Raw genomic sequence first — 114206 nt, 5'->3', positions numbered from 1 at the left:
ACAGAACCTGGGTGCCTCCGAGGTATTGACGCAGCTGTTTACCGGGCGTGAGCCGGCTTTTATGTCGGCACCGGAACGGGGCTAACAGGGCTTTTTACGGGGAGGCAGCTGAATAGTTACAAAACAAGAAACCAGACTTTTGGGGCCACCATGACTCAGTCACTTGCCTGTCGTCGAACTACCACGTCTTCCACTCTCTCGCTCTGGGTACTCGCCCTGTCGCTTCCTCTGCCGGCGTTGGCGGAGTTCAGGCCGTTGGACGATGGTGCACTGTCTGGTGTGACCGGGCAGGCGGGAGTGACGATTGAGCTGGAAACCAAGCTGAGCATTGATCGGTTCAGCTGGACTGATGAGGGTTCGCTGAATGTGAACGGGCTGCGGTTGTCCGGGCAGAACGATACAGTGCTGGACAACATGAAGCTGACTATCGATATTGCCGGCGATGGGGAGGTGCTGGAGCACGGGTTTTCGGAGATTGCCCGTCGCGCCAATGCCGGGTTGCTGGCCCCAGGCAATCCGGATGTGGCCGATGCCCTGGCGAAGTATTCTGTCGCCGGCTCTTTTGGCAAGCAGTTCAATAGCGGTGATCTGGTGATGCACCTGGGTGCGACCGACTATGGCAACCCGTCCAGTCTCGACGACTTCCTGCGGGCGGTCGATTTTGAACTGGCGGCGGATAGTGTGACCAGCACCGGTACCGGGGGTGCGGCCACTCTGTTCTCGAACATCCTGCTGCAAGGGTATATTGGGCCGACAGATCTGGTGATTCGTAACGGGGGCAGTTCCACTCGCACTCTGGCCAATGGCAATGAGGTATCCGGCTCTGAGCTGCAACTGGATACTCATTTTGAGATTACCAACGGCAGCCTGAACTGGGATGCCGCAGATGTGATTCTGCTGTTCAACTTTGCCGCCGTGGGTATCGAGGGGCTGCAGATTCACAACCGTCGGGGCGACGATACGCTGGGGCATTTCGGCATGGCCAATGCGACGGCAAAACTCTCCCGGGGAACCAGTGCCGCCTCTGGCAAGGAAGGCCTGTCTGTCCATGAGGTTGAGTTCCGGGCGGATATCGACATGCCTGTGTTCAAGGTGGGCGGCACAAGCATTGGCAACGTTCAGTTCACGGACTTCGCCATCACCAACACCACCATGATGGTTTACGGCCGCTAGGCGTCTGCGCGGCAGAAATCGCGCAGACTCCCAGTCCGGCACTGGACACCAACCACTCCCTACCCTGTAAACTGCCCGTCTGACTCTGACGGGCAGCCCATGACTGACTCCACTGACATCAATTATTCAAAACGCGCCCCCGGGCGGCGGCTGGCGATTTTCAGCCTGCTGTTTGTCGCGCTTACCGCCGCCGGACTGTACGCCGTTTACGATCAGTTTGCCGGGCGCAGCATTACCTTTGATTCCAGACTGATTGCCCCGGAAACCCTGTTGTCGGTGGCTGGTTTGTTACTGGTCTATTTCATTTCTGACGGCCTGCGGCTCTACTACACGCTCAGGGCCCTTGGCCATCGGTTATCTCTGCCGGCCATGTTCCGGCTGGTGTTCATTAACCTGTTTTTCTCCAACATCACGCCTATGGCCACCGGTGGCGGCTTCGCGCAGATCTGGTATCTGCATAACCATGGCATTCCGGTTGGCAGGGCCACGGCCGCCACCACCATCCGGACAGTGCTGGCGGTGGTATTTATCTTTTCCCTGACGCCGGTTTTCCTGTTGACGCTCAAGGCGCTGGATGGCCGTACCATTACCAGCGACATTGGTACGGCCCTGGCGATTTTCATTCTGATTTACCTGGGCTTCTTCACCATCCTATTGTTTCGCACCCACTGGCTGATCGGCCCGCTCAGCAAACTCCTCAGAGCGGCCCGCCGGATGCATCTGATAAATGAGCGGCGGCACCGGAGGTGGCAGTTCAAGGCCCGCCGGGAGATGCTGCGGTTCTCCCGCAGCTTCAGTGACTATCTGCGTGGCCGCCCGCTGTTCGTGGTTTTGTCGGTTCTGTTTACCGCGATTTTCCTGCTCAGCCTGTTCAGTTTTCCTGCGCTGCTGATGGCCAGCCTGGACTATGATGTGGATTACCTGATGTCGCTGGGGCTGGTGGTGGTAACCACGTTCGTCATGTACTTTTCACCCACCCCCGGCGCCTCGGGTATTTCCGAGGGTGTTTTTGGCAGCTTCTTCCGGGATATCCTCTCTGGCAATCACCTGATTCTGGTGATTGTCGGCTGGCGTTTACTGACGATCTACCTGGGCATGATTATCGGGCTCCTAGTCTTCCAGAGGGAACTTGTTGCCAATCGCAGGAGGGCGGGATGATTTTCCGCAACCCACTGAAACTTGTGTTCTACCTGTGCCTGCTGGTGGTGCTTCTGCTGGTTGGCTACAAGATCTACCTGAACCTGTTCACTGAAGACTTCGAAGGCCTTCACACTGAGCAGGTGGAGCGGATTGATCGCCTTGTCAAGCCCGGAAAACCTTTCAGCTTCGCTGTCGTTGGCAACATCAATAACTCGGTGGGTATCTTTGAAAACCGCATTATTCCCGAACTGAACAGTTCCGGAATCGATTTTATGGTATCCGCAGGCAATGCAGTCAGCGGGGGCGGCGAAGACAAGTACCGGGCGCTTTATGGAAGCCTGAGCCACCTGGATATCCCGTATCTGCTTACCTTTGGCCCCAATGAATACGAGGAGTTCGGCAGCTTCCGCTTTTACAATCACTTTGGCCCCCACTTTTTTAGCATCCAGATCAACGAGAGCCGGCTTATCTTCCTGGACAGTACCGGCAAAACACCCTGGCGATGGCAGATTCGCTGGCTTGACGACCTGCTCAGCAGGGACAACTCGAAAGCGAGAATCCTGTTTATCGGAAACCCGCCTCTTGAGCCTGACGAAGACGCGCCATTCGATCAGCGCGAGGACTACCTGCAGCCACCGGAGTTTCGTGAAGCACTGCTGAAGGAAATTGAGCAGTACAAGATCGATCTTGTCTTCTCCGCCAATCTTTCGCTTTACGCCAAGGAAGCAAGGGGCGACACGGACTTCATTATCACAGGGGGCGCCGGCGGCCTGGTGCTCAACAACGATACCAGCTTCTACCACTTTGTGCGGGTAGACGTGAGTGCTGAGGGTGAAGTGAACTCCAGCCTGAAGCGCCTTGGAGGTGCCCAGAACCCAATTCTGAAACGCCTGGAGGGACTTTGGTTTTTCATCTATTCTCTGCTCTATGCTGGCTATATAAACTTCCTGCTGATTGTTGCAGTGTTCGCCGCTTTGGCCATCAAGCTCTACGGTGCCATTTTCATAGGCAAGGATTACTACCCGGATTACGATCTGGACCCGGCGCCCTGGCTTGAGCGCCCGTTGCGGGTGGCCATGTTCACCAACAACTATCTGCCGTTTATCGGCGGTGTTCCCATTTCAATTGAGCGGCTGCGCCGTGGCCTCGAAAACCTGGGAGACAAGCTGCTGATCGTGGCGCCCCGGTACAAGGACCAGCCGGAGGCGGAAGCCCACGTGCTGCGGGTGCCCTCACTGCTCGCCATGGGGGCGAAACGGGAATTCCGGCTGGCCAATATTTTCCTCGGCCGGATCCGCAAGCGGGTTCGTGCCTTCGCGCCGGACATCATCCACCTGCACCACCCGTTCTGGCTGGGCTCGTTGGGGCTGTTCGTAGCGCGGCGGCTGAAGGTGCCAGCGATTTACACATACCATACCCGCCTGGAACACTACGCCCACTTTGTACCCCTGCCGGGGATGCTGTTCCGCAACCTGATTTCCCATACCCTGATCAAGCGCTTTTCCAACAAGTGTGACGGCGTGATTGTGCCAACCTACTCCACCGAGGAATACCTTCGGATGATCGGGGTGAAAACACCGACGTTTGTGCAGCCCACGGGCATTGAATACCAGCGTTTCCAGGATGTTCGCCGGCAAGACATTGACCAGTTGCGTCATCAGCTGAAGCTTGGAGACGAGAAGGTTTTCATAAGCGTTTCACGGTTATCCAATGAGAAGAATATCGACTTCATGATTGAAGCGATTGATGCCCTCAGGCGGGAAACGGATGTGCCGTTCCGGTTCCTGATGATTGGCGATGGCCACCAGAGAGACCGGTTACAGAAGAAGATAGAAGACCTTGACCTCCGGCAACATTTCTCCTTGGTGGGTGCCATCCCCCCGGAAGACATGGCCACCTGGTACCGGCTGGGTGACGCCTTCCTATTTGCCTCGAAATCCGAAACCCAGGGCATGGTGATACTGGAGGCCATGGCGGCGGGGCTGCCGGTGGTGGCCGTGCGCTCCAGCGGCATCGAGGATGTGGTTCGGCACGGCTTCAATGGCTTCAAGACGCCGGAAAAGCAGGATCAGTGGCGGGCACAGGTTAAGAAACTGCTGGAAGATGACCAACTGCGCAGTAAACTTGCCTCACAGGCTCTGGATTTTGCGAAGGATTATTCCGTAGAGCAGTTTGCCACGGACGTTCGCACGATTTATGCCACCACTCTGGCCCTGTTCTCCAAGAAACGGAAACGTTCCGGAAGCAGTCAGGAATAGCCAGGAGTCTGCGCACCCTGATCGGTCCAGCCTGAATTCACGTATATCAAAAACCGTCTTAACCACCGGAGCGACTAAGTGAGCGGCATCCCCGTCGGTATCAGCACCTGCCTGCTGGGCAGGGAAGTTCGCCATGATGGCGGCCACAAACATTCCCGTTACTGCACCCAGGTGCTGTCAAAGCACCTTGAATTTCGCTCCATCTGCCCCGAGCTGGAAGCAGGCCTGGGCGTGCCCCGCCCGGCCATTCACCTACGCGAATACAGCGATGGCCTTCGGCTGATCGAAACCAGGGGCACGGCGGATCACACCGACGCCATGCAAGGTTTTATCGACCAGATCATGCCCACCCTGGCGGACCTTCGGGGTTACATCCTGATGGCCAAATCGCCGAGCTGCGGCATGGAGCGTATCAAGGTGCACAACGAGAATGGCCAGGTGGCCCGCAGGGATGGCCGGGGCATGTTCGCCGGGGCACTGTTGAAAGCCTATCCGCTGATGCCGGTGGAGGAGGAGGGCCGCCTCAACGACGACATGCTTCGGGAAAACTTTATCGAGCGGATCTTTGCCTACGACGACTGGATGCAGAATGTCGCGGGCGACAACCTTTCGGCCAGGGCGCTGATCGAATTCCACACCCGCCACAAGTTCCAGCTTCTGGCCCACTCCGAGAGCATTTACCGCCAGCTCGGCCCCATGCTGGGAGACCTGAAATCCGAGCCACTGGAAAATATCTCCAACCGTTACATCAACCAGTTCATGGAAGCCATGAGCCAGAAGGTCAGCCGTGGTTCGCACATGAACGCCATGCAGCACCTGATGGGCTACCTGAGAGACTCCATGGGCGATGAAGACCGCAAGGTGTTGAGGGAGCAGATAGAGGCCTACCGCCGGGGTGAGGTGCCGTTGGTGGTGCCCATGACCCTGCTACGCATGGCCCAGCGCCGGGAGCCGGTGAATTACCTGCGCGCCCAGCAATACCTTACGCCCTATCCGGACGAGCTTGGTCTGAGAAACAACGTTTGAAGCCTGAAATCGGGGTCAGATGAAAATGGGGTCAGATGAAAAGTTCATCTGACCCCATTTTCACGCCGTTAATCAGAAGCCATAGAGAAGAGAGAGTGACGTCTCGGTGTCGGTGTTTTCAGAGCCAGCCGGTGCATCGGATACATACTTCACCCGCAGCGCTGCCTTCATTGAAAGGTTACCCACCACATTGGCCTGCAGGGACGTCTCTGACTGGCTTATCGTGTTGTTCTCATCCAGCCCGATTTCGGTGCTGAGCTTCTGGCGGAAAAGCGAATTGGCGGACAGGGCGTAATCAACCTGGCCGGCAAGGCGGACGATGGCCTCTTTTTCAGTATCGTCTCCCCGTGCGTTAACCGTATCCAGTTTGTTATAGCGGTAACCCGCGCCCGTTGAGAGATCAAGAAAAGACCGATCCCCGGACTGCCAGAGACGGTTTCCGTAACCAGTCGTCACTGTGGATTCGAAATCGTAGCCAGAGAAGCGGTCATCCTCCCAGGAGCCGCGAAGAAACCAATACTGTTTTTTGTCGAACTTGTAGTTCGTTTCCAGGGCGGCCAGATACTCCTCGGCCGTGGTTTCATCCTGCGCCTCGGAGTAATTGGTACTGAAGTCCCCGGTATGGCGCCAGGTTTCCACCTCCCGGATAAGACCAAGCCGGCCCTTGATGTTGGTCTCCTCGGTGTTGCCGGTAGTAACCAGCACACCGAGTTCGGTTTCGCCCTTCCAGTTATTCGCCTCCTGCCCATTGGCAAATGGCACGATAGCAACTGCGGTGATGGCGACTGCCTGTCGTAAATCCATGAAGTCTCCTGTTGGTGTTGGTCAGGCTCCCTCGGTTTCCCTGGCTTTTTCACCGGCCAGGCTTTTCCGGGCCTGATGCTCTTTTTCTGCCTTTTTCAGCTTCTTACGCTCGGTAATGATACGGGCGGCTTCACTGCCCACGTGGGACTCGCCACGTCGCTCTGCCAGACGCATCTGGTGTTCACGCTCAGCGAACCGTGCCTTCTGCTCCTCGGTCAGCGATTCGATGCACTGGTGACAACTGACACCCGGCTCATACTCCGGACGCTCTTTGTCTTTCTCAGTAATGGGCCTGCGGCAGGCGTGGCACTGATCGTACTCGCCACGCTCCAGCTTGTGGTTAACGGTTACCCGGTCATCAAACACGAAGCATTCTCCGCGCCACAGGCTCTGCTCTTCGGGTACTTCTTCCAGGTATTTCAGGATGCCACCCTTGAGGTGGTAAACCTCGTCAAAGCCCTGCTCCTTGAGATACGCGGTGGATTTCTCGCAACGGATACCGCCGGTGCAGAACATGGCCACCTTCCTGTGCTTTGATGGGTCAAGATTCTGCTTCACGTATTCCGGGAATTCGCGGAAGGTCTCGGTGGCCGGATTGACGGCATTTTTGAAAGTGCCAATCTCGACTTCGTATTGATTACGGGTATCGACGAGAACCACGTCCGGATCAGAGATCAGATTGTTCCACGCTTTCGGGTCCACATACGTACCGACAATGCGCTTCGGATCAATCCCCTCCACGCCCATGGTGACAATTTCCTTCTTGAGCTTTACCTTGGTGCGTTTGAAAGGCTGGATATCAACAAAGGATTCCTTGTAGTCAATACCGTCAAAACGCCCATCGCCGGTAATCCAGACTTTCACGGCATCAATGCCTTCGCGGCTGCCGGCGATGGTGCCGTTGATACCTTCCCGTGCCAGCAGCAGGGTGCCGTGGACGTCTTGCTCCAGCATCAGGTCCAGCAGCGGCTGGCGGAGGGACTTGTAATCGTTCAGGACTGCGAACTTGTACAGTGCGCAGACAACAACGTTGTTGCTCATCATTTTCTCCTGCGGGCCGGATCGTAAATCCGGAGCATGGGTTCGGGGTTATTCAAAGGCCGAAGCCTGAGAGGGCGCAGATTTTAACCAACTCAGGCTCACGATCAAGTGCGGACTTTGCAGCGCTACTCAGCCTTAGTGGCAAGCTCGCGCTCCACAACAGCAGAAAGCTGCCCCCAGCCCGGTCGCGTCAGGCGGATATTATCCACCAGAACGGTGGGTGTGCTGGCTACCCGAAGCTGCATGGCAACGCGGCGGCTTTGCTCTACGGCCTCGCGATGCAATTCGGTGGTCATACAGAGGCGGAAGCGCCGTTCTTCAAGGCCGAGGTCGCCGGCGTACCGGGTGAAGGTTGCCACCGGGTCGTTAGAGCCACTCCACTCGGTCTGGGAATCGTAAAGACGATCATGCATGGTCCAGTAGGCGCCCTGATCGCCGGCGCAGCGAGCAGCCTGAGCTGCGGGTATGGCGTTCTGATGCTGTTGCAGGGGCAGATCGAAATAGACGAACCGGACCTTGCCCTCATCCACGTACTCCTGCTTCAGCCGCTTGCTCGCCGAGGAAAAGTTGCCGCAGGCCGGACACTGATAGTCTGCAAACTCCCGCACCACGACAGGTGCATCCTCCCGGCCCACTGAAACTCCGAACTGGTCCAACTGCGCCGGAAACGCCTCGGCATTGGCGGAAGCCACAGGCAGTTCGTCGGAGGTTGGCTCCGGTGCGGCGGTCAGGAACACCAACCCAAAAACCACTGCGGCGACCACAAGCACACCGATACCAATATAAAGCGGCGTGTTGGACTTTCCTTTTCGGAGAGGCGGTGCACCGGTTTCCTTGCGACGTTTTGCTTCACCCATGATGGGGCTCCTTTTTGTGTTTCTTTGTGTTTCTGATTTTCCAGGATTAATTAGCTGGCGACCATTTTCAGAGCCAACGTGGCACGCTAAGATCCTATATATCCTACAAAAGTTCCAACAAAAAAATGAGGTGCCTTATGCCATTACCCATACCCCTGCAAGACACGCTCACTCTTCCGCTGGTTGCCGCACCCATGTTTCTGATTTCCGGCCCGGAACTGGCGCTGGCCTGTTGCAAACAGGCCATTGTGGGCAGTTTTCCGGCCCTGAATCAGCGCACCAGTGAGGGTTTTGAGGACTGGCTGGTCCAGATGAATGAAGAGCTGGACGCCTTTCGGAAATTACATCCGGACCAGAAAACAGCACCGTATGCGGTGAACCTGATTGTGCACCAGACCAATCCGCGCTGGCAGGCAGACCTTGAGCTGTGCGTGAAACACCAGGTGCCGATCATTATCACGTCACTGGGCGCGGCCAGCCAGGTGGTCGAAGCGGTGCACGGCTACGGCGGCGTGGTGTTCCATGACGTGACCAACCAGAAACACGCACAAAAAGCGGCGCAAGCCGGTGTCGACGGCATTATTGCGGTAGCGGCCGGCGCCGGCGGCCATGCCGGCACCATCAACCCATTTGTACTGGTGCACGAAATCCGGGAGGTGTTTGACGGCACCATCCTGCTTGCCGGCGGGCTGTCTCATGGCGAAGACCTGCTGGCTGTGCAGGCCCTGGGTGCAGACCTGGCCTACATGGGAACACGGTTTATCAATACCATTGAATCCCAGGCGGAAGAGGCTTACCAGACCATGATCATCGAAGCGGTTTCGGGTGACATTATCCACACACCGGCGGTGTCCGGTGTGCCCGCCAGCTTTATGCGGCAGAGCCTGGAGGCCGCCGGGTTCCCCATGGACACGCTGAACCAGGCGGGCGACATCAATTACGGAGAAAAGCTCAAACCCATTGACGATGAAGCCAGGGCCTGGAAAACCGTCTGGTCCGCCGGCCAGGGCGTCAGCCAGATCCACGATGTACTGAGTGTCAGCGATCTCGTTAAACGACTGATTGAAGAATACCAAAACGCCCGGGCCCGCCTAGACATGGGAATTTTGTGAACTTTATAGAGCAGGAAACGTAAAGGTTTAAACACTGGGTCAAAACAGGTTCATATACATGCTGGGATTTTTGAAAGGCGATCCGAAGAAAAAACTGCAGAAGGCGTATGAAGGCAAGCTCGCCAAAGCGCTGTACGCGCAACGCAACGGCGACTTGAGGGCTCACGGAACCCTCATGGAGGAAGCAGAGAAAATCTACGCCGAGATTCAGGCGCCCGAAGAAAAGAAATAAACGGGGGGCAATTTCCCTTGTCAATCACTCTCCCATCAGTTGCCGTATCCGATGGTTGAGCCGCGCCACTTCCCGGCGCATTTCCTCAACCTCATCAAGCAACTCCAGGGACATTGCCAGGCCGGGCAGATTCATTTTCAGATCCCGTTGCAGTCTTTGGGCTTTGCGCAGCCGGTTTAGGGCCGCGAGATCGAACTGCCATTGCCAGGCCTCCGGGGAGTCGTCCAGTGGCGCGATGATGCCGTAGTCAACCAGTTTGATAACAAACTCGGCATGGCATTCGCCGCGCTCGCAGATTTCACGCAGGGTGAAGGTGCTGCCATTTTGGTCAAACACCTCTACCGTCAGAATATGATCTTGCTTGCTCATCCCTTACTCCCGCTCACACGTGAAGCTTGCTGCGTGGATTGAAGTTCTTCTCTGCCTCGGCCAGCTGGGCATAGAGTTTTTCAGCCTCCGGGCTGTGTTTCTCAGGCATGGCCACCTGGAGAACGACGATCTGGTCGCCCGGATGTTTGCCCGGAAAGCCTTTGCCTTTCAGCCTGAGCTTTCGGCCGCTGGTGGAACCCTTCGGGACTTTGACATTCACCTTCGAACCAACCGTTGGCACAGTCACCGTTGCACCCAGAGCCGCCTCCCAGGGCGCCACGGGCACGGTAACCATGACATCGCGGCCTTCAATGGTGAAATGCGGATGCGGCGCGAATTCCACCTCGATGAACAGATCGCCAGGCTCACCGCCGCCAATACCCGGAGCACCCTGACCTTTCAGGCGGATATGCTGCCCCTCGCGCATGCCGGCGGGGATCTTCACTTTCAGGGTTTTCTGCCTCGGAATAACCCGGCCATGCGGGTCTGCCTCGTGCACGGTAAACGACACCTGCTTGTCGCAGCCATGGAAGGCTTCTTCCAGGAACAGGGCGATCCTGGCATGAACGTCTTCACCGCGCATTTTCATGTTCTGGCGGAAACCTCCACTATCAGAACCGCCTGAGAACCCACCCCGGCGGCGGCCTCCGAAGATCTCCTCGAAGAAATCGCTGAACTGGCGGGCATCGGCTTCAGTATAGCCACCGCCGCCAAAACCGGATGCGCTCTGCCATCCCGGTGGCGGCTCGAAAGAACCATCAGCCCTGGCGCCGTACTTGCGCAGTTGATCGTACTCCGCCCGTTTCTCGGGGTCTTTCAATACTTCGTAGGCCTCACCAAGATCCTTGAACCTGGTATCGGCGTCCTTTTCCTTGCTGACATCCGGGTGGTACTTCCGGGCCAGCTTCCGGTAAGCCTTTTTGATCTCCTCGGGGGAGGCAGACTCACTCACACCGAGCACGGCGTAATAGTCTTTGAAGTCCATCAGGTTCCTCACCACTGGTTATTTTGCTGAGCGTTATGCTCGTTTGCTAACCACTATATTTGATGAGGTTCGTGAAATTACAAGGGTGGAGTGATTCGTTATTGCGGTGGATCAAGTCTTGGCGGGCTGAGCTCGGGACGGATGTCTCTTCAATAAACGCCCGTAAATACATCCTTGTAGGGCTTGGTAGCGCCCTGCCTGGCGCTCCACATTTCTGAGGAGACATCCCCCCGAACTCGTGAGAACTTCTCTGGTTGATCAGAAAAGAACCTTACTTAACTTTTGGGTCGAGCTCACCAGAGGCATACCGCTCGAACATGCGTTCCAGGTTAACCAGCTTGATCTTGCTGGCGTTGCCGGCACAACCGAAGGCTTCGTAGCGCGCGATGCAGACTTCGGTCATGGCCTTCATGGTTTCCTTGAGGAATTTACGTGGGTCAAACTCCACCGGGTTTTCGGCCAGGAAGCGACGAACCGCGCCGGTACTGGCCAGACGCAGGTCGGTGTCGATATTGACCTTGCGCACGCCGTGCTTGATACCTTCCACAATTTCTTCAACAGGAACACCGTAGGTTTCCGGAATCTCGCCGCCGTATTCGTTGATGATCTTCAGCCACTCCTGGGGTACGGAGCTGGAGCCGTGCATGACCAGATGGGTGTCCGGAATGCGGGCGTGGATGGCTTTGATCTGGTCGATAGCCAGGATGTCGCCGGTTGGCGGACGGGTAAACTTGTAGGCGCCATGGCTGGTGCCGATGGCGATGGCCAGGGCGTCCACGTGGGTTTTCTTGACGAAATCCGCGGCTTCTTCCGGGTCGGTCAGCATCTGGCTGTGATCCAGGGTGCCTTCGGCGCCAATGCCGTCTTCTTCTCCAGCCTGGCCTGTTTCCAGGGAGCCGAGGCAGCCCAGTTCGCCTTCTACGGAGACGCCACAGGCGTGGGCCATTTCAACGGTGCGGCGAGTAACATCAACGTTGTAGTCGTAGTCGGTCGGGGTTTTACCGTCTTCAGCGAGGGAGCCGTCCATCATCACGGAGCTGAAGCCCAACTGGATGGAGCGCTGGCACACGGAGGGGCTGGTGCCGTGGTCCTGGTGCATAACCACCGGGATATGCGGGAATTCTTCGATGGCCGCCAGGATCAGGTGGCGCAGGAAGGGGGCGCCGGCGTATTTGCGGGCACCGGCAGAGGCCTGGACAATCACCGGGGAGTCGGTTTTGTCGGCGGCTTCCATGATGGCACGCATCTGTTCCAGGTTGTTGACGTTAAAGGCTGGCACACCGTAACCATGCTCGGCGGCGTGATCCAGCATTTGCCGCATCGAAATCAGGGCCATGGGTCGTCTCCTTCATTTGGATTTTGAGTGTTTGAATTCTGTTTATTTCAGACTCTCATGATCAGGATTGGGAGTCTGCTGCGGCAGTCGGCGGGTTTGGCTTTCCGGGACACGCTGTGAATACATCCATGTACGCTTGAGCGCAGCATCCCTGCTGCGCACAGTCCCGGAAAGCCAAACCCGCCGCCTACCTTGCGAATCTAGCTACAGTAAAACGCCTTACGCGCCGCGCTCTTCCAGTACGGCTACGGCCGGCAGTGTTTTGCCTTCCACAAATTCGAGGAAGGCCCCACCACCGGTAGAGATATACGAGATTTTGTCAGCAACACCGTACTTGTCAACGGCGGCGACGGTGTCACCACCACCGGCCAGGGAGAAGGCGTTGCTTTCGGCGATGGCCAGCGCGAGTGCTTTGGTGCCATTACCGAACTGGTCGAACTCGAAAACGCCGACCGGGCCGTTCCAGAGAATGGTTTTGGCGTTTTTCAGTACGTCGGCGAACTTGCCAGCGGTTTCCGGACCTACGTCGAGGATCATGTCGTCGTCGCTGACGTCGGAGATGTTCTTGGTGGTGGCGGTGGCGGTTTCGGCGAATTCGCTGGCTACCACTACGTCGACCGGCAGAGGGATTTCAACGCGGGAGGCAATGTCCTTGGCGGTGTCGATCAGGTCGTGCTCGCACAAGGATTTACCGACCGGGTGACCCGCTGCAGCCAGGAAGGTATTGGCGATGCCGCCGCCGACGATGATCTGGTCGCAGACTTTTTCCAGGGCGTTGAGTACATCCAGCTTGGTGGAGACCTTGGAGCCGCCAACGATGGCAACGACCGGTTTGGCCGGGTTGTCCAGGGCCTTGCCCAGTGCTTCAAGCTCAGCCGCCAGCAGCGGGCCGGCGCAAGCTTCGGGGGCGAATCTTGCCACACCGTGGGTGGAGGCCTGGGCGCGGTGGGCGGTGCCGAAGGCGTCCATGACGTAGACGTCGCACAGGGCGGCGTACTTCTTTGCGAGGTCTTCGTTGTCTTTCTTCTCGCCTTTGTTGAAGCGGACGTTTTCAAACAGAACCACTTCGCCATCGGCGACTTCAACGCCGTCCAAGTAGTCCTTGATCAGGCGCACCTCCTGGCCCAGCACCCTGGTGAGGTGGTCGGCGACGGGTTTCATGGAGGAGGCTTCGTCGTACACGCCTTCTTCCGGGCGACCGAGGTGTGACATCAGCATCACCCGGGCGCCGGCGTCTTTGGCGGCCTTGATGGTCGGCAGCGACGCGCGGATACGGGCGTCGCTGGAGATCCTGCCGTCCTTGACCGGCACGTTCAGGTCTTCACGGATCAGCACCCGCTTGCCGGTAAGGTTGAGGTCGGTCATTTTCTTGATGGCCATAACAATCTTCCCTAAGTCTGCATGAACATGGGGTCTGACCCCGTACGGGGTCAGACCCCTCTTTCGTCAAGATAGGGTCAGATGAAAGCTTTCATCTGACCCCTTTTTCAGTCTTTTCCAGCCAACAGCGGCTGACATCGAGCATCCGGTTCGCGAACCCCCACTCATTATCGAACCAGCACAGCACTTTCACCATAGTGCCCCCGGTTACCCGGGTCTGGCCGCCGTCCACGACGCCGGAATGGGCGTCGTGGTTGAAATCGGAGCTGGCCAGCAGTTCGTCGGTGTAGCCGAGTATGCGCTTCAACGGGCCGTTGGCGGCCTCTTTTAACAGGTTGTTCACCGTTACCACATCCGTGGCCTTGCGCACGTTGATCACCATATCAATGGCGGACACGTTCATAGTCGGCACCCGCATGGCCACCGAGCTGAACCTGCCTTCCATATGGGGCAGCAGCCGTTCGATGCCTTTGGCGAGCCCCGTTTCCACCGGGACGATGTTGTGCAAAGCGCTGCGGGTGCGGCGCAGGTCCTGGTGATGGTAGGCGTCGATCACCGGCTGGTCGTTCATCGCCGCGTGGATGGTGGTGGTACTGCCCTGCTCCACACCGAAGGCGTCGTCCAGCGCCTTGATTACAGGTACCAGGCAATTGGTGGTGCAGGAAGCGGCGGCGACGATAACGTCCTTGGGGCAGAGATCGCGGTCGTTGATGCCGTAGACCACGGTGCGGTCCACATCCGATTCCGCGGGCTGGGAAAATAGCAGACGTTTGGCACCGGCCTGGATATGGCGTTCTGCGGTGGCGCGATCAGAATAGGCGCCGGAACACTCAAGCACCAGATCGACCTTGAGAAGGTCCCAGGGCAGTTCGGCGGGTTCCGAATGGCGTAACACCCGGATGGCGTCACCATTGACCGTCAGGTCCTGGCCGGCTACGGAAATCTCACCCTGGAACCGGCCATGGGTGGAGTCGTAGCGGGTCAGGTGGGCAATGGTGTCGATATCCGACAGCTCATTAATGGCGACCACCTGCAGGTGGTCGCGGAAGCCGCTTTCATAAAGCGCACGCAACACGCACTGGCCGATTCGTCCGTACCCGTTGATGGCAATGCGAAAAGGCGCGGAGTCTGTCATCAGGCGTCCAGCAGTTCAGCGGCCACATCCAGAACATTATCGACGGTAAAGCCGAATTCCTTGAACAGCTCACCGGCAGGCGCGGACTCACCAAAGGTGGTCATGCCGATAATACGGCCGTCCAGGCCCACGTACTTGTACCAGTAGTCGGCAATGCCGGCTTCGATGGCGATGCGGTTGGTCACGTCCAGCGGCAGAACCTGCTGCCTGTACTCGGCGCTCTGGGCATCGAAGGTATCGGTTGACGGCATGGAAACCACACGCACCTTGCTACCCTGCGCACGCAATTTGGCAGCGGCGTCCCGGGCCAGGCCTACTTCGGAGCCGGTAGCGATCAGGATCAGGTCCGGTGTGCCTTCGCTGTCCGACAGGATGTAGGCGCCCTTGGCCACATCCGCGAGCTGCCGGGCATCGCGGTCCTGGTGCGGCAGTCCCTGACGGGAGAAGACCATGGCGGTGGGGCCGTCGGTGCGTTCGAGGGCCGCTTTCCAGGCCACGGCGGTTTCCACCGTGTCGGCCGGCCGCCACATGCTCATGTTCGGCGTGGTGCGCAGGCTGGCCATCTGCTCGATCGGCTGGTGAGTGGGGCCATCCTCGCCCAGACCAATTGAGTCGTGGGTGAACACAAAGATTGAGCGCTGCTTCATCAGTGCGGCCATCCGAACTGCGTTGCGGCAGTATTCCATGAAGATCAGGAAGGTGGCGCCGTAGAGCACGAAGCCGCCATGCAGGGCGATACCGTTCATGATCGCCGCCATGCCGAACTCGCGCACGCCGTAGTGGATGTAGTTGCCGCTGGCGTCTTCCCTGGTCAGTCCCTTGCTGCCGCCCCAGATGGTCAGGTTGGAACCGGCCAGGTCGGCCGAACCACCCATCAGTTCCGGCAACAGGGGACCGTAGGCGTTCAGGGTGTTCTGGGAGGCCTTGCGGGAGGCCACCGTTTCGCCCTTGTCCTGGCACTCCCGGATGTAGGCCTGGGCCTTCTCGGCAAAATCCGCAGGCAGGTCACCGGCCATGCGGCGCTTGAATTCCGCAGCCAGTTCCGGCTCGGCATTCGCGTAGGCCGCAAACTTCTCATCCCATGCGTTTTCGGCAGCGGCGCCCTTCTCTCTGGCATTCCACTGGGCGTAGATGTCAGACGGCACTTCAAACGGGCCGTGTTGCCAGCCCAACTGCTCGCGGGTCAGCGTAATTTCGTCGTCACCGAGTGGCGCACCGTGGCTATCTTCCTTGCCCTGCTTGTTGGGGGAGCCAAATCCGATGATGGTCTTGCAGCAGATCATGGTGGGCTGACCGGTGTTGGCGCGGGCAGCTTCAATGGCAGCGCGCACGGCGTCGGCATCGTGGCCGTCCACCGCCGGAATCACCTGCCAGCCATAGGCTTCGAAACGCCTCGGGGTGTCGTCGGTAAACCAGCCTTCCACCTCACCGTCAATGGAAATGCCGTTGTCATCGTAGAAACAGATCAGCTTGCCCAGGCCCAGGGTGCCGGCCAGGGAGGCCACTTCGTGGGAGATCCCCTCCATCAGGCAGCCGTCGCCAAGAAAGGTGTAGGTGTAGTGATCCACAATGTCGTGACCAGGACGATTAAACTGCGCCGCCAGAGCCTTTTCCGCCAGGGCGAAACCCACGGAGTTGGCAAAACCCTGCCCGAGAGGACCAGTGGTGGTTTCAACGCCCGGGGTATAACCGTATTCCGGGTGGCCCGGTGTTTTCGAGTGCAGCTGACGAAAATTCTTCAGGTCGTCAATGGAAACGTCGTAACCGCTCAGGTGCAGCAGGGAGTACTGCAGCATGGAGCCGTGACCGTTAGACAGCACGAAGCGGTCCCGGTTGGCCCACTGGGGGTTGGCCGGGTTGTGGATCAGATAATCGTTCCACAGTACCTCGGCGATATCCGCCATACCCATGGGCGCACCCGGGTGGCCGGACTTGGCTTTCTGAACCGCATCCATGCTCAGCGCGCGAATGGCGTTGGCGAGATCTTTACGAGACGGCATTGACGTTTCTCCAGTGTTTATCGGGAAAGAATTCGGACTGCTTAAAAAGAGGCGCGTATTTTCGCCGATTACTGTGTGCCGGGGCAAATCGGCATAGGCCTCTTTCACGATTGTTTGCCTGTGGATTGCCGAAACGGACTGATTTCAAAGAATCACAAACCTATATCAATATTTTTTGATATTCCTGTTGATTGACCACCCGAACCCCCCTAAACTTCTCACCCATGACATCCCGGAATACACACGCAAACGCACTGTCCTCCGTTGACGCACTGGCTCCGATCTTCAAGGCAAGCGGGGATCCTTTGCGCCTGGAAATCCTGCGGGTGCTGAGACGGGATACCTTTGGGGTGCTGGAGCTCAGCCAGCTGTTCGACATGCGCCAGTCCGGCATGAGCCACCACCTGAAGGTAATGAACAAGGCCGGTCTGCTGGAGCCCCAACGGGAAGGCAACGCGATTTTCTACCGGCGCCCCCTGCACCTGGACAGCGACAAGCCAACGGACCAGACCATCCGCCAGATTTTCGAGGCGGTGGACAAGGTACCGCTGCCACGGCACCTGCAGGAAAAGATTGAAGCGATCCGTAACCAGCGGGCAGTCCAGTCTCAGGCATTTTTTGCCCGGTATGCCGAACAGTTCCGGGAACAGCAGGAGCTGATTGCTGCCTTTGATCTGTACGCCGAGCCTGTGGCAGAACTGGTTCGCAAACGGTCCGGGAAACACCAGTGGCAGACCGCCCTGGAAATCGGCCCCGGCGAAGGTGCGTTCCTGCCGGTACTGGCAGAGCTTTGCGGGCATGTGGTTGCCCTCGACAATAGCCGGGACATGCTGGCCAAGGCCACCCGCACCTGTATTGACCAGCGGCTGAACACTATTGATCTGATCGAGGGCGTAACCGACACACTGCTCGCCCGGGGTGACGGGTTTGACCTGGTGGTCGCCAACATGGTGCTGCACCACGTGCCCAGTCCGGCCGACATTTTTCTCGACGCATCGGCCCTGATGAACAACGGCGGCTGCCTGGTCATCAGCGATCTGTGCAGCCACGACCAGGACTGGGCCAAAGAGAACTGCGGCGACCTCTGGCTGGGTTTTGAACCGGAAGAGCTGACCGCCTGGGCCACGGATGCCGGTTTAAGTGCCGGAGAACAATTGTTTATCGGCCTTCGCAACGGCTTTCAGATACAGGTTCGGGAGTTCTGGAAAAACGGCGGGCAGAGCTGACATCTCAATATCAATAAATTTTGATATACAGATACGTAGTTTTACGTATCCTTACACAGGCCAACAAACCGGTAACCGGAAGACACTTCAAGATTGGCCCAAGAACGGCTGGAGAAAGGCTCTTACCGGTCTGAATCTGAAACGCTCACAAAGGAGCACGCTTTATGTCTGACTACAACATCTTCACGTCCGAATCGGTCTCTGAAGGCCACCCGGACAAACTGGCCGACCAGATCTCCGACGCGATCCTGGACGCCATTCTGGCCGACGACCCCCACGCCCGCGTTGCCTGTGAAACCATGGTGAAAACCGGCGTGGCCATTGTTGGTGGTGAGATTACCACCAGCGCCTGGGTCGACCTGGAAGATCTGGTGCGCGGCGTGATCAAAGACATCGGCTATACCTCCTCCAAAGTCGGATACGACGGCGACACCTGCGGCATCATCAGCATCATCGGCAAGCAGTCCGTTGATATCGCCCAGGGCGTTAACCGCCAGAAGCCGGAAGACCAGGGTGCCGGCGACCAGGGCCTGATGTTCGGCTATGCCAGCAACGAAACCGACGTGCTGATGCCCGCGCCGATTACCTTCTCGCACCGTCTGGTCCAGCGTCAGGCCGAAGCCCGCAAGAGTGGCCTGCTGCCGTGGTTGCGCCCGGATGCGAAAAGCCAGGTGACCTGCCGCTATGAAAATGGCCGGGTTGCCGGCATCGACGCAGTGGTTCTGTCCACCCAGCACGATGAAGACGTCACCCAGGAAGACCTGAAAGAAGCGGTTATGGAGCTGATCGTCAAGCATGCCCTGCCGGCAGAGCTGCTGCACAGGGATACCCAGTTCCACATCAACCCGACCGGCAAGTTCGTGATCGGTGGCCCGGTGGGCGACTGTGGCCTGACTGGCCGCAAGATCATCGTCGACACATACGGCGGCATGGCCCGTCACGGTGGCGGCGCCTTCTCCGGCAAGGATCCGTCCAAGGTTGACCGATCCGCCGCCTACGCCGGCCGTTACGTCGCCAAGAACATCGTTGCCGCCGGCCTGGCCGACAAGTGCGAGATTCAGGTGTCCTACGCCATCGGCGTGGCGCAGCCAACCTCAATCTCCGTGAATACCTTCGGCACCGGCAGGATCAGCGACGACAAGATCATCGATCTGATCCGCCAGAACTTTGACCTGCGCCCTTACGCGATCACCAACATGCTCGACCTGCTGCACCCGATGTACCGGGCAACCGCAGCCTACGGTCACTTTGGCCGCGACCCCTATGAGATGACCGTCGGTGGCAAGACCTTCACCGCGTTCCCATGGGAGAAGACCGACCGTGCGGCCGCTCTTAAGGATGCTGCGGGTCTGTGAGGCCAGGATTCCGGGTCTGAACATTGGAGTTAGGCCCGCTTTGGTTCAACCCGTCACCTTTCGGGGGTGGCGGCGCTGAGTAATCTCCTCCGGGGACACGGCAGGTTATCCCCACCCCCGAAACTCCCAAAATCAGAGGCCAAGGGAATTACGTACACCCGGGCCAAATCAGACTGACAGGAGAACACCATGAGCACTCCCGCAGAAAAACTGAACAGCTTTGACGACTACAAAGTCCGCGATATCTCCCTGGCCGACTGGGGCCGGAAGGAAATCAACATCGCCGAAGGCGAAATGCCCGCCCTGATGAAGCTCCGCGAGAAATACAAAGCCGAGCAGCCGCTGAAAGGCGCCAACATCATGGGCTGTATCCACATGACCATCCAGACCGCCGTGCTGATCGAAACCCTGGTGGAGCTGGGCGCCAACGTACGCTGGTCCTCCTGTAACATCTTCTCCACCCAGGACCAGGCCGCGGCCGCCATCGCGGCACAAGGCATTCCGGTGTTCGCCTGGAAAGGCGAGACCGACGAAGAATACGACTGGTGCCTCGAACGCACCGTCGGTGCCGATGTCGACGGCTGGGAACCGAACATGATCCTGGACGACGGCGGCGACCTGACGGCCCTGCTTCACGAGAAGTATTCGGAAATTCTGTCCAACTGCCACGGTGTCACCGAAGAAACCACCACCGGCGTGCATCGCCTGCAGGAAATGCTGCGCGAAGGCACCCTCAAGGTTCCCGCCATCAACGTGAACGATGCCGTGACCAAGTCCAAGAACGACAACAAATACGGTTGCCGTCACAGCCTGAACGACGCCATCAAACGCGCCACTGACCACCTGCTTTCCGGCAAGAAGGCCCTGGTTATCGGCTATGGCGATGTGGGCAAGGGCTCTGCCGCATCCCTGCGCCAGGAAGGCATGATCGTGAAGGTGACAGAGGCGGACCCGATCTGCGCCATGCAGGCCTGCATGGACGGTTTTGAAGTGGTGTCTCCGTATATCGATGGCGTGAACACTGGCACTGAGGCTGGCATTAACCGCGCCCTGCTGCAGAACACCGACCTGCTGGTAACGACTACCGGCAACACGAACGTGTGTGACGCGCACATGCTCAAGGCCCTGAAGAGTGGCGCCGTGGTGTGCAACATCGGCCACTTTGACAATGAAATCGACACCGCCTACATGCGCAAGAACTGGGAATGGGACGAGGTGAAGCCGCAGGTTCACATTGTGTACCGGGACAAAGCCGCCAATGACCACCTGATCCTGCTCTCCGAAGGCCGCCTGGTGAACCTGGGTAACGCCACCGGCCACCCGTCACGGATCATGGACGGCTCTTTCGCCAACCAGGTTCTGGCCCAGATGCACCTGTTCGAGCGCAGGTTCGCCGACCTGCCGGAAGATGCCCGGGAGAAAGGCGTTTACGTTCAGGTCCTGCCCAAGCACCTGGACGAGGAAGTGGCACGGGCCATGGTGGAAGGTTTTGGTGGCGTGATCACCAGGATGACCCCGGAGCAGGCCAAATACATCGGAGTACCGGTCGAAGGCCCGTACAAGCCGGAAAGCTACAAGTACTGATCGGGTATCAAGATGCAATCCCAGAAACAGTTCAGGCGCCGTTTCAGCTTTGAGTTTTTCCCGCCCAAGACCGACCAGGGCAAGGAGAAACTGCAGAACGTGCGCGACCAGCTGGCCGGGGTGAACCCGGACTTTTTCTCCGTCACCTTCGGCGCCGGTGGTTCCACCCGGGACCGCACCATTGAAACCGTGCTCAACCTGCACCGCCAGGGCATTCCCGCCGCACCGCACCTTTCCTGTGTCGGCGGTACCCGCCAGGAAATCAGCGAGCTGCTGGACCTGTATAAAGAGCACGGGATCAACCGGATTGTCGCCCTTCGGGGCGACATGCCCTCCGGCATGGGGGCTGCCGGTGAGCTGCGCCATGCCAACGAGCTGGTGGAGTTTATCCGCGAACACAGCGGTGACACCTTCAACCTGGAAGTCGCGGCGTACCCTGAGTTTCACCCTCAGGCCCGTAACGCCGAAGAAGATCTGAAGAACTTTGCCCGCAAGGTTCAGGCTGGCGCCAACAGCGCCATTACCCAATACTTTTTCAATGCGGACAGCTACTTCTATTTCATTGACCGCCTGGAGAAACTGGGCGTCACCATTCCGGTGGTGCCGGGCATCATGCCCATCGTCAACTTCTCAAGCCTGGTCCGCTTCTCCGACATGTGCGGCGCCGAAATCCCCCGCTGGATTCGCAAGCAGCTCGAAGCCTACGGCAACGACAGCGACTCCATCCGCAAGTTCGGCGAAGAAGTGATCACTGACATGTGTGAAAAGCTGCTCAGGGCCGGTGCGCCGGGCCTGCACTTTTACACCCTTAACCAGGCAGAGCCCAGCATCAGCATCTGGAAGAACCTGGGCATCAGTGATCGGGAAAAGATTGCTTTCTGACAGCAACGAAATGAACCTGGGGTCAGATGAAAGCCTTCATCTGACCCCTTTTTCATTCCCCTTCCGGTCAAACCTCCCCGCCAAGCATTTGATTTCCTGTGCACATCTGCGCAATGGTCTAAAGTGGTTGTATGCAGTTCCATCAACGCTCCCCGGCGACCGCCGTCAACAGCAGTGGTTGGTCCGGCTTGCCTTACCGGGCGAATGGAGCCCCATGAGAAAGAAAAGGAGAAGGTATGAGCACGAAATGGCTGAAGACAGTCGGCGCCAGCCTGGCGCTCACCGTTGCCGCAGGAACCGTCAGCGCAGAAACCCTGCGTGTCGTCACTGACCCCAGCTTTGTTCCGTTTGAAATGATGGATCAGCAAACCGGTGAAATGATCGGTTTCGACATGGAAATCATCCGTGAGGTTGCTGACCGGGCCGGTTTCGAGATTGATCTGAACACCATGGATTTCAATGGCATCATCCCGGCACTGCAAACCGGGAACGTGGATATCGCCATCGCAGGCATCACCATTACCGACCAGCGCGAAGAAATCGTTGATTTCTCCGATCCATACTACGATTCCGGTCTGCGCATTCTGGTTCGCCAGGGCGAAGATGGCGTAACGGAGTTAGACGATCTGGAAGGCAAGAAAATCGGCACCAAGATCGGCAGCACCAGTTACGACTACCTGATGAAGACCCTTGAGAAAGACGATGGTGTCACTCCGTATCCCGGCAGCTCAGACATGTACATGGCGCTGATGTCCCGTGCCATTGATGCGGTCTTCTATGATGCGCCGAACGCGGGTTACTTTGCCCGCACCAGGGGTAAAGGCAAGGTTAAAACCGTTGGTCCGCTTTACGAAGGCCAGCAATACGGCATCGCCCTCAAGAATGGCAGTGAGTGGATTGACGAAGTCAACGAGGCGCTCGCGTCCATGAAAGCAGACGGTACCTACCAAACCATCTATGAGAAATGGTTTGGCCCGATGCCGGAAGGCATGTAAGGGCAACCGGACCCGCAAGGTCTGATTCCCTGCGCCGGGGCGTGTTCACTCCGACCGTTCCTGATGCCACATTCCTTCGGAGATTCTTACAGTGGAATTCCAGTTTCAGTTCGACTGGCAGGCTGCCATCGACTCCATCCCTTTTCTGCTTGAAGGGATTCCCTACACCCTCCTGATTTCCTTCGGCGGTCTGCTCATCGGTTTTGCCCTGGGCATTTTCTTCGGCCTGCTGAGCATCAACAAGAGGTGGTTCCTGAAATGGCCGGCAACCGCCTATATCGAAATCTTTCGCGGTACTCCGATCCTGGTCCAGGTGCTGTTTATCTTTTACGGCCTGCCCGACCTGATCGGCGGCCCGATCAACCACCTGACCGCCGGTATCGCAGCCATTGCGCTGAACTCCGGCGCCTATATTTCGGAAGTGGTTCGCGGTGGTGTTCAGTCCATCGCCAAAGGCCAGAGCGAAGCGGGCCTTTCCCTGGGCCTGTCCAGGACCCAGACATTCTGGTCCATCATCTGGCCCCAGGCATTCCGCCGGATGATTCCGCCGCTGGGCAACCAGGCCATCGTCAGCATCAAGGACACCTCTCTTTTCTCGGTCATCGGTGTGGGCGAGCTGGTGCGCCAGGGTCAGATCTACATTGCCAACACCTTCACCGCGTTTGAGGTGTACTTTGTGGTCGCTATCCTTTACCTGGCCATCACCCTCTCACTGTCCATGATTCTCCGCTGGGTCGAGCGGCGCGGCCTGGTCTCTGTCTGAAGGAACGCTACCCATGACTCAGATTGTAAAAATGAAGGGCATGAACAAGTACTTCGGGAAACTGCATGTCCTTAAGGATATTGACCTTACCGTTGAACAGGGCGAAGTGGTGGTTATTATCGGTGCCAGCGGCTCCGGCAAATCCACCCTGATCCGCTGTGTGAACGGCCTTGAAGAATATGAATCCGGAACACTGGAGGTCGACGGTCAGCAACTCGCGCCCAAGAGCGGCAATCCGAAAGCTCTGGCTGAAATCCGCAAGGAAGTCGGAATGGTATTCCAGCAGTTCAACCTGTTCCCGCACCTTACGGTGAAGAAGAACATCATGCTGGCACCCCAGAAGGTCAAGGATGCCCCGGAAACCGTCGCCAACGCCACCGCAGAGCGTTTGCTGAACCGGGTAGGCATCGGCAACCAGGCCGACAAGTACCCCAGCCAGCTTTCCGGCGGTCAGCAACAGCGGGTCGCGATCGCCCGGGCCCTGGCCATGGAACCGCGGCTGATGCTGTTCGACGAACCTACGTCAGCGCTAGACCCGGAAATGATCGGTGAAGTGCTGGACGTTATGCGGGAACTGGCCAAGGAAGGCATGACCATGATGGTCGTGACGCACGAAATGGGCTTCGCCCGGGAAGTGGCCGACCGCGTGATCTACATTCACGAAGGCCAGATTGTGGAACAGGGCAAACCGGACGACGTGTTCGACAACCCGCAGAACGAACGCACCCAAGCGTTTCTTTCACGGGTTCTTGCACACTGAGCCAAACCGCCCGGATAAAGCCCCTGCTGCCGGGGCTTTTTCAGGTTTTTCTTTGTTCGGGGCCGAATAATTGGTTTTCTGTAACTTTTTCGCAATGTTAGTACAATACGCTTACCCCGGTGTTCCAAAATACACGAGCAAACCAACAAGGTAAGAGAAAACCATGGCTAAGAAATATTTAAGCTTGATGCTGGCGGTTTCCGCTGTTTCCGCACAGGCCGGCACTGTTACGACTGACGGCGAGGATCTGGTGATCAATACCGAGAGTGGTATTGAGGTCAAAAGATCTGATGATTCGGCATCCTTTCAGCTTGGTGGCCGTATCCAGTGGGATTACGACGCAACGCAGTCGGATGACAAGGGCGTTGATACCAGGGATTTTGATGTGCGGCGTGCACGCCTATACGTCAAGGGCCGTTATGGCGACTGGGCCTACAAGACCCAGTTTAACGTCGCGGAAAGTGACGGTGCCAAAGGCGGTGACGTCGAAGACCTTTACATTCGGTACCTGGGGTTTGGCTCAGTTGCAAGCGTCACCATCGGCAAGCAGAAAGAGCCTTTCGGCCTGGAACAGCTGACAAGCTCGAAAGACATTTCCGCGCTGGAGCGTTCCGCCGTGACCGAGCGTTATACCCCCGGACGCAGTGGCGGTATTCAGCTGAGCGGGAAGGGAAGTAACTGGACCTACGGTATCGGTTATTTTGAAGCGGATGGTGACGGCAGCAACGACTTCAATAATACCGCGATAACGGCACGGGGTACGTTTGCGCCGATTCAAACGAATGAGGCCGTTGTTCATCTTGGCGCGGGTTATACCACACGTGGGGCCGATGTTCAGGCGGATGAGATCGATACCTACAACCTGGAACTGGCTGGCCGTATGGGGCCTTTCCACGCTCAGGCCGAATACTTTGATTCCGAGGAAGGCCAGCTTGATATTGATGGCTACTACGTGCAGCTCGGCTGGGTTATTACCGGGGAAAGTCGCCCCTACAAAGCGGGTGTGTTCAAACGGGTAAAACCGTCATCACCCAGAGGTGCCTGGGAGGTCATTGCCCGTTTCGAAGAGGGTGATGGAAAATACAGTGACGTGGGACTGGGCACCACCGACGGTGAGCAAACGACGCTGGGTGTCAACTACTATGCCAATAACAATGTTCGACTTGGTTTGAGCTACATGGATGGCGAACAGGCCAGTGGCGAAAGCGGAGATGAGGTTCGTGCGCGATTCCAGTATGCGTTCTGATCATACCTGGTCCCCGGCTCCGCTTAGGTAAAGCCAGGAGTCTGCGTTGGTGTTGATGCTGACGAAGTAAAGAGTTAACCAGGTTCCAGGGGCAGATTTTTCTGCCCCTTTTTTATGGTGCGCCCGGCATGGCACTAAAATCGGGCGCCACACTGATCGAATGCTGGACATCGCCCCATCTTGGGGCGCAGCGAATTCATGAATCGGATTTCAGCTCTGCTTTTTAGAATTAAAATCCCTTTAAACAATTAGTTAGGCTGATTGGCACCTTGTTTGCTGTTGAGGAATTCGAAAAGCGCAACTTATAAAGGTGTACATAATGGATAAGCAAGCTCTCAGAAAATCCGGATTGCTCGGTGTTGGTCTGTTCGCAGCCCTTCAGGCAGCCCCGTCAATGGTCAGCGCTGATGTAAGCGCCAATGTAGGCGTCTCCAGTAATTACCTCTTCCGTGGCGTGACACAAACAGACAATTCAGCCGCTGTCCAGGGTGGGCTCGACTACGAGCACGCGTCCGGCTTGTATGCCGGTGTATGGGGCTCCAATGTGGATTTTGGCGACGGGACCAGCTATGAGTTTGATCTCTATGCTGGCTACTCGGGCGCTATTGACGATATCGGATATGACGTCGGGTATATATATTATGCCTACCCGGATGCGCCCGCCTCGATTGACTTCGGGGAGATCTACGGGGAGTTGAGTTACGGGTATCTATCCGCGGGGCTGGCCTATACAACAAACAGTGACAACAGCACACCAGGGCTGTACGTGGAAGGTGATGTCTTCTATTACCTGGCCGCCCACATACCGCTGGAAAATGATTTCAGTGCAGGCGTTACGCTGGGTTACTACGACTTTACCGACGACAAAAAACCGTCCGTGGGCGAGGCGAGCTATGGACATGCCGCCGCCAACGTAACCAAGGATGCGGGAGCGTTCGGCTCCGTCAGTCTCAATCTGGAATACTCGGATATCGACCCGGGCAGTGCCCTTGGCTCCGTCAACTCGGATGATCCGAAATTCTGGCTTGGCTGGAGTAAAAGCTTCTGATTACGGACGCTTTTCCAGTGGTTTTGGTCAAGTGAAAGCAGGCCCGGTCAATGGGCCTGCGTCCTGAAATCCTGCCATAGTAAATCATAGGGATTTTCAACTCTTCACCCCATCAGCGTCCCCTTAGTCTTTTTAAAGGGGTTTCGAGGCTCTGGAAGTTTGTCGGCATTGGCCAGCCGCCGCTGTTAACGGTAATATCCGCACAGGTTAACCGCCGACAATCCAGAACCTCACCGTCTGACGGAGATTTATCATGCGCAATGCTGACCTCGTCGCCCGTGGCCTCAAATCCGTGTGGCATCCCTGCACCCAGATGAAAGACCATGAAGGAACCCTGCCACTGGTCCCCATCAAGCGGGGCGAAGGTGTCTGGCTGGAAGACTTCGAGGGCAACCGGTTCATCGATGCTGTGAGCTCCTGGTGGGTCAACCTGTTCGGCCATGCCAATCCGAGAATCAACGCCGCGATCCAGGAACAGATTGGCCAGCTTGAGCATGTCATCCTGGCCGGCTTTACCCATGAGCCCGTGGTCAACCTGTCCGAGCGCCTGATTGAGGTAACTCCGGAAGGGCTCAACAAATGCTTTTACGCCGATAATGGCTCGTCTGCGATCGAAGCTGCCCTCAAGATGAGTTTCCACTACTGGAAAAACCATGGCAAACCGGGCAAAAAAAACTTCGTGAACCTGAGCAACAGCTACCATGGGGAAACCCTGGGCGCACTGGCCCTCGGCGATGTGTCTCTCTACAAGGACACCTACCAGCCATTGCTGATGGAAGTCCTGACGGCCCCCTCCCCGGATGCTTTTAACAAAGAACCGGGCGAGACCGACGAGGATTACGCCCTGCGCCAGTTTGGGGCCATGGAAACACTGCTGGCTGAAAAGCACGACGAAATCTGCGCCGTGGTGGTGGAACCTTTAATCCAGTGTGCCGGCGGCATGCGCATGCATCACCCGGTTTACCACACCAGGCTGAGAGAGGCCTGCGACCGCTATGGCGTGCACCTGATTGCTGATGAAATTGCAGTGGGCTTTGGCCGAACCGGTACCCTGTTCGCCTGCGAGCAGTCGGGCATCACTCCGGATTTCATGTGCCTGTCCAAGGGGCTGACCGCGGGCTACCTGCCGCTGTCCGTAGTGCTGACCACCGATGATGTCTACAACGCATTTTACGACGACTACGAAACCCTCAAGGCCTTCCTGCACAGCCACAGCTACACTGGCAACCCAATCGGCTGCGCCGTGGCACTGGCCACCCTGAATATCTTCCGGGACGACAACGTGATCGAGAGCAATCGCAGGCTCTCCACCTGCATGGCCGAATCCGTTGCCCACCTTGCGAACCACCCCAACGTGGGAGATATCCGCCAGCATGGCATGACCCTCGCCGTAGAGATGGTGCAAGACAAAGCATCGAAAACCCCGTTCCCCTGGCAGGAACGGCGGGGAATCCGGGTGTACCAGCACTCATTGACCCGCCAGGCCTTGCTTCGCCCCCTGGGTAATGTGGTTTACTTCATGCCGCCTTACGTAATCACCGAAGAGCAGATCCGGCACCTGGCCCAGGTCGCAACGGAAGGTATAGAGATCGCGGTTCGGGACTGACAACCGCCCCGCAACCTGAGAGAACCATCCATGCGCATCCCCCGCATCTATACCGATTCCGCCCTCAGCGAGGGCACAACCGCGCGCCTTGATGACAACGCCGCCCAGCATGTCGGCCGGGTGTTACGCATGCAACCAGGGCAGGAGTTGCTATTGTTCAATGGTAACGGCAACGACTACCCCGCCACCATCACCGGTGCCAGCAAAAAGAACGTAGAAGTCCAGGTGGGCACGCCGGGGGCCAACGCCACCGAATCCCCACTGGAAATCGTCCTTGGCCAGACCCTCTCCAAAGGCGACCGCATGGACTACGCCGTGCAAAAAGCCGTGGAAATGGGCGCCACCCGCATCGTTCCGCTGAGCACCGAACGCTGCGACGTGAAGCTCAAGGGCGACCGTGAGGACAAACGCCTGCGCCACTGGCAATCCGTCGCCATCAGCGCCGCCGAGCAATGCGGCCGCGCCCGCGTTCCCGGCATACTGCCGGTCATGACCCTGCCCGAGTGGTTCGAACACACCAAAGACTGCAGCCTGCGACTGGTTCTCCACCACCGCACCCAACAATCCCTCGACTCTCTATCCAAACCGTCCCGGGTTGCCCTCATGATCGGCCCCGAAGGCGGCCTCAGCCCGGAAGAAATTACCGCCGCGGAAACCGCCGGCTTCCTGCCGGTTGCCCTCGGCCCACGAGTTCTCAGAACCGAAACTGCGCCGGTAGCGGCCATGGCTCTTTGCCAATGGTTGTGGGGGGACATTGGCAGCTGATTAGCCCCCGGCCGTGCCGCCGTCGCAAGCTGGCGCCCAAGTCATTGACATGGCGGGGCCGACAACATTACCCCTGTCGACCTAAAGCGACGTTGGGCATCACTCGGCAGTCGGGGCTGCACCAATCACGGTCACGGCCGGAGGGTCTCCAGGTTCACCCACGCCTTGACCCATGCTGCCGGTGCGCCCGAACATACCGTTCGGGATCCGCATCGAACTGCTCGCGGCAGGCCGTCGCACAGAAGTAATAGCGCTTACCTTGGTATTCGGACTCCGCGGGGGCTGTCTTGTAGCTGACCTGCATGCCACAGACCGGATCCTCAAAAGACTTTTGCTCTTCTCGTTCACGTTTCATTGTTACCCTCTCCCTTTCACAGTTCACAATAATGCAGCTTTTGCTGCACCTTTCCCTTAACGGACCACCGCATCGGCGGGCTTGTCGAGGGTCGGGCGAGATTTGTCTTCCCAACGACGCTGGCCCTGGCCGTGATAAACGAGTGCTTTCATGGTGCTGCCTCCTTAGAGTGACGCAGCTCGGCAAGTGCGCATGCGGATTGATTCCTGGTTACGCCAGACGCTCCAGCGCCAGAGCCACCCCCTGGCCGCCGCCGATGCACAGGGTGACCATGCCACGGCGTACGTCATCCCGGACCATGGCGTGCAGTAGCCGGGTTGTCAGCACCGCGCCGGTGGCCCCGATAGGATGGCCATGCGCGATCGCACCACCTTCCACATTGACAATATCCTCGGCAAGCCCGAGCTCCCGGATCAGGGCAAGGACGATGGCCGCAAAGGCTTCGTTGATCTCGATGCGCTCGATATCGCCCAGGCTCCAGCCGGCACGCGCCAGCGCCTGTTGCACCGCCGGCACCGGGCCGAGACCGAAATAGCCGGGTTCCACCGCGCCAACGCCGTAGCTCACCAGCCGCGCCACAGGCTCGAGACCCTGGCGTTCCGCCCAGGCGCGATCAGCGACGATCATCGTCGCCGCGCCCGTGTTCAGCCCGGGAGCGTTGCCGGCGGTGATGGTGCCCTCCTTGCGGAAGGCTGGCCCGAGCTTGGCCAGGCCCTCGGCGGTGGCGTCGGGGCGATTGTGCTCGTCCCGTTCGAAAGCCACCGTACCCTTGCGGGATTTGAGCTCGACCGGCACGATCTCGGCGTCGAAGCGCCCAGCTGCCTGAGCCTCGCTGAAGCGCTGCTGGCTGCGCGCCGCCCAGCGGTCCTGATCCTCACGACTGATGCCGAAGCGGCTGACCAGATCCTCGGTGTGCCACCCCGAGTGCTGATCGGAAAAGGCATCGTTGAGCCCGTCGCGCAGCATGCTGTCGTAGATCTCGGCATTGCCCATACGATGGCCCCAGCGCCCGCGCAGATCCAGATAGGGCGCAAGGTCCATATTTTCCATCCCGCCGGCGATGACACAGTCGAGATGCCCGAGCATCACCTCCTGGGCGGCAGTGGCCACGGCCTGGGCACCGGAGCCGCAGACCCGGTTGACAGTCATCGCCGGTACCGACACCGGCAACCCCGCATGGATGGCCGCCTGGCGCGCAGGGTTCATCCTGGCGCCGGCCTGAATCACCTGACCCAGGACCACACTCTGCACGCCCTCGGGGGCCAGGCCCGAGCGACGCAGGCTCTCGGCGATGGCGATAGCTCCGAGCCCGGGTGCCGGCGTGTCCTTGAGCGTGCCACCGTAGGTGCCGATGGCTGTGCGTACCGGGGCGCAGAGAACGACATTGGATTCCTTCATGATTGATCACCTCGCGTATCTGTTTTGTCCTTGCCGAACCATGACCCGCCATAGAGCCCCTTGAACGCCATCTCGAAGACGCTGTCGCGGGTCGTGCCCGCAAGCGTCAGTGCCGAGGTGATCGAGTTGCTCATCAACGTCTCCCATCGCCGATAGGGGTTGCTGTGATCGACCGGCGTTGGCGTGGTCTCCACCCTCTCGGCCAGCCACTTCACTCCGGCCATCCAGGGCGCGAAGCGCTCCGAGAACATCAGGCGGCTGGTCCGTGCCGGATGCAGTTGGCGCAGCATCTCGGCCGACCAGGGGGTGGTGACCCGCCGCACCCAGGGCCCGACAAAGGTCTCGTAGAGGGCCACATTGCGTTTGGAGAGGGCTTTTACGCGCTCGAACTCCGGCGTCTGGTCGGGGTACTCCAGGTCTTCCACCTGACGTTCCTCGAAATGCACCTGGAACTGGGGCTTATGACAGTCCGGGTCGCCGGTGGGATTATCGATCTTCATCTCGTAGAGCCCGGGGGCAAGATCATTGAAATCGCCGACACTCTCAAGGATGGCCCGATGCTCCAGCCGTGCGACCTTGGCGGAAACGAAGATTCCCAGATGACCAACGTGTGGGTTGATCAGGTAGACGATGCGCTGGCCAGCGGCCTTGAGTGCCTTGGTGTCGGGGTACACTGCCGGAATCCAGTTGAGCGCCTGGTGCGGTGGGGTGATGTTGTCGCCACTGGAGGCGAAGATCACCAGCGGGTTGCGGATGCGCTTGAGGTCGACGGTGCAACCGGGATGGAGCTCAAGCTCGCCACGTTCCAGCTTGTTCCCGACGAAGAGATTCCCGACAATGGCAACGATCTCTTCCTTGCTCAGGCTATAGAAGCCGGTCCACCAACGTTCGAAGTCCAGGAACCGCTCGCGCTGGCCATCAATGTCGGCAAACAGCTGGTAGTCCTTCTGCCAAAAGGTATTTGCCGGCTTGAGGGATTCGAAGTTGGCCGCCAGGTGGGCGCCGTCGAAGCGTCCGTCCCCCAGGTCCGCCAGCAGGTGCGCCATCCAGGCGCCGCCCAGCAGTCCGCCGGCGAGGCGCATGGGATTGACGCCGGACTCGCCGGACCAGTAGGACAGCGGAGCGCCGTTAAGCACTGCCGGTCCGGCCAGGCCCTCACAATCCGCCGAGAGCAGCGCGATGGCCCAGCCTGCCTGACAGTTGCCGTAGAGCACCGGCGGTTTGCCGGGATGGCGCTCGGCCAGCGTCTCGACGAAGCGCCGCAGCACGTGCAACACGTCCTCCAGTGTCTGCCCGGGCATGGGCTCGGGGAAGAAGATCACGAAATAGACCGGGTGCCCCTCGTGGAGCGCCATGCCCACTTCGGAGTCTTGCTTGAAACCGCCGATACCGGGGCCATGACCGGCGCGCGGATCGACGATCATTACTGGCGGCCTGGTCTCGTCGAGGCAGTCGTCCAGAAAGTCCTCGCCGACCCGGGTGATGCGCAGCAAGGCGTAATTGGCAGGGCGCTCCAGCCGGCGGCCGTCCAGGATCATCTCATAGTCGAAGTCGAGCAGCGGTGGCTTGCCGGCCTGCTCATGCTCAAGCATGTTGTTGGCACGCTCGCGCAGGGTGTCCAGGTAGAGCACACCGCGCCGCCAAAGGTCGGCCTGGTAGGCGAACAGTTCCGCCACCGGGTTGCCCGGGGGGGGTGGCGTGTTCGTCGGGCGTGGCTATCGGGCCGGGCGCCTTGTCTATCGTTAGTTTGGTATTCATAGTGGCTTTACCTCTCAGTGTCAGAATACGGTTTGGTACAGGAATCGCCAGAATTCGCTCGACCCATGGGCAGAGACAGGACGAGGTGAAAGCCTGCAGCTTTTGACTCTTGCTAACCGCTAGCCTATGTGATCAAGCTGAATCTAAACTGAACACACTCGATGATATGAGATGTTCAAGCTCTATCACAGGTCTTCCATCTTTGCGCCTTGCGGTGTCCCGAACAACACGCATGGCGAGCGGTTGATTAACCCCCGACCGTGCCGCCGTCGCAATACGGCTCGTCAGTCATTGACAGATAACAGGGCAGCCAACATTATCCCCTCGGCCGAAAGCGCGGTCGAAGACAATTCCATCGCCGTAGCTGCGTTGCGGGAATGCATTTCCAAGACTGTGCGTAGCACACGCGCCACTGGCGTTTGAGCAGGCGGGCAGGCCCTTCTTCTCAGGCTCCAGGACAACAACCATGAAATGACTGCGAGTACCAGATGACCAGCCTGCTAAGCACCCAAGAGTTCTGGCAATACCTCAGCATCCCGGTGATTGCCGCCCTGATCGGCTGGAGCACCAACTGGCTCGCCATCAAAATGACCTTCTACCCCCTGGAGTTCATCGGCAAGCCACCGTTTCTTGGCTGGCAAGGCATCATCCCCTCCAAAGCCCGGAAAATGGCCGCCATCAGCGTAGACGCCACTATCTCCAAAATCGGCACCGTTCCGGAAATCTTCCAGCAGATCGACCCAAAGGTACTGGCCACCCACATTGTTCACTCCGTAGACCCTCGCATCGAAGAATACGTGGACGAAATGATGCTGGAGGAACACCCCATCTTCTGGGAAAACCTCCCGGCTTCTGCCCGGAAAATGGTTTACGACCGGGTCCGGAAGTCCACCCCTCAACGGGTCGACAACCTCGTTGAAGACATCTCCGGCAACATCGAAGATCTGCTGGACATCAAGGGCATGGTGATCGAGCGCCTGGCGAGCGACAAGGAACTGCTGAACCGGATCTTTCTTGAATGCGGTGAAGTCGAGTTCCGCTTTATCATCAACTCCGGTCTCTACTTCGGCTTCCTGTTCGGCCTGATTCAGATGGCTGTCTGGTATGTGTATCCGGGCTGGTGGGTGCTGCCGTTCTTCGGCTTGCTGGTTGGCTGGGCCACCAACTGGATTGCACTCAACGTCATCTTCCGCCCGTTACGGGCGAAAAAAATCGGGCCGTTCCGGGTGCAGGGCCTGTTTCTCAAGCGACAGCCGGCGGTGGCGGAGTCCTTCTGCCACATCGTCACCCATGAAATCCTCACCGTTGGCAACATCATTAACGCGATTCTCGACGGCCCCAAGGGCGACCGGGCCCGCAACATGGTAAAGAAACACATCAAGCCGCTGGTGGATGAAACCGCCGGCATGGGCAAGGCACTGACCCAGGTGGCTTTTGGCCCCACCGGGTTTGCCTCCCTGAAAAACAGGGTTGGCGAGAAGGCCATCACAATATCCCAGACGTCCTTCAACAACCCCGTATTCGAGAAAGACCGGGCAAGGGCCGTCGAATCCATTATGGTGGAGCGAATGATTGCCCTGTCCTCCGAGGAGTTTCAGGACCTGCTCCGGCCCTGCTTCCAGGAAGATGAAATCAAACTGATCCTGGTAGGCGCCTTCCTGGGCTTCGGTGCCGGTATCGGCCAACTGGTCTTCGTGTTCGGCGAATCCTTCCTGTAAATTCCGGCTTCAATTCGCGGGCTTAGCCTGTGCAAGGATGCATCATACCTCTATACTCACCGAAACGGAGGTTCACTACTTCGAGCAGGTTCGACCCGGAGGCAACGGATGCCAGGTTTTCTTTCCTGGATTTCAGGATTATTCTCTACCTCACAATCCGCACCACCCGCCCCGGAGGCGCGGCTTTTCAATCCGGCACCGGAAGACCCGGCCAATGCCCCCCAGGACACTGGCCCCCAACTCGCCCAGCAACTGGAAGATCACCTGTTCTGCTGGCTGCTGGACGCCGAGCCTCGCGCTCTGAAGGCCGATCTCTCGACCTCCGGAGATGTTCTGGGGGAACTGCACCAACGCCTCTCCAATAACCGGGTGGACGAACTTCCCAGGCAACCCATGAGCCTGCCAATGCTGATGCGGGCGCTGTCCGACGAATCCGCGGATCGTCAGCGGCTCACCGACATCATTCTCGGGGACCCTTCACTGACGGATCAGCTCCTGCAGATTGCCAACAGCCCCTATTTCCGTCCTGGGGACCATTCCATTGAGTCGGTGGATCAGGCAGTCTTTGTGCTCGGAGTCGATGGCATCCGGAATGTCATCGCCGCTGCGGTGATGCGCCCGATGATGGCCGCCAGGAACAGCCGTGAAGCGCTTTTCGGTCAGCGGGCGTGGCGCTGGGGGCTGACCTGCGCGCGAGCATCGGAACTTATTGCGAAAATACATGGAGAGGACACCAGCGGCCATTTCATGGTGGGATTGCTGCCTTCACTGGCCTACATCACCATTCGGCGGGAGCTCCAGCGGATCTGCCGGTCCCGGACAACCAGCGCAGAGCCGGAGCCGGCACTGATTCGCCATGCACTGGCCCGCTACCAATGGGCCACCTGCCAGTTACTGGCCAATGAGTGGGATCTGCCGCCCAAGTACCACGCCTACCTTCTGGCCGCGGAGCGCCCTGCCCCGAGACAGAAACATACCCCCCTGACCGACGGCATGGTGATCGGTACCCGGGAAGTCCTGAGGCACGCCCATCAACGCAACCTCGCCGAAGAGGACCTGCCCAGGGTGGTCCGGCTGACAGATGACCAGATCAGCAACGTCCGCAGGGCACTTCAGACCATGCTCCGGGAAGGCGGGCGCTCAACCGTCAGAAGCTGAGACCGGCTCCGGTCCGGCCTGCGAACGGGTCTTTTGCGAGCCTCCCTGGCCGCGCAACAACTCGGCAAATGTCGGGGTTTCATCGGTTCTTTGTGTTCCCACCAGCTCCGCGGGAATCACATTCGGGAGCCGGTCCACAACCCGGTCTTCATCGTTGCGGACAACCCTCAGTACGTCACCCACGGTAATCAGATCCAGTGCCCGGCCGGGCGCAAGCTGATCGCCCTGGCGCCCGGCCAGTGTCAGCAGGCCCGCCCGGATCAACTTGTCGCTCAGGGCACGGGTCACTTCGCCCGGCACTTTCAACTGGTGCTCAAGCGCCTCCTGCTGAGGCGCCGGCTTGCCTTCACTGAAAGGTTTGGCCACCAGCCACATGGTTGCCAGTGCGACCTTCTCCTGCAACTCAGGCGCCAGTTGTACCTGACATCGTTTGGCCACCGAACCGGGATTCTGCAGATAAAACGTCAGGCTGGCACCGAGCAGCAGAATCATCCAGTTCAGGTAGATCCAGATCAACAGGATAATGCCTATGGCGAAACTGGAATAGATGGCCGCGTACTTGGTGGTCCCCGCCACAAACGATGCGAACAGCATACCACCCGCCTGCCATGAAACCCCGGCCACAAGCCCACCAATCGCAGCAAAACGTAACTTGACCCGGGTATTGGGCATGAACACATAAACAAAGGTAAAGGCACCAACCACAAGGAAGAAGGGGGTAAAACGACTGGCGACAAGAATTACAGAGCCAAAGGGCTCAATCTCAATGAGTTTCTGAACAACCGCCGAGGAAAAAATGGTGGCACTGACACCAATCGCTGACACCATCAGAAGCGGACCAACCATGATCACGCTCAGGTAGTTGCTGAAGCGCTGTGACATGGAGCGCATGTCTGGCACCCGCCAGATCATGTTGAAGGAGCGCTCAATCTTCTGAAGCAGGGAAACAACCGTGTAAACCAGCAAGGCAAGGCCGACGGACCCCAGCACACCGACTTTCATGTTATCGACAAATCCCAGAATCCGTTCCGCAAGCTCGATGCCCTGCGGCCCAAGGGGCTGAAAAAACTGGAACAGGAACGGCTCCATTCGCTGGTGCACACCCAGCGCTTTCAGCACTGAGAAGCTCAGGGCAAGTAACGGCACAATACTCAGCAAGGTGGTATAAACCAGGCTCATAGCATGGAGCGTCAGTTGCCCGCTGAGCACATCCCGAGTTATCGCGTACACGGTGCGCCCGACCTTGTACAACCAGGTCCAGGGCCAGCTCTGGGGCGGGTTGGGGTTGGCCAGAATCCAGCTCTCCGCAGCCTGGAGTCGTTCTTTGAATTGGAATGAAGCCACTATAGGTCCTGTCGTTCCTTGTTTTATTCAGTTTATCAGACAGATATCCAGTCGGGACCTAGTATGGCTGATTCACGGCCTTTTGCGAGAGTCTGAATCACAATATAGTCAAACGTGAGGGCGCACTGCCGCCGAAGTGGTTTACTCAGCCCCCGACGCCAGGTTGACAGCAGTAATACCGACAATGCGCTGCCGCGCTTCCCGGCTGGCCCAGGCAGAGTGCGGGGTAATGATCAGGTTTGGAATATCGTCCGCCAGCAGGGGGTTGCCGTGCCGGGGCGGCTCCTCGGTCAGTACATCGAACCCGGCACCGCCGATTTCGCCGGCCCTCAGGGCGTCCGCCAGTGCCTGCTCGTTCACCAGACCACCCCGGCTGGTGTTGATCAGCAGTGAATCAGGCTTCATCAGTTTCAGTTCACGGGCACCAATCAGGTCACGGGTCTCATCCGTGAGCAGGCAATGGAGTGACAGCACATCCACCCGCGGCAGCAGTTCTTCCAGAGGAATCCGGGGGTAATCATCCACGACTCCCGCTCCCTGACCCGGCCGTGCACCCAACACGACTTTCATTCCGAATGCAGCCGCACGCTCTGCCACCCCCTGACCCAGGTCACCGTAGCCGACAATTCCGAGGGTGCGCCCTTCCAGCTCCATGATCGGATGATCCATCAGGCAGAACATGTCACTCCGGCCCCAATGCCCGGCCTGGACATCCCGGCTGTAATCCAGCAACCGTGTGGCCAGTGCCAGCATCAGTGCCATGGTGTGCTGCGCCACCGTGGCACGGCCGTAGTTGGTCACGTTCATCACCTTGATGCCGTGATCCTTCGCCGCCGCCTGGTCAATGTTGTTCAGGCCCGTAGCCACCACCGCAATGGCCGTCAGCTCCGGACAAGCCTCGAAATGCTCCCGGCTGAGCACCACCTTGTTGACCAGAACCGTATCAAAGCCCCGGATCCGCTCCAGCACCTGCTCCGGAGCAGTCCAGTCATACCTTTCAAGCCCGCCGGTCACCGATTCGATGGGCGACAGATCGACATCATCGCCGAGCGTCTTGGCATCAAGGAATACCGCTTTCATACTATTCTCCCGAATCCAGTTAGTCACAGATTAAGGTAGACTGGATCAAACGTCCAAGAACAGGGTGAAAACCATGGAACACCAATTCTGGCACGAACGCTGGGTCAAGAAGGAAATCGGCTTTCACGAAGGCACCGTCAATCAGTATCTCCATGACCACTGGCCCGAACTCGCCGGCAAGGGCACCGACGCCGTCTTTGTCCCCCTCTGCGGCAAAGCCCACGACATGTGGTGGCTCTACGACCGCGGCCACCCGGTCATCGGCGTGGAACTGAGCAAAATAGCCTGCAAGGACTTCTTCGAGGAGGCCGGGGAAAAAGCCAGGGTACACCCCGGAGAGCCCTTCACCACTTTCAGGCACGACGGCCTGCAACTCTGGTGCGGAGACTTCTTCCAGTTGGCTCCCCACGACCTCCGGCATGTCCGCCTCGTCTACGACCGCGCCGCCCTCATTGCCCTGCCCCCGAACATGCGCAAGCGCTATGTGGAACACCTGACCGCCATCATACCGGACGGCACCCGAGTCCTCCTGATCACCCTCGACTACGCCACCGAAATAAAAGGCCCGCCGTTCAACGTCAGCAACGAGGAGGTGCAGGTGCTCTACCAGGACGACTACAAAATCGAACACATCCTGACCAACACCCTGGCCAAGGATCACCCGTTCACCAAACGAAAAGGCCTGGAAGGCGCGACAGAAAGCGTGTTTCGCCTGACCAAGCTGTAGTGCGCGAGGGCGACTCCACGAGGCCTGACCGGAGTGTATCGGGGGGCTCCAGCCCCCCGGAACTAGCCCCAAAGCCCGGCCAGAGCTACAAAAACACCACACCCGCCCAACACAATTTAATGAACCTTAACCACTCCACTACTGTCCAACCTCGCGAGCGTGAACTAAGCTCACAGTAGACAAGCCGACCACGACCTGGTCGTTTACCGGCTTGTAAGTATCCATTCCTTCCACCCATAACTAAATAAACCGCCCGAATGGGCGGAGCTGACTGCAACGGGGAAATTGCGTGAACTGAAAGCTGAAGATACAGCGAGCGAGGGCGATCTATGAGCATACTGCAGCACTTCAAAGACCGGTATGAGAGTACCCAGGAAGAAGAATACAGCCTGGAGGAATACCTGGAGATCTGCAAAAAGGACCCAACGGCCTATGCCGCGGCCGCTGAGCGAATGTTACTTGCCATCGGCGAACCAGAACTCGTCGATACCTCCCGTGATCAGAGACTGTCACGCATCTTTTCCAATAAGGTCATCAAGCGTTACCCGGAATTTTCCGAGTTTTACGGCATGGAAGATGCTGTCGAAAACATCGTGTCTTTCTTCCGCCACGCGGCCCAGGGCCTGGAAGAGAAGAAACAGATTCTTTACCTGCTCGGCCCGGTCGGTGGCGGTAAATCCTCCCTGGCTGAAAAACTTAAGTCACTGATGCAGAAGGTGCCTTTCTATGCCATAAAGGGTTCGCCGGTGAACGAATCGCCGCTTGGCCTGTTCGACCCGGCTGAGGATGCCCGGATTCTGGAAGAGGAATACGGCATCCCGGCCCGCTACCTGAAAACCATCATGTCCCCCTGGGCCGTCAAACGACTGCACGAATATGGCGGCGATATCAGCCAGTTCCGGGTGGTCAAAAAATACCCCTCGGTACTTGACCAGATCGGCGTGTCCAAGACCGAGCCCGGCGACGACAACAACCAGGACATTTCCGCCCTCGTGGGCAAGGTCAACATCCGCATGCTGGAAGATTTTTCCCAGGATGACCCGGATGCCTACAGCTTCAGCGGTGGCCTGTGTAAGGCCAACCAGGGCCTGATGGAGTTTGTGGAGATGTTCAAGGCACCGATCAAGGTACTGCATCCACTGCTGACCGCCACCCAGGAAGGCAACTACAACACCACAGAGGGCATGGGTTCGGTGCCGTTCGACGGCATGATCCTGGCCCATTCGAACGAATCCGAATGGCAGACCTTTCGCAATAACAAGCACAACGAAGCCTTCCTTGACCGAGTCTACATCGTCAAGGTGCCTTACTGTGTGCGGGTGACAGAAGAAATCGAAATCTACAAGAAACTGCTGAGCAACAGCTCTCTGGAAGGCGCCCCCTGTGCACCTGACACTCTGGACATGCTCGCGCAGTTCTCCGTGCTATCACGAATTAAAGAGCCTGAAAACTCCAGCATTTTCTCGAAGATGCGAGTATACGACGGCCAGAATATCAAGGATACCGACCCGAAAGCCAAATCCATCCAGGAGTACCGGGATGCCGCCGGCGTGATGGAAGGCATGGATGGTCTCTCGACCCGGTTCGCCTTCAAGATCCTGTCCAAGGTGTTCAACTTCGACACCACCGAAGTAGCCGCCAACCCGGTACACCTGCTCTATGTTCTGGAAAAGCAGATTGAACAGGAGCAGTTTCAGTCCGAAACCCATGAGAAATACCTCAGGTTTATCAAGGAATTCCTGGCACCGCACTATGTCCGGTTCATTGGCAAGGAAATCCAGACCGCGTATCTGGAAAGCTACAGCGAGTACGGCCAGAATCTGTTCGACCGCTATGTCACCTATGCCGATTTCTGGATTCAGGACCAGGAATACCGGGATCCGGAGACCGGCGAAATCCTCGACCGCTCGTCCATCAACGATGAGCTGGAGAAGATCGAAAAGCCGGCTGGCATCAGCAACCCGAAGGATTTCCGGAACGAGGTGGTCAACTTTGTGCTGCGGGCACGGGCCAACAATCAGGGCCGCAACCCGTCCTGGCTGAGCTATGAAAAGCTGCGCAGTGTGATCGAGAAGAAGATGTTCTCGAACACAGAAGACCTGCTGCCAGTGATCTCCTTCAACCCGAAAGCCAGTCAGGAAGATCAGAACAAGCACAAGCAGTTCGTCGAGCGTATGGTCGATCGAGGCTACACGGAGAAGCAGGTACGGCTCCTGGCCGAATGGTACCTGCGGGTTCGCAAGTCTCACTAAGTCAGTGACCACTCACTGAACTGGAGTTACGCCATGGGAATGACCCACATAGTCGACCGGCGACTGAACGGTAAGAACAAGAGTGCGGTGAACCGGGAACGGTTCCTGCGCCGCTACCGCCACCACATCAAGCGAGCAGTGGCGGATGCGGTGCAGAAGCGCTCGATTACAGACATAGAGCGGGGCGAGAAAGTCAGCATTCCGTCCCGGGACATTGAAGAACCCATCTTCCACCACGGTCAGGGCGGCCGGCGGGAGGTGGTTCATCCCGGCAACCAGGAGTTTGTGGCCGGGGACACCATCCCGAAGCCCGAAGGCGGAGGTGGCCAGGGTTCCGGACAGGGGCAAGCCAGCCCGGATGGAGAGGGTATGGACGAATTCGCCTTCCAGATCACCCAGGAAGAGTTCCTGGATTTCCTGTTCGACGATCTGGAGCTGCCCAACCTTGCCCGCAAAAAACTCAAAGACACCGAAGCATTCAAATACGTCCGCTCCGGTTTCAGCACCCAGGGGGTGCCGGCCAAGCTGGATGTCGTGCGCTCCCTGCGCGGCGCCCACGCCCGGCGCCTGGGTCTTGGCGGTGCCCGCAAGAAAAAAATCCGGGATCTGGAGAAACAACTGAAAGCCCTGAAATCCGCGCCGCACGATCTGGACCCGGCGTTCAGCCATGAAGACCAGATTCAGGTTCTGGAGGAGGAAATTGCCCGGCTGAAAGCGAATGTAAAGCGAATCCCGTTCATTGATGAAATCGACCTGCGCTACCGCCAGCACCTGAAGCAGCCGCAACCGGCCACCAGCGCTGTGATGTTCTGTCTGATGGATGTATCCGGGTCCATGACCCAGATGCACAAGGACATCGCCAAGCGCTTTTTCATCCTGCTGTACCTGTTCCTGAAGAAGAACTACAAGAAGATCGAAGTGGTCTTCATTCGCCACCACACCAGCGCCAAGGAAGTGGACGAGGAGGAGTTCTTCTATTCCCGGGAAACCGGCGGCACCATCGTCTCCAGCGCCCTGAAACTGATGCGCAAGATTGTTGAATCCCGCTATTCTCCGTCCGAGTGGAATATCTACGCGGCACAGGCGTCAGACGGCGATAACTGGAATGACGATTCCCCGGTGTGCAGCAAGATTCTGGCCGACAGTATTTTGCCGCTGGTCCAGTACTTTGCCTATGTGGAAATCACGCCGCAGGATCACCAGATGCTCTGGTATGAATACGAGAAGATCCACGAACGCTTTCCCCAGAGCTTTGCATTACAGCAGATCGCCGACCCCGGCGAGATCTATCCGGTGTTTCGCCAGTTGTTTGAGAGGAAAGCCGCATGACCAACCTCATGGGGCGCCTGAACCTGCCGGGAAGTAACCAGCCCAGAGCCCGGGAGCCAATCTCCACGGGTTCTGAATGGACCTTCGAGCTGGTCCGGAAATACGACGACGAAATCGCCAAATGCGCCGCTGAGTTCGGTCTGGACACCTACCCCAACCAGATTGAGGTGATCAGTGCTGAACAGATGATGGACGCCTACAGCTCCGTGGGCATGCCCGTTGGCTACCATCACTGGTCCTTTGGCAAGCAGTTCCTCAGTACCTCAAAGGGATACCAGCGCGGCCAGATGGGGCTGGCCTACGAGATCGTCATAAACTCCAATCCCTGCATCGCTTACCTGATGGAGGAGAATACCCTGCCAATGCAGGCGCTGGTGATTGCCCACGCCTCCTATGGCCACAATTCCTTCTTCAAGTGCAATTACCTGTTCCGCACCTGGACCGACGCCAGCGCGATTATTGACTACCTGGTGTTCGCCCGGAATTACGTGGCGGAATGCGAGGAGCGTTACGGCGTGGACGCGGTGGAGGAGATTCTGGATTCCTGCCATGCCATGATGAACTATGGCGTAGACCGCTACAAGCGGCCGGCCCCCATCTCCGCCTCGGAGGAAATGCGGCGGCAGAAGGAACGGGAGGAATACCAGCAACGGCGCATCAACGACCTGTGGCGCACCATCCCGAAAATGGACGAGGATGACGACCCGGTGAAGCGGCGCAAGCGCTACCCTGAGGAACCGCAGGAAAACATTCTCTATTTCATCGAAAAAAACGCCCCGCTGCTGGAAACCTGGCAGCGGGAAATCATTCGCATCGTGCGCAAGCTGGCCCAGTATTTCTACCCCCAGCGCCAGACCCAGGTGATGAACGAGGGCTGGGCCACCTTCTGGCACTATACCCTGTTGCACCGCATGTACGACAAAGGCCTGGTGAACGACGGCTTCATGCTCGAATTCCTCCAGAGCCATTCGGCTGTGGTTTATCAACCGCCGTTTAACAGCCCCTGGTACTCCGGCATCAACCCCTACACCCTGGGTTTTTCCATTTTCACGGACCTTCGCCGGATCTGTGAGAAGCCGACGGATGAAGACCGCCACTGGTTCCCGGACATTGCCGGCAGTGACTGGCTGGAAACCCTGCATTTCGCGATGAAAAATTTCAAGGACGAAAGCTTTATCCAGCAGTTCCTCTCGCCCAAGGTGATGCGGGATCTGAAGCTGTTCGCAATCCAGAACGACGACCAGGAAGATGTGTACCGGGTAACCGCCATCCACGACGACCCCGGCTACCGGGATCTGCGAGAAAAACTGGCCCGCCAGTACAACCTCAGTTACCGTGAGCCAAACATTCAGGTGTGGAACGTCGATGTGCGCGGTGACCGCTCACTGACCCTGAGGCACATACCGGTAGACCGGGTGCCACTCGGCAAGGAGACTGAGGAAGTGCTGCGCCACGCACACCGGTTATGGGGCTTTGATGTGCACCTGGAAAGCGTGGACGAAGGTATCACGGTCCAGGAATACCACTGCCCACCCCAGGAATTCGAGGAGGATTGATCTGGAACCCACGGGCACTCTCGGGCCGGTTCTGGCCGGCCCGGTTCTGCGTCATGCTGCACCAGACTCGCTGGCGCTCTGGTTAACCATCAGTGAGAAGGTGACTTTTTCGATTCGGGTGTTCAGCGGAGAACAATGCCTGCTGGACCGCCCGGTAACCGACCGCGAGATAACCCGGCTCAGGATTGGCACCCGGGCCTGGCTGAATCTTTTGAGTATACAACCAGACTCTTCCCTGCCCCGGGACACCCGCCTTGACTATGACCTCGGGCTGGCTGGTGATAACGATCCCAACAGAAAGTGGATCCGGGACTGGGCCCCTCACCTGTGTCCTGACGGCCGGAAGCGCCCCGGCTTCACCCTGAAATCAAAACTGGATCGTATTCTCCACGGCTCCTGCCGAAGACCACACCACCCTGCCGGTGACGGGCTGGTCCGTGTGGACGAGGAACTGGGCAAGGCAGAGCAACTGGAGGATATTCCCTCACTGCTGCTCATGACCGGCGACCAGATCTACGCCGACGACGTGGCCGGCCCGATGCTGCACGCCATTCACTGCGTTATCCACCAACTTGGCCTTTATCAGGAGATACTCGAGGGAGCCTCCCTGAGCCACAGCCGCGAACTGACGTCGATGGCAAACGCCTACTACCACCGGGATGCCCTGCTGCCGGAATCCGAATTCAATGAGGACCTGGCCGAGCGCTTCTTCGGCGGCGTGCGCAAGCCGGTTTTTACGACCGCCAACGCCGGTAACCACCTGATTTCATTCGCCGAGATCATGGCCATGTACCTGCTGGTATGGTCACCAGAACCCTGGGCCCTGGTCACAGAAGCCGAACCCGTGGACAAGCCAGGGGAACTGGCCCGGTACCGGAAAGAGCGGGAAGTGATCAATGCCTTCCGAAAAGACCTTCCGCGAGCAGCCCGTGCGTTGGCCAATGTACCGGTGTACATGATCTTCGATGATCACGATATCACCGATGACTGGAACCTCTCGGCACTTTGGGAGACAACGGCCTACGAGCACCCGTTTTCCCGGCGCATCATTGGCAATGCGCTGCTGGGGTATCTGCTGTGCCAGGGCTGGGGCAACCAGCCTGATAACTTCGGCGACCTCATTGATCTGTGCCGGCAGTTGCTGGATGCAGAGAAGGACCAGAATGAACTGGACAAAGAAATCCAGGACGAGCTGATCAACCGGTTATTCCACTTTCATCGCTGGCACTACAGCCTGCCCACCTCGCCCCGACTGATGGTACTGGATACCCGCACCCACCGCTGGCGAAGCGAGATTCGCCGTAGGCACCCGTCCGGGCTGATGGACTGGGAGTCATTGACCGATTTTCAGCAGGAGATCATGGGGGAGAAAGCCGTTGTTGTGGTCTCAGCCGCACCCATGTTCGGGGTGAAGCTGATCGAGATGATTCAGCGAGTGTTCACCTTCTTTGGCAAGCCACTGTTGGTGGATGCTGAAAACTGGATGGCACACCGGGGGGCCGCCAACGTGCTGCTCAACATCTTCAGGCACCCCCGAACGCCCCGGCACTTCGTGGTTCTCTCGGGAGATGTCCACTACTCCTTTGCCTATGACGTGCGGCTGCGCCATACAAAAAAAGGCCCCCGTATCTGGCAGATTACCAGCAGTGGCATCAAGAATGAGTTTCCCAATGCCCTGCTGGAGTGGCTGGACCGCCTCAATCGCTGGCTGTTCGCGCCCTGGTCGCCTCTGAACTGGTTCACCAAAAGGCGGCGAATGAGGATTTCACCCAGGCTTCCCGAGGGACGGGATGCCGGAGAGCGACTCTGGAATCACTCAGGAATCGGAGACGTGAGGCTGAACGACGAGGGCGTACCCACCACCATCCGGCAACTGGACGCCGGCGGCGGGGGTACCCTCTTTCAGCAGCGTAAAGACGACTGATCAGGCCTTGACGGACGGGAGCCCGGACAGGGCCATGGCCAGTTCCTGCTCGTCGTATTCGTGGTCACTCAGGTCGCCGGCGAAATAGGAGGTGTAAGCCGCCATATCGAAGTGACCGTGGCCACAGAGGTTAAACAGAATCACCTCTTCCCTGCCTTCCCGCTTGCAGCGCAGGGCTTCGTCGATGGCGCCCTTGACTGCGTGGTTGGCTTCCGGGGCGGGCACGATGCCCTCGTTACGGGCAAACAGCACGCCAGCCTCGAAGCATTCACGTTGCGTGTAGGCCACCGCATCAAACAGGCCCAGCTCCTTGGCGTGGGACACCATCGGCGCCATGCCATGATAACGCAGGCCACCGGCATGGAAACCCGGCGGCGTAAACCCAGAACCCAGCGTGTGCATCTTGGTCAGCGGCGTCATCTGGGCAGTATCGCCGTAATCATAGGCGTACCTGCCGCGGGTGAGGGTCGGACAGGCCGAGGGCTCCACCGCAACGATCCGGGATTTTTCACCACCCCGTAGCGCATGGCCCATAAACGGGAAGGCAATGCCGGCAAAGTTGGAACCACCACCGGTGCAGCCCACGATGACATCCGGCCAGCAGTCCGCCATTTCCATCTGCTGCATGGCTTCCAGACCAATGATGCTCTGGTGCAATAACACATGGTTCAGTACCGAGCCCAGGGCGTACTTGGTGTTCGGATCCTGCACCGCCAGTTCCACCGCCTCTGAAATGGCAATCCCCAGACTGCCGGTGTGGTCCGGGTTGTCCGCCAGCACCTTGCGCCCGAATTCGGTCAGCTCCGAGGGCGAGGCCACACACCTGGCACCGTAGGTTTCCATCACCGCCCGGCGATAGGGTTTCTGGTTGTAGGAGACCCGCACCTGAAACACGGTAACGTCAATATCAAACAGCGAACCCGCGAAGGACAGGGATGTGCCCCACTGACCCGCGCCGGTTTCCGTAGTGAGGGTACGAATGCCCGCTTCACGGTTGTAAAAGGCCTGGGGAATGGCGGTATTGGGCTTGTGGCTGCCTGCCGGGCTCACGCCTTCATACTTGTAGAAAATCTTCGCCGGTGTACCAAGCGCCTTCTCGAGACGATGAGCCCGGTATAACGGGGCCGGGCGCCAGAGTTTGTAGACGTCACGCACCGGCTCGGGAATCTCGATTTCCCGCTCCGTGGTCACTTCCTGTTCGATCAGCGCCATCGGGAACAGTGGTTCAAGGTCCGACGGCCCTACTGGCTGCTGAGTCCCCGGGTGCAGCACCGCCGGCAGCGGTTCCGGAAAGTCCGCCTGCAGGTTGTACCAGTACGTCGGCATCTGGCTCTCTTCGAGAAGGAACTTGGTTTGCATGATTCTGAATGTCCTCAGTTTGGTGTGGTTATGAGACTGGCAACCAGGACGCAAGCATACCCACCAGCCACGGCACCAGCAAGGCGGTGGCAAAAGCCGAGAGCGCCATCGCCAGCCCGGAAAAGGCCCCCATCTGGGAGCTCACCTGGAAGGCCCGGGCAGTCCCGATGCCGTGGGCCGCGACGCCCATGGCAATGCCTTTGGCGGTGTCATCCCGCACCCGGACCCACTCGAACAGCTTGGTACCGAGCACGGCGCCGGTGATCCCGGTGATCACCACCAGCACGGCGGTCAGCGAGGGAAGCCCGCCTATCTTCTCGGAGATGCCCATAGCCACGGGCGCAGTCGCCGATTTTGGTGCCAGGGACATCTGGATTTCCATGGAGCCGCCAAGCAGCCGGGCCAAACCAATGGAGCTGCCGGCAGCAATCACCACGCCACAGAACAGTGAGATCGTTACCGGCAACCAGAGTTGGCGTAGTCTGGAAAATTGTTGGTACAGGGGAACAGCCAGGGCAACTGTGGCCGGCCCCAGCAGGAAATGAACAAACTGGCCACCTTCAAAGTAGTCATTGTAGGAAGTGCCGGTAGCCAGCAACAGAATGATAAGCATCGCAACCGAGGTGACCACCGGGTTGGCCAGGGGATTGGAGTTGGTTTTCAGGTATAGCCGGTAGGCCAGGCCATAGGCCACCAGGGTAATGGTAAGCCCCAGCAGCGGAGAGGCCGACAGGTATACCCAGATGTCTTTCAGGCCCGACTCATTCATCACGCCCACCTTTCCCGGCGAGGGGCCTGGTAAACCAGCGAGTGGTCACCTGCATGATCAGGGCGGTGGCCACCATGGTGATCACGGTACTCAGAAGCAGAGCCAGAGTGATCGGCACCCACTCGTCGGCAATGCGGCCAAAATGCGCCATCATGCCCACACCAGCAGGCACGAACAGCAGCGAGAGGTGGCTGAGCAAAGCCGTAGACGCCTGATCAACCGATACCGGCGTCCTTCCCCGGATCATCAGGGTAATAAATAGCATGACCATGCCAAGCACCGGCCCGGGAATCGGCAGGCCCAGCAGACGAACCGTGATCTCCCCCACCAACTGGTACACCAGAAGGAGGGTAATACCATTCAGGAACTGCATGCGGCGATATCCCGGTCAGTTATGGTTCTGGACTCTGGCGTTAAATAATACTCTGACATGACCCACAATAACCCAAAATCAGGGAACTTTCTGGCCGGGAGGATCGTGTCCTGAAGCCGTTATCAGTATACTTGCAACAGTTAAGTAAAATACCTGGACACTCGTGGAGAGACACAAGGAATGAAACGCCTGGGAACCCTGGATGCCTCTTGGCTGGCCGTAGAATCTGAAGACACCCCGATGCACGTGGGCAATCTGCAGATCTTTTCGCTACCCGAAGGCGCCCCTGAAACCTTTCTTCGGGACATGATCACCCGCATGAAAGAAACCGGGGACGTAGCGCCTCCGTGGTGCTACAAGCTTGCCTGGTCCGGTTTTCTGGGCCGGGTGCTGGCGCCCGCCTGGAAAACCGATAAGGACATCGACCTGGATTACCACGTCCGCCACTCTGCCCTGCCCCGACCGGGCGGTGAACGTGAACTGGGCATTCTGGTTTCGCGGCTGCACTCCAACCCCCTTGATTTTGCGCGTCCGCTCTGGGAGTGCCATGTCATCGAAGGGCTGGAGAACAATCGCTTTGCCTTGTACACCAAGATGCATCACTCCATGATTGATGGCATCAGTGGTGTTCGCCTGATGCAACGGGTGCTGACCACAGACCCGGATAAAAAGGACATGTCTCCCCCCTGGTCGGTTCAGCCAGAACGCCGCCGGGGCAGCAAAACCGATTCCGAAGCCAGCGTACCGGCCGCATTTTCACAGGCCATGGATGCCCTCAAACTGCAAGCGGATATGGCACCGAGGCTGTGGCAGGCAGGGAACCGGCTGGTCCATTCGGTCCGCCATCCGGAGGATGGCCTCACCGCGCCTTTCACCGGGCCGGTGTCGAAGATCAATCACCGGGTAACCGGCCAGCGCCGGTTTGCCACCCAGCATTATCAGCTGGAACGCATCAAAGCGCTCTCCCACGTATCCGGCGGCTCCCTGAACGATATCGTGCTGTACCTCTGCGGGACCGCCCTCCGGCGCTTCCTGCTTGAGCAGGATGAGTTACCCGACACCCCCCTCACGGCTGGCATACCGGTAAATATCCGGCCAGCCGATGACCAGGGCACAGGCACCCAGATCAGCTTTATGATCGCCTCCCTGGCGACCGACGAACCGGACCCGCTGACGCGACTGCAAAATATCAAGACCTCAAGCCGGCGTGCGAAGGAACACCTGCAGAAGCTGCCCAAGAGCGCACTGACCCAGTACACCATGTTGCTGATGTCGCCCTACATTCTCCAACTGATGTCCGGGCTGGGCGGGCGCATGCGCCCGGTGTTCAACGTTACCATCTCCAACGTACCCGGCCCCCAGAGAACGCTCTACTATGAGGGTGCCAGGCTGGAGGCCATGTACCCGGTGTCATTGATTACCCACGGTGGCGCACTGAACATTACCTGCCTGAGTTATGCGGGTTCCCTGAACTTCGGCTATACCGGTTGCCGGGATACCCTGCCAAGCATGCAAAAACTGGCGGTGTATACCGGAGAGGCACTGAATGAGCTGGAAAGTCTGATTTTGCCGCCGCCGTCGACGCCTGGAGCCGCAACAAAAAAAACGGGAACTGCTGCAAAACCCCGGGCATCGCGAAAGAAGGCCGCACCGAAAGAGTGAAGGTGTCCGGCCGGGTCATGACTCAGCCCGGGCTTTTCCAGTTGGCAGCGCCCACGAAGATCAGTTGAAGGAAGCGGGTAGTCCGCTTCCGGATCTGCCCAATCTGGTAATCATCATCCGGTGAAACACCCAACAGGTCAGTCAGGCTGAAGGCGACGCTTCGCACCACCAGATCAGCGGTCATATCCAGATCCTGGTCGGTAAGGTGATCCACCAGTCTCAGTCTGCGCAAGTCGTTGGCCAGCTCGCTGGCGAAGAACCGCATTTCGCTGCGGATGCCCTCCTGCACCGCCCGGCTCTCACCGGCAAGCCCCTGGGCCATGAACATGAAAAAGCTCCGGTTGGCCTGGGCATGACTAATGAAGATGGCCACGGACTCTTCAATCAGTTTGTCCGCCTGCAACACATTGGCCCGGGCCTCACGCATCATCCGGCGCAATACCAGCCCCAGCTCATCCACCAGCTGCAAGCCCAGGTCATCCATATTGCGGAAGTGGCGATAGAACGAGGTTGGCACCACCCCGGCCTGCCGCGTTACCTCCCGGATGCCCAGACTGGCGAAATGCCGTTCCTTCCCCACCAGTGTTAACGCCGCATTCATCAGTTTTTCGCGGGTTTCACCGGGCCTTCTTCGTTGTTTTTCCACCATCGCCTGCCCGTACTGACTGCTGTTGATCAATGGCTGACAAGTGTACACATCCCGAAAAATAAAAGTACAGAAAGCGTGTCATTTTGCGCCAATGCACAGACATTCATTGCCCCCTTCTACAGCCCTGTGTACATTCGTACACATAAGAGAACACATGTACACATTGATGCAGTATAACTATGGGAGACAACCACCATGTTAGCGAAACAGGCCCGGAGCCGAACACTGCACTGGCTTGGCAGGCAGCTATTTAACCGGGATGATCCGGCTGGTTTTTTCGACCCGCTGCTTGAGCCCATCAAGCCGATGTGGGTACAAGGGTACACACCAGCACGGGTGGAACAGATCATCCAGGAAACCCCGGATACCAAAACCCTGGTACTTCAGCCGTCCCGGAGATGGCCCGGATTCAGGGCCGGTCAGCATGTGAACATCTGTATTGATGTGGGTGGCATTCGCCGTAACCGCAGCTTCAGTCTCTCGAGTTCCCCGATTCTCTGGCAGGAACAGGGGCGGGCAACTCTAACCATCAAACGCCTGCCGGGCGGACGAGTGACCAACTGGATACACGATGACCTCCAGACCGGCACGGTGATCGGAATCGGTGAGGCCTTTGGTGACTTTCAGATTCCCGAACCGGCGCAACCGGTGCTGTTTATCGCGGGAGGCAGCGGGATCACCCCGGTGCTGAGCCAGCTTGCAACCATGGCCGCCACCAATTACCGGGCACCGGTGACGCTGCTGTATTTCGTGCGCACAGCGGACGACGTAATCGCCCGGGAAACACTTCAGGCGCTGGCAGCCCGCTACGGTGCTCTGACCCTGCACATCATCACAACCCACGAGACAGATGCACCCCGCTACCTGTGCGATGCGGATCTTGACGCAATACCCGGAATCAAAGCACGGCAAGTTTACCTTTGCGGCCCGAAAGGGCTGATGGACCTGGCCCGGGAACTGCTCCACCAGCATGGCATTGCCGACACAGACATCCACAGCACGTTCTTTTCGGTGCCACAGGCAAACCTGGGTAACGAGGCGCTGGGCGGGCAGGTCCGGCTTGCCGGAAGCGGGCTCGACGTCGGGTCCGAGGGCGATACCAGCTTACTGGATATCGCAGAAGCCGCAGGCCTGTCACCCCGCTATGGCTGTCGGATGGGCATTTGTCATCAGTGCAGCTGCCGAAAAACCGCCGGCACCGTCATTAATCGCCTGACCGGTCAGGCCTCCGGCCCCGGTGAAGAAAACATTCAGCTTTGCATCTCGGTGCCCAGGGGCCCGGTTTCCATCGACATTTAATGACCGACACTCGGTTTCATCGCGGAGCCCTGGAGTTCCGCAAGGAGTACCATCGTGAAACACATGACCGAAACACAGCTCTCGGAACTGGAAAAGGATCTCAACGCCATCCGGGATGAGGTGATTGCCGATCTCGGCGAGCGGGACGCCCAACACATCCGTCGTATGGTGCGCCTCCACCGGATGCTGGAAGTCGGAGGCCGGGTGATGATGCCCCTCGGCGTCATCCCACCGGTCTTCGTTGCAGCAACCGCAACTCTCGGGGCTGCCAAGATTCTGGAAAATATGGAGATTGGCCACAATGTGATGCATGGCCAGTACGACTGGATGAACGACCCGGGTCTGCATTCCCAGACCTACGAATGGGACACCGCCTGTACCGGTGATTCCTGGCGCCGCACCCACAACTATGAGCACCACACCTACACCAACATCATCGGCAAGGACCGGGACTACGGGTACGCGGTTCTGCGCCTGAGTGACGATGAGCCCTGGAAGCCCTGGCATGCCCTGCAATTCATCAACTACGTTCTGCTCAGCGTGTTTTTCCAGTGGGGTGTGGGGCTGCACGAACTCGAAACCGAGAAGCTTCGGCGCAGGGAGATCAGCTGGCGCGAGAAACTGCCGTTCCTGAAGGAATTCGCCCGCAAAGGTGGCCGGCAGGCATTCAAGGACTATGTGTTCTTTCCGTTGGTCACCTTCCCGGTGGCTCCCATCGTTCTGGCCGGAAACCTTGGCGCCAACCTGATCCGCAATCTCTGGTCATCAACAGTCATTTTCTGCGGCCACTTTACCCAGGGCGCCGAGACCTTCAGCGAGGAGGAATGCGAGGGCGAGAGCAAGGGTCACTGGTACCTGCGCCAGCTATCCGGCTCCTCAAACTTTACCGGGGGCCGCTGGCTGCATATTCTGAGCGGGCATCTGAGTTACCAGGTGGAACACCATGTGTTTCCCGACCTGCCGGCACACCGTTACCCGGAGATTTCCGGGAAAGTACAGGCGGTCTGCCGGAAGCATGGCATTCACTACAACACCGGGAGTTTCGCCCGGCAGTACGGTACCGTATTGAAGCGGATCCTCCGGCACTCCCTGCCCGAACGTCTTGGAGGAGGGGCCGCCACTACGGCATAACGGGCTCGCAGGTTCCGGAATGCAGGTTGCCGGGCGAATGGACCGTCACCCGGTTCCGGCCAGTCTGCCTGGAGACACAGAGAGCTTCGTCCGCCGCCGCTATAAATGGATGTAATTCGTAAGTTTCTGTATCGCCCCGTCAGGCGATCTGGAGCAGTCTCAGTAACTGAGGCCTGTGCTGCTCCTGGATAATATCGGCCAGGGTGTACTTATCGAGCGCCTCCAGGAAGGCGTTCAACGCTTCTCCGAACATCGATTTCAAGCCACACACCGGGGTGATCCTGCAAGTATTTTTCGACGAAAAACACTCCACAATACTCAGATCCTGCTCGGTTTCGCGTACCAGGATACCGACATTGATGTCGGACGGCGCCATGCGCAGACGCATACCACCCTTCTTGCCGCGAACGGTTTCGATGTAGCCTTTCTTATTGAGCTGATGAACCACCTTCATAAGATGGTTCTTGGAGATATCATAGCTGTCGGCAATCTCCTGGATGGTTGCCAGTTGATCACCCGGCATTGCCAGATAAATCAGTACGCGAAGTGAGTAATCCGTGTAGCGGGTGATGTGCATTCAATACTCCAGTCGTTAATAGGGTCAATAAGACGGCCGGGTCACCAGGTAACAGGCGGTGCCACCAAGAAACACGCCTGAAATCGCCAGAGTCATTGCCGACGCCCCGAAAAGAACCAGCATCCCCCAGCTCAACGCCATCATGCCACAGGCCAGCACCTTCGCCCGCCCGGGGACGGCCCGTCGTGTGCGCCACTGACCAATAGCAGGACCAAACCGGGGATGGTCTTCAAGCCATTGTGCAAAAGCCGGCGACCCCTTGCTGGCAAAAAAGGCCGCCAGCAAGACAAACGGCGTCGTCGGTAACAACGGCAAAATCACACCCACCGCCGCCAGCGTTACCGATATATACGCAAGAATACGAAATCCGGTTTTCCCAAAACGACCGCCCATCACGGGGTTCTCACCAAGGCTCATACAGGCATCCAGTCTACCTGGATTCAGTGAACAGGTCTGCCAAAACGGCTGAGAAATACCAGCCTGGCGACGTAAGCGACCTTGATACCCACTGCAAAAAGCAGGGTTCCAATGTGCGCAAGAATCTGGATGGCCATGGGAAAGTACTGCGCCATTGGATAGGCCACCAATAGTGTCAGCACCAGTCCCAGCAATGACCAGGCCATCGCACTGTTCGCCCTGAATAGCAGATTTTCCATTTGAAATCCCCTGAACACACATTTAATATGTATTTTATATGCTCCTTCTTTGAAAACTTCAACCCGGCTCCACTTTGTTTTATAGGCACTAACCGAAAACTCAGACGGAAAACATGACCGAACCCAAGGAACATTTATCCATTTACATCTAAAGGAGAAAATCAATGTCCCCACAAACCTGGCTTGAAAAAGCCTCAGAGGAAGAACTGATCGAACACATCCTCAACCGCTATCACGACACCCACCGGGATCAACTGCCCGACATGATCCGGTTAGCCCAGAGAGTCGAGCGGGTGCACGGCGGCCACCCTGAATGTCCCTCTGGCCTCAGTGCCCACCTTGAGGCGATGCAGGCAGAGCTCGAAAACCATATGGCCAAGGAGGAGCAGATTCTGTTTCCGATGATTACGCGCGGAATATCCGGGATGGCACGGGGCCCTGTCTCGGTGATGCGCGCAGAGCATGAGGTCCACAGTACCGCCCTTGCCCGGCTTGACGCACTCACCAACCATCTGGAACTGCCAGAGGATGCCTGCAACACCTGGCGGAAGCTCTATGAACAGATCGCCATTTTCCGGGAAGACCTGAATGCACATATCGCCCTGGAAAACAGCGTGCTGTTTACCCGGATAGACGGCCTCACCGCTTAGCGTCCCGCCTGGGCCGTTCAATTACCTCCCGTGGGGTATCGGATTCGTTGATCCAATCTGCAATACTTGGTCTATAATCAGATCGAAAAACAGGCGGTAACAGGATCAACCCGATGCCCCAGAGCAAGCTCACAGACCGTTTCGGCCGCACTGTCGACTATGTGCGGCTGTCTGTTACTGATCGCTGTGACTTCCGCTGCGTATACTGCATGGCCGAGGATATGACTTTCCTGCCCCGCCAGCAGGTCCTGACTCTGGAAGAGATTGCCCGGGTTGCCCGCAATTTCGTCGATCTGGGTACCGAGAAAATCCGCCTGACCGGCGGTGAGCCCCTGGTGCGCAAGGACATCCTGGAACTGGTCAGGGAAATCGGCACCTATGGGCTGCGTGACTTTGCCATGACCACCAACGGCAGCCAGCTGACCGCCATGGCCGAGCCCCTGCGTAAGGCCGGAATGCACCGGCTGAACATCAGCCTCGATTCCCTGGACGCCGAAAAATTCCGCAACATCACCCGCACCGGCAATCTCGGCCAGGTGCTGGACGGCATCGATGCCGCCCGCGAGGCCGGCTTCCGGGGCATCAAACTCAATACCGTGGTCATGAAGGGGCGCAATGATGAGGAAGTCCCGGAGCTGGTTGAATTCGCCCGAAAAAAGCAGGTGGATATCAGCTTCATTGAGGAAATGCCCCTGGGAGAGATTTCCGAGCACGACCGGGGCCTGGCCCTGTGTACCAGCAAGGAAGTGCGGGACATCATCCGCCAGCACCACGAACTGGTGCCCGCCACCGGGGATTCCGGCGGCCCCGCCCGTTACTATCGAATGCCGGACAGCCCCACGAGGGTGGGCTTTATCTCGCCTCACTCTCATAATTTCTGCTCAACCTGCAACCGGGTACGGGTCACCGTCGAGGGCCGGCTCCTGCTCTGCCTCGGCAATGAACACTCCGTGGACCTTCGCCGCGTTCTGCGTGGCAACCCGGTGACCGACGACAAGCTCCGCCAGACCATTATTAACGCCATGGATCTGAAGCCGGAGCGGCATCACTTCTCCACCAATGGGGATGTTCAGATTCTTCGGTTCATGAATATGACCGGCGGTTAAGCAGCCAGCAGAAAGAGGGGGTCAGATGAAAATTTCATCTGACCCCAAATTCAAAGACGGCCAGGGCGCAAGGAGCCAGTTCAGTTTGATTCGGTTCATCAGGGACACCTCCGTTCAGATACGACGATTCCGGAACAGCAACAGGGCGCCCGCCAACGGGATAGTAAACCAGAGCACCAGGCCGACCCAGAGGCCGAAAGCACCGATGGGCAGGTCGGCGCCGAGGCTGAGGACACCACTGAGCTGTGCTGCGCCATCGAAGGCCACAATGTTGAGAAGACGGTAGATGTCCGTGGGGTTAAGCATCAACAGCCAGGGTAGCAGCTCGGCGCTGAACTTGCCCTTGCTTGCCACCAGAGTGCCGAGCAACATCAGGTCGAAAATCAGCACGAAGAAGAACCAGATGGCCAGGGCCAGGCCGGCGGCGATGGGCTTTTCACTGACCCGGACGCTGATCACGTAGGCAAGTGCAATGAAGCCCCAACCCAACAGGACGGTGGAGGCAATAAAACGGGCCATGGCGACAGCCAGACTGGCAATGGCCACGTCCTCCACCAGCAAGGCGATAGCCATACCGGCAACGCCAAAGCCGATCAGGGTGGCCAGGGCCAGGGTCAGGCCATGGCCCAGGAACTTACCGAGCAACAGCTGGCTGCGGCTGAGCGGATAGGTCATCAGTAACAGCAGGGTGCCGCCCTCTTCTTCCCCAACGATGGCGTCGTAGGCCAGTAGCAGCGCGATCAGGGGAATCAGGAAGATCCCAAGGCTGGCAAGGCTGGCAATAGTGGCCGGCGTGGAGGCATACCCCACCTGCCCGGAGGCGGCGGCGCCGAACCAGGCGATGCCCAAAGCCAGGGTGGCGAAAACCAGGGAAATAGCCATCAGCCAGCGGTTTCGCAGGCTGTCGCTGAGTTCCTTACGGGCAATGGTCCAAATGCTGTTCATTAGTTGCCTCCACGATGGGCCAGGCCACCAGAGCCGATGAAATGCACGTAAATATCTTCCAGGCTGGGTTGATGGATGCTGATATCCGCCACCTCGCCCGAGGCCATGACCGCTCTCAGTAAGGCCATCTTCTCCCTCGGTTGAACATCCACCCGCAGGCGTCCGTTATCGGTCTTGATCATCAGGCCACTGTTGCTGGAAGCACTGTCAATGACCTGCTCCAGCGCAGAAATACTGTTGGCGGGATCCAGCGACAGGGTCACAGGCATATTTGCCTGCCGCCTCAGCGCCGCCAGATCTCCGGCCGCTTGCAAGGAACCTTCCGTGAGAATGGCAGCGCGGTCGATGTAAGGCTCGACCCCGGGCAGAACATGGGAACACAGCACAATACCCGCACCCTCATCCCGCAGCCCCCGGAGCAGCCGGTACAGATCTGCTGTGGCCACCGGATCCAGACCCACGGTAGGCTCGTCCAGCATCAGCAGCTTCGGCTTGCCCAGCAGCGCCTGGGCCAACCCTAAACGCTGGCGCATACCCTTTGAGTAAGTCTTGGTGCGGGCATCCATGGCATCGCCGAGACCCACCTGTTCGAGCCGCTCCGGCACCTGCCGCAGTGAGGCTCCCTTCAGACGCGCGAAATGGCTCAGAATCTCCCGGCCGGTCAACTGCGGGTAGAACATCACATTCTCCGGCAGGTAACCGATGTGCTGGGTGACCCGAGGATCACCGGCGGGGCCGCCGAGCACCGACAACCTGCCCTGCGTTGGCTGCATAAGCCCAAGAATCAGCTTGATGGACGTAGTCTTGCCGGCTCCGTTATGGCCAAACAGCCCCAGGATTTCACCCGGCTCCAGCGTCAGGTCTATGCCCTTCAGTACCGGGCTTTTGTCGTACCGGTAACTCACATTCTCAAGACGAAAACAGCTCATCGGATCTCCGGTTTCAGATCGGCAGGAGGTCGCATCAGCGGAAAAGAGTCGGCAACCCCGGCATCTTTCACCACCGGGAAGGCATCCTGCACCCAGCGCAGGGTATCCACCGCCGGGCTGAACATCAGGATCTTTGCCTCCGGATACTTCCACAGCAGCCGGTCGACATTGTCATTGGGCTCATAGGCCACATCCCCGATCCCATCCTGGTTGCGATCCCAGCCCAGGTAGTCACTCCAGTAATTGCCCCTGCCGTCCCTCGACCACTCCTGAGTGCGAGTGGCCACATACTTCACCTGCCGCTGGTTATTCACAAACCCATTCCCGAACACCTCGTTATCCTCGGAACCGGCGGTCAGATGAATCCCGATGTTGCTGTCCGCAAACAGATTGCCCGCAAAGGTGTTGTACAAGGAGTTATAGATAAACACCGCCTTGCCCTCGGCGCCATCAATCACCACACCACCGGTCCGGCCCTCGGAAACCCCGGTCACCATATTGCCCCGAAACTCCGACTGGGTGATGAAATTCATCAGAATTCCGTAATTCTCATCATTCACCGACCGGTTGTTGATCACCCTCAGTCGCTTGCTCTGCATCAGAGCATAACCCGTCCGCGTGCCCCGGGTGACATTGTTCTCCAGCAGGTTATTCATCGAATACATATAGTGGATGCCATAACGCAGATCCGACATCTCATTACCCCGGATCGTATTGTTATTCGCCGTCTCAATATAGATCGCATCCCGGGTCTGACGGATGTCGTTCCCCTCAATCAGCGCCCCGGTGGTATTGAACAAGTGAACCCCGTTGCCCCGGTCATTCGGACGCATGCTGGCATCGCCACGAATTGTATTGTTGCGAACCGTCACATCCGGCGTGGCATCCAGCCACACCCCAAACGCCGGCCCCTGCAGACGGTTATTCTCAACCACCGCCCCCCGGGCCTCCCGAGCCACAAAAATCCCCGCATCCAGCTCGTTCAGATCCCGGCCCCAGTTGCGCACCGAACAACCGGACAACGTCACCTCCCCGGCGACAATATCCACAGCATTGCCCTGCCCGCCCCCGTCAATCACCGTGTCGGAATGGCAAGACACCGTCACCCCGGGCACCCGAATAGCCAGAGAGGAAACATGCTCAGGAGGAAGCTCAAAGGTTGCGCCCGGTTCCAGGGCATCAAGCTGTTCTTGCAGGCCCGCGCTCGCGGTCAGCGATAAAAGAGCGACTGTCAGGGCCACTCCATAACGCAAAATTTGGTACATCAATGTCTCTCTGAGAGATGAAATTTCTTTGGGCCTTGCCAGAACTCTGGCAATCCGAGAGGAGGCTGCTTTCCAAAACTGTGCGGAGCCATGGATGGCGGAGCCCAAGCGTCACAGGGACGTGCCGAAGGAGCGTGTTTTGGAAAGCAGCCTCCTCTTGGATTGTTTCTCCCAAGTGGAAGGGAAAGCCGGAACCCCATAAAGGAGTCCCGGCGGAGAGAAGATCAGGCCTTCTCAACAAGCATGCGACCCCGCATCTCCATATGCAGCGCATGACAGAACCAGTTGCAGTAATACCACTGAACCCCGGGCTTGTCCGCCACAAAGGTTACTGAAGCTGTCTGCATTGGGCTGATTTCCATGCTCACACCATGGTTCACCATACAGAAGCCGTGCGTTACATCCTCAATGGTGTCCAGATTGGTCACGTACACCGTCACCTCATCGCCCTGCTTCACCTTGAACTCCATCAGCCCGTACTGGGGCGCAATGGAGGTCATGTAAACACGCACTTTCTTGCCGTCACGGATGACCTTATTGTCCGCCTCCAGGGTGATGCCGTCTTTTTTGGCCTGCTCACGGGCACTGGCAAAAATGGGATCGTCGCGCTCATAGATCTTCCTGGTCTTGATCTGGTCACGGCGCACCAGGATGCAGTCATGGGGCTCAGCATAGGTGGGGCCATCGTGCACCAGCTTCATCTCCTCACCGGAGATATCAATCAGCTGGTCGTTCTCCGGGTGCAGCGGGCCAACCGGCAGGAAGCGGTCCTTGGAGAACTTCGACAGCACCACCAGCCACTTGCCATCCGCGTCCCGGGACTCGGTCAGCGAAGCGTGGTTGTGGCCCGGCTGATAGTGCACATCCAGCTTCTGGCGGATGTAGTTTACATCCTCACCATTGTAGTGCCTGATGGCATCCGCAATATTCCATTTACACACCTGGCTGTCGATAAACAGTGTAGTGTAGGCATTACCACGCCCATCGTAGGTGGTGTGCAGGGGCCCGAGACCCAGCTCTGGCTCGGCAATAACCACATCTCGCTCGTCCTTCAGTTTGCCGTCAAACAAATCATCCAGCCTGTCGATAGCAATCACCGTACAGGTTGGAGACAGCTTGCCGGCGGCAATGAAGTACTTGCCATCGGGAGACGTATTCAGGCCGTGCGGGTTTTTCGGCACCGGGATATAACGGGTCAGTTCGGAGCCGTGACGTCCGTCAACCACAGGCACCTTGGAGTCTCCCAGAGTCTTAAAGTTGCCGTTCTTGACAGCCTGCTCAATGCGCTCAATGTTGAACACCACCGCCCAGTCGCGATCATTACGCATGGTGCCGGCCAGATCCAGGGCCTTCTCGGAATTGTAACAGGTGGACACCACATATTTACCGGTGTAATCGGCATCGGTGTTGTCGAGGTTACCATCCACGATGACCTGGAAGGCCACCTCCATGGTTTCCGCATCAATGGCGTTAAACATGGTAAAGCTCTTCTCCATGCTGAACTCACTGCCATCGTTGGGATGGGGAACCACAAACTCGGCGTTACAGAACACATAGTTGGTTTTCGGCACCTTCTGCAGCCGCAAGCCGTGGATGGCCTGGACATTGGGAACCGTGGTGATCCTGTCACACTTCATGATATCCAGGCGGATACGCGCAACCCGGGAATTGGCCTTATCATTGATGAACAGATACTTGCCATCGTACCGGCCATCGGTCATGGAAACATGCGGGTGGTGGGCATCACCATTCAGGTAGGTATTATCATGGCCGAGGACGTCTTTACTTTCGTTGGTTATACCCCAGCCCGAGGCGGAGTCCACGTTAAAGACCGGGATGCGCATGAGCTCACGCATCGAGGGCACTCCCAGAACGCGCACCTCGCCGGAGTGGCCACCACTCCAAAAGCCATAGTATTCATCAAGCTCACCTGGCTCAACCATGTACTTTTGCCTGGCATCGCCAGCGGCAGCCGCGAACGATTCCCGGGACATCACTGCGGTACCAAGACCGGTTGCCCCGGCAACACCGGCCAGTGCCGCTGCGCCCATAAACCGGCGGCGGCTCTGGCCGTTTTCCGGAAGCTCCTGCATATCCTTGGACAGATCATCTTTCTTTTTCATAATATCCAACTCCGTTATTGGTAGTGGCGGTTTTTGCTTCTCATGCTTTCTTTTTTGCTGGGACTACTCAGGTCACCTGCACCACTGGAATTTCCTCCGGGTGGCCAGGAGCGTTATGGCCACGGCGCTTGCCGCGACGCTTGACGATCAGCGGCGGGCACTTGTGGTCATCGAAATAGGTCATCTGGCAATCCAGGCAGTAATGGCATTCCATATAGTTGATGTGCCCATCCGGATGGATGGCCTGAACTTCACATTCGTGATCACACAGCCGGCAGGGGTTTCCACACTCCCTACGCCGTTTGAGCCAGTCGAATACCCGTAACTTGCTTGGTAATGCCAGCGCCGCGCCCAGGGGGCACAAATACCGGCAGAAGGCCTTGCGGGTGAACAGGTTGACCACCAGCAACAGGACAGCGTAGATGACAAAGGGCCAACTGCGGTCAAACCTGAGGGTGATCGCCGTTTTGAAGGGTTCCACCTCGGCCAGGCGCTCGGCGGTCGCCATGGAGTCCAGCGACACCCCGAACAGCACCAGCAGAATGATGTATTTGATCGCCCAGAGCCGTTCATGCCAGGCAAAGGGCACGGTGTACTGGGGTACCCTGAGCTTGCGGGCAATCTCGTTCAGCAATTCCTGCAGGGCCCCGAACGGACACAGCCAGCCACAGTAAACCGCCCGCCCCCACAGCAGAATGATGCCAGCCACCACCGCCCAGAGTACAAACAGCACCGGGTCGATCAGAAAGGTCTCCCAACTGAAACCGCTGACCAGGCTGTTGACAAAGGTCAGCACATTCACGATGGAGAGCTGGCCCAGGGCGTACCAGCCGATGAAGAAAAGGGTGTAGGTGAGAAACGCGTGGCGTATCCAGCGCAGCATCTTCGGCTTCTGCACCAGCCAGTCCTGGAAAAACAGAATGAACAGCAGCACACCGATGCCAATACCGAGCACCACAATCTGGAACTCCCGCTGATACCACATCTGCACCCACATGGGCTGATCCGCCAGCATGTCCTCCTCTGTCATTACCGGCTCGGGGCGGGTGTAGTACTGATCCGGCAACTGGTAAGTGAGTGGAAATACCTGGAACTCGCTGTCCAGTGGGCCGGTCTGGCGCTTGACCGTAAGCTCAAGGGTCCATTCCGTGCCGGGATCAAAGTTGTACTGCTGGCGAATGATGAAAATCGCCATTTCAGAAAACTCGGGCATGTCCTCGGCATAAACATCGCTCAACCGGTAGAAATCCAGATCACGGAAGTTGAAGGTGTCACCAAACTGGCGGATCTGGATGCGGTCAAAGATGCCGCCACGGACGTAACCGGAACCCTTGAACGAGTAGTCACCATTGGCCATTACGGCGATGGCGTGTTCGCCCTCCCTGAGCTCGGAGGTCAGCCACTGGAACTGGCGTTCACCCAGCAAATTGCGGCCAATGGCCGGCACATTCAGATAGGCGGTGTACAGATCAATCAGGGGCTCGCCGCGCTGTTTCCGCGGTGTTGTGTCGATCCCTTCCGCGGGCGTGCCCTTGAAGGCGTCATCCGCCTGGCCACGGGTCAGCTTCAGCCTGCGAACGGAACCTTCTCCGGTGAGTGTCTGCCAGCTTTTGTCCTGGAAGTTATCGGTCTGAATGTTCGCAAGCGGTGGGCGGGCATTTTTCTGGCTCTGAACAAGCCCCAGCTCGGCGGCAACACGGTGGGCCGATTTCATGATGACCTCGTTCACCACCATCACGGTTACCGTAGCGCCGGACAAACCGTCCACGGCAACCTTGTGCTCCGACGATGTACCGCCTACCGTCACCCGCTGGTCTGCCTTGAGTCCAACGTACTGGTCAGTGAATTCGTGGAGCTTTCGTTCGGGGATACCGACAAGGAGTATCGGTTCGTGATGCTCGATAACGCGTGAGCTCACGATGTTTCCGTCCGTATCCAGGACCACCACAATATTCAGCGGCTTGCCGGAATAGGCCGGGGTCTGGATGAAATCGAGACTCTGATAGGCGTAGCCTTTCAGCTCGTCTCCGGCATAGAGTTCCTGGATGGCTCGGTTGCCTTCCCGAGGGACCAGGGTAGTGACCGAAGGAAACGCCTTCCGGATGACCTGTCGGGCAGCTACAGGGTCATACTCATTCACAGGCGCCGCATTCAAGGGCATAGCCATGATCCAGATGCACATGGGGAAAACAAAACGGAACAAGGCGGTCACTAAAGGCTCCAAGACAAAAAACGTCGTACTGCTTAAGCCTAGGCAAATTTGAGGAAAATCACATACCTCTTATTGGATATGCTTACTGCGGAGTCCCGGGTTAAGCGCCGTCAGCCCAGGCTGACAGCGTTTCCCTGCGGATCGAGGGGGAGGTAATGACTAACCTGGCCAAGGCGGATGGATTCCACCATCATGGTCAACGGCTGCTGCGCTTCGTCGGTAGACGGCGCCATGCCGCCGCGGCCGGACATGGCAGCGACAAACACCAGATCCCAGGCCTGGCCGGTGGCGCGGGACTCTTCGGCAAGGGCCCCGAAATCGGGCGCCTTGTCCGGCGCCTTGTCCACACAGATGACCGGTGTCAGGGCACCGCCCTCACCGCGTTCAAACGCGGCCTTTTGTTCAGCGGAGGCGTCGTCGGGCAGTTCGGCCCGGCAAAATACGAATAACAGGCGCTGGGCTTCTTGCTGGTTGCGGGAAGCCTGAATCAGGTCACTGTAACTGCTGATCATTTGGAAAATCCTGCTGGTATCTGGCCGCGGCGATTTACGTCTGGCGGGCAATGAGCTGGCCGGACGGCGTGCGCCTGCGAACTTCCTCACACACCTCTTCCACGGCGTCAGCGCCGTAACTCTGGCCGTAGTGTTTTTTGAATCCGAACTCGTAGAGCCTCACGTGCTCATCAGGTTCAACACCGATGTTTTCAAGACAGGCCCGGGCACAATGCAGCGGGCAGCCATCAATCACCGTAATCGGGCGACCGGAGCGGGCGGTTTTCACCAGTGACGGCACCTTGCCACCCACCCCGGAAATACAGGACATTTCAAATTCACCGGCGTGGTCGAGCCGCACCGCCACATTGTTGGCCAACTGTGCCACATCGGAGCAACCGGAACATGAATAGACCAGTGGGCGTTGCTTTCTCGCTGTCACCTGCCCTCCTTTCCCAAGCGCCCGGAGGCTTGAATGAAGTCGTTTACTGGCTGATCTCGATCAGTCGTCGGGGGTCTGAAATGAACAGCCGGCTGCGGTTAACCCGCACCAGCCCGTTGGATTTCAGATCGGCCAGAATCCGGGAGAAGGTCTCCGGCTGCATGGCCAGCCTGGAAGCAACCAGACACTTAGGCAATGGCAACTCTACCTCACCGCCCTCTTCCGGGCCGTTTGGCAACAGATCAATCAGGTAACGGATCAGCCGGTCACGGGCACTCTGGACAGTCATGATTTCCAGGTCGTGGAACCGGGAGACAGCCCGTTTGGCATAATGACGAAGGGCTGCCCGGGCATATTGAAGGTTGCTCTCAAGCAGGTCCTGGTAGGCATGTATGGGAATCATCAGCACTTCGCTGGATTTAAGGGCTTCGGCGTAACAGGCGTACCGGGGCGGGTCGGCGTAGATCATGACTTCGGCGATGCTGTCGCCGGGGGCGATGCTGTCGAGGGTACGGTCGACTCCCGAGGAGTCCAGGCGGTACAGGCGCAGGCGGCCGGAGATGACAAAGAAAAAGTGGTGGGCCGGCATGTCCTGGCGATACAGTAACTGATGATGCCCCAGGCGCAGTCTGCGGGACTGCTGGATCAGGTGCTGCAGATCCTTGCCACTGAGCTCCGAAAACATTGGATGACTGCGCAGGGCCTTCAGGCCACCTTCGTCGTCAAAGGGTTTGTTCACAGCAACGAGAACGGGTTTGGTGTAGCGGGTTTCGGCTGTTTGTGTGAGTGCCATTGGTGTATCCCCTCTGCATATTTATGCATCCAAAATCATGTTTTAATAGTAGAGGGATACTGGTTAAAAATCGCTCCCCCCATGGGGGTAATCGGGAAGTTATTCGGGAGTAATTGATCTAACTCAAAGATTTCCCTTTCTAGCCAGCCTGGCGTTTGGGCGCGCGCCCTTTACTGCATCAGGGGAGAGTCTGGAAGTTCGAGATCGACACCTTCCACACCCGTTTCAGCAGCCAGAACCTGCAAGTACTGACGGAACGCTCTTCGGGTTACGCTTTCGCTGAGGTACTGCCGGATCTGGGGCTTCACGTGCTCATAGGGCAGTTGCTCGCCGTCGATGCGTTGGTCGACGCGGACGATGTGCCAGCCGTAGCGGGTTTCGATCAGTTCGGGGTTGAGGCCTTCCTGGAGGGACAGGACGGGGCGTTCGAATTCTTCCACCGTCTGGCCTTTGCTGATCTGGCCGAGGCTGCCGCCCTGGTGGCGGGATTCGCAGGCGGAGTATTGTTTGGCCAGGTCGGCGAAGCGGGCGCGGCCGTCGAGCAGCGATGACAGCAACTGGTGGCCGGCTTCCTGCTGGCGGATGCGTTCCTGGACGTCGTCCGGAGCGGCAGCGAGGAGGATGTGACTGACGGCCATCAGGGTCGGGCTGCGGAAGCGGGCCGGGTTGGCGGCGTAGAAGCGTTCGCAGTCCTGTTCAGTCGGGTCCGGAACGTTGAGTTCCAGCTCCAGCACGCGGGCGATGCGGTCTTCTTCATCGGCGATGTCGTCGAGCTTGAGGCGGCTGGCCTGTTGCAGCAGGAGTTCGCGGATGACGAGGCTTTTGGCGGCTTCATGCCAGGCTTCGGCAACTTCTTCGGCCGGATGGTGCTGCATTTCCCGGGCAATGTCGTCTTCGCCGATCAGGGTTTCACCCACGGTCACCGGCGGGAACTGATTTCTGGGTTTTTCGGCGTCGCCGGTAGGGATCAGTTGCATGGCGTTAACCTCAGTGAACATAGCGGTAGTGAAGTTGGGGTCAGATGAACTTTTCATCTGACCCCGCTTTCAGTTTCTTCAAGCGCGCTTGCGCACCACCTGGTACTTGCGTCCGAAATACTCCACCGGCACGCTGAGCATGTGCACCAGGCGGGTGAACGGGAACAGCACGAAGATGGTCAGGCCCAGGAAGATGTGGGTCTTGTAGATCCAGTGCACGTCGGCAATGTAGCCCGCTACGCCGCCCTGCAGGGTAAAGATGCCCTGGGCCCAGGCGGAGAACTTGAGCATGGTGCTGCCATCCAGGTGGCCCAAGGTGGGCAGGATGGTGAGCAGGCCGAGCGCCAACTGGATCACCAGGATCACGATGATCATGTTGTCAGCGAATGAGCTGCTGGCCTTCACGCGGGGGTCGGTCAGCCGGCGCCAGGCCAGCATGCCACCACCGATGATGGCCATGACGCCAGCGATGCCGCCGACCACAATGGCCATGACCTGCTTCTGGCCCGGAGTGATAATCCACTCGTAGGCCCAGTGCGGGGTGAGCAGGCCCACAAGGTGGCCGAAGAAGATCACCAGTACGCCAACATGGAACAGCACGCTGGCAATTACCATATTTTTCTTGCGCAGCATCTGGCTGGACTGGGCTCTCCAGGTAAACTGGCCCTGGTCATAACGCGCCCAGGTACCGATAACAAGCACAGTCAGGGCGATGTACGGGTAAATTCCGAAAATCAGTGTATTCAGATAGGACATCATTTCCGTTTCCTCCTGCGCCCTCAGGCGCGCCCTGCCTGACGGAGTGTGGCATCCGTCATCAGCTGATCACTCAGGTGAATGGTCTGGGTCTGTTCCAGTTCGCGGCGGCGCTGTCCTACAACGCCGCCGGTACTGCAGGAACTGCCCTGGTCATCGACAAATTTCACCATTTCCTCTTCCCAGACCTTATCCAGCGCATCCGGGGTATCGTCGCGCTCTTCCGAGGCCACGATCCGGGCCAGCTCCTGGCGGTTGGCCTTGCGGCCAGACAGCATCAGCAGGGAATCCATCACCACGTGATAGAAGCTATCCCGCTGATACAGGCGCTCACCCAGCAAGCCCAGGATGTGGTGGATGTCCTCCAGCCAGTTGCGGATTTCAACCCAGGGGCGGGTGGAGAGGTATTCCAGGAACAACGGCAGGTAGTCCGGCAGTTCCCTGGCGTCGATCTCCAGACCATTGGCGCGGTATTGCTCCATCAGGTCCACCATGGCCTGGCCACGGTCGCGGGACTCCCCGTGCACGTGTTCGAACAAAAGCAGGGACGTTGCCCGGCCTTTGTCGAAGGTACCCACGTAGGCTTCCTGCATATCCAGCAGGTCGCCATCGCACAGCATTTCCACACAACGAAGCAGTTGCTCCTTGTTCTGCCGGGGCAGCCGGCTGTCCTCAAGGACAGCGGCTACCAGGACATCTCGGGAGGCCTGGAGTTCTTCAGTGGGGTATTCCAGAACCCGTGCCAGTACTTTTAAAAGTTGCATCTCGGCCTCCTTATTCCTGCAGCTGCTTCGGATCAACCTGCTTCACGGTTGCCAGCTTCTGCACCATGCTGGTGGTCTGCTTGCGGCCACCGAACATGTTGAACTCGCTGTCACCGTTGCAGCCGTCGCCGAAGCTGAAGCCGCAGCCATTGCGCTCAGCGTGGGCGGTAGCGTCAGGGAAGGCTTCCTTGGCCAGCTCGCGGTGGCCGGTCGGGATCACGAAGCGGTCCTCGTAGTTGGCGATGGCCAGATAGCGGTACATTTCGTCCGCCTGGGCTTTGGTCAGACCGGCTTCTTCCAGGGCACGCAGGTCTTCCCTGCCTTCCACGGTCTCGGCCCGCTTGTACAGGCGCATGGCCATAATCCGCTTGAGCGCACGAACAATGGGCTTCTCGTCACCAGCGGTAAGCAGGTTGGCCAGGTATTTCACCGGAATGCGCAGGCTTTCGATCTTCGGCAGCACGCCGTCGAACTCGACCTTGCCGGCCTCGGCGGCGGACTGGATCGGGCTCAGGGGCGGCACATACCAGACCATAGGCAGAGTGCGGTACTCCGGGTGCAGTGGCAGGGCCAGCTTCCAGTCCACCGCCATCTTGTAGACCGGGCTCTGCTGGGCAGCTTCGATCACGTTCATCGGAATGCCGTCTTTCTGCGCCTGCCCGATCACTGTCGGATCGAACGGGTCCAGAAAGATGTCCAACTGCTTTTCATACAGCTCGTGCTCGCCCGGGGCGCTGGCCACTTCCTCGATGCGGTCTGCGTCGTACAGCAGCACGCCCAGGTAGCGGATACGGCCGACGCAGGTCTCGGAGCACACAGTCGGCAGACCGGCTTCGATCCGCGGGTAGCAGAAGATGCACTTCTCGGATTTGCCGGTTTTCCAGTTGAAGTAGATCTTCTTGTACGGGCAGCCGGAGACACACATCCGCCAGCCACGGCATTTGTCCTGGTCGATCAGGACGATGCCGTCCTCTTCACGCTTGTAGATGGCACCGCTCGGGCAACTGGCCACACACGCCGGGTTCAGGCAGTGCTCGCACAGGCGCGGCAGGTACATCATGAAGGTGTTCTCGAACTGGCCGTAGATGTCCGCCTGGACCTGGTCAAAGTTCTTGTCCTTGCGGCGCTTGGCGAACTCGGTGCCGAGGATTTCTTCCCAGTTCGGGCCCCATTCGATCTTCTGCATCCGCTGGCCGGAGATCAGCGAGCGGGGCCGGGCTACCGGCTGGTGTCTGCTGTCGCCCGCGGTGTGCAAATGCTGGTAATCGAAATCGAATGGCTCATAGTAGTCGTCGATTTCCGGCAGGTCCGGGTTGGCGAAAATATTCGCCAGTACCCGGAAACGACCCCCGATTTTCGGGCGGATCTTGCCGGAACTGTCGCGCATCCAGCCGCCCTTCCACTTGTCCTGGTTCTCCCACTCTTTCGGATAGCCGATACCAGGCTTGGTTTCGACATTGTTGAACCAGGCGTATTCCATGCCTTCCCGGCTGGTCCATACGTTTTTGCAGGTAATTGAACAGGTGTGGCAACCAATGCACTTGTCCAGGTTCAGCACCATGCCGACTTGGGAACGGATTTTCATTTTACAGCCTCCTGAACAGTGTCATTGCCTTCGCCGTCGAGCCAGTCGACATTGTGCATCTTGCGCACCACCACGAACTCGTCGCGGTTGGAGCCCACGGTGCCGTAGTAGTTGAAGCCGTAGGAATACTGGGCGTAGCCGCCAATCATGTGAGTGGGTTTCGGACACACCCGGGTAACCGAGTTGTGGATACCACCCCGGGTACCGGTGATCTCGGAGCCCGGAATGTTCACGATCCGTTCCTGGGCGTGATACATCATCACCATGCCGGGCATCACCCGCTGGCTGACCACCGCCCGGGCCGCGATGGCGCCGTTGGCATTGAACAGCTCGATCCAGTCGTTATCTTCGATGTTCAGTTCTTTCGCATCGTCCTCGCTCAGCCAGACGATGGGGCCACCGCGGGACAGGGTCAGCATCAGCAGGTTGTCGCTGTAGGTGCTGTGGATGCCCCACTTCTGGTGCGGCGTGATCCAGTTCAGCGCTTTCTCGGCATTGCCGTTGCTACGCTGGTTCAGCATGCTGCTGACCGTCTTGGTATTGATGGGGGGACGGTACACCAGCAGGCTCTCACCGAAGGCGCGCATCCACTCATGATCCTGGTAGAACTGCTGACGACCGGTGAGGGTGCGCCAGGGGATCAGTTCATGCACGTTGGTGTAGCCGGCGTTGTAGGATACATGCTCATCTTCCAGGCCGGACCAGGTGGGGCTGGAGATAATCTTGCGCGGCTGCGCCACCACATCCCGGAAGCGGATTTTCTCCTCTTCCTTGTTCTTCGCCAGATGGGTGTGGTCCAGGCCGGTCATCTCAGACAGCGCCGCCCAGGCTTTTACCGCGACCTGGCCATTGGTTTCCGGCGCCAGGGTCAGGATCACTTCCGCGGCATCTATAGCACTCTCAATCTTCGGACGGCCGGCGTTAGCTCCGTCGATGTGCTTGTAGTTCAGATCACCCAGGAAGGTCACTTCCTTCTCAGTGTTCCAGTTGATGCCCTTGCCACCGTTACCCAGCTTGTCCATCAGCGGGCCAAGAGAGGTGAAGCGGGCGTAGGTGTTCGGGTAATCCCGCTCAACGGCAATGAAGTTGGGTGCAGTCTTGCCCGGGATCAGGTCGCACTCGCCCCGCTTCCAGTCCTTCACATCGAACGGCTGGCCCAGCTCGGCCGGCGCGTCGTGCAACAGCGGCAGGGTGACCACGTCTTTCTCGACGCCCAGGTGGCCTTCGGTGGCCTTTGAGAACGCCTTGGCGATGCCTTTGTAAATCTCCCAGTCACTGCGCGCATCCCAGGCCGGATCGGTGGCTGCGGTCAGCGGGTGGATGAACGGGTGCATGTCTGAGGTGTTCAAGTCGTTCTTCTCGTACCAGGTGGCCGTGGGCAGAACGATGTCGGAATACAGACAGGTGGTGGACATGCGGAAGTCCAGGGTCACCAGCAGGTCGAGCTTGCCTTCCGGCGCCTCGTCATGCCATTTGACCTCTTTCGGCTTGGCGCCACCTTCGTGGCCCAGATCCTTGCCCTGCAGACCGCTCTTGGTGCCCAGCAGGTATTTCAGCATGTACTCGTGGCCCTTGCCGGATGAACCCAGCAGGTTTGAGCGCCAGATGAACATGTTGCGTGGGTGGTTCTGGGGCGCTTCCGGATCTTCACTGGCAAAGGCCAGGGAGCCGTCTTTCATAGACTGGGCCACGTAGTCGGCCACTTCCATGCCGGCTTTTTCAGCTTCTGCGGCAATACCCAGTGGGTTACGGTTGAGCTGCGGCGCGGAGGGCAACCAGCCCATGCGCTCGGCACGCACGTTGTAATCAATCAGGCTGCCACCGAATCTGGATTTGTCCGCCAGCGGTGACAGGATCTCGTCAACACCCAGCTTCTCGTAACGCCACTGGCCGGAATGGGCGTAGAAGAAGGAGGTGGAGTTCATGTGCCGGGGCGGGCGCTGCCAGTCCAGACCAAAGGCCAGGGGCTGCCAGCCGGTCTGCGGACGCAGTTTTTCCTGGCCGACATAATGCGCCCAGCCACCACCACTCTGGCCGATACAGCCACACAGGATCAGCATGTTGATCAGGCCACGGTAGTTCATGTCCATGTGGTACCAGTGGTTCATACCGGCACCGACGATGACCATGGAACGGCCCTTGGTCTTGTCGGCGTTGTCGGCAAACTCACGGGCAATGCGGATCACCTTGTCGGCGGGTACGCCGGTGATCTTTTCCTGCCAGGCCGGAGTGTAGGGCTTTACTTCGTCGTAGGAAGTCGCGCCATCGTCCTCGCCCAGGCCACGGCTGATGCCGTAGTTGGCGACCATCAGGTCATAGACGGTGACCACACGGCCTTCGGTACCATCCGCCAGTTTCACTTTGCGGGTGCCGAGCTTGTGCTTGAGGATGTCCTTGATTTCCACGTGCTGAAAATGGTCGTGCTCGATGCCTCCGAAGTATGGGAAGGCAACATCGACGATGTCGTCGTGCTTCTCGACCATGGAGAGCTGAAGGTTTACGTCGGAGCCTTTGGCGGTCTGCTTCAGGTTCCACCTGCCTTTTTCACCCCAACGGTAGCCGATGGAGCCATTCGGCGCGGTCAGCTCACCAGAGGCTTCATCAATGGCGATGGTTTTCCACTCGGGGTTGTTTTCTTCACCCAGGCCGTCCACCAGATCGCTGGCGCGGAGGAACCGGCCCGGCGCATAACTGCCGTCATCCTTCCGCTCCAGCATGACCAGATACGGCATGTCGGTGTAGCGGCGTACGTAATCGGTGAAGTATTCACTGGGCTTGTCGACGTGGAACTCTTTCAGGATCACGTGGCCCATGGCCATACCCAGGGCGGCATCGGTGCCCTGCTTCGGGTTCATCCACTCGTCGGACAGCTTGGAGACTTCGGCGTAGTCCGGGGTGATGGCCACGGTCTTGGTGCCCTTGTAGCGCACCTCGGTAAAGAAGTGGGCATCCGGCGTCCGGGTCTGGGGAACGTTGGAGCCCCAGGCGATGATGTAGCCGGAGTTGTACCAGTCCGCCGATTCCGGCACGTCGGTCTGCTCACCCCAGGTTTGCGGCGAGGCCGGCGGCAGGTCGCAGTACCAGTCGTAGAAGCTCATGCACACGCCACCGATCATGGACAGGTAACGACTGCCGGCGGCGTAGGAGACCATGGACATGGCGGGAATCGGCGAGAAGCCGATAATGCGATCCGGGCCATGCTTTTTGGCGGTGTAGACATTGGAGGCGCCAATCAGCTCGTTGACTTCGTCCCAGCTGGAACGCACGAACCCGCCCATGCCGCGGCGGGGCTTGTACTCAACGGTTTTCTTGGGATCTTCCACGATGGAAGCCCAGGCCTCCACCGGATCGCTGTATTGCGCCTTCGCCGCCCGCCACAGCTTCATCAGGTGCTTGCGCATCAGCGGGTACTTCAGGCGGTTGGCGCTGTACATGTACCAGGAGTAACTGGCACCGCGAGGGCAGCCACGAGGTTCGTGGTTGGGCAGGTCCGGGCGGGTACGGGGGTAGTCAGTCTGCTGGGTTTCCCAGGTGACCAGACCATTCTTGACGTAGATCTTCCAGCTGCAGGAGCCGGTGCAGTTGACGCCGTGGGTGGAACGCACGATCTTGTCATGCTGCCAGCGCTGGCGGTAGCTGTCTTCCCACTCGCGGCTGACGTCGTGGGTTTCGCCGTGGCCGTTGGCGAACGGCTCGCGCCTCTTCCTGAAGTAGTTCAGTTTGTCGATCAAATGACTCATGGTCTCTCTCCATCTGCCCGTCTGCCGGATCGCTGTTCTGATTCAGCTCCGATTTGAGACCATTGTGTGTGAGAAAAACCGCAAAATCTGCGTGGTTACTACCACATAACCCGCCTCTACCACCCCGGTGGTAGGTGGTTTATATCCCCCGGTGGAGAAAGCTCTCACGCTCATGCCGGCGGCTCTCACGGGCAAACAGGAACAGGCAGCCGGCAAGCAGAAGGAAGAGAATCATGAAAACAGCGCTGCGAATGCCCAGCCAGTGGTTAACGCCACTGAATATCACCAGCAGGACAAAGGCCACGGAGTAGGCGCTCACCAGCAACAAACCGGCAACAAATGCCGCCACCGTGCGATTTTCAACAATAACCAGCCTCTGCAGGCTGCCCATGGTGCAGCCCATGGCCAGACCCAGGGTTACTACAAACACCCCCTCGACCCGCATGGGCAGAGCGAATTTCACGAGGATTGTGGCGTCGACGCCCTGGATAAACAGCGTCATGGGTGGGTACGACAGCACAAACAATGCGATGAGACAGACCACCAGCGCACGGCTGACAACCCTGGCACTGCCGAACCGGTCCGATAACCCGCCCCCGGCAATCTGGGCCAGGGCACCCGGAATAACGAACCACTGTGCCAGCCGTGCGCCGGAGTCCACCGGCAGCTCAAACTGGGCAGACAGGTAGTCCGGCAACCAGAGAGCCAGCGCAAAGAAGCTGCCAGCCACAATGCCAAAGTAGCCACACAGTTGCCCGGCCCGCTCTCGCTTCATTCTTCGCAACAATACCCTGACGGACGTTTCAGCGGCTGAGTCCGCCGCCGCATCTTCCGGGTCGGTCAGCATGATCAGCAGCGCAAGAACCAGTGCAAGCACGACAAGATAAGCCAGTGGAACCGCATGCCAGGTAAAAGCCTCATGAACCAGCGGCACCAGATAGTAGTTGAAGCCGGCACCGATAACGCCCGCGCCGAACACACCCAGCACCAGGCCCAGGCGCGAGGACTCGCAATGGCGCGTCACGAACTGCAACCCGGCACTGTAATAGCCCCCGGCCAGCCCAAGCCCGCCAGCGGCGATGAGGTAACCCGGGAAGGTATCGGTGGCCAGGAGTAACGCCATACAGACGGCCAGCCCGGACAGGCAGATCAACATGATCCGGCGGGCGCCGAATTTCTGCGCTGCCAGCCCGGCAGGAATGGCCAGCGCGGCACTGACCGCCATAGGCATTGCCAGCAAGAGACCGAACTGGAGACTGCCGAGGTTCAGCTCTGAGCGCAGGTGTACGCCAGCGACCGCAAACAGGGTCCAGCTTCCGGCAGCAATGACAAAGCCTGCCACCACCAAGGGCAGCACGACGGCCAGTGACGCCAGCCGGTCATCTGCTCGATCCGCCTCTGACTCCATTCATATCACTCTGTGAAACAAACCTTACTTTCAGTTTCATCCTTTGATCCCTGGAGGGTCAAAGACTATGATGGGTTACCAACCATTGGGGTAATTGACTATCCTCAAGGAGGTATGAGGGACCACAAAGCCCGGGCATAATCCGCCCTGGCCTGCCAGACGCACCGATGCGCGAGATCTCATGAAATCCAGAAGCCCGCTTGTTAACCGAATCGCCCTTGTCGTCGGCGCCGTGGTGCTGACCGCGCTGGTGAGCATGGCCACCACACTTGCCGTGTCCAAGAGCATTGAGGGCAATGCCACTGCCATTAACCTGGCCGGCGCCCTTCGCATGGGGGCTTTCCAGTTGCTCGCCCGCAGCGCCGGCCCGGTAACGGCGGAATCCGGACCGGGCTCAATGGGCCAGATGCTTGACCGTTACCGGGCAAAACTGGCCGACACAGGCATCACCAGGACCATTCCGGGGGCCCGGGATCACCCGCTGGCCAGACAGTACCAGGCTATCCTGGATTCGTGGGAAGAGGTGCTGCGGCCCGCGCTGAGCGATCACCCCCAGGGCACCCCTGTAACGGGTCTCATGCTGACTGCAGCCGAGAAATACGTTGACGGCGTAGATCGGCTGGTGACCATGCTGGAACAGCGCACCGAAGCCCGGATCGATCTGTTGCACCTGATCCAGCTCATCAGCCTGGCCTTTTCCATCCTGATTATTGTCGCGCTGTTTATCGATCTCAAAAACCGCATTCTCCGGCCACTTCGCAAACTGGTCAGTGTAGCCATCGCCGTGGGCGATCAGGATTTCTCCAGGAAGACCAATATGAGGGGCTCCGATGAGCTCGCCCGGCTCGGGCAGGCCTTTGACCAGATGACCAGCGAGCTGGCGCTGACCTACTACGAGCTGGAAGAAAGAGCCCGCCTGAAAACCGACGAACTGGAAAAAAGCCACGCGGCACTGCAGTTGCTCCACTCAGCAAGCCGGGGTCTGTTTGCCAACCACGATTTATGCCATGGCGCCATCCCCATGCTACAGGAGCTGGAACAGCTTCTCGGCATCGGGCCCATCCGCCTGTACCTCCATGACAGGGAATCCTCGGAGCCGGTGGAGGCCGTCACCACGGCCAGCCGGGAACGGCCCTTCTATTGCAACGACCACCATTGCAACGCCTGCCTGGTCACGCCTGAGGTGTATGACGAACTTCCCCTGGAAAACAACGACGGGCGCCGGTTGCTGCTGCCGATACGCACCCCCGGCCAGTTGCTTGGCACCCTGGAAGTCTGGTACCCGGCCGATGAAGGCCTCTCGAAAACCTCCCGCCGGTTACTGGAAACCCTCAGCGACCAGCTGGCCACCGCCATTTTCCTGGAGCGGCAGATCACCGAGGAACAGCAGCAAACCCTGGCTGAGGAGCGCACCGTGATCGCCCGGGAACTGCACGATTCCCTGGCCCAGTCACTCTCATACCTGAAAATGCAGGTTGCCCGGCTGAGGCGCCTCAGCATCGACGGCGAGCAGCACCCGGCTCACGAAGCCATTCTGGATGAACTCAGCACCGGCCTGAACAGCGCCTACCGCCAACTGCGGGAATTGCTGGCCACCTTCCGGCTGAAGCTGGACACGCCGGACCTGGCCACGGCACTGCGCAAGACCATTGAAGAGTTTTCCGAGCGCTTGGGGAAACAGGTACAACTGCAATACAATCTTCCGCCCCAGACGCTGTCGCCCAATGAAGAGATTCATACCCTGCAGATTGTCCGGGAAGGCCTTGCCAATGCGGTCAAACACGCAGATGCCACCGACATCAGCGTCGATGTGCTGTTCGAATCCCCCCAGGTGCGGGTAAGAATCCGGGACAACGGCAAGGGCTTGCCCGGCGGCGACCAGCCGGTCAATCACTATGGGCTGATCATCATGCAGGACCGCGCCAGAACCCTGGGGGGCCAGGTCAAGGTACAAAACCGGGATGAAGGCGGCGTGGAAGTCACGCTATTATTTGTGCCCAAAAGCCGGAACCTGATTCCCACAGAAGCTTCAAACGCCTGATCACAAGAGAGAACCCGATGCCTGAATCACCCGCCAGTATTCTGCTGATCGACGATCATCCCCTTCTTCGCCAGGGCATCAAACAGCTCATCGACATGGAAGACGACATGGTCGTTGCCGGAGAGGCCAGCAATGCCGCCGACGGCATTCGACTGGCCACGGAACTGGAGCCGGACCTGATTCTGATGGACCTGAACATGCCGGAAATGGACGGCATTGAAGCCCTGAAAAAACTGCGTGAGCAGAACATCAGTTCCCGTATTGTGATGTTTACCGTCTCAGACCAGGAAGACGACGTGGTGGCCGCACTGCGGGCCGGCGCAGACGGCTACCTTCTGAAGGACATGGAGCCTGAAGACATGATCACCCAGCTTCGCCAGGCGGCCGTTGGCAAAATGGTTATCAGTGACCGCCTGACCACGCTGTTAGCCGAGGCCCTGCGCTCCAACAAACCCCAACAGGCGTCGCGCCCGGATTTCGACAGCCTGACACCCCGGGAAAAAGACATTCTGCGCCTGATTGCCGAGGGTCTGTCCAACAAGATGATCGGTCGCAAGCTGGACATCAGTGACGGTACTGTCAAGGTCCATGTGAAGCACCTGCTGAAAAAACTCAACCTGCGCTCACGGGTGGAGGTTGCGGTATGGGCGGTAGAGGAAGGCCTGCACCGCTGAGGGCATTCCTCCGGGGTCAGATGAAAATGGGGTCAGATGAACTTTTCATCTGACCCCATTTTCATCTGACCCCGGGCACTTCTGAGTTATATCAAAGCCCCGGGTCCGGTTTTCATCTACCCTGCTCCCGTCACCAAACATGGAGCTGATCATGCCGCTGCCCGGGTTGCCATCGTTTCCCTCACACTTGCCACTGCTTGACCAGGCTCTGACCGTACTGAGGGAATACATCCCATCGCCTGCACCGGTGCTTGACACCATAGACCGGCGCATCCCAATGTCCTTCAAACAGTTGGCCGCCGAAGCCCCCCTGAATCGACTGTTTGCTCAAGCGATCCAAGACGGGGAATTTGAAGACTTCGAAGGCCGCCGTATCCGGCTGGAAGTGAATGGCGGGCAACCGGGTATCACGATCGGCTTCTGGGCCGGCCGTCTGCGAGTGATCGATGGCCCCGGAGAGGCGACTATCCGTGGCTCGCTGGCTGCCTTTAAAACCCTGGCGGAGCGTCAGCAGGATCCCGACCAGCTGTTTTTCCAGCGGCGCCTGATAATCGAAGGAGACACCGAGCTTGGGCTGGCGCTAAAAAACCTGCTGGACAGCCTGGAATGGCAATTTACTTTTCGCCAGCTGGTTTCCAGCTGAAACCAGCATTGATAACAATCAATATTGATAAATGTTAAAACACTCCCCTGACCGGAAAGTTCAGGCCCTCCCCGGGAAAGGCCTGAACGGTCGGAAATTTTACCCAAAAGCCTCAGAAATTTAGTTCAAAAGTACCATTTATTTCCAACTCTCCTAAAACCTAGAGTAAAGAAGAGCCGGGTTAACCCCTGCTCCGAACATTCATAATAAATATTGGAGAATCGCATGAAGTGGACCGATCCTGATTTTAAAGACCTGAGACTCGGCTTTGAAGTAACAGCCTACGTTTACGTTCGTTAGCTACCCAACCCTGTTCCCGCAAGCGTTCCTGCTGCGGGAACAGTTTCCGAATGCGCACCATCTCATCAGTGAGACACCCCATGGCTGATTCAAACAATCACAACAGCCGGTCCAGATTCCGCATCGCCCCGGTCTTCATGTTCCGGTGGGAAGAATCCCAACAGGCCCATGTGCTGATGTATCCCGAAGGTATCGTCAAGCTGAACAACACAGCCGGCGAAATCCTGACCCGCTGCAACGGAGCAAACACGGTCGACGATATTGTTCACCAGTTGTCCGAACTGTTCTCCGAGCAACCCGAATTCATCGAACCCCGCGTTCACCAGTTTCTGGAGGTGTGCCATGGCAAAGGCTGGATCCAATCTCAATCTTGATGGCCAGGGCAACCCGGTTTGGCTGCTTCTGGAACTGACCTACAAGTGCCCTCTCAAGTGCGCATTCTGCAGCAACCCGACCAACCTGGATGATCACGAGGGCGAGCTGACCACAGACGAATGGAAAACCGTGATCCGGGATGCCCGCAAGATGGGCGCCATGCAGATCGGTTTCTCCGGTGGCGAACCCACTCTCCGCAAGGATCTGGAAGAGCTGGTGGCGGAAGCCAACGAACTGGGGTATTACACCAATCTGATTACATCCGGCATCGGTCTTACCCGTAAGCGACTGGAAAATTTAAAAAAAGCCGGTCTACGCCATATCCAGCTCGGTTTTCAGTCGAGCGATCCGAAAACGGCCCACTGGCTCGCGGGTGTCGACTGCTACGAAAAGAAAATCAGCATGGCCCGGGAGATCAAAGCCCTCGGTTTTCCGATGGTTCTTAATATGCCGATATCCAGCCTTAACATCCACCAGGTACCGGACATCATCGAACTGGCTGCCGGCATCGGCGTTGAATATCTGGAACTGGCTAACGTGCAGTATTACAACTGGGCCCTGGTGAACCGGGACCAACTGATGCCCACCCGAGAGGCGCTGGAAACAGCAGAGGCCCAGGTTGCCGAAGCCCGCAAGCAGCTCGGCGACAAAATGACCATTTTCTTTGTTATACCGGACTACTACGAAGGCCGCCCCAAGGCCTGCATGAATGGCTGGGGCAGTATTCACCTGACCATCGCACCGGACGGTGTGGTACTGCCCTGTCAACAAGCCCGCTCCCTGCCCGATCTCAACTTTCCCGGTGTTCGCGATCATGACCTCAGTTGGATCTGGCACGAGTCCGAGAGCTTCAACCTCTACCGGGGGGACAGCTGGATGAAAGAGCCCTGTCGCAACTGCCCGGAAAAAGAGCGGGATTTCGGTGGTTGTCGCTGCCAGGCCATGCTGCTGACCGGCGATGCTGCCAACGCAGACCCAGCCTGCAGCAAATCGCCCCACCATCACATTGTCCAGGAAGCCGTAATCCGGGCACTTGGCACAGAGCAGGACCACAAAAAGCTTATCGCCCGCGATGTGAGCTGGGTACCAACGGAGGTGTGATATGAAATTACCTCACGATTCGCTCGCGGGAACTCTGGCCACGGCCATTGCCCTGACCGTTGTACTCTATCTGGTAACGGGTGCCTGGATTCGGTCGGGCCTGTCATGAGCTGGATGTTGATGGATATCGCCCTGCGCTGGCTCCACATCGTGTTTGCGTTGATCTGGGTTGGCCATAACTACGCCAATGTGGTCAGGACCCCAAGGTTCATTCCCTTGCGTATTGATCCTGACGAAGGGAGTGCCAGATCCTCCGATCTGACCCGACGCATGCACCAGGAACACGGCACCTTCCGGTACGCGTCCCTGGTGGTTCTGGCGTCAGGCGCCCTAATGCTCTGGAATCGCGACATTCTTGCGGACGTACTGATGCTCCAGGGTCGCCATGCGGTTATTGGAGTCGGCGCCTGGATCGGTGTCATCATGGTGCTGAACCTCTGGTTCGTACTCTGGCCCCATCAGAAGAAAGTACTGGGTTTTGTACCGGCACCGGCCACAGAGCGGATCCGCTGTTCACGAATCACCTTTTTATCCTCCCGAACCAACACCATCCTCTCTTTCCCGCTGATTTTCTTTATGACTGCCGGAAGTCACGGGCTGGCGCTGTTCTGATGGACCGCGTATATAACTTCGCTGCAGGGCCGGCCGCCTTGCCGCCAGAGGTGCTGGCGCGGGCCCGGGCAAGCCTGGCCGATTGGCAGGGGCTGGGCTACTCATTACTGGAAGCGCCATTTACCAGCGATGAATTCAAGGCCCTGATGGACACCACCCGGCTCCAGGTGAGGACGGCCCTGGCAGTGCCAGACCGCTATCAGGTGGCTTTTCTGCAAGGCGGCGCATCGGCGCAGTTCTCACTGGTTCCGCTGAACCTGTTACCGCCCACGGCCACCGCCGGCTATGTGGAAACGGGCCACTGGTCGGCAAGGGCACTTGAGGAGGGACGCCGGTATGGCCGAAGCCACCTGGTTGCCAGCACCCGAGGCACTGGTTTTGATCGTGTTCCTGCGGTTTCTGAATGGGCGCTGAATGAAAGTATCCACTATTGCCACATAACCCCCAACGAGACCGCAAATGGTGTCCAGTTCCCCGGAGACCCGGATTGTGGTGATATTCCCCTGATCGCGGATATGACCTCCGAGTTCCTGTCACGCCCTGTCGATATCGAACGTTACGGCATGATTTACGCGGGAACCCAGAAAAACCTGGGTCCCACCGGCCTGGTTATTGCCATCATCCGCGAGGATCTGCTGGGACAGGCACGACCGGAAACCCCGACTGTGTTCAATTATCAATTACTGATTGAACGTCAGAATCGCATCAATACGCCCCTGATGTTCGCCATTTACCTGGTTCACCTGATGCTCGACTGGATTGAGGAGCAAGGCGGGGTCGAGGCTCTTCATTCCCACAACATTGCCCAGAGCCAGGCAATTTATCGCATCATTGACGAAGACGACTTCTTTTACTGTCCGGTAATACCAGAGCACCGTTCCATCATGAACGTGTGTTTTGGCACACGTGATGAAAGCCAACAGCAGCGGTTTCTTGGCGAGGCTGAGGCAATGGGGCTGGCGAATCTGGCGGGGCACAGCCACGCCGGAGGACTTCGAGCCAGCCTCTACAATGCCCAGCCGGACGCCGCTGTCGCAGCTCTGGCCTCTTTCATGAGCCATTTCCGTCAGCGTTATGGCTAATCTGCTCACCAGACCAGCCAGTGACCGGGAGCGGGCCTTCATGAGCGCCTGCAACGAGGCCAGCAATCTCCCGCCTGCACGGGAGCGCCTGAGCGAGGGCGCCACTGCCATAAACTGCATGGGGTTGTCATTTACCAATCGCCTGGGGATTGCCGCGGGTTTTGATCAATGTGGAAAGCTGGGCCGAAGTGCCGGCAAACTGGGATTTGGCGCTATTGAACTGGGCAACTGGACCCAGGAAAACTGGCCCCGAAGCCTACCCGCCCAGCACCCCGAAGCAATACTCAATACCCGGCTGGGAATTCGGCTGGCGGCAACCGCCCCTGTATCACCGGAGCAGGAAACCGCGCAACTCCTTCAACTGATCGAGAGAGCCTGGTTTACGGCGGACTACCTGACCATAGCTCCTGGCTGGCTTCAGCAGGCAGTTCCCTTCCGCCAGCTTTACCGCAATCTGCTCCGATTGCGGGAGGCTCAGCAGACACTGGAAAGTCAAACCCGAAAGTCCTGCCCCGTTGTTTACAAGCTCCGGGTAAAGCCGGGGAATGAAGAGGTTCACAACCTCATTCCCTACCTCGCCTGCCAGGAAGTCGATGGCATCCTGATCAGCTTCGACTTCGGCAAACCCGTCGCCGATGCCCATTACCGCCAATGGCGGGACCCTGAACTTCAGGCGAGCACCTGCCGGGCCATTGAGGCCTGCCAGCATCATCTCAAAGGAAATACAGCTCTGCTGACCAATGGCGGCGTGTGTTCGCGCCAGAACTATCTGGACCGGCTCAGTGCCGGTGCCGATCTGGTACAACTGCACAACGCGCTTGTGTTCGAAGGGCCTGACATTGGCTGGAAACTCAGTCAATAACCCGAACCAAAGGCTCACCTGAAGCGCGCTCATGCAACTGGCCGAAGGGATAGAGTTCCAGCCCGTGTTCCCTGGCCTTTTTCTCAAAGCCGGCCCGGCCCTGTTCGGCGACGCAGACCAGCAGGCCACCACTGGTCTGGGGGTCGAAAAGTAACGTCTTGTCCAGGTCTGTCAGGCCCTCAAAGGCATCGCCCAACGATGCGGCATTCCGATGGGTACCTCCAGGAATACAGTCCGAATCAATATAGCGTGCAAGGTTCGGCATCTGCGGCACTGAATTTCGGTTAATGGTGGCGCCAACACCGCTACCCCGGCAGATCTCCAGCAAATGGCCGGCAAGACCAAAGCCGGTAACATCCGTCATGGCATGTACGCCGTCCAGTGAAGCGAAGACTTCACCTACTTTATTGAGGGTGCACATGGTTTCAACGGCGACCGCCAGATCGGCTTCGTCAATCCGATGTTTTTTCAGCGCGCTGGTCAGAATTCCCACGCCAAGTGGCTTGGTAAGATACAGCAGGTCACCAGGCCGGGCGCCATCGTTACGCACAATACGATGCACCGGCACCTGACCGGTAACGGCCAGCCCGAAGATAGGCTCCGGCGAATCGATGCTGTGTCCCCCGGCCAGTGCGATCCCAGCCTCCGCACATACCGCCCGCCCGCCCTCAATCACCCGGGCGGCGATCTCCGGCGCCAACTGGTTTACCGGCCAGCCCAGTATCGCGATTGCCATCAATGGCTTTCCGCCCATGGCATAGACATCACTGATGGCGTTTGCAGCCGCAATCCGGCCAAAATCATAGGCATCGTCCACCACGGGCATAAAGAAATCCGTGGTACTGATAATCCCCAGGCCATTGCCGACATCCAAGACGGCAGCATCATCCCGGCTGGCATTGCCGACCAGAAGTCGCGGGTCGTGATAATCGGGGGCCGTGGTGTGAAGAATGCGGTCCAGGACATCCGGAGCAATTTTACAGCCGCAACCGGCTCCGTGACTGAATTCGGTAAGTCGTGTTGACAAAGCGGGGTCCTTTTGTGGATGTTTTCTATTGAGATAGCGTCAGGCTTTCGGCCCATTGCGGAAAAGGCTTCCAGCCGGCAAGCCAGCCAGCCAGTTTTTCCCGGGCCAGTGGTGGTGATATCGCGTAGCCCTGGGCAAACTCGCAGCCCAGGCTTAGCAGTATTTCACCCTGCTCAATGGTTTCCACGCCCTCCGCAATCAACTCTCTGCCAAAAACCCGGGATAATCCGATGATCCCTCTCAAAATCGAATAATTCTCCTCAGTATCATTCACACCACTGACGAATTCGCGGTCTATCTTGAGGGCATGGACGGGCAACCGCTTGAGATAGGAAAGCGATGAATATCCGGTCCCAAAGTCATCCAGTGAAAAAGTGACACCCAGTTGCCTGCAATCGTCAATAATACTCACAACGTTATCAAGCTCACCCAGAGTCGCCGACTCCAGTATTTCCAGGTCAAGGCGAGCCGGGTCCAGGTCGGGAAACCTTCCCAGAATATCCCGGAGCCCGTCAGCGAACCCCGGCGCCTGCAACTGGATTGCTGCCACATTCACACTGATATTCATGTGAATTCCCCGAGCGTCCCACTGACTCATCTGCGTCAATGCTTCACATAAAACCCACTCACCTACCTCCACCATCAAAGGATGGTGTTCTATCGCGGGCAAAAAACCGCCAGGGGATAAAAAACCGCTATCTGGATGCTGCCAGCGAATAAGCGCCTCAACCCCTTTCACCTCTCCGGTCCTCAGACTTACTTTTGGCTGGTATAAAAGCCTGAACTGGCCGCATTCAAGCCCCTTCCTGATGTCCGATAAAAGCCGCTGGCGGCACCGGCCTGCTTTCTTTTCCCCAACGTCCAGGAACAGCCAGCTTCCTTTGAGCTCCTGCTTGGCGCGGAAAAGCGTGTGGTCTGCCTGGCGTAGAAGTAGGTCGGCATCTTCGTCGACATGCCCAAGCTCACTATCGGGAAACAATACAATCCCTGCTGTAAATGACACCAACGCCGAGCCGCCTCCCAGATCGAAGGGCTGGCGGGCAGTCAGTTGCAGAGCACTGAGCCGGATTTCCACCTGACTGGCATCCGGAAGAAGCAGGGCGAACTCATCGCCACCGATCCGGGCGAGAGCGGCATCGGGAGGTAGTGCATCCAGCCAGCGCCGGGCAAGCAATCCCAGCATGCGGTCGGCCGTTTCTTCCCCGAAACGCGCGTTAATCTCTTGAAAGTTGTCCAGATCCATGGAAACCAGCGCTGCGGAATCATTTTTCAGATCGCCACGGTCAAGCAGCTCCCGTATGAACCGGGTAATACCATTCCGGTTCCACAAACCGGTAAGGGGGTCTGCGTAGGCCAGGAATTCCACCTGCCTCTGATGATCACTTGCCTGGTCCTCCAGAGCCCGGTTCAACCGCTCACTCTGCAGTCGCTGCAACTCATCCTCAGCTTTGTGCCTGATCATTTTTTCCCGCATCAGTTGAATGGTGCTGGCAGAGAGTTTCCCGTAAATCTCCAGCAATGCGGTTACAAGAACGGATACGGAACCATTGAGCTCAGAATCAACCCGCTCTCTGGCCTCCTCCAAAGGTTTGCCTGCTTTCATGGCTTTTACAGTCAGGGCCATGCGCCGGTCTGATTCAAGGATGTGAAAGGCAAGCCAGCGAGTCAGATAATCAAACAGCTCGGCCAGGACATCTGCTTGTGGCGCTTTGCTTTGGCGAAGCATCTGGATCCGGACAAAAAACATCTGGTGTGAGTCGTGGTGATTCCGGGCCATCTCCGACGTGCCAAGACTTTCCGCCCAGACACCCTCCTCATATTTGAAATGGTAGGAGGCATAGGCAAGAAGCTCATCAAGCAGGTGTAAACTATCCAGATCCGAACTGTCTGAGGCAAAATGCCACGCCAGACGATTCAGAATAGTCACCAGCACCCGGTGCTGCTCATCAATGTCCTCCAGGCCCGTCTCGAAGTTACGGTTCCAGGGAAAGATCTCGAAGACATCCGTCTCGCTCTGCCAGGGCATTGTCACCTTTAACGCGCTCCCGATTGCAAAAGTAGGGCAACAACTGACAGTTTAGTTCAAAACCATGCCCCGGGCTTTGCTGTATATCAGAAGCGCAACAGTTACCGGGCCGACGGACGCTGGCCACCATAACGGTTCAGATCAGCCCCAACTCCAGGCGAGCTTCCCGCCTCGTTAACCCACTGAGAACAACTCTTGTCACCTGGGTTCCGACTTCTCGACTCTTCTCTGCGTTTTTCACGCCCCCGCTTTAGTTGGTTGGATTTACACTCATTACTTACAAGACCCAGCCACCTCAGGTGCTGATCCCAGACCTCGTCTTTAATATGCTCCGGTTTTTTGCAAACCATCGTTATTTCCTCTCCAGAATGGACTGGCGCCGGCTCCCACTCAGCTACGTCATAGCGGTTCCCACAATCATCGGCGCAATTATTGTGTAGCTGTAAATTGCAGGTAACCCACGGAAATTCCGACCATTGATGTCATGGCAAAGAAATAGCCCGTTACAATCCGGCGAGTAAGCGGCGCGGCGTACCGCAGCCCCATAAAGTCCTGAATGATCCAACGCCCCTTGAGAAGAACCACCAGACAGACGATCAAGGTTGCCACGACCGAGGGCCGGCCAGACTCACCAACAGCACCGCTGAGAAGCGTCAGGCCGATCAGCCCCAGCCATATCAGGCGCGTTCTGTCCCATTTCTTGCTTCCGGCTTCCTGGCTTTGTTGTGTTTGCCGCATGGACCTACCTCAATATATAGATTAGGGGGAAAATGAGAATCCAGACCAGGTCAATCATGTGCCAGTAGCTGGCCGCCCCTTCCAGCCCCTCATGGGAGTCGGCGGTGAAGTGACCCAGGGCGGCCCGTACAGCGGTACCAAGGATCGTAAAGGTACCGATGACAACGTGAAGGAAGTGATTGAACATCAGGTAGTAATAGGTGGCGAAAAAATAGCTGGTACGGGATGTGATGCCCCTTGTTTCATTCCACTGGTATTCCCAGGCCTTTATCAGGCAATAGGTCACGCCGGCACCGACCGTGCAAAGTAACCAGATCACGGTCTGGCGCTGCGCGCCGCGCTTTATTGCCTGAACTGCCCGGGCAATAAAGAAGCTGCTGGTGAGCAATGCAAGAGTATTAAGGAAGCCTGCAAGGGTATTGAGTTGAAGTGGCCCCTGGCGGAAATCCTCCGGAAAGTAGAGCTTGGCAACCAGAAACGCGAGGAAGAAAAAAGCGAATTCCGTCAGCTCCGCGTAGATGAATATCCATACGGCGATATTTCCCGGCGCGTGGTTCTTTGTCCTGACATTATCAGGGCCGGTTGTTCTGAAAAGCTCTAGTGTGGTCATTCAGCCTACCGTCAGAAGTGCGCGTCGACCAACCGCAACAGCGGTTCTCGCGTTGTCGGTTCAATAAAGTGTGTCTTGCCACAACCCGCCGGATCTTTGATCAGCACCATCAGACTGTCGCGAATGACATCAATCACCTGGCAGTCGTCATTGACGTAACCTTCGGCCGACAGGGACAGGCAGCAAAAATCACGATGGGTCAGGTGGTATCCCTGAGCGGTCTGCGTTAGTCATCAAACCAAGCCTCTAGATCCTGGCCATCCAGCTGCACTGTAGTCCCAGAAACCGTTGATAACGGTCTTGGGCTGACCGGTCTTTTGTCAGATCTACCGCGATATCCAGTAATGCATCAATCATTTTACCCTCCAAACTTATGCCCCTCTTGTGCCCCTCTTGTGCGCAGAGAAAATGAGAACAATTCTTGACACCCATTAAAATGTATTCTATATATATCTTAAAGCAAGAGAGGAGGATCAGCAATGAACTATCAGGACATTCTTGGCAACTGCAGTGAAACCACGGTCGGCCAGCTGGCCAGCCGATGCCCCCAGACCCTGGACATATTCCGAAGGTATGTGCCGGAAATTGAAGCCCACCGCCAGACAACCGTTGACATTGTCGCATCTATTGCCGATGTCGAGCCTAAGCGGTTGTGTCAGGAGTTGTTTGATACAGTGATGGAGCAGACACCAATTGAGGAGTTGGACACAGACGTGCTGCTGGAGCTTATATTACGGGGCTACGATGCCGGCCATCTTGTGAAACTACCCGAGATTCACCGGCTCGCCCGCAAGATAGAGGCGGTGCACAGGGCAAGCCCTGACATTCCAAAAGGCATCACACTAGCCATCAAAAAGCTAGAGCACACGCTCACCGACCACATTGAGCGTGAGAATGCCTACGTGCTTAAACGCATGAAGCATGACCAGCCGCCCCGGCCTGACACCCCCATTGCCCAGATGAATGAAGAGCACTCGGTGATCAAAGGGCAGTTGAACAAGCTGCGCCGGATGACCCGGAACTACCGGGTTCCAGAGTCTGCCTGCCGCTCCTGGCAGCGGTTCTATCGGGAGCTGAAAGCGCTGGACTTCAGACTGTCTGAGCAGATTTATCTGGAACAGAACGTGTTATTCCCCAGGTTTCAGTTCTGAGGGGAGGGTGGCAGCCAGCAGACCGAAGCCCACCTGCAGTCTGGGGACATAGGAAGGCTGGAGATGTATTTGCACCCGTTGGGAGAGACGTACCCGTTTATTGAGCCCCCGGACTTTTTCGGGGGCTCTCTTTTTGCTCCAGATATTGCCGGTACACCCGGATGGAAGCCAACAGGCTTTCCCGATAGGCGGCACCGTATTGATTGCCTCCGGAATCGGCCTCACGAATGGCAGCTTCATACTGACCAATTCCCGGCCCGCAACAAAGGCTATTCGCTCCCACTCCCGGTGTTCCTCATTATCCATACCACTCTTCCAAACTGATCTTGCAGGCCACAAAGCATAGCTGATGTGCGTTCCGGTTCAACTATGACGATGTGCAGACCCCACAGCTTATACCCGCCGTTCGAGCCAACCTGTCGCAACATTGCTCGTAACCTCGTCAATAGCCTGCCCGACAGCGGGCCGTTTTCCCGACCGGCGTACTGCTCATTGCCCCCTGATAGTACCACTGCCCCAGGCGGCATTCGCTTTCGGATGGCAGGCTGTCGGCCCGCCTGCCCGAAAGCCCAGCCAGAACCTGGTAGACTGTCAGCTTGATTTCCAGCTCTTCCAGATTGGCCAGTTCAATTTCCGACAACAGAGCAGCATTACCTAAAGCAGTTGACGACGTGAATCTCTTTATCCTGAGTTGGTTTTCCTCGTTTCATTAATACAACGCTGCGGCTCGACAGTAACGTGCACTAATGACGGGCACCTAGCCTGAATACGCTGCTTATAGACGGCAGGCGACTCGGGAGCATGCGAAATGACCGAGACAATAGCGGCGTGAATATTCGGACCAATGGCCCAGAGGTGCAGGTCGCAGATACGGTCATCGTCATTCTCAATAACTTGTCTGACGTCGTGTTCCAAGTCGCTGCGCTGTTGATCGAGTAGCACGCGAGAGGTGTCCTTCAACAGGTGCCAAGACCAGCGTGTGATAAGTACCGCGCCAACGATACCCATAACCGGGTCCATCCAGTTCCAACCCGCATACTTGCCAGCCAACAGTGCGGCAATCGCCAGCAGTGAGGTCAAGGCGTCGGCGAGTACGTGGAAGTAGGCTGCTCGACGGTTATGGTCATGATGCCCATGCTCATGCTCATGACTGTGATCATGGCCTTCCCCGCCAAGTATCCAGGCCGATACTCCATTGACGACCAAGCCGATGACGGCGACAAAAATGGCTCCGTTGAACGAAATTTCGACTGGGTGAATGAAACGACCGATGCTTTCAATCACCATGTACAGTGCGAAGCCGGCGAGTAGCACTGCGCCGGTGAACCCGCCTAGTGCGTTTACCTTCCCGGTGCCAAATGAAAACTGCGCATTGCCGGCGTTTCGACGAGCATAGGCATAGGCAAAGACCGCTATACCGAGAGCGACCGCATGAGAGCCCATGTGCAAGCCGTCGGCAAGAAGGGCCATCGAGCCATAAAGGACGCCGGCCAGAATTTCCCAAACCATCATAACGACTGTCAGGGCAACGACGATCAGTGAGCGCATTTCACCGGATTTTTTACGATCCTGACCAAAAACATGATTGTGTTGCCATTCTTCGAGTCTGTGACCATGCATGTTGAAATACTCCGAGTTGAAAATTATGGTCAGCAAGACCAATGATAGCGGTTGATGACGAAGCCTTGCCAAGAGCTCCGTATGCTGTGGTTCGTGTTGCTCCAAAGCCGGAGGGCAGATGTCATTTACGGAAAACGAGCGCGAAAAGGATTCTGGTTTGTATATGCCACACTACGGCTAGCCATATTCGCAGAAGCAAGGTGAAAAGCTTCGCCATGACCTATTTCCACCGACGACGAAATGCATTTCCAGGTGGATACTCCTTCGAGGTGATGCGGGCACGAATGCTTTACACCACGAAGCACAAGAAGAAGGCCCCGACTGCGAAGGTCTCTCCATTCTACAAGAAAACCATCGGTTACGGGCTGCCGGACTTCGCAATGGAACTCAACGACGGGGTCGATCTATCAACGATCTGAGGTTGGTATCGGGGTGGTGGGGTAAGAGTGCCCCATCAACCATCAAATCCGTTTACCCGTTTTTCTGGTGTACATGTCTTGAAGATTCCTCAATTTTATTTCTTTTTTGACCAACATCATGGTTAATTAAACCTCAATCAGCAATAATTCTCATTCGCCGTTGTAACAAATATGCATTGGTTGCTCTGATGCCCATAAACGACAGGAGAATGACAATGTCCGGATTCCTCAAAAACATCACACCAGTTTTCGCAGCGTGCTCACTCCTTCTGGCCCAGTCCGCTGGTGCAATCGAATATCCCATCGACGTTCCCGAACAGGCTTCCGGTATGGAGATCGCCGCCGTGTACCTACAGCCCATCCGGATGGAGCCGACAGGAATGATGCGGCCCGCTGAGGAATCCGATATCCACCTCGAGGCGGATATCCGGGCGCTGGACATAAATCCAAACGGATTTGCCGAAGGTGAATGGGTTCCCTATCTGCATGTGAAGTACGAACTCACCAAAAAAGACAGCGACTGGAAAGTAGCCGGCGACTTCATGCCCATGGTAGCCAATGACGGCCCGCATTATGGCGACAATGTCAAACTCAACGGACCTGGCAAGTACCACCTCGTCTACACAATCCATGCTCCGAATGCACCGGAGAACCCGCAAAAAGGACTACTCGGCCGCCATACCGACCGGTTAACGGGTGTGCGTCCCTGGTTCGAAGCCTTCACCCTTGAGTATGATTTCATCTACTCCGGTATCGGCAAACGGGGAGGCTATTAATCATGGCAACCCGCAACGACCGGTCCCTGCCCGCCTGTCTGACAGCGCTCTCCGTTCTGATCGGTGGTATGGCTCCATTTGCCGCTCTGGCCGATGAGCAGGATAAAGCTGAACTGGTGAAGAAGCTGGAGGGTATGGAGCAACGCATTCGGGAACTGGAACAGGAACAGGTTCGCATGCAACGCTCACTGGATGAGCCATACATCAGTGCCAGCGAGCCAGAAGTCAGTGCTCGTCTCAAGGCGGTCGAATCACAGGTCTACAGTTACCGCCAGGCCGCCCGAACCATCGAGTCGCTTGAAGGGATCAGCGCCGATGCAGGGCTGACCATGATGGCTCAGGGATTGAACAACAGCGGGGCCGCAAGCAAAAGCAGCGAGCTCAATTACCGCGGTGACGCCAGTGTACGCCTGCCGGCAGGCACGCTTGGAAATGCCACCGAGGGCTTCATCTTCGCCCATTTCCGCATGGGCCAGGGACTGGGTCTGGAAAACCCGGGCAGCGCCTTCACCTCCCTGAACTCCACCAGCTTCCAGCGCCCGGGCACCGAAGCCTCCGACAGCACGGCGCTGCTGGCACAGGCCTGGTACCAGCTTGATGTGCCACTGCCGCTGGGAGGCAACCCCGATTTGTCGCGCCGGCATATCGAGGTTAACTTCGGTAAGATGGACCCCTTCGTGTTCTTCGACCAGAATGCAGTCTCCGACGATGAAACCCGCAGCTTCGTTAACCAGGCCTTCGTTCATAACCCCCTGCTGGATGTCGGCGGCGATGTCGGAGTGGATGAGTTCGGCTTCACGCCCGGATTGCGCCTGGCCTATATTGATGACTACGCCAAGCCGAAGCAGTACACCGTCTCGTTAGGCATATTCGGGTCAGGCAAGGGCGCCAGCTTCAACGAAAGCCTGGATTCACCGTTCGTAATCCTGCAGGCCGGAACTGAGCAACGCATGTTCACCGGTCTGTCTGGTAACTACCGGATCTATGCCTGGCGCAACGGCCGCGGCACCGACCTCGACGGCGCCATCGGATCGCATACCGGTCTGGGCCTCAGTTTCAACCAGCAGGTGGCGGACTACACCAGACTGTTCCTGCGTGCCGGCTGGCAGACGCAAGGCCGGGTCACCTTTGACCGAACTCTCACTCTGGGCGGCGAGTGGGGCGGCAGCTACTGGGGCCGGGGCGCCGACGCGCTGGGCCTTGCCATGGGTTGGTTATGGGTCTCCGATGACTTCCGCCGCGAGGCCTCCACGCTTGACACCGACGGGAACGGAGTCGCCGACTATGGCTATCGCGCCAGTGGCAGCGAGCAGATCGCGGAACTCTACTACCGCTACTGGCTGAACAATCAGTTCACGCTTTCCCCCAACCTGCAGTACATCCGCAATCCCGGTGGCAACGGCCAGGCTGCCAATGTAGCTGCGGCTGGGCTGCGGGCACAGTTCGGGTTCTGAAGCCCGGGCAGAGAGATGCGGGGATATTTACATGAAGCAAATAAACAACCTCATTCACACGACAGCCTCTGAGAACGGCTCCCCAAGGCGTCTTCAGGCCGTGGGGGACTGGATGCGGGACCACCGTGGTTTTATCCAGGCCATTCAATGGGCCGTGATCATCTTCTATCTCGCCCTGGTCATCACACCGGCGTTCCTGCCCCTGCCAAAGGCCTATGCCCATTTCTACGAGAACCTGGTGTTGTTTGCCCAGTTCTTGTTCTGGGGGATCTGGTGGCCCTTTGTCATGCTCAGCATGATACTGTTCGGCCGGTTGTGGTGCGGAGTATTCTGCCCCGAGGGCGCGCTGTCGGAATGGGCCAGCCGCCATGGAAGAGGTGGCGCCATTCCACGCTGGATGCGCTGGAGTGGGTGGCCATTCACCGCCTTTGTACTCACAACCCTCTACGGTCAGTTAATCAGTGTCTATGAGTACCCCAAGGCAGCCCTGCTGATTCTGGGTGGCTCCACGGTTGCAGCCATGGTGGTCGGCTTTCTCTACGGGCGTGGTAAGCGGGTCTGGTGCCGCCACCTGTGTCCGGCGAGCGGGGTTTTTTCGCTTCTGGCGCGGCTGGCACCGGTGCATTTCCGGGTCGACCGGGAGACCTGGCGGCAGGCGCCGCGCCGCACCCCCGCCGTGGATTGCGCCCCATTGATCAACATTGCTGATATGACCGGCAACAGTGCCTGCCACATGTGTGGTCGCTGCAGCGAGCACAGGGAAGCCGTGGCCCTGAGCGTTCGCAGCCCTAACCGGGAGATTCTTTCGCTATCCGCCGAAACCGCCAACCGCTGGGACGCTCTGTTACTGATATTTGGTCTTCTGGGCGTGGCGACAGGGGCCTTCCAGTGGTCGGCCTCGCCTTGGTTCGTGCAACTCAAGCAGGGGCTGGCCGACTGGCTGATCGAGCACGATGTATACTGGCCACTCGGTGACGGTGCTCCCTGGTGGGTTCTGACCCACTACCCGGAGACCAACGATGTGTTTACCTGGCTGGACGGGGCCCTGATTCTGTTCTACATCGGCGCAACCACATTGATCATAGGTGGTGCATTCATGCTCGCCCTGCGACTGGCGGGTTGGCTGCTGGGCCAGCGCGAATTGCCCTGGCGCCTGGCCTACGCTCTTACGCCGTTAGCGGGCAGCAGTGTGTTCCTGGGCCTGTCCGCCCTCACAGTGAGCATGCTTAAAGCAGAACGTCTGGCCCTGCCCTGGGTGCCGCAACTACGCATCGCATTACTCGCTGCGGGTTTGCTGTGGAGCGGCTGGCTACTGTGGCGAATGCTGGCAAAGACGCCGGACGAGGGCGCAACCCTGACCCGGCGCACGTTTGCCTGGGCCGCTTTCATGGGTCCTGCCGGTCTCGTAGCCGGCAGCTGGATTGGATAATGAATCTCACCCTCAGGAGCCGGCTCACCGTCGCGAGGGTGAGAACCGCCATCAGCGGCGAAATCTGGTACTACCATCAGCGGCGAAACCAGGTACTAAAGAACCATGTTTTCAAAACCGCTGACTCAATAACATGGTCAATCTTGAGCTTCACTCTCCATAACGTTGCACAGGTGACCCATGTTTCGAACAACAAACAACGTAGGCGTGCATCGCCATACGGTCCCGGCAAGCCAGATCTTCTTATTTTTGTTATGGCCCTTCACCGTCGAGGCAGAAGAGCTCGCGGTGGATGAAATTTTCTCCCCCCGGATCACTGCAGGTGATCTTGAAATCGGTGTGGTTGGAGCGTTTCTGGACAGTCAGGGTAGCGAAGACGACAATCTGCGCTTTGAGCAGTGGGAGATTGGTTATGGGATAACTGACCGCTTCAGTGCCGAACTCAACTTCAACGCGAATAAGAGCCCCGGAAGTGCCTATTCACTGAAAGAATATGAAATTGAATTGGTTGGGAATTTTTTTCAGGATCATGAGAGTGCCGCGGGACTGCTTCTTGAACTTTCAAAAGCACACCGGGGAACAGGCAGTGAGATAGAAATTGGGCCGCTCTATGAAAGACAGTTAGCCGATCATTACCGGATTCTGACAAATGTTCTGGTCAGCCGTTCATTTGGTGAAGACGACGAACAGCTTGAGCTGACCGGCTCGGTACAAGCTGCCTACACGAAGCCTGAAACTTTTCAGCTGGCACTGGAGTACTATGGGGCCCGAAACAACCATTTGCTGGGGCCCGCGATCCTGGCTGAGTTCAGGATGGGCTCCAGCCTCCTGGAGCTGCAGGCGGGCGTTGTGTTTGGCTTAAGCCCGGAGTCCGACGATGTGATCTATCGCTGGGAACTGGGAATGGAGATGTAATGCCCGGGCATACTACCTGATAGTGATAGCCTGAACGGCGCTCGCCATTCATAAATAAAGGGCCATATCATGACAAAAACAACCTGCACACTTCTGGCCACCCTGGCACTGAGCCTCGCTCTGGCGTTCAATCCTTAAATGACTGATCGGCCTTAGCCGACCAGGTCCATTCCCGGTTTGCCGTACCAGTAGCCGTTGCAGGGTGGCGCTTCCACCAGTTGCAGCGGATCGATTGCCGGTGTTTCACCCCGACGCACCTGATCAAAGCGGTGCACCACTTCATCCATACCCTGATGTTCCGGGCTCAGTCGGATCGTTGACACCCCCATCCGCTCCATTTCCGGCAACTCCCTCATCAGGTTATAGCGCGAGCCAGACAAGGTGGAAATACCGTTGATCCGGAACAGCTCCTGGGACTCCCGGGATCGCAACGCCATGCCATCGGGATGTTCGATGCAGCGGAACTCGCAGTTATCTTTCGGAAGGTTGTAATGCCTTGCTGTGAAGCAGCGGGAGGACCAGGCCAGGGGCAGGAAGCCCCAGGCGAACACTTCCGCTGGCAAGTCCAGACCTTCCTCTTTCAACCCCTTGATCAGTTGATCAAGGGTTTCCTTGCCCAGCTCCACCGGCAGGTTCCAGGCCTTTAGGCCCTGCTTTGCCAGCACCTTGAGCGTGGCCACGTTGTAGATGTTCATGGACGGGCCGGTTATGAAGGGAGTGTCATTACGAATAGCCACCTGCAAAGCGCTCTGGTCATTCGCCTCCACCGTGAACTCGTTCTGGTCACAGATCCGGCGCAGGCGGCGCAGATCCGCGTCAGATTCGATCAGTGTCTGGGTGGAAAGCACCACATCCTTCCCGCAGGCTTTCAGATCACGGGCCAGATCAAACCAGTCATCCGGTTTCAGTTCACGGCGACGACTGCACACGGCTTCACCCAGATAAATGGTATCCACCGGCCACTCGGCGGCGCTGGCATAGAAATCGAAGACGGTTTGCCTGGACCAGAACCACAGGATCGGGCCCAGCGATAACTTCATCATAATCGGTAGAACCTTATTTCCACTTGCGATGGTAGGCGCCCAGCGTTGTCAGGCCGCCTTCGGAAAGTCCCGCCAGGGTGCTGCGCCACTGCGGGTCAACCGTAAACATGCCGGAGCCGGACTCGAGATGATCGAGCGCGTGACGCCAGGTGCGAGCTACATCAGCGATATAGGCGGGGCTGCGCTGACGACCCTCGATTTTCACCGCGCTGATACCCAGTTCCTGAAGTGCCGGGATCAGATCCAGGGTATTCAGGCTGACCGGCTCCTCAATGGCGTGGTAGACATTGCCCTCCACCTCAAATCGACCCTTGCACAAGGTAGGATAGCCGGCGGGTTCACCCTGGCCATATCGGTCAATCAGCACATCATTGAGACGGGATTCCAGCCCTTGCGGGGTCTCCTGCCAGCGCACAGCCTTGGCCGGTGAGCAGGCGCCACGGGTATTGGGGGACTCATCGGTCAGGTAGGAAGAGAGATAGCACCGACCCTCGGCCATGATACACAGGCTCCCGAAGGCAAACACTTCCAGCTCGACCGGGCTGTGTCTGGCCACACCACGCACCTGATCCAGCGAGAGAACCCGGGGCAGCACGGCCCGGCGGATATCGAAGTTATCCTTGTAGAACGAGAGCGCCTCGTGGCTGGTGGCAGAGCCTTGCACCGACAGATGCCGGGGAATATCCGGGTACTTGTTGGCGGCATAATCCAGCAGGCCCATATCGGCCAGGATAATGGCGTCCACACCCAGGCCTGCGGCGCGGTCTACCGCGCCCTTCCACTGCTCCCAGCCATCCGGTTGCGGGTAGGTGTTGATGGCACAGAACACCCGCGCGCCTCGCAGGTGGGCATAGTCAATACCCTCGGCGGCACGTTTCTCGTTGAAGTTCAGGCCGGCAAACTGCCTGGCATTGGTGCTGTCTCTGAAACCGAAATACACCGCGTTGGCGCCGTTATCCACCGCAGTTTTCAGGGCTGGCAGGCTACCGGCCGGGCAGACGAGTTCCATGGCATTCTCCACTGCAAGAATGCCGGTATCTTACCGTTACTCGCGCAGGAAGCGCCTTGACCTTCGTCAGTGCAAGGTTCGAAGGTTCAGAGACCGCGGCCCCGGATTAGCCGAAGCAGTATCACCACAATCGCGATCACCAGTAGAATATGGATAAAGTCGCGCGCAAACTTGTCCTACCTGGGGAACCAGCCCCATGGCTTGAACAAGGGGTCAGATGAAAGCGTTCATCTGACCCCGACTTCACTCGACTTTGCGCGCGCCAGTCAGATAATCCGGGAGAACCGCTGGCTGGCGCCTTCCTTGCGGTAGAGATCAAAGATCTGGCAGATGGCCCGGATCAGTAGCCGGCCGGCCGGCTGAACTTGCAGTGCATCTCCATCATCGGCAATCAGTTCATCCTGCACCATGGGTTTCAGGCGGCTGAGTTCATCTGCGAAGTAGCGGTCCAGATCTTCCTGCCACACCGCCGCGAACTGCTGGCGATCCAGCCGGAACTGGCAGATGAGCTGGCCGATCACCCAACGGCGAATGCGGTCGTCACGGGTCAGGTTCACGCCCTTGGTGATGGCGAGCTGACCGGCATCGATGGCCGCTTCCCAGGACGGCAGGTCGTGGTTATTCTGGAAGTAGGCGTCGTCGGTCTGACCAATGGCAGAAACTCCCAGAGACACCAGATCGCACTCGGAATGGGTGGTGTAACCCTGGAAATTCCGGTGCAACCGGCCTTCACGCTGGGCCACGGCCAGGCTGTCATCGGGCTTGGCGAAGTGGTCCATGCCGATGTATTCGTAGCCGGATTCCATCAGGCGGTTGATGGTGTTGTGGAGAATGGTCAGCTTCTGTTGCGGACTCGGCAGCGTAGCGGACTGGATCCGGGTCTGCGGATAAAAGCGGTCTGGCAGGTGCGCATAGCTGAATACCGAAAGCCGGTCCGGCGACATTTCGATGACCGCCTCCAGGGTTTCCGCGAAGCTTTCCGGGGTCTGGTAGGGCAAGCCGTAGATCAGGTCCAGGTTAATGGAGCGGAAGCCAATCCGCCGTGCCTCACTCAGCACGGCCTCGGTCATGTCCCGGGGCTGGATGCGGTTCACCGCTTTCTGAACCTCGGGGTTCACGTCCTGGACACCCAGGCTGATACGATTAAACCCAAGATCCCAGAGTGTGGGCAGGGTGTCCTGGTCCACTTCCCGGGGATCGATCTCCACACTGTAATCCCGCTCATCACCGGTCTGCAGGTTGAACAGTTCGCCATACCCCGCCATCAGATGTTCCATAACATCCTTCGGCAAAAACGTGGGGGTGCCGCCGCCCCAGTGCAGCTGGGTAACCGGTCGGTTCGCACCGAACAGCCTTGACTGGATGGCGGCTTCTTTCAGCAGCCGCTCCACGTAGGGCATGGCCTTGTCACGTTTCTTGGTGATCACCTTATTGCAGGCGCAGTAGTAGCACAGGTGCGCGCAGAACGGCAGGTGGGTGTAGAGGGATAATGGCCGGTCGCTGGCCTTGCTGCGGGCGGCGGCCTTGACCATGTCCTCAATCGGGTAGTTCTGGTTGAACTCCACGGCCGTAGGGTAAGAAGTATATCGCGGTCCGCTTAGGTCGTAGCGCCGGATCAGCGCCTCGTCCCAGATGAATTCCGGCAGGCTGGAGTCTTGGGTTTTGCGTGCAGGGTTGGAGGTCATAGTAAACTCGGGGCAGATGAAATCGGGGTCAGATGAAAGTTTCATCTGACCCCATGTTCAGGGGAGCTGAAGGGATTTTATGGCAATCCATTGGCTCACATCTTGATACGGGTCAGGTGGCCGATGGTTTCAGTTTACCACGCCGCTTGATGAACCACCCTTCGGCTCTTGGCGTACTTCCCCTACCTCTTTTGGGGAGTTTTTGGTGTTCGGCGCGCCGATGACTTGCTGGCACGGCTGGAACACCTATGACAATGTTGCTCACGGCGGCCCCACCTCACAGGCCAGCACCAGTGCCCAGAATTCCGAAAAATCGTTGACCACGACATCCGGCTTGTCGGGATGTTTGTGGGTACCCGGAAAAATCCTGTTCAGCCACGGCAGGTCCCATTGTGCGCCGTTAAAGAAGACCGAGGTCATGCCCGCCCTCTTGGCGGCAATCACATCCGTGGTGCTGTCCCCCACATACCAGACACTCGGGTCCGGCGGATAGTCCAGTTTCTGCACCGCCAGAAGCAGCTGATCCGGGTGCGGCTTGCGCATTGGTGTATCGTCGCCGCAGACATCCACATCAAAAAGATGGGTCCAGCCGGTGTCTTCCACCGCAGCCAGCTCATACTCAAAAAACTCCCGGTCCCGGTTTGTGATCACCCCCACCTGAATCCCCAGGCGCCGCAACCCCTCCAGCACTTCACGCACCTTGGGCTCAAACGCCTTCACCGTGCCATAGTGCTTCCGGTAGTGGTCATTGAAGGCTTTGTGGGCAATCTGCTTGGCGTCCTGATCCTCCCCGAACAGCACTTCAAAAATGTCGGTCCGGGAGATTTTCCGGTCGTCTTTCACCTTGGGGTGCAGCCTGGCGAACTCGCGCACATAGGCAACCAGTTTGACGTCCTCCGGCGTCTTGCTGTCCTCGGGGGCCACCATCCGGTCCATCAGCCTGAGGCTGTGAAAGTCCGGCAGCATGTCATCCACCGCGTGGTACATGGCGTCCAGGGTATCCACCAGGGTGGCGTGCCAGTCGAACAGGATCACCGCCGGCCGGACCAGTTTGACAACCGCCGGGTGCCAGTCCGGTTCGATCCGGGGTTCGGGGCGCCGAGGGGGTGGGTAGGACCTCGGTCTGACCTCCGCGGGCGCCTGACGGAACGCCTCAGGCTCATTTCTTTCCAGCAGCGCCAGCAGATCCATCAGATCTTCGAAGCTGTCAAGAATGGCTGCGGGGGCGTCCCGGTGTGAGAACCAGCTGTCGATCCGGCCCGGTTCCCAGCAGGCACCGTTATAGAAAATGCCGGACACACCGGCCTTGTTGGCGGTCAGCATGTCGATATAACTGTCGCCGATGTACCACGCCCTCTCATCGGCCGGCAGTCCCAGTTTCTCAAGAGCCTTGAAGATGACTTCGGGGTCCGGCTTGTACTCGGTGACGTCGTCAGCACAGACCGTGGCATCAAACAGATGCTGCCAGCGGCCTTCGTCCACCATGGCCAGTTCCTTATCGAGAAATTCCCGGTTGCGGTTGGTGGATACCGCCAGCCGGATGCCCATCGACCGCAGGGCCGAGAGGTACTCATAAGCCCCGGGCTGGAAAGGTTTAACCTGCCCGAAATACCGACGGTACGCCTCGTTATAGGCCTTGTGGGCAATCAGTTTTGCGGTTTTATCCTCGCCGAAAATGGCGTTGAATATGTCCGTCCTCGATACCCGGCGCTCCGCCAGTATGCGTGGATGCAGGCGCCGGAAAATCCGGATGTAACGCACCAGCCGGGCATCGTCGGCTGTGCGGCACTGGTCTTCAGGCAGCAGGTAGTCCACCAGCCCCAGCTCTTCTAACCGGGGCAGCATGTCCTCCATGGCACTGAACATGGCGTCGTGGGTATCTACAAGCGTGCCGTGCCAGTCGAGGATCAGCACTGACGGAGCAGACAGATGATCACTGAACCGGGCCATAAACAATCCTGTGAAACTTCAGAAGCAGCTCAAAGTACAATCCGCGAGCCACTCCGATCCGTTGTCGCTGTTCGACCCGTCAGTTGCAGCCTTCTTCACTCTTCCCGGGCTCGGCCTTCTCCAGCGACGGCAGAACCAGGACCGGACAAGGGGCATTCACCGAGACATACTCCACGGTCGCCCGGCGCAGGGACCAGCGACCACAGTCGCCACGGGAAACCAGTAACATCAGGTCGGCACAAAGCTGGCCGGCCAGGCCCACCAGTTTTTCGCCGGCGTTTCCCGCCACCACATGCAGATGCGCGTCACGGTTGAGAGGCAGGTATTTGCGGGCAAGCAGATCCAGCACCTCCCGCACCTGCGCCTCCTTCTGCTCGGGCGCTTCTCCGGTGACGTGGGGAAAGAACCCGCCACCACCGGGGTTATAGACGCTGGCCAGGTGCAGCTCACCATCCTCTACCAGCAGGTCCATGGCGGCTTCCAGGGCACGCTTACCTTCACCATCGTCTTCCGGATCAATGGCGATCAACAGCTTCCGGTACATAGTCGTTCTCCTGCTTGGTTCCTGAGATGGCTTCCACTTCCGGGAAGGCCCGCCCCTTTACCAGTTCGTCCATGCTGTAGCCCCGGTAATCCGCACGCAGTGCCCTGACCAGGGCCACCGCCATGAAGACCAGCAAAACACAGAAAGGCAAGCCCAGGGAAGTGATCACGTTCTGCAGGGCATCCAGCCCACCCGCCAGTAACAGTGTAGCGGCAATAACGCCCTGGGCCGCCGCCCAGAAGATACGCTGGCGCACCAGGGAGGGCTGGTCATCCCGGCGGGTCAGCATGTCGATCACCAGGGAGGCGGAATCGGATGAGGTGGTGAAGAAAATGACGATGATAACCACACTCAGGGCCGATGCCACGTCCGCAAGAGGAAAAGCCTCAAGAAAGGCAAAAATCGCCACGGATGGGTCCTGCTGTACCTGCTCCGCCAGCGCTATCTGGCCGTTCATCTCTACCTGAATGGCAGATAACCCGAAGATCCCGAACCACACCAGCGTGAAGGCCGTGGGGGCAAACAAAACACCGGCGACGAACTCACGGATGGTCCGGCCCCGGGAGATCCGGGCAATGAAGATACCAACGTAGGGCGCCCAGGAAATGGTCCAGGCCCAGTAGAACAGGGTCCACTGCCTCTGCCAGTCGGTTTCCCTGAAGGTCTCGGTCCAGAAAGCCAGCCAGGGCAAGGCGTCGAAATAACTGCCCAGGCTCTGGACCATACCCTCGGCAATAAACACGGTGGGCCCGACGGCAAGCACGAACGCAAGCAAGGCCATGGCCAGCACGATGTTAAGCTGGGACAGCCGGCGCACGCCCTTGTCGAGCCCCAGGGCCACCGAGGTCGCCGCGATGCCGGTAATGATTGCAATGAGAATAACCTGAACCACGCCGTTGGAGGGTGTACCAAACAGGTAGTTGAGGCCACTGTTCAGTTGCAGGGTCCCCAGCCCCAGGGAGGTTGCCACACCAAACAGGGTGCCGAGCACGGCAATTACATCCACCGCCCAGCCCCATGGCCCGAACACCCGCTCCCCGAGGATGGGGTAGAACAGGCTGCTGATGCGCATGGGCAGATTATGCCGGTAGGCGAAGTAGCCGATCGCCAGCCCCGGTATCGCAAAGATGGTCCAGGTATGCAGGCCAAAGTGATACAGTGCGATGGTCATGGCATCGCTGGCGGCCCGCTCCGAGCCCGGCTGCACGCCTTCAAACGGGGGGTTGGCAAAGTGGGACACCGGCTCGGCGACGCCCCAGAACATGAGTATGGTGCCGATGCCAGCGGCAAACAGCATGGTGAACCAGGTCAGGTTGGAATAATCCGGGCGGCTGTCGTCTGCTCCCAGACGGATATTGCCGTAACGGCTGAGCGCCAGGCCCAGCAGGAAGATCAGCAGGGCGCTGACAGCGAGAATATAGAACCAACCCAGGTTACGGGCCACCCAGCCGGTGAGCAGCCCGAAACTTTCGGCAACGGCTTCGTCAAACGGAACCGCCAGGGCAACAAAGAGGGCCGCTACCCCGGCGGAGGTGAAAAACACCCCTGGTATGGTCTGCAGTCCCAACCGGCGTTGCAGCCGTTCCAGCATAAAAGCCTCCGTTTGTTCCGAAAAGATCCGCCAAAGGCCCTACGCTACCACACCCGCGAACCGGTTGCGGGACAGAGACCATTCCCGCTTCAGCCTCCCGGCGGCAACCCGTCCGGAATGACTCCGGACCAGGTAACCAGCCTGAAAAGCAAACCGGTGGCGGCTCACTCTGCAACGCCCACGCGTCTCCAGAGGTAGTAACCCACCGGTATCACCAGCAGTGCCAGAATCACGGCGCTGATCATGCCGCCAATCATGGGTGCGGCAATCCTGCCCATGACTTCCGATCCGGTTCCGCCGCCCATCATGACCGGTACGAGACCGCCGATGATGGCGGCCGCGGTCATCATTATCGGCCGCACTCTCATGCCGGCGCCATGAAGCACTGCATGGCGAAGGGTTTCCCGCCTTGGCTTCAGCCCGCTCTTTTCACAGGTTTCCAACATCGACTCGTAGGACTGATTGAGATAGACCAGCATGATCACACCAATCTCCACGGCAACACCGGCCAGGGCAATGAAGCCGACGCCGACCGCAACCGAGAAGTTATAACCCAGCAGATACATCAACCAGAAGGCGCCAACCAGGGCAAAGGGCAGGGTAACCAAGATGATACCCACTTCCGCAAAGCGCCCGAAGTTCAGGAACAACAGGAGGACAATAACAACCAGTGTCACCGGAACCACCAGGGTCAGTTTCTGCTTGGCGCGAAGCATGTACTCATACTGGCCAGACCAGTTGACGGAGTAACCGGCGGGCAGATCCAGCTCCTCCTTCACGGCGGCCTGCGCCTGCTGCACATAGGTGCCGATATCCACACCCTCGATATCCACATAGCTCCAGCCATTGAGGCGGGCGTTTTCACTCTTGATGGAGGGCGGCCCGTCCTCCACCCGGATATCGGCCACGTCGGCAAGGGAAATCCGCTGGCCGGATTCCGTCACCACGGGGAGCTGCTTCAGTTTTTCGGGTGAGTCCCGATAATCCTCCGGGTAGCGGAGGTTGACCGGGAAGCGCTCAAGCCCTTCGATGGTCTGCGCCACGTTGATTCCGCCAATGGCCGAGGCCACAACCTGCTGAACATCGTCGATATTCAGGCCATAGCGGGCGGCACGCTCCCGGTCAATATCCACCTTGATATAGCGCCCGCCGGCGACCCGCTCGGAATAGACAGAACTGGTGCCGGGAACCTTCTCCAGTATCTCCTCAAGGCGTTTACCGATGCGCTGGATAACCGAGAGATCCGGGCCGGCCACCTTGATGCCCACAGGAGTTTTTATACCTGTTGCCAGCATATCGATGCGGGTTTTGATCGGCATGACCCAGGCATTGGTGACCCCCGGGAAGCGAATCAGCGAATTGAGCTCCTGCTTGAGCTTATCGGTGGTCATTCCATCCCGCCACTGATCCTTGGGCTTGAGCTGGATAAAGGTCTCAACCATGGTCAGCGGCGCCGGGTCGGTGGCGGTATCCGCCCGTCCCACCTTGCCAAACACGGTTTTAACCTCGGGCACCGTGGCGATCAGCTTGTCCGTCTGCTGTATCAGCCTCCTGGCCTCGGCAATCGAAATGGCCGGGTAGGTGGTCGGCATGTACATCAGGTCCCCTTCATCCAGATTGGGAATAAATTCACTCCCGATCTTGGTGGCCGGCCACAGGCCGACAACCAGAACCAGCACCGATGCCAGCACCGTGGCCAGCGGGAACCGGAGTACCAGCTTCAGGGCCGGCATGTAGACAGCCACCAGCAGCCGGTTAATCGGATTCTTGTGCTCCGGCAGCACCTTGCCGCGAATGAAGTACCCCATGAGTACCGGGACCAGTGTCACTGCAAGGGCGGCACTGGCGGCCATGGCGTAGGTCTTGGTGAACGCCAGGGGTGCAAACATCCGCCCTTCCTGGGCCTCCAGGGCAAACACCGGCACAAAACTGACAGTGATGATCAACAGCGAGAAAAACAGTGCTGGCCCGACCTCAGAGGCCGACCTGGCAACTATTTCCCATCGGTTCTCAGGCGTCAGCGGTGTTCTCTCCATATGCTTATGCATGTTCTCGATGAGCACGATGGCGCCGTCGATCATGGCGCCGATGGCAATGGCGATCCCCCCCAGCGACATGATATTGGCATTGATACCCTGAAAGTACATAACAATAAAGGCGGTCAGGATGCCCACAGGCAGACTGATAATCGCCACCAGCGACGAGCGGACGTGGAACAGGAAAATCATACACACCACAGCCACCACGAAAAATTCCTCGAGCAGTTTGAACCCGAGGTTATTGACCGCGCGCTCAATCAGGCCGGAGCGATCATAAACCGTCACCACCTCAACACCTTCGGGCAGGCTTGACTGCAGCTCTTCCAGCTTTGCCTTCACGCCATTAATGGTTTCTTGGGCGTTTTCACCAAACCGCATCACCACAATGCCGCCAATGGTCTCTCCGTTGCCGTTGAGTTCCACAACACCCCGTCTTGCCTGAGGCCCGAGCTCAACGCTTGCGACATCCCTCATCAGGACCGGCGTGCCGTTTACGTCAAGGCCCAGCGGGATCGACAAGAGGTCTTCACGGGACTGGATATAGCCGGTCGAGCGGACAATGTATTCCGCCTCGGCCATCTCGATCACGGACGCACCGATTTCCTTGTTGCCCCGCTTGATGCTGTTCTGGATATGGGACAGGGGAATACCGAATGCCCGGAGTTTTTCGGGATTCACCTTGACCTGGTACTGCTTGACCATGCCGCCGACCGTGGACACTTCCGAAACACCGGGCACTGTCTGCAGCTCGTACTTCAGAAACCAGTTCTGCAGGGTGGTCAGTTGGCTCAGGTCGTTGTTGCCTGTCCGGTCAACCAGGGCATACAGGTAAACCCAGCCGACCCCGGTCGCGTCCGGCCCCAACTGAGGCCGGGCCGATTCAGGCAGGCTGGGTATTACCTGCGACAGGTATTCCAGCACACGGGAGCGGGCCCAGTACATGTCCGTATCTTCATCAAAAATGATATAGACATAGGAGTCGCCGAAGAACGAGTAGCCCCGGACCGTCACCGCACCGGGCACCGAGAGCATGGCGGTGGTCAGCGGATAGGTCACCTGATCCTCCACCACCTGCGGGGCCTGGCCGGGGTAGCTGGTTTTAACGATAACCTGGACATCCGAGAGATCCGGCAGGGCATCCACCGGCGTCTTTGACACCGAGTAGAGCCCGAACCCGGTCAGCAATACGGCGGCAAGCATGACCAGAAAACGGTTCTGGACAGACCAGTTAATGACCGACGCAATCATGAGGCGCCTCCGTCATGGTCCATTTCGCCCTGGTTCATCTTGCCATGGTCCATTTCGCCCTGATCCATCTTGCCGTGGTCCATTTCGCCCTGGTTCATTGGGTTCTGATCCATCCCCTCATGATTCATGGTTTCAGGGCTGCCCTTGGCATCAGCCTTGCCCGCGCCCATGGCGTGCCCGGAATGGTTCATATCCGGGTCCATCGCCCCTGTGGGCGGCGGGGACATCCGCCGGAAATCCGATGTCTTGCTGGATTCCGAATCAATCAGGAACTGCGCCGAGACCACCACCCTGTCGCCGGGAACGACGCCTTCGAGAACCTCGGCATACTTATCCCCTACACGTCCGGTGGTCACGTTAACCGATTTGAAGGCACCTTCTTCCAGCGCCAGAACAACGCGGTCAGTCTGCCCGGTGCGGATAACGGATTCCCGGGGCACCAGGGTGCGTCTTTCACTGGGATCGCCCTGTATGTCGACGCTGGCGAACATGCCCGGCTGCAGCATGCCATCGGCATTGTCAAAGCGCATCCTGACCTGTGCGGTCCGGGTCTCGAGATTGATTTCCGGGTACACGTAGTCCACGCTCCCCATCCAGCTGCGCCCGGGCATGTAGTCCAGGGTCATCTCTACCGGATCGCCGGCACTGATGGCCCAGAGCTGGCTCTCGAACACCTCCCCGATCACCCAGACCTCATCGAGCGAACCGATGGACACAACCTTATCTCCGGGCTTGACGAATGCACCCTCACGGACATTCAGGACATCAATAACCCCGGAAGCCGGGGCATAGAAAGTTATGGTCCGCTGTACATCCCGGGTCTGCCTGAGTGTCCGGATCAAACGGTCCGAGACATTCAGCGACGACAAACGCTCCTCGGCCGCCCTGATCAGGCGCGGGTTTTTCCGGTCCAGTGCCAGGAGCAATTCCTCCTGCGCATTCACCAGCGTGGGTGAGTAGAGGGTGTAAACAGGCTTGCCCTTCTCAACCGGGTCGCCCTCGGCCTTTACATACAGTTTCTCGATCCACCCTTCAACTCGGGGGTGCAAGTGGTACAACTCATCTTCGTTGTACTGCACGTAGCCCACGGTAATGATATTGCTGGGCAACTGCCCCTTGACGGCTTCGTCCGTGCGAACACCCAGGTTATTGACAATATTCGGCGCGATCCGGACGGTGCCGGGCGTGTCGTCAGCACTCGCGCTGTCCTCGTACACCGGAACCAGATCCATGCCCATGGGCGATTTGCCCGGTTTGTCGCTTCTGAAACTGGCATTCATGGGCGACACCCAGTACAGAGGTTCCTTTTTCGCGGACGTGGCATCCGGAGAAACAGGGGCCATTGCGGTTTCGGAGGCCAGCCAATAGGCCGCCCCGGCCCCGGCAATGCCACCAAGCAGTATAAAGCCCAGCGGGCGAACAAAATTAGCCATGATGGTCAGTCCTGATAGCGAGTCTGTGAAAGTGAAGGCACTTCGGAAGAGCCTGAGGTCAGGTAGCGGAAACTGGCAAAGTTCCGGGCCCGCTCCGCCGTCATCCCGATCAGCTCAATCTTGGCGTTGAGATCGTCGATCCGCGCACGCACGGCTTCGGCGAAATCGCCGTCGTCGTTGTTGTAGGCAGTCAGCGCGGCCTCGGCCTGCTCTTCCATTTGCGGCAGCAAGAACTGCCGGTATATCCCGATGCGGTCATCAAGTCGTTTAATCCGGGCAAGGGCCGAGCGGGCCCTTGCCTGAATCACGCGAAGTTGCAGGATTCGCTCTGTCTTTTCTGCTTCCAGCCGGGCCGCTGAGGCATTCAGCTGCCGGTCCTGGAGATTGCCGGTAAACAGCGGGAGATCAAAACCAATCCCCACCGAGAAGAGATCTGCCCGGTCCTGCCCGCCGGGTGCGCGATCCCGGTAGCCATATTGCGCGGAAACCGTCCATTCGGGCTTGTAGGCCTCGCGGGCAATATCCACATCAATGGCCCGGGCTTTGATCTGCTGGTCCGTGGAACGGATCAGGGGGTGCCGGATCAGGGCATCGGCACTGGTTTCCGACCAGCCGTCCCGAAGTGCTGTCAGCAGCTCGGGGGGCACCGTTTCAGCTACCTCCAGCGCGGCGTTCTTCGAGCCGATCCACTCACCCAGGGCTTCCTGACTTGACTGCAGCTTCAGCCTCAGGTCGGTCAGCCGGTCATCCAGGCGCGTGAGCTCCAGGGTGCCCCGGACAACGTCCTGCTGGCGTGAGATCATGGTGGCGGTTATGTAACCCGCCTCGGCTACGTCGGACAGTTGTTCGAAAAGATCCCGGTTATCCTCAATCAGGCCGATGCTCTGTTGTGCCTCCCAGACATCGAGCCAGAGGCGGGTCGCCGTTTCCACCACCCTGGCGCGCCGGTTTTCCCTCTGGAAAGGTTGCTCTCCCGCCAGCTCTTCCTTCCTGTCCCGCGACAGCTGCAGGCTGTCGCCGCGTGGAATCCGCTGTATGATTCCGACCGTGGCCTGGGTCATTGCTTCCTGCCCGGTGTCAAACGTATCCACCGGAAGATTCGCGGCGCCAAGTGTCAGTCGCGGATCAGGCAGGGCCCCCTCGGCAATGGACTCCTCCAGTAATGCCTCCTGTATCTGGGCACTCTGGCGAAGCCATGGGTCGTATTCAATGGCGGCATCAATCACATCCGCCAGTTGAAGTCTGGGCTCCGCCCAACCGGGCAGGCTGGTCAAAACCAGCGCCCCGAAGATGGCGGATCTGAAATAGCGAGCAGGAATAGCCAAGGGTAGGTCTCCACAGAAGTCTGTTAATCTGTTCAGGTACGCGATGCTAAATCTCAAACCTGAACCCTAACTGAACTTGCCCGGGTTTTCAGGATATTTTGATCTGGCTCAATTTGCGTTTCATATGCTAAAAACCAAGAAAATTTTTGGTTTTCATTAACTATTCAGAATCACTCCGGAAACTGGCACTTTAAAAAACCCATCAGCCAGGAGCGGCAATTACTTTCTGAACATAAAGCCTTTATCACCAGCCCAAAAATTTGAAATACCTGAGGATCTCAGTGGTATGGCATATAAAGGCGAGCAAGCACATTGCAGCACATAAAAAAGCCGCGGATGCTTCCGCGGCAAGGACAAACCTGAGATAACACAAAGGACAACCGTGTCAGGTACGGTGACTGCCCCATGCACTGCTAAGTAGAACACACCACCCTGAAACAAACCTGAATTTCCAACACCTCTTGAAAAAATGACCGTCGGGTGAGTTATACCTTAAACAACTGCCCATTGAACCGCCATACGATTCATTTACTGCAATGTATATATAAAGGAAAGCCCGGGCAGAATTTTTCAGAAAAACCATTGCATCTCCACCAGCCCCAGAGGGTCAAGCTTTCCATACTCGCTGGTATCATTACCACCAAACCACTGGGCTCCGGCGGTGAAATAGATTTCCCGTTTGAGCGGCAGTATCCATGTGGATCGTGGGTAGAGCACCCAGCTTGCATCACTGGCATTGCGGATGACCACCACCCGATACTGCCAGAACGGATTGATATCCTGCCATGCCAGCAACCCGGCATAATGGCGCCCGGCATAAAGCGGAAGTGTGGACACCAGGCTGGCCAGGCCGGGGTTTTCCGGCGATACCGGCCGGCCATTGTAGAAATACTCCAGCGCCAGGTTGAACCCGCTGCGAAATGCCCAGTTCACATCCGCCACCGCCTGCCAATAGCTGCCTCCGGCATCTGGCTCGCTCCAGACGATCTCGGTACGCCAGCCAATATCACTCACCGAGCCGCTGCCACTCACTCCCGCCCTGGTGGCGTCGGCAAACTCACCGGCCATCAGTCCGGCATCCACACCACCAATATAGCGCTTGATCCGGGCTGCGGTACTGGCCTCGCCATCATCGTGTTGCGGGGCATGGACGGCGCTGATACGCCCCAAGGCTCCCCAGGGCCTGTCCCAGAGAATTGCGTCCACACCCACCCGTTCATCCGGTTCCAGTTGCAGGGGGCTGACAGGGTTGAGAATGTCCATGGGGTTCCAGATCAGGGCCGTGGACCAGTTCACCTGCTGGCGCCCGAAGCGGAAATCACCTGCCGGCGACCGCCACTGCACCGTGCCACGGTATAGCTGGTGGCGCGCCAGCAATGCCCCCGACTCGTGAATATCCCCCTGCAGATCCCAGTAGCGAGGTTCCGGAGCATCCCTAAGCAAGGCGAACTCCGGGCTGTCCAGAAAACTACCCGAAACCAGTTCCAGGTCGTAGGCCGCGTCCACAATCCAGTCCTGATATCGATAGCGGGGGTTCAGACGCAGGCGGGTAAGGTTCGAAACGTAGCGATCACCGTCGATCAACGAGCGCGAACCGACGCTGAGATTCTTCAGCGACCCGGACTGGCTGAACCCGGCCTCAACACCCGAAGCCAGCAGCAGGCAGGCCAGCCACGGTGCCACTTGCCAGCGCCTAGCCATGATGAATGGCCTTGACCGGGTCCAGCCGTGCCGCCCGCCAGGCCGGATACAGCGCCACCGTCACCGAACACAGAAACAGCAGCAGGCTGGGCAGCCAGACATGATCAAACATCAGTACCGGATAGACCCGGTCGGTAATACCCGGAATGGTTTCCAGCGCTCCGCTGATTGAGGACAGGTCAATACCGGTCTGGTTCAGCCAGTAGACCAGCGCACCGCCCGCCAGGGTTCCGGCCACCATACCCAGTACCGCCAGAAAGAGCGCCTCGAACAGAATCGTCAGCAGCAACTGACCGCCCCGGGTTCCCAGCGCCAGCATGACACCCAGCTCCCGGGTACGCTCCATCACCGACATCACCATGGTATTCATGACCCCGATGGCAACCACGACAAAGACCACCGACAGGATGAGATAGAAATCCACCTGGCTCATTTCCACCATCTGTACCACCACCGGGAGCAGGGCTTCCCAGTCCATGGCCACCAGTCCGTCGCGACTCAGCGACTGGTTCAGGGTGCGCGCCAGCGCGGCGCTCCCGGCGCGGTCCGACAGCCGCAGCGCGATCCGCGAGGCCTGATCCCCCTGCAGGCCGCCCAGGCGGCGGGCGGCATCGATATCGATAAACGCATACTCACTGTCGAACAGATCACTGCCGGTGCGGTAGATACCGCGAATCGGCTGGGCGCCGGAGGCCAGGTCGCCGCCGGCCTGCTGTACGGTGATAACCAGTTTATCCCCCAGCCGGGCATTCAGTTCCTCGGCCAGCTTCTGGCCGATCACAATCCCCTTCTCTCCTGGCTGAACGTAAGTGCCCTGCTTCATATACCCGGAGAGTTCCGTTACCGCCCTTTCCTGTTCCGGCGCAATACCCACCAGCTCCACCGGCAGGCTTTTCCCCGGATTCGCCACCATGGCGCGGAGCACAACTCGCGGGGCGGCGGCCTCCACTTCAGGGCGCGCCCGCAACTGCCCCAGCAGCGCCGGACTGTCGACGATGCGCAGGGCCGGCGACAGATCGACGGCCTGCCCCGCCTTCATCACCTGCACGTGCCCGCTAAGCTGCCGGGTCGAGTTCTGGATCATCTGTTCGAAGAAGCCATTGGCGAAGGCATACAGGAACAGATAGGCTGCCAGCCCGAACGCGGTGGCCGAGGCGGTAATCACCGACCGTCGCGGGTTGCGGAACACCGAGCGCAGTGCCATTTGCGCGAAAATCAGCAACCGGTGATCGGACGTGACCTGCCAGTGAATCCGGCGGATGCGGTTGATCACCGTGCGCCGCGCGCCCATCGCCTCCAGCGGGCTGTTGCCGCCCGCCTTCCAGGCCGGAAGGGCAGCCGCCAGCAGGGCTACCGAGACCACCACAAGGCCAATCACCACCAGACGCTGGAATTCAATGGTGGGATAAACGATGCCGCTGAGCCCCGGCATGGTATCCATGGCCTTGATATAGGCACTGAAGTCCAGCCCCTGGCTGCCGAAGTAGCCGGTCAGCGACAACCCCAGCACCAGTCCCAACAGGTAGCCGAGGCCGGCCAGAATCGCTGTTTCCAGCAGCACCAGCCAGACAATACGATTGCTGGGCGTGCCCAGTGCCAGCATCACGCCAAATTCCCGGCTGCGCTCCAGTACCGACATCAGGATGGTATTGACGATGCCGGCGGCCACCACCACGAACACCACGAAGATCACGATGTAGGCGACGGCGTCGTGAAAGGCAATCATCTGCACCAGCGATGGCATCAGCGCTGGCCAGCCCAGGACTTCAACGTTTCGGCCCTGCAGCCGATCCTGCAAAGTGCCCACCACCTCGTCGAGCCGATCAGCCTCCTGAACACGGGCCGCGATCTCGGTAAACCGCCCCTGAAAGGCATACAGCGCCTGGGCTGATGCCAGGGGCATCTGGGCCACGAAGCCATCAATACGCTTGATGCCGGTCTCGAACACGCCCGCCACCGCGAACCGGTCGGCGCCAATGGAGCCGTCCGCCGCCTGCACCACCAGCACCAGCTCGTCGCCCGGGGAGACATCCAGGGCACCGGCGGCGTCAACACCTAAAATGATCTCATTGCCGCCGGCCAGATAGCGGCCGCGGACAATCGACCGGTCAAGCCGGGTAACCCGCGGCTCGGTCGTGCTGTCGACGCCCATCACCTGCAATACCCGTGACTGGTCCGCTCCGCTGGCCAGGGCGTGCCCCGTCACCCGGGGGGTGGTTGCCGCCACACCGGTTACGGCCGACACGTTTGCCGCCGTGTTCCGACGCTCGGCCAGGGCGATGTTCATTTCCCGGTCGTCGTGAAAGCCGCGCTGATGCACCTTCAGGTCGCCGGTTACATAACCGGTTATGTTATTGATCATCTGGGCGTTGATGCCATCGATGAATGCCCAGACAAACACCAGCCCGCCGACACCGACGGCCACCGACAACAATGTGATGGCCGTGCGCCGGCGATTATTCCGGAGATTGCCGAAGGCCAGCCGTAACCACGCCATCATGGCCGTCGCTCCTCACGCTCGACGCGGCCATCCCTGAGATGGATTACCCGCCGGGCGCGTTCCATTACCATCGGATCATGGGTGGAAAACACAAAGGTCATGCCATGCTCGGCATTGAGCCCGCGCATCAGGTCCAGCAGGGCCGCGCCAGTGGCGGAGTCGAGGTTGGCCGTGGGCTCGTCGGCCAGGACAATGGCGGGCTTGCCGACCATTGCCCGGGCCACCGCGACACGCTGCTGCTGGCCGCCGGACAGTTCATGGGGCAGGCGCCGCTCCAGCCCCTGCAGGCCGACCTCCACCAGAATACGCGCGGCCTCGGCGCGGCGTTCCCGAAACGGTACCCCACGCAGCATCAGCACATATTCGACATTCTCCTGCGCCGACAGCACACCGATCAGGTTGTATTCCTGAAACACAAAACCGATCTTCCACAACCGCAGGTGGCTCCGCTTTTTCCGGCTGAGCCCGGTAATTTCCTCACCCGCCACCTGGATACGCCCGCTATCCGGCTCGTCCAGCGCCCCGATCTGATTCAGCAGGGTGGTCTTGCCCGACCCCGACGGGCCCACCAGCGTTGTGAACTCACCGGCGTCGATGGCGACCGACACCTCATCCAGCGCCTTGACGGCAATCGAATCCTGACGGTAGATTCGCGACGTATTTTCAACATTCACGATGCTCATGCCGGGTCCTCACTGTGGATTGCGCAGGCTGCGCAATGAAAACAGGCTTTCATCGATCAGCAGGTCGAATTCGATGGACTCAATGGTGATCACCGTGCGGGACTCGGGGTTATCGGCGTCAACCATTGTCCAGCGAGTGGGAATGCGGCGCCCGCCCATGGTTTCGATCTGGTCGTAGGTCATGCGCTTGACGACCTGATCACGCTCGCCGTAATAGGCGACCGACACCGGGATCGCGTCCTCCCGGACCCTGAACTCCAGGCGACTCCACACCACCGCCGCATCGGGCCGGGGCGTGGAGACGATACGGTACACGGGCACCTCGCCCGAATCGTCGGTCCCGGCCAGTTCATGGGTATAATCCTCGACGAACGAGCTTTCCTTGACCAGATCGTCGTTGCTGAAGTTTGAACCCATCCAGGGCTGCAGCATCATCGATGGCGGGATCTTGATGGTGCGATCAACCTTGGGCAGGTAATTCCACATGGCGTCGCCGATTCGCAGCGAGCCGATGCCGGCCTCTTTTTTGGGCGCGTGAATGCGGATCAGCGTGTACTCCGGGCGGTCCATCCAGGCTTCCAGTTCCAGAGTGCGGGTCCAGTACTCCGATTCGATCCGCATGGTGAAACGGCCGTGGTTGCTGTCGGACCAGAGGGTGTCCTCCATGCCGGCCACCAGTTGTTCAGCCTCCGGAGCCTGGGCCAATGCCCGGAGGGAATAAACCAACAGGGTCACAATGAGTGCGGTAAGGGCAAGCGGTTTGTGGCTCATGCGCGCTCTCGGATTGTCTGACTATTAATACTTTCTGGTTGTTGTTGCTTTCTAGCAGGTATGAGTAGCTCCAAGGTCAAGCAAATCTCGCCGTGGTGCAAGTCGGTAGCATGTCAGCCCAATTCGAGACTGATATCCGATCTCATGATGTCTGGCAGTTGTAGCTTTTTGAATTAAATCGCTTTATGCCCGAAGTCGGAACGGCTTAAGCCCGAAGTTACCAAATTAAGGTGAGATTCAAAATCGGTCACCCAGGATTTCAGCGAGAGAAAACTCCTGATTTTTTGAGTCGGGCCAGCCAAAGGCAACCAAGCTCCGGCAATTCATGGAAATCAAGTGATTGCATCGCGGTGTAGGGAATACCTAGCTAGTTTCCGTCCATAAACGGCGTGTTTTCAAGGTGACCCACCCAGCCAGGTGAGTCAATTTGTCTATTTTCGCCGACTTTATGCCGACTGCATCGCAGTTTGCAGGCCTGCGTCACCCTTTTG

97 protein-coding genes and 2 pseudogenes are annotated in these 114206 nt (G+C 58.3%); 44 read left to right on the top strand and 55 right to left on the bottom strand.

Going from position 1 to position 114206, the window contains the following annotated elements; translation table 11 throughout:
* Positions 1–150 precede the first annotated feature (150 nt).
* The 4 genes from QPL96_RS13875 (at position 151) to QPL96_RS13860 (ending at position 5597) form a co-directional block, all read left to right on the top strand.
* Positions 151–1173 carry a DUF6160 family protein gene (locus QPL96_RS13875; RefSeq protein ID WP_303287908.1) on the top strand — a complete coding sequence of 341 codons (1023 nt, stop codon included), beginning with the start codon at positions 151–153 and terminating at the stop codon, positions 1171–1173.
* Between the two features lie 99 nt (positions 1174–1272).
* On the top strand, positions 1273–2331 hold the full coding sequence (locus QPL96_RS13870; RefSeq protein WP_303287907.1) for a lysylphosphatidylglycerol synthase transmembrane domain-containing protein: 1059 nt from the start codon (positions 1273–1275) through the stop codon (positions 2329–2331).
* Positions 2328–4571, top strand: coding sequence for a glycosyltransferase (locus tag QPL96_RS13865; RefSeq protein ID WP_303287906.1), 2244 nt, complete (start codon positions 2328–2330; stop codon positions 4569–4571). Before QPL96_RS13870 ends, QPL96_RS13865 begins: the two co-directional genes overlap by 4 nt.
* A 78-nt stretch (positions 4572–4649) precedes the next feature.
* Positions 4650–5597 (top strand): DUF523 and DUF1722 domain-containing protein, encoded by a 948-nt coding sequence (locus tag QPL96_RS13860; RefSeq protein WP_303287905.1) that lies wholly within the window; start codon positions 4650–4652, stop codon positions 5595–5597.
* 72 nt (positions 5598–5669) lie between these two features.
* On the opposite strand, the gene QPL96_RS13855 is transcribed toward QPL96_RS13860, so the two are convergent.
* The 3 genes from QPL96_RS13855 to QPL96_RS13845 form a co-directional block, all read right to left on the bottom strand.
* Complete coding sequence (locus QPL96_RS13855; protein WP_303287904.1) at positions 5670–6401, bottom strand: YdiY family protein; 732 nt, start codon at positions 6399–6401, stop codon at positions 5670–5672.
* A gap of 21 nt (positions 6402–6422) precedes the next feature.
* Positions 6423–7442, bottom strand: coding sequence for a rhodanese-related sulfurtransferase (locus QPL96_RS13850; RefSeq protein ID WP_303287903.1), 1020 nt, complete (start codon positions 7440–7442; stop codon positions 6423–6425).
* 125 nt (positions 7443–7567) lie between these two features.
* On the bottom strand, positions 7568–8299 hold the full coding sequence (locus QPL96_RS13845; protein ID WP_303287902.1) for a thioredoxin domain-containing protein: 732 nt from the start codon (positions 8297–8299) through the stop codon (positions 7568–7570).
* A 137-nt stretch (positions 8300–8436) separates the two neighbouring features.
* Here QPL96_RS13845 and QPL96_RS13840 point away from each other — a divergent pair, with 137 nt between their 5' ends.
* Positions 8437–9411 carry a nitronate monooxygenase family protein gene (locus tag QPL96_RS13840; protein WP_303287901.1) on the top strand — a complete coding sequence of 325 codons (975 nt, stop codon included), beginning with the start codon at positions 8437–8439 and terminating at the stop codon, positions 9409–9411.
* Positions 9412–9469: 58 nt separating this feature from the next.
* Positions 9470–9643: a DUF6435 family protein gene (locus tag QPL96_RS13835; protein WP_303287900.1), complete on the top strand. Its 174-nt coding sequence runs from the start codon at positions 9470–9472 to the stop codon at positions 9641–9643.
* A 24-nt stretch (positions 9644–9667) separates the two neighbouring features.
* Here the strand turns inward: QPL96_RS13835 and QPL96_RS13830 are convergent, their stop codons facing one another.
* The 6 genes from QPL96_RS13830 to tkt form a co-directional block, all read right to left on the bottom strand.
* Positions 9668–10012: a chaperone modulator CbpM gene (locus QPL96_RS13830; protein ID WP_303287899.1), complete on the bottom strand. Its 345-nt coding sequence runs from the start codon at positions 10010–10012 to the stop codon at positions 9668–9670.
* A 13-nt stretch (positions 10013–10025) separates the two neighbouring features.
* Positions 10026–10997 carry a DnaJ C-terminal domain-containing protein gene (locus tag QPL96_RS13825; protein WP_303287898.1) on the bottom strand — a complete coding sequence of 324 codons (972 nt, stop codon included), beginning with the start codon at positions 10995–10997 and terminating at the stop codon, positions 10026–10028.
* A 271-nt stretch (positions 10998–11268) separates the two neighbouring features.
* Complete coding sequence (gene fba / locus QPL96_RS13820) at positions 11269–12333, bottom strand: class II fructose-bisphosphate aldolase (protein ID WP_303287897.1); 1065 nt, start codon at positions 12331–12333, stop codon at positions 11269–11271.
* A 219-nt stretch (positions 12334–12552) separates the two neighbouring features.
* A complete protein-coding gene (locus QPL96_RS13815) occupies positions 12553–13713 on the bottom strand; it encodes a phosphoglycerate kinase (RefSeq protein WP_303287896.1) in 1161 nt (386 codons plus the stop codon).
* A gap of 91 nt (positions 13714–13804) precedes the next feature.
* Entirely contained in the window at positions 13805–14848 is a 1044-nt protein-coding gene (gene gap / locus QPL96_RS13810) for a type I glyceraldehyde-3-phosphate dehydrogenase (RefSeq protein ID WP_303287895.1), read from the bottom strand.
* On the bottom strand, positions 14848–16848 hold the full coding sequence (tkt, locus tag QPL96_RS13805) for a transketolase (protein ID WP_303287894.1): 2001 nt from the start codon (positions 16846–16848) through the stop codon (positions 14848–14850). The genes gap and tkt overlap by 1 nt, the downstream gene beginning before the upstream one ends.
* A 224-nt stretch (positions 16849–17072) precedes the next feature.
* Between tkt and QPL96_RS13800 the strand changes: the two genes are divergently transcribed.
* The 11 genes from QPL96_RS13800 to QPL96_RS13750 all read left to right on the top strand — a co-directional run bounded on the left by QPL96_RS13800 (position 17073) and on the right by QPL96_RS13750 (position 29078).
* Positions 17073–18074 (top strand): metalloregulator ArsR/SmtB family transcription factor, encoded by a 1002-nt coding sequence (locus QPL96_RS13800; protein ID WP_303287893.1) that lies wholly within the window; start codon positions 17073–17075, stop codon positions 18072–18074.
* Positions 18075–18238: 164 nt separating this feature from the next.
* Positions 18239–19429: a methionine adenosyltransferase gene (gene metK, locus QPL96_RS13795; protein WP_303287892.1), complete on the top strand. Its 1191-nt coding sequence runs from the start codon at positions 18239–18241 to the stop codon at positions 19427–19429.
* 189 nt (positions 19430–19618) lie between these two features.
* Entirely contained in the window at positions 19619–21013 is a 1395-nt protein-coding gene (ahcY, locus tag QPL96_RS13790) for an adenosylhomocysteinase (protein ID WP_303287891.1), read from the top strand.
* Positions 21014–21025: 12 nt separating this feature from the next.
* Positions 21026–21895: a methylenetetrahydrofolate reductase [NAD(P)H] gene (gene metF / locus QPL96_RS13785; protein WP_303287890.1), complete on the top strand. Its 870-nt coding sequence runs from the start codon at positions 21026–21028 to the stop codon at positions 21893–21895.
* Between the two features lie 236 nt (positions 21896–22131).
* A complete protein-coding gene (locus QPL96_RS13780; protein ID WP_303287889.1) occupies positions 22132–22890 on the top strand; it encodes a transporter substrate-binding domain-containing protein in 759 nt (252 codons plus the stop codon).
* A 91-nt stretch (positions 22891–22981) separates the two neighbouring features.
* Positions 22982–23653: an amino acid ABC transporter permease gene (locus tag QPL96_RS13775; protein WP_303287888.1), complete on the top strand. Its 672-nt coding sequence runs from the start codon at positions 22982–22984 to the stop codon at positions 23651–23653.
* Positions 23654–23666: 13 nt separating this feature from the next.
* Positions 23667–24413: an amino acid ABC transporter ATP-binding protein gene (locus tag QPL96_RS13770; RefSeq protein WP_303287887.1), complete on the top strand. Its 747-nt coding sequence runs from the start codon at positions 23667–23669 to the stop codon at positions 24411–24413.
* A gap of 163 nt (positions 24414–24576) precedes the next feature.
* The gene (locus QPL96_RS13765; RefSeq protein ID WP_303287886.1) at positions 24577–25659 is read left to right on the top strand and encodes an OprO/OprP family phosphate-selective porin; all 1083 of its coding nucleotides are present in this window, start codon (positions 24577–24579) and stop codon (positions 25657–25659) included.
* A 319-nt stretch (positions 25660–25978) separates the two neighbouring features.
* A complete protein-coding gene (locus QPL96_RS13760; protein ID WP_303287885.1) occupies positions 25979–26707 on the top strand; it encodes a TorF family putative porin in 729 nt (242 codons plus the stop codon).
* Positions 26708–26960: 253 nt separating this feature from the next.
* Positions 26961–28313 (top strand): adenosylmethionine--8-amino-7-oxononanoate transaminase, encoded by a 1353-nt coding sequence (locus QPL96_RS13755; protein ID WP_303287884.1) that lies wholly within the window; start codon positions 26961–26963, stop codon positions 28311–28313.
* 30 nt (positions 28314–28343) lie between these two features.
* Positions 28344–29078, top strand: a complete 735-nt coding sequence (locus QPL96_RS13750) for a 16S rRNA (uracil(1498)-N(3))-methyltransferase (RefSeq protein WP_303287883.1) — start codon at positions 28344–28346, stop codon at positions 29076–29078.
* A 154-nt stretch (positions 29079–29232) separates the two neighbouring features.
* Here QPL96_RS13750 and QPL96_RS13745 read toward each other — a convergent pair whose 3' ends face one another.
* The 3 genes from QPL96_RS13745 to QPL96_RS13735 all read right to left on the bottom strand — a co-directional run bounded on the left by QPL96_RS13745 (position 29233) and on the right by QPL96_RS13735 (position 32507).
* Positions 29233–29433 carry a YHS domain-containing protein gene (locus QPL96_RS13745; protein ID WP_303287882.1) on the bottom strand — a complete coding sequence of 67 codons (201 nt, stop codon included), beginning with the start codon at positions 29431–29433 and terminating at the stop codon, positions 29233–29235.
* A gap of 210 nt (positions 29434–29643) precedes the next feature.
* Positions 29644–30831 carry an acetyl-CoA C-acetyltransferase gene (locus QPL96_RS13740; protein ID WP_303287881.1) on the bottom strand — a complete coding sequence of 396 codons (1188 nt, stop codon included), beginning with the start codon at positions 30829–30831 and terminating at the stop codon, positions 29644–29646.
* Positions 30828–32507: a DUF3141 domain-containing protein gene (locus QPL96_RS13735; RefSeq protein ID WP_303287880.1), complete on the bottom strand. Its 1680-nt coding sequence runs from the start codon at positions 32505–32507 to the stop codon at positions 30828–30830. The genes QPL96_RS13740 and QPL96_RS13735 overlap by 4 nt, the downstream gene beginning before the upstream one ends.
* 570 nt (positions 32508–33077) lie before the next feature.
* On the opposite strand from QPL96_RS13735, the gene QPL96_RS13730 reads away from it, so the two are divergent.
* Together QPL96_RS13730 and QPL96_RS13725 are read left to right on the top strand one after the other, a co-directional pair.
* A complete protein-coding gene (locus tag QPL96_RS13730) occupies positions 33078–34307 on the top strand; it encodes a DUF445 domain-containing protein (protein ID WP_303287879.1) in 1230 nt (409 codons plus the stop codon).
* Between the two features lie 108 nt (positions 34308–34415).
* A complete protein-coding gene (locus QPL96_RS13725) occupies positions 34416–35465 on the top strand; it encodes an HDOD domain-containing protein (RefSeq protein ID WP_303287878.1) in 1050 nt (349 codons plus the stop codon).
* Here the strand turns inward: QPL96_RS13725 and QPL96_RS13720 are convergent.
* Positions 35448–36809, bottom strand: a complete 1362-nt coding sequence (locus tag QPL96_RS13720; protein ID WP_303287877.1) for a YihY/virulence factor BrkB family protein — start codon at positions 36807–36809, stop codon at positions 35448–35450. The genes QPL96_RS13725 and QPL96_RS13720 overlap by 18 nt on opposite strands.
* A gap of 141 nt (positions 36810–36950) precedes the next feature.
* A complete protein-coding gene (locus tag QPL96_RS13715; RefSeq protein WP_303287876.1) occupies positions 36951–37889 on the bottom strand; it encodes a D-2-hydroxyacid dehydrogenase in 939 nt (312 codons plus the stop codon).
* Between the two features lie 73 nt (positions 37890–37962).
* Between QPL96_RS13715 and tmpT the strand changes: the two genes are divergently transcribed.
* The 5 genes from tmpT to QPL96_RS13690 all read left to right on the top strand — a co-directional run bounded on the left by tmpT (position 37963) and on the right by QPL96_RS13690 (position 45677).
* On the top strand, positions 37963–38616 hold the full coding sequence (tmpT, locus tag QPL96_RS13710) for a thiopurine S-methyltransferase (protein WP_303287875.1): 654 nt from the start codon (positions 37963–37965) through the stop codon (positions 38614–38616).
* Between the two features lie 329 nt (positions 38617–38945).
* Positions 38946–40868 (top strand): PrkA family serine protein kinase, encoded by a 1923-nt coding sequence (locus QPL96_RS13705; RefSeq protein ID WP_303287874.1) that lies wholly within the window; start codon positions 38946–38948, stop codon positions 40866–40868.
* 33 nt (positions 40869–40901) lie between these two features.
* The gene (locus QPL96_RS13700; RefSeq protein WP_303287873.1) at positions 40902–42197 is read left to right on the top strand and encodes a YeaH/YhbH family protein; all 1296 of its coding nucleotides are present in this window, start codon (positions 40902–40904) and stop codon (positions 42195–42197) included.
* The gene (locus QPL96_RS13695) at positions 42194–43753 is read left to right on the top strand and encodes a SpoVR family protein (RefSeq protein ID WP_303287872.1); all 1560 of its coding nucleotides are present in this window, start codon (positions 42194–42196) and stop codon (positions 43751–43753) included. Before QPL96_RS13700 ends, QPL96_RS13695 begins: the two co-directional genes overlap by 4 nt.
* Entirely contained in the window at positions 43674–45677 is a 2004-nt protein-coding gene (locus tag QPL96_RS13690; protein WP_303287871.1) for an alkaline phosphatase D family protein, read from the top strand. Before QPL96_RS13695 ends, QPL96_RS13690 begins: the two co-directional genes overlap by 80 nt.
* Here the strand turns inward: QPL96_RS13690 and QPL96_RS13685 are convergent, their stop codons facing one another.
* From QPL96_RS13685 to QPL96_RS13675, 3 genes are read right to left on the bottom strand one after another with little or no spacing between them, the layout of a single operon-like run.
* Positions 45678–47036, bottom strand: a complete 1359-nt coding sequence (locus tag QPL96_RS13685) for a TrpB-like pyridoxal phosphate-dependent enzyme (RefSeq protein ID WP_303287870.1) — start codon at positions 47034–47036, stop codon at positions 45678–45680.
* A 28-nt stretch (positions 47037–47064) separates the two neighbouring features.
* A complete protein-coding gene (locus tag QPL96_RS13680) occupies positions 47065–47805 on the bottom strand; it encodes an LrgB family protein (RefSeq protein WP_303287869.1) in 741 nt (246 codons plus the stop codon).
* Positions 47798–48178: a CidA/LrgA family protein gene (locus QPL96_RS13675; protein ID WP_303287868.1), complete on the bottom strand. Its 381-nt coding sequence runs from the start codon at positions 48176–48178 to the stop codon at positions 47798–47800. The genes QPL96_RS13680 and QPL96_RS13675 overlap by 8 nt, the downstream gene beginning before the upstream one ends.
* Before the next feature lie 180 nt (positions 48179–48358).
* Between QPL96_RS13675 and QPL96_RS13670 the strand changes: the two genes are divergently transcribed.
* Positions 48359–49840, top strand: coding sequence for a wax ester/triacylglycerol synthase family O-acyltransferase (locus QPL96_RS13670; RefSeq protein WP_303287867.1), 1482 nt, complete (start codon positions 48359–48361; stop codon positions 49838–49840).
* A 22-nt stretch (positions 49841–49862) separates the two neighbouring features.
* Here the strand turns inward: QPL96_RS13670 and QPL96_RS13665 are convergent, their stop codons facing one another.
* Positions 49863–50489: a TetR family transcriptional regulator gene (locus tag QPL96_RS13665; protein WP_339750540.1), complete on the bottom strand. Its 627-nt coding sequence runs from the start codon at positions 50487–50489 to the stop codon at positions 49863–49865.
* Positions 50490–50684: 195 nt separating this feature from the next.
* Between QPL96_RS13665 and QPL96_RS13660 the strand changes: the two genes are divergently transcribed.
* Positions 50685–51788: a ferredoxin reductase gene (locus tag QPL96_RS13660; RefSeq protein ID WP_303287865.1), complete on the top strand. Its 1104-nt coding sequence runs from the start codon at positions 50685–50687 to the stop codon at positions 51786–51788.
* A gap of 63 nt (positions 51789–51851) precedes the next feature.
* The gene (locus QPL96_RS13655) at positions 51852–52919 is read left to right on the top strand and encodes an acyl-CoA desaturase (RefSeq protein WP_303287913.1); all 1068 of its coding nucleotides are present in this window, start codon (positions 51852–51854) and stop codon (positions 52917–52919) included.
* Between the two features lie 139 nt (positions 52920–53058).
* On the opposite strand, the gene QPL96_RS13650 is transcribed toward QPL96_RS13655, so the two are convergent.
* Genes QPL96_RS13650 through QPL96_RS13640 form a run of 3 tightly spaced genes read right to left on the bottom strand, consistent with a single transcriptional unit; the run spans position 53059 to position 54152 of the window.
* Positions 53059–53496, bottom strand: a complete 438-nt coding sequence (locus QPL96_RS13650) for an Rrf2 family transcriptional regulator (protein WP_303287864.1) — start codon at positions 53494–53496, stop codon at positions 53059–53061.
* Between the two features lie 24 nt (positions 53497–53520).
* Positions 53521–53913 (bottom strand): YbaN family protein, encoded by a 393-nt coding sequence (locus QPL96_RS13645; protein WP_303287863.1) that lies wholly within the window; start codon positions 53911–53913, stop codon positions 53521–53523.
* Between the two features lie 23 nt (positions 53914–53936).
* Complete coding sequence (locus QPL96_RS13640; RefSeq protein ID WP_303287862.1) at positions 53937–54152, bottom strand: hypothetical protein; 216 nt, start codon at positions 54150–54152, stop codon at positions 53937–53939.
* A 164-nt stretch (positions 54153–54316) separates the two neighbouring features.
* On the opposite strand from QPL96_RS13640, the gene QPL96_RS13635 reads away from it, so the two are divergent.
* Together QPL96_RS13635 and moaA are read left to right on the top strand one after the other, a co-directional pair.
* On the top strand, positions 54317–54802 hold the full coding sequence (locus QPL96_RS13635) for a hemerythrin domain-containing protein (RefSeq protein WP_303287861.1): 486 nt from the start codon (positions 54317–54319) through the stop codon (positions 54800–54802).
* Positions 54803–54915: 113 nt separating this feature from the next.
* Entirely contained in the window at positions 54916–55908 is a 993-nt protein-coding gene (gene moaA / locus QPL96_RS13630; RefSeq protein WP_303287860.1) for a GTP 3',8-cyclase MoaA, read from the top strand.
* 114 nt (positions 55909–56022) lie between these two features.
* On the opposite strand, the gene QPL96_RS13625 is transcribed toward moaA, so the two are convergent.
* From QPL96_RS13625 to QPL96_RS13560, 14 genes are all read right to left on the bottom strand, one after another.
* The gene (locus QPL96_RS13625; protein ID WP_303287859.1) at positions 56023–56853 is read right to left on the bottom strand and encodes an ABC transporter permease; all 831 of its coding nucleotides are present in this window, start codon (positions 56851–56853) and stop codon (positions 56023–56025) included.
* Positions 56853–57782 (bottom strand): ABC transporter ATP-binding protein, encoded by a 930-nt coding sequence (locus QPL96_RS13620; protein WP_303287858.1) that lies wholly within the window; start codon positions 57780–57782, stop codon positions 56853–56855. The genes QPL96_RS13625 and QPL96_RS13620 overlap by 1 nt, the downstream gene beginning before the upstream one ends.
* Complete coding sequence (locus QPL96_RS13615; RefSeq protein ID WP_303287857.1) at positions 57779–59047, bottom strand: nitrous oxide reductase family maturation protein NosD; 1269 nt, start codon at positions 59045–59047, stop codon at positions 57779–57781. The genes QPL96_RS13620 and QPL96_RS13615 overlap by 4 nt, the downstream gene beginning before the upstream one ends.
* A gap of 224 nt (positions 59048–59271) precedes the next feature.
* Positions 59272–61140, bottom strand: a complete 1869-nt coding sequence (nosZ, locus tag QPL96_RS13610) for a TAT-dependent nitrous-oxide reductase (protein ID WP_303287912.1) — start codon at positions 61138–61140, stop codon at positions 59272–59274.
* A gap of 97 nt (positions 61141–61237) precedes the next feature.
* Positions 61238–63331, bottom strand: coding sequence for a transcriptional regulator NosR (nosR, locus tag QPL96_RS13605; RefSeq protein WP_303287856.1), 2094 nt, complete (start codon positions 63329–63331; stop codon positions 61238–61240).
* A gap of 161 nt (positions 63332–63492) precedes the next feature.
* Positions 63493–63894: a ribonucleotide reductase subunit alpha gene (locus QPL96_RS13600; protein WP_303287855.1), complete on the bottom strand. Its 402-nt coding sequence runs from the start codon at positions 63892–63894 to the stop codon at positions 63493–63495.
* Between the two features lie 34 nt (positions 63895–63928).
* On the bottom strand, positions 63929–64315 hold the full coding sequence (locus QPL96_RS13595) for a putative zinc-binding protein (protein ID WP_303287854.1): 387 nt from the start codon (positions 64313–64315) through the stop codon (positions 63929–63931).
* Positions 64316–64358: 43 nt separating this feature from the next.
* Positions 64359–65108: a Crp/Fnr family transcriptional regulator gene (locus tag QPL96_RS13590; RefSeq protein WP_303287853.1), complete on the bottom strand. Its 750-nt coding sequence runs from the start codon at positions 65106–65108 to the stop codon at positions 64359–64361.
* A gap of 170 nt (positions 65109–65278) precedes the next feature.
* On the bottom strand, positions 65279–66085 hold the full coding sequence (locus QPL96_RS13585) for a peptidylprolyl isomerase (protein ID WP_368388918.1): 807 nt from the start codon (positions 66083–66085) through the stop codon (positions 65279–65281).
* A 78-nt stretch (positions 66086–66163) separates the two neighbouring features.
* A complete protein-coding gene (gene narI / locus QPL96_RS13580; RefSeq protein WP_303287911.1) occupies positions 66164–66841 on the bottom strand; it encodes a respiratory nitrate reductase subunit gamma in 678 nt (225 codons plus the stop codon).
* A gap of 23 nt (positions 66842–66864) precedes the next feature.
* Positions 66865–67605, bottom strand: a complete 741-nt coding sequence (narJ, locus tag QPL96_RS13575) for a nitrate reductase molybdenum cofactor assembly chaperone (protein ID WP_303287851.1) — start codon at positions 67603–67605, stop codon at positions 66865–66867.
* Between the two features lie 10 nt (positions 67606–67615).
* The gene (gene narH, locus QPL96_RS13570) at positions 67616–69190 is read right to left on the bottom strand and encodes a nitrate reductase subunit beta (RefSeq protein ID WP_303287850.1); all 1575 of its coding nucleotides are present in this window, start codon (positions 69188–69190) and stop codon (positions 67616–67618) included.
* Positions 69187–72930, bottom strand: a complete 3744-nt coding sequence (locus tag QPL96_RS13565) for a nitrate reductase subunit alpha (protein WP_303287849.1) — start codon at positions 72928–72930, stop codon at positions 69187–69189. The genes narH and QPL96_RS13565 overlap by 4 nt, the downstream gene beginning before the upstream one ends.
* 139 nt (positions 72931–73069) lie before the next feature.
* Positions 73070–74338: a nitrate/nitrite transporter gene (locus tag QPL96_RS13560; RefSeq protein WP_303287848.1), complete on the bottom strand. Its 1269-nt coding sequence runs from the start codon at positions 74336–74338 to the stop codon at positions 73070–73072.
* Positions 74339–74519: 181 nt separating this feature from the next.
* On the opposite strand from QPL96_RS13560, the gene QPL96_RS13555 reads away from it, so the two are divergent.
* The 9 genes from QPL96_RS13555 (at position 74520) to QPL96_RS13520 (ending at position 82028) form a co-directional block, all read left to right on the top strand.
* On the top strand, positions 74520–76379 hold the full coding sequence (locus QPL96_RS13555; RefSeq protein ID WP_303287847.1) for a histidine kinase: 1860 nt from the start codon (positions 74520–74522) through the stop codon (positions 76377–76379).
* A gap of 17 nt (positions 76380–76396) precedes the next feature.
* The gene (gene narL / locus QPL96_RS13550) at positions 76397–77053 is read left to right on the top strand and encodes a two-component system response regulator NarL (protein WP_303287846.1); all 657 of its coding nucleotides are present in this window, start codon (positions 76397–76399) and stop codon (positions 77051–77053) included.
* A 151-nt stretch (positions 77054–77204) separates the two neighbouring features.
* Positions 77205–77696, top strand: coding sequence for an SCP2 domain-containing protein (locus QPL96_RS13545; RefSeq protein WP_303287845.1), 492 nt, complete (start codon positions 77205–77207; stop codon positions 77694–77696).
* Positions 77697–77921: 225 nt separating this feature from the next.
* Positions 77922–77996: a pyrroloquinoline quinone precursor peptide PqqA gene (gene pqqA, locus QPL96_RS19495; protein ID WP_099617646.1), complete on the top strand. Its 75-nt coding sequence runs from the start codon at positions 77922–77924 to the stop codon at positions 77994–77996.
* An 80-nt stretch (positions 77997–78076) separates the two neighbouring features.
* Positions 78077–78370: a pyrroloquinoline quinone biosynthesis peptide chaperone PqqD gene (pqqD, locus tag QPL96_RS13540; protein ID WP_303287844.1), complete on the top strand. Its 294-nt coding sequence runs from the start codon at positions 78077–78079 to the stop codon at positions 78368–78370.
* Entirely contained in the window at positions 78339–79472 is a 1134-nt protein-coding gene (gene pqqE, locus QPL96_RS13535) for a pyrroloquinoline quinone biosynthesis protein PqqE (protein WP_303287843.1), read from the top strand. The genes pqqD and pqqE overlap by 32 nt, the downstream gene beginning before the upstream one ends.
* Positions 79473–79577: 105 nt before the next feature.
* Positions 79578–80084 (top strand): urate hydroxylase PuuD, encoded by a 507-nt coding sequence (locus QPL96_RS13530; protein WP_303287842.1) that lies wholly within the window; start codon positions 79578–79580, stop codon positions 80082–80084.
* Positions 80084–81166: a 3-phosphoserine/phosphohydroxythreonine transaminase gene (serC, locus tag QPL96_RS13525; protein ID WP_303287841.1), complete on the top strand. Its 1083-nt coding sequence runs from the start codon at positions 80084–80086 to the stop codon at positions 81164–81166. Before QPL96_RS13530 ends, serC begins: the two co-directional genes overlap by 1 nt.
* Positions 81167–81206: 40 nt before the next feature.
* Complete coding sequence (locus QPL96_RS13520; protein ID WP_303287840.1) at positions 81207–82028, top strand: hypothetical protein; 822 nt, start codon at positions 81207–81209, stop codon at positions 82026–82028.
* On the opposite strand, the gene selD is transcribed toward QPL96_RS13520, so the two are convergent.
* The 4 genes from selD to QPL96_RS13500 all read right to left on the bottom strand — a co-directional run bounded on the left by selD (position 82018) and on the right by QPL96_RS13500 (position 86429).
* Positions 82018–83055 (bottom strand): selenide, water dikinase SelD, encoded by a 1038-nt coding sequence (gene selD, locus QPL96_RS13515; protein ID WP_303287839.1) that lies wholly within the window; start codon positions 83053–83055, stop codon positions 82018–82020. The genes QPL96_RS13520 and selD overlap by 11 nt on opposite strands.
* Before the next feature lie 25 nt (positions 83056–83080).
* Positions 83081–85081 carry a bifunctional diguanylate cyclase/phosphodiesterase gene (locus QPL96_RS13510; RefSeq protein WP_117618200.1) on the bottom strand — a complete coding sequence of 667 codons (2001 nt, stop codon included), beginning with the start codon at positions 85079–85081 and terminating at the stop codon, positions 83081–83083.
* A 429-nt stretch (positions 85082–85510) separates the two neighbouring features.
* A complete protein-coding gene (locus QPL96_RS13505) occupies positions 85511–85819 on the bottom strand; it encodes a cytochrome C oxidase subunit IV family protein (protein ID WP_303287838.1) in 309 nt (102 codons plus the stop codon).
* A 4-nt stretch (positions 85820–85823) separates the two neighbouring features.
* Positions 85824–86429, bottom strand: a complete 606-nt coding sequence (locus QPL96_RS13500; RefSeq protein ID WP_303287837.1) for a cytochrome c oxidase subunit 3 family protein — start codon at positions 86427–86429, stop codon at positions 85824–85826.
* Between the two features lie 479 nt (positions 86430–86908).
* Between QPL96_RS13500 and QPL96_RS13495 the strand changes: the two genes are divergently transcribed.
* The gene (locus QPL96_RS13495; RefSeq protein ID WP_303287836.1) at positions 86909–87580 is read left to right on the top strand and encodes a hemerythrin domain-containing protein; all 672 of its coding nucleotides are present in this window, start codon (positions 86909–86911) and stop codon (positions 87578–87580) included.
* 442 nt (positions 87581–88022) lie between these two features.
* Here QPL96_RS13495 and QPL96_RS13490 read toward each other — a convergent pair whose 3' ends face one another.
* Entirely contained in the window at positions 88023–88220 is a 198-nt protein-coding gene (locus tag QPL96_RS13490; RefSeq protein WP_303287835.1) for a CZB domain-containing protein, read from the bottom strand.
* A gap of 41 nt (positions 88221–88261) precedes the next feature.
* Positions 88262–89200: a CDF family Co(II)/Ni(II) efflux transporter DmeF gene (gene dmeF, locus QPL96_RS13485; protein ID WP_303287910.1), complete on the bottom strand. Its 939-nt coding sequence runs from the start codon at positions 89198–89200 to the stop codon at positions 88262–88264.
* A 254-nt stretch (positions 89201–89454) separates the two neighbouring features.
* On the opposite strand from dmeF, the pseudogene QPL96_RS13480 reads away from it, so the two are divergent.
* The 5 genes and pseudogenes from QPL96_RS13480 to QPL96_RS13460 form a co-directional block, all read left to right on the top strand.
* A pseudogene (locus QPL96_RS13480) lies at positions 89455–89619 on the top strand (ISL3 family transposase); the annotation flags it as partial.
* Positions 89620–89834: 215 nt separating this feature from the next.
* Complete coding sequence (locus QPL96_RS13475; RefSeq protein ID WP_303287834.1) at positions 89835–90395, top strand: iron transporter; 561 nt, start codon at positions 89835–89837, stop codon at positions 90393–90395.
* Between the two features lie 2 nt (positions 90396–90397).
* Entirely contained in the window at positions 90398–91849 is a 1452-nt protein-coding gene (locus QPL96_RS13470; RefSeq protein WP_303287833.1) for a carbohydrate porin, read from the top strand.
* A 31-nt stretch (positions 91850–91880) separates the two neighbouring features.
* On the top strand, positions 91881–93278 hold the full coding sequence (locus QPL96_RS13465) for a 4Fe-4S binding protein (protein ID WP_303287832.1): 1398 nt from the start codon (positions 91881–91883) through the stop codon (positions 93276–93278).
* A gap of 180 nt (positions 93279–93458) precedes the next feature.
* Complete coding sequence (locus QPL96_RS13460) at positions 93459–94193, top strand: hypothetical protein (protein WP_303287831.1); 735 nt, start codon at positions 93459–93461, stop codon at positions 94191–94193.
* A gap of 152 nt (positions 94194–94345) precedes the next feature.
* On the opposite strand, the gene QPL96_RS13455 is transcribed toward QPL96_RS13460, so the two are convergent.
* The 14 genes and pseudogenes from QPL96_RS13455 to QPL96_RS13395 all read right to left on the bottom strand — a co-directional run bounded on the left by QPL96_RS13455 (position 94346) and on the right by QPL96_RS13395 (position 113715).
* Positions 94346–95236: a U32 family peptidase gene (locus QPL96_RS13455; protein WP_303287830.1), complete on the bottom strand. Its 891-nt coding sequence runs from the start codon at positions 95234–95236 to the stop codon at positions 94346–94348.
* 13 nt (positions 95237–95249) lie between these two features.
* Positions 95250–96245 (bottom strand): peptidase U32 family protein, encoded by a 996-nt coding sequence (locus QPL96_RS13450; RefSeq protein WP_303287829.1) that lies wholly within the window; start codon positions 96243–96245, stop codon positions 95250–95252.
* Between the two features lie 86 nt (positions 96246–96331).
* Positions 96332–96406, bottom strand: a pseudogene (locus tag QPL96_RS19490) (lmo0937 family membrane protein); the annotation flags it as partial.
* Between the two features lie 105 nt (positions 96407–96511).
* Positions 96512–97930 carry an oxygen-independent coproporphyrinogen III oxidase gene (gene hemN, locus QPL96_RS13445; protein WP_303287909.1) on the bottom strand — a complete coding sequence of 473 codons (1419 nt, stop codon included), beginning with the start codon at positions 97928–97930 and terminating at the stop codon, positions 96512–96514.
* 261 nt (positions 97931–98191) lie between these two features.
* The gene (locus QPL96_RS13440) at positions 98192–99880 is read right to left on the bottom strand and encodes an HAD family hydrolase (protein WP_303287828.1); all 1689 of its coding nucleotides are present in this window, start codon (positions 99878–99880) and stop codon (positions 98192–98194) included.
* Positions 99881–99959: 79 nt separating this feature from the next.
* Positions 99960–100424, bottom strand: a complete 465-nt coding sequence (locus tag QPL96_RS13435) for a universal stress protein (protein ID WP_303287827.1) — start codon at positions 100422–100424, stop codon at positions 99960–99962.
* Positions 100396–102015, bottom strand: coding sequence for a BCCT family transporter (locus tag QPL96_RS13430; RefSeq protein WP_303287826.1), 1620 nt, complete (start codon positions 102013–102015; stop codon positions 100396–100398). The genes QPL96_RS13435 and QPL96_RS13430 overlap by 29 nt, the downstream gene beginning before the upstream one ends.
* Positions 102016–102179: 164 nt before the next feature.
* Complete coding sequence (locus QPL96_RS13425; RefSeq protein ID WP_303287825.1) at positions 102180–105302, bottom strand: efflux RND transporter permease subunit; 3123 nt, start codon at positions 105300–105302, stop codon at positions 102180–102182.
* Positions 105299–106735 carry an efflux RND transporter periplasmic adaptor subunit gene (locus QPL96_RS13420; protein ID WP_303287824.1) on the bottom strand — a complete coding sequence of 479 codons (1437 nt, stop codon included), beginning with the start codon at positions 106733–106735 and terminating at the stop codon, positions 105299–105301. The genes QPL96_RS13425 and QPL96_RS13420 overlap by 4 nt, the downstream gene beginning before the upstream one ends.
* A gap of 5 nt (positions 106736–106740) precedes the next feature.
* A complete protein-coding gene (locus tag QPL96_RS13415; RefSeq protein WP_303287823.1) occupies positions 106741–108060 on the bottom strand; it encodes a TolC family protein in 1320 nt (439 codons plus the stop codon).
* Positions 108061–108630: 570 nt separating this feature from the next.
* Complete coding sequence (locus QPL96_RS13410) at positions 108631–109761, bottom strand: hypothetical protein (RefSeq protein ID WP_303287822.1); 1131 nt, start codon at positions 109759–109761, stop codon at positions 108631–108633.
* Positions 109754–112261, bottom strand: coding sequence for an FtsX-like permease family protein (locus QPL96_RS13405; RefSeq protein ID WP_303287821.1), 2508 nt, complete (start codon positions 112259–112261; stop codon positions 109754–109756). Before QPL96_RS13405 ends, QPL96_RS13410 begins: the two co-directional genes overlap by 8 nt.
* Positions 112258–112944, bottom strand: coding sequence for an ABC transporter ATP-binding protein (locus tag QPL96_RS13400; protein WP_303287820.1), 687 nt, complete (start codon positions 112942–112944; stop codon positions 112258–112260). Before QPL96_RS13400 ends, QPL96_RS13405 begins: the two co-directional genes overlap by 4 nt.
* 9 nt (positions 112945–112953) lie before the next feature.
* Positions 112954–113715 (bottom strand): outer membrane lipoprotein-sorting protein, encoded by a 762-nt coding sequence (locus QPL96_RS13395; protein WP_303287819.1) that lies wholly within the window; start codon positions 113713–113715, stop codon positions 112954–112956.
* Between the last annotated feature and the right edge of the window lie 491 nt (positions 113716–114206).

The sequence above is a fragment of the Marinobacter sp. SS8-8 genome, from assembly GCF_030540945.1.
In the GTDB taxonomy this organism is placed as follows: domain Bacteria; phylum Pseudomonadota; class Gammaproteobacteria; order Pseudomonadales; family Oleiphilaceae; genus Marinobacter.
The sequence above is the reverse complement of the archived record's forward strand: the minus strand, read 5'-3'. Positions and strand labels throughout refer to the sequence as shown.

Excerpts from the sequence above, each read along its gene's own strand:
- QPL96_RS13875 (WP_303287908.1), top strand. The coding sequence starts at position 151 with ATGACTCAGTCACTTGCCTGTCGTCGAACTACCACGTCTTCCACTCTC.
- QPL96_RS13870 (WP_303287907.1), top strand. The coding sequence starts at position 1,273 with ATGACTGACTCCACTGACATCAATTATTCAAAACGCGCCCCCGGGCGG.
- QPL96_RS13865 (WP_303287906.1), top strand. The coding sequence starts at position 2,328 with ATGATTTTCCGCAACCCACTGAAACTTGTGTTCTACCTGTGCCTGCTG.
- QPL96_RS13855 (WP_303287904.1), bottom strand. The coding sequence starts at position 6,401 with ATGGATTTACGACAGGCAGTCGCCATCACCGCAGTTGCTATCGTGCCA.
- QPL96_RS13850 (WP_303287903.1), bottom strand. The coding sequence starts at position 7,442 with ATGAGCAACAACGTTGTTGTCTGCGCACTGTACAAGTTCGCAGTCCTG.
- QPL96_RS13845 (WP_303287902.1), bottom strand. The coding sequence starts at position 8,299 with ATGGGTGAAGCAAAACGTCGCAAGGAAACCGGTGCACCGCCTCTCCGA.
- QPL96_RS13840 (WP_303287901.1), top strand. The coding sequence starts at position 8,437 with ATGCCATTACCCATACCCCTGCAAGACACGCTCACTCTTCCGCTGGTT.
- QPL96_RS13835 (WP_303287900.1), top strand. The coding sequence starts at position 9,470 with ATGCTGGGATTTTTGAAAGGCGATCCGAAGAAAAAACTGCAGAAGGCG.
- QPL96_RS13830 (WP_303287899.1), bottom strand. The coding sequence starts at position 10,012 with ATGAGCAAGCAAGATCATATTCTGACGGTAGAGGTGTTTGACCAAAAT.
- QPL96_RS13825 (WP_303287898.1), bottom strand. The coding sequence starts at position 10,997 with ATGGACTTCAAAGACTATTACGCCGTGCTCGGTGTGAGTGAGTCTGCC.
- fba (WP_303287897.1), bottom strand. The coding sequence starts at position 12,333 with ATGGCCCTGATTTCGATGCGGCAAATGCTGGATCACGCCGCCGAGCAT.
- QPL96_RS13815 (WP_303287896.1), bottom strand. The coding sequence starts at position 13,713 with ATGGCCATCAAGAAAATGACCGACCTCAACCTTACCGGCAAGCGGGTG.
- gap (WP_303287895.1), bottom strand. The coding sequence starts at position 14,848 with ATGACAGACTCCGCGCCTTTTCGCATTGCCATCAACGGGTACGGACGA.
- tkt (WP_303287894.1), bottom strand. The coding sequence starts at position 16,848 with ATGCCGTCTCGTAAAGATCTCGCCAACGCCATTCGCGCGCTGAGCATG.
- QPL96_RS13800 (WP_303287893.1), top strand. The coding sequence starts at position 17,073 with ATGACATCCCGGAATACACACGCAAACGCACTGTCCTCCGTTGACGCA.
- metK (WP_303287892.1), top strand. The coding sequence starts at position 18,239 with ATGTCTGACTACAACATCTTCACGTCCGAATCGGTCTCTGAAGGCCAC.
- ahcY (WP_303287891.1), top strand. The coding sequence starts at position 19,619 with ATGAGCACTCCCGCAGAAAAACTGAACAGCTTTGACGACTACAAAGTC.
- metF (WP_303287890.1), top strand. The coding sequence starts at position 21,026 with ATGCAATCCCAGAAACAGTTCAGGCGCCGTTTCAGCTTTGAGTTTTTC.
- QPL96_RS13780 (WP_303287889.1), top strand. The coding sequence starts at position 22,132 with ATGAGCACGAAATGGCTGAAGACAGTCGGCGCCAGCCTGGCGCTCACC.
- QPL96_RS13770 (WP_303287887.1), top strand. The coding sequence starts at position 23,667 with ATGACTCAGATTGTAAAAATGAAGGGCATGAACAAGTACTTCGGGAAA.
- QPL96_RS13765 (WP_303287886.1), top strand. The coding sequence starts at position 24,577 with ATGGCTAAGAAATATTTAAGCTTGATGCTGGCGGTTTCCGCTGTTTCC.
- QPL96_RS13760 (WP_303287885.1), top strand. The coding sequence starts at position 25,979 with ATGGATAAGCAAGCTCTCAGAAAATCCGGATTGCTCGGTGTTGGTCTG.
- QPL96_RS13755 (WP_303287884.1), top strand. The coding sequence starts at position 26,961 with ATGCGCAATGCTGACCTCGTCGCCCGTGGCCTCAAATCCGTGTGGCAT.
- QPL96_RS13750 (WP_303287883.1), top strand. The coding sequence starts at position 28,344 with ATGCGCATCCCCCGCATCTATACCGATTCCGCCCTCAGCGAGGGCACA.
- QPL96_RS13745 (WP_303287882.1), bottom strand. The coding sequence starts at position 29,433 with ATGAAACGTGAACGAGAAGAGCAAAAGTCTTTTGAGGATCCGGTCTGT.
- QPL96_RS13740 (WP_303287881.1), bottom strand. The coding sequence starts at position 30,831 with ATGAAGGAATCCAATGTCGTTCTCTGCGCCCCGGTACGCACAGCCATC.
- QPL96_RS13730 (WP_303287879.1), top strand. The coding sequence starts at position 33,078 with ATGACCAGCCTGCTAAGCACCCAAGAGTTCTGGCAATACCTCAGCATC.
- QPL96_RS13725 (WP_303287878.1), top strand. The coding sequence starts at position 34,416 with ATGCCAGGTTTTCTTTCCTGGATTTCAGGATTATTCTCTACCTCACAA.
- QPL96_RS13715 (WP_303287876.1), bottom strand. The coding sequence starts at position 37,889 with ATGAAAGCGGTATTCCTTGATGCCAAGACGCTCGGCGATGATGTCGAT.
- tmpT (WP_303287875.1), top strand. The coding sequence starts at position 37,963 with ATGGAACACCAATTCTGGCACGAACGCTGGGTCAAGAAGGAAATCGGC.
- QPL96_RS13705 (WP_303287874.1), top strand. The coding sequence starts at position 38,946 with ATGAGCATACTGCAGCACTTCAAAGACCGGTATGAGAGTACCCAGGAA.
- QPL96_RS13700 (WP_303287873.1), top strand. The coding sequence starts at position 40,902 with ATGGGAATGACCCACATAGTCGACCGGCGACTGAACGGTAAGAACAAG.
- QPL96_RS13695 (WP_303287872.1), top strand. The coding sequence starts at position 42,194 with ATGACCAACCTCATGGGGCGCCTGAACCTGCCGGGAAGTAACCAGCCC.
- QPL96_RS13690 (WP_303287871.1), top strand. The coding sequence starts at position 43,674 with ATGTGCACCTGGAAAGCGTGGACGAAGGTATCACGGTCCAGGAATACC.
- QPL96_RS13685 (WP_303287870.1), bottom strand. The coding sequence starts at position 47,036 with ATGCAAACCAAGTTCCTTCTCGAAGAGAGCCAGATGCCGACGTACTGG.
- QPL96_RS13680 (WP_303287869.1), bottom strand. The coding sequence starts at position 47,805 with ATGAATGAGTCGGGCCTGAAAGACATCTGGGTATACCTGTCGGCCTCT.
- QPL96_RS13675 (WP_303287868.1), bottom strand. The coding sequence starts at position 48,178 with ATGCAGTTCCTGAATGGTATTACCCTCCTTCTGGTGTACCAGTTGGTG.
- QPL96_RS13670 (WP_303287867.1), top strand. The coding sequence starts at position 48,359 with ATGAAACGCCTGGGAACCCTGGATGCCTCTTGGCTGGCCGTAGAATCT.
- QPL96_RS13665 (WP_339750540.1), bottom strand. The coding sequence starts at position 50,489 with ATGGTGGAAAAACAACGAAGAAGGCCCGGTGAAACCCGCGAAAAACTG.
- QPL96_RS13660 (WP_303287865.1), top strand. The coding sequence starts at position 50,685 with ATGTTAGCGAAACAGGCCCGGAGCCGAACACTGCACTGGCTTGGCAGG.
- QPL96_RS13655 (WP_303287913.1), top strand. The coding sequence starts at position 51,852 with ATGACCGAAACACAGCTCTCGGAACTGGAAAAGGATCTCAACGCCATC.
- QPL96_RS13650 (WP_303287864.1), bottom strand. The coding sequence starts at position 53,496 with ATGCACATCACCCGCTACACGGATTACTCACTTCGCGTACTGATTTAT.
- QPL96_RS13645 (WP_303287863.1), bottom strand. The coding sequence starts at position 53,913 with ATGAGCCTTGGTGAGAACCCCGTGATGGGCGGTCGTTTTGGGAAAACC.
- QPL96_RS13640 (WP_303287862.1), bottom strand. The coding sequence starts at position 54,152 with ATGGAAAATCTGCTATTCAGGGCGAACAGTGCGATGGCCTGGTCATTG.
- QPL96_RS13635 (WP_303287861.1), top strand. The coding sequence starts at position 54,317 with ATGTCCCCACAAACCTGGCTTGAAAAAGCCTCAGAGGAAGAACTGATC.
- moaA (WP_303287860.1), top strand. The coding sequence starts at position 54,916 with ATGCCCCAGAGCAAGCTCACAGACCGTTTCGGCCGCACTGTCGACTAT.
- QPL96_RS13625 (WP_303287859.1), bottom strand. The coding sequence starts at position 56,853 with ATGAACAGCATTTGGACCATTGCCCGTAAGGAACTCAGCGACAGCCTG.
- QPL96_RS13620 (WP_303287858.1), bottom strand. The coding sequence starts at position 57,782 with ATGAGCTGTTTTCGTCTTGAGAATGTGAGTTACCGGTACGACAAAAGC.
- QPL96_RS13615 (WP_303287857.1), bottom strand. The coding sequence starts at position 59,047 with ATGTACCAAATTTTGCGTTATGGAGTGGCCCTGACAGTCGCTCTTTTA.
- nosZ (WP_303287912.1), bottom strand. The coding sequence starts at position 61,140 with ATGCAGGAGCTTCCGGAAAACGGCCAGAGCCGCCGCCGGTTTATGGGC.
- nosR (WP_303287856.1), bottom strand. The coding sequence starts at position 63,331 with ATGCCCTTGAATGCGGCGCCTGTGAATGAGTATGACCCTGTAGCTGCC.
- QPL96_RS13600 (WP_303287855.1), bottom strand. The coding sequence starts at position 63,894 with ATGATCAGCAGTTACAGTGACCTGATTCAGGCTTCCCGCAACCAGCAA.
- QPL96_RS13590 (WP_303287853.1), bottom strand. The coding sequence starts at position 65,108 with ATGGCACTCACACAAACAGCCGAAACCCGCTACACCAAACCCGTTCTC.
- QPL96_RS13585 (WP_368388918.1), bottom strand. The coding sequence starts at position 66,085 with ATGCAACTGATCCCTACCGGCGACGCCGAAAAACCCAGAAATCAGTTC.
- narI (WP_303287911.1), bottom strand. The coding sequence starts at position 66,841 with ATGTCCTATCTGAATACACTGATTTTCGGAATTTACCCGTACATCGCC.
- narJ (WP_303287851.1), bottom strand. The coding sequence starts at position 67,605 with ATGCAACTTTTAAAAGTACTGGCACGGGTTCTGGAATACCCCACTGAA.
- narH (WP_303287850.1), bottom strand. The coding sequence starts at position 69,190 with ATGAAAATCCGTTCCCAAGTCGGCATGGTGCTGAACCTGGACAAGTGC.
- QPL96_RS13565 (WP_303287849.1), bottom strand. The coding sequence starts at position 72,930 with ATGAGTCATTTGATCGACAAACTGAACTACTTCAGGAAGAGGCGCGAG.
- QPL96_RS13560 (WP_303287848.1), bottom strand. The coding sequence starts at position 74,338 with ATGGAGTCAGAGGCGGATCGAGCAGATGACCGGCTGGCGTCACTGGCC.
- QPL96_RS13555 (WP_303287847.1), top strand. The coding sequence starts at position 74,520 with ATGAAATCCAGAAGCCCGCTTGTTAACCGAATCGCCCTTGTCGTCGGC.
- narL (WP_303287846.1), top strand. The coding sequence starts at position 76,397 with ATGCCTGAATCACCCGCCAGTATTCTGCTGATCGACGATCATCCCCTT.
- QPL96_RS13545 (WP_303287845.1), top strand. The coding sequence starts at position 77,205 with ATGCCGCTGCCCGGGTTGCCATCGTTTCCCTCACACTTGCCACTGCTT.
- pqqD (WP_303287844.1), top strand. The coding sequence starts at position 78,077 with ATGGCTGATTCAAACAATCACAACAGCCGGTCCAGATTCCGCATCGCC.
- pqqE (WP_303287843.1), top strand. The coding sequence starts at position 78,339 with ATGGCAAAGGCTGGATCCAATCTCAATCTTGATGGCCAGGGCAACCCG.
- QPL96_RS13530 (WP_303287842.1), top strand. The coding sequence starts at position 79,578 with ATGAGCTGGATGTTGATGGATATCGCCCTGCGCTGGCTCCACATCGTG.
- serC (WP_303287841.1), top strand. The coding sequence starts at position 80,084 with ATGGACCGCGTATATAACTTCGCTGCAGGGCCGGCCGCCTTGCCGCCA.
- QPL96_RS13520 (WP_303287840.1), top strand. The coding sequence starts at position 81,207 with ATGAGCGCCTGCAACGAGGCCAGCAATCTCCCGCCTGCACGGGAGCGC.
- QPL96_RS13510 (WP_117618200.1), bottom strand. The coding sequence starts at position 85,081 with ATGCCCTGGCAGAGCGAGACGGATGTCTTCGAGATCTTTCCCTGGAAC.
- QPL96_RS13505 (WP_303287838.1), bottom strand. The coding sequence starts at position 85,819 with ATGCGGCAAACACAACAAAGCCAGGAAGCCGGAAGCAAGAAATGGGAC.
- QPL96_RS13500 (WP_303287837.1), bottom strand. The coding sequence starts at position 86,429 with ATGACCACACTAGAGCTTTTCAGAACAACCGGCCCTGATAATGTCAGG.
- QPL96_RS13495 (WP_303287836.1), top strand. The coding sequence starts at position 86,909 with ATGAACTATCAGGACATTCTTGGCAACTGCAGTGAAACCACGGTCGGC.
- dmeF (WP_303287910.1), bottom strand. The coding sequence starts at position 89,200 with ATGCATGGTCACAGACTCGAAGAATGGCAACACAATCATGTTTTTGGT.
- QPL96_RS13475 (WP_303287834.1), top strand. The coding sequence starts at position 89,835 with ATGTCCGGATTCCTCAAAAACATCACACCAGTTTTCGCAGCGTGCTCA.
- QPL96_RS13470 (WP_303287833.1), top strand. The coding sequence starts at position 90,398 with ATGGCAACCCGCAACGACCGGTCCCTGCCCGCCTGTCTGACAGCGCTC.
- QPL96_RS13465 (WP_303287832.1), top strand. The coding sequence starts at position 91,881 with ATGAAGCAAATAAACAACCTCATTCACACGACAGCCTCTGAGAACGGC.
- QPL96_RS13460 (WP_303287831.1), top strand. The coding sequence starts at position 93,459 with ATGTTTCGAACAACAAACAACGTAGGCGTGCATCGCCATACGGTCCCG.
- QPL96_RS13455 (WP_303287830.1), bottom strand. The coding sequence starts at position 95,236 with ATGATGAAGTTATCGCTGGGCCCGATCCTGTGGTTCTGGTCCAGGCAA.
- QPL96_RS13450 (WP_303287829.1), bottom strand. The coding sequence starts at position 96,245 with ATGGAACTCGTCTGCCCGGCCGGTAGCCTGCCAGCCCTGAAAACTGCG.
- hemN (WP_303287909.1), bottom strand. The coding sequence starts at position 97,930 with ATGACCTCCAACCCTGCACGCAAAACCCAAGACTCCAGCCTGCCGGAA.
- QPL96_RS13440 (WP_303287828.1), bottom strand. The coding sequence starts at position 99,880 with ATGGCCCGGTTCAGTGATCATCTGTCTGCTCCGTCAGTGCTGATCCTC.
- QPL96_RS13435 (WP_303287827.1), bottom strand. The coding sequence starts at position 100,424 with ATGTACCGGAAGCTGTTGATCGCCATTGATCCGGAAGACGATGGTGAA.
- QPL96_RS13430 (WP_303287826.1), bottom strand. The coding sequence starts at position 102,015 with ATGCTGGAACGGCTGCAACGCCGGTTGGGACTGCAGACCATACCAGGG.
- QPL96_RS13425 (WP_303287825.1), bottom strand. The coding sequence starts at position 105,302 with ATGATTGCGTCGGTCATTAACTGGTCTGTCCAGAACCGTTTTCTGGTC.
- QPL96_RS13420 (WP_303287824.1), bottom strand. The coding sequence starts at position 106,735 with ATGGCTAATTTTGTTCGCCCGCTGGGCTTTATACTGCTTGGTGGCATT.
- QPL96_RS13410 (WP_303287822.1), bottom strand. The coding sequence starts at position 109,761 with ATGGCTAGGCGCTGGCAAGTGGCACCGTGGCTGGCCTGCCTGCTGCTG.
- QPL96_RS13405 (WP_303287821.1), bottom strand. The coding sequence starts at position 112,261 with ATGATGGCGTGGTTACGGCTGGCCTTCGGCAATCTCCGGAATAATCGC.
- QPL96_RS13400 (WP_303287820.1), bottom strand. The coding sequence starts at position 112,944 with ATGAGCATCGTGAATGTTGAAAATACGTCGCGAATCTACCGTCAGGAT.
- QPL96_RS13395 (WP_303287819.1), bottom strand. The coding sequence starts at position 113,715 with ATGAGCCACAAACCGCTTGCCCTTACCGCACTCATTGTGACCCTGTTG.